The sequence below is a fragment of the Sphingomonas sp. NFR04 genome (assembly GCF_900114095.1).
In the GTDB taxonomy this organism is placed as follows: domain Bacteria; phylum Pseudomonadota; class Alphaproteobacteria; order Sphingomonadales; family Sphingomonadaceae; genus Sphingomonas.
The window spans coordinates 169546-283553 of the sequence record NZ_FORV01000001.1 but is presented as its reverse complement, the minus strand read 5'-3'; the positions used below and the strand labels follow the sequence as shown (position 1 = coordinate 283553).

Genomic DNA, 114008 nt, shown 5'->3' with positions numbered 1-114008 from the left:
CGGCAATGGCGAGCGCACCGGCAATGTCGATCTGGTGACGCTGGCGCTCAACATGTACACCCAGGGGCTCAACCCCGGTCTCGACTTCTCTGACATCGACGAGGTGATCCAGACCGTCGAATATTGCAACCAGCTCCCCGTCCATCCGCGCCACCCCTATGCCGGCGACCTGGTGTTCACCGCCTTCTCGGGCAGCCACCAGGACGCGATCAAGAAGGGCTTCGCCTCCCAGGCGGCGCGCAACGACCAGGTCTGGGATGTGCCGTATCTGCCGATCGATCCCAAGGATCTCGGCCGCGACTATGAGGCGGTGATCCGCGTCAATTCGCAGTCGGGCAAGGGTGGCGTCGCCTGGGTGCTCGAGCAGGACAAGGGCCTCAAGCTGCCCAAGCGGATGCAGGCCGAATTCTCCAAGCACGTCCAGGCACTGGCCGACGAGACCAGCCGCGAGCTCAACGCCGCCGATATCTGGGGCCTGTTCGAGCGGGTGTACCTGCCCGGTGAAAAGGATCAGATCACCCTGGTCGATTATGAGGAAACGGGCGCCGCGGGCAGCCGCGTGTTCGTGGGGCGCATCTCGATCGATGGCGCTGCGCAGTCGATCTCGGGACGGGGCAACGGCCTGATCTCTGGCGTGGTCGATGCGCTGGCGGGCTCCACCGGGCCCCGGTTCGACGTGGTGGACTATAGCGAGCACGCGATCGGCGGTGGTGCCGATGCGCAGGCGGCAGCCTATGTCGAGTGCCGTACCGAGGATGGCCGTACCGTGTTCGGCGTAGGCATCGATGCGGATATCGCCACCGCTTCGGTGCGCGCAGTGCTCAGCGCCGCCAACCGAGCCTGACCCGAAATCCTCCCCCGCCAGGGGGAGGTGGCGCCGAAGGCGACGGAGGGGGAGGGCTGCGACCAACTAGCCGTCCTACTTCCTCCCCCTCCGTCAGGCTGCGCCTGACACCTCCCCCTGGCGGGGGAGGATGGTCGCGAGTCGACCTGCCCACGAGCGGGGGTGACCAGGTATTTGGGCATTAGCGGTTGCGCTGCGCCGGCGGGCCAGGATTTCTGGATCGTGATCCTCCCCCGCCAGGGGGAGGTGGCGCCGAAGGCGACGGAGGGGGAGGGCTGCGACCAACTAGCCGTCCTGCTTCCTCCCCCTCCGTCAGGCTGCGCCTGACACCTCCCCCTGGCGGAAAGGGCAATCGCACCCGGCCAGAATACGACGTCATCCCGCGAAGGCGGGGATCCATTGGCGCTGTTGCCCAGGTTCTTTCCCCCAGCGCTCAGGGCAATGGATTCCCGCCTTCGCGGGAATGACGATGGTATTTTGAAGCCGCAAACCAGTGGCTTCCAACGTGATCGCCCTGCCGTGGCGGAGGAGGACCGTAGGGGTCAGTGCACCGTCGCCAGCTCACCCGTGTGGACAGCGGCGCGCGTGCCAGTGGTGCGGTCGAAGCGGAAGGCGCCGGCGCGCTGGGCGAGGGCGTTGACCTCGCTCGACAGGTTGCGGATCGCCGCCGAGGTTTCCTCGACCATCGCCGCGTTCTGCTGCGTCACCAGGTCCATGCCCTTCATTGCGGTCGAGACCTGGCTTACCGCCGCCGACTGGGCGTGGTTGTCATGGTCGATCGCGGCGATCAGGTTGTGCACCGCCTCGACGTCGCCGGAGATCGTATCCAGTGCCGTATCCGTGTCGTGCACGGCATCGGCGGCCTGGAGAATGTCGGCCTGGGTCTCGCTGAGCATGTCGCGGGCCTGCTTGGCCTGGTCCTCGGCGCGGAGTGCCAGCGCGGCGACGAGGTCGGCGACGACCATGAAGCCGCGCCCCGCCTCGCCGGCACGGCCGGCCTCGACCGCTGCGTTCATCGCGAGCACGCGGGTCTGGAAGGCGATCTTGTCGAGGCCTTCGATCACGCCGTCGATATTCTTGGCGCTGCCGCTCGCGCGGTCCATCGCCTGCACGGCGCGGGCGGTGGTGCCGCGGCCGTCGCGGAGCGCCGTGGTCGCCTCGCCGGCGCGCTTCACTGTGTTGTCGGCGGCGATCATCGTGGCGCGCAGCCGTTCCTCGATCTTCGCCAGCGCTTCGGTCGCCTGGGCGAGATTGGCCGCGCTCTTTTCGGTGCGGTGTGCCAGATCCTCGGAGCCGTGCGCGACCTCGGACGAGGTGTTGCGGATATTGTCGGCGCTCTCGCTGACCAGCTGCACGCGGGCGCGCAGCGAGGCGATCGCCTCGTTGATGTTCTGCCGCAGCACTTCATATTCGGCCGGGAAGCGCTGGTCGATCGTGCGGCTGAGATCGCCTTCGCGCAGCGCCAGCAGGCCGTTGCCGAGCACCTCGGTGACTTCCCGCTGCTCCTCGAGCTTGCGCGCGTCGGCCTCGCTCTGCGCGGCGGCGGCCGCGCGGTAATGTTCGAGCCCGGAGGCGATACGGCCCATTTCGTCGGTGCGATCCTGATAGGGGATCGCCGCCACTTCGCCCTTGGCGAGACGATCGGTGAGCGCGGACAGCGTGCCGACGGGCTCCAGCACCCGGCGATACATGGTGATGTAGAAATGCGCCGCCTGGCCGCCGACGATCAGCGCCAGCACCAGCACGATGCCGATGGCGAGGTAGAATTCGGATGCGCCGCTGGCGGAGACACGCTGCTGCTCGGCCAGCGCCATGGTGACGAGCTTGTCGACCGCGGCGCGGTGCGTTTCGTAGATGCCGGCGAGCTTGGCGTAGCTGGCTTCCACCGCCGCACGGTCGCCCTTGCGGGCGGCGGGCAGGAAGTTCTGGTCGAGCTCGTTCCAGAAGGCCTGGGCTGCCGGGTGCGCCTGCTGGAGCAGCTGGCTGCGCAGGCTCTCGTCTACCCGTGCCTTCTGCCAATAGGTGTTGCGCTCCAGGTAGAGCTTGTGCAGCCCCTCCAGCTTCTCGGCATGCGTGCCCACCGTTTCGGGACTGCGTGCGATCAGCGTCGCTTCGAGGAACGGCTCGATGATATATTCGGGGGGCGGGAGGATGTCAGCGATCAGTTCGGCATTGACCTGCTGCTGCAGCTGCACCTCGCCGCCCATGCGGATGCGATCCAGCCGCCAGGCCGCCAGCGAGCCGCCGACAACCAGAAGCGCCATCATGGCTAGGGCGCTGTTGCGAACGAAACTTGCAATCGACATCCACGATCCTCTGGTGACAGGCGCACGCGTCCCCCAAGCGGACCTTCGACGGGGAAGGCCTTTCGGTAGATTATAGGGGGGAGGATCGGGGCGAGATGCCCTGATTCGGGATTATTCCTGCATATTCGTAAGAATACGGACCACCTCGCAACCGACCCGCGCGTCCGGGTAGATGTCCTGCTTGGCGGAGCGCACGCGGACCTGGACGACGCGCGGATCGCGCATCGCCAGCGCCGCGACTTCCTCGCACAGCACTTCCTGCAATTCGAAATGGCGCGAGCGGACAAGGGCGTGGATGCCTTCGCGGAGAAAGTCGTAATCGACCACCGCGTCGATCCGGTCCTCGGGCACCGCAGGATAGCGGCAGGTCATCGCCACGTCGATGCGGACGCGCTGGGGGGCGGCGCGCTCATGCGCATGGATGCCGAGGCCCATCGAAACCTCCAGCGCTTCGAGATGGATCACATAGTCAGGCATCGGGGCGGGTCTCGCGTCCTTCAAACATCACGTCGCTGTCGCGCGTGAGGAAATGCTGGCCGCAATCGACATAGACATTCTGCCCGGTGATGCTGCGGCATTCGAGCAGATGCGCGACCGTCGCGGCGATGTCAGCCGGATCGACCGGGCGGCGCAGCAGGTTCTGGGTGCCGGTACGGGCGAATTCTTCCTCGCTCTGGTCGAGGCTGGGCAGGGTAAGGCCCGGGGACACCGCGTTCACCCGCACCCGCGGCGCCAGCTTCTGCGCGAGCATGTGCGTCGCGCCCTGCAGCGCCAGCTTCGAGCAGGTGTAGCTGAAGAAATCCGGATTGAGGTTGCCCACCTTCTGGTCGAGCAGGTTCACGACGGCGCCCTCCGCCAGATCGGCCTGCGCGGCGAGCGCCATGGCGAGCCCTACGGGTGCCGCGAGGTTCACATGCATGTGCCGGTCGAGCAGCGCATAGTCGGCGATCGGCGCCTGATCATAGGCGAACAGCGAGGCGTTGTTGACCACCGCATCGAGGGGGGCGCCGAACGCGGTGCGGCACGCCTCCACCAGCGCGGCGGGGGCAACCGGGTCGGCAAGCTCGGCGCAGACGATCGCGGTCGTAGCGCCGCCCGCGCGCAGTTCGGCGGCGAACGCCTCGGCTTCGTCGGGCGCGTGATGGTGGTGGATCGCTACCGCCCAGCCGCGCGCGGCCAGGCCCCGGCTGATCGCCGCGCCGATCCGTCGTGCACCGCCCGTGACCAGCACCCGCTTCGGCATCAATAGCCCATCAGCTTGAGCACTTCGGCGCGGCTGCGCTCGTCCTCGCGGAACACGCCCATCATCCGGCTGGTGACCATGCCCACGCCCGGCGTGCGCACGCCGCGACCGGTCATGCAGCCATGCTGCGCCTCGATCACCACCGCGACCCCCACCGGGTGGAGGTGGTTCCAGATGCAATCGGCCACTTCCGCGGTGAGCCGCTCCTGCACCTGCAGGCGGCGGGCGAAGGCGTGGAGGACGCGCGCGAGTTTGGAGATGCCGACAACGTGATTCCTGGGCAGATAGGCGATCGATGCCTTGCCGGTAATCGGTGCCATGTGGTGCTCGCAATGTGACTGGAAGGGAATGTCCTTCAGCAGCACGATCTCGTCATAGCCGCCGACTTCCTCGAACACGCGCGAAAGGTGGTGGGCGGGATCCTCGCCATAGCCGGCGCAATATTCCTTCCAGGCACGCGCGACGCGCTGGGGCGTGTCGAGCAGGCCCTCGCGATCGGGATCGTCGCCGGTCCAACGGATCAGGGTGCGGATCGCCTCGGCGACATGCTCGGGTACGGGGATCTTGGGCGGCGGGGCGACGATGTCACCGTCTATGGGGTCATGGTGATGCTCGTGCATGTCTGTCTGTCCTTTCGCCGCGCATGGCGGGTTCGGACCGCAGAAACAGCAAAGTGGCTACAGGTGCAACCCAAGCTCAGCGTTCGAACAGCCGATCGAGCGGCCCGTCGGCAAGGCACCAGAGCAGCGCGACGAGCGCGGCGCAGGCAAGGCCGGCGGCGGGGGAGGCGATCGCTACGGCGAGGCCCGCCAGGTACAGGCCGCAGGCAAGCATGCTCTTGCGCAGCGTGCGGCGGTGGTAGCGCTGCGCTTCGGCCGACTGGGCGCCGGTACGCCGGATCACCCGCTGCAGCCAATTATAGGCGAAGGAGGGAAGGAGCATCACCAGCATGTAGAGCAGGGTCGCCTCGCCGCTGAAATGCTGCTCGCCGAGATAGGCGGTGGCGAAGGGGATCAGCGACAGGGTGAACAGCAGCACGATGTTCGACCAGAGCAGCGCGTTGCCGGCGCGGGTGGCGAACTGGAACAGCTTGTGGTGGTTCACCCAGTAGATCGCCACATAGGCGTAGCTGAGCGCATAGGCGAGGAAGACGGGCCATTGCGCCGCCAGCGCAGCGAGCCCGGGCCGTTCGGGCGCGTGCAGCTCCAACACCATGATCGTGACGATGATGGCGATCACGCCATCCGAAAACGCCTCGACTCGCTTGGCGCCGTCGCGGCCTTCCTGGTCCTGCATATCCGTTCTCCTGCCCGCGCCGGTGGTGGCGCAGGCAGGAGGGCAGGGCAACTAAACCAAGGGTTTACTTGGCCGAGAACGCCGCGTTGATGTGCAGCTTCACTTCGTCCGAGACGAAGGGGACATATTTGTCCATGCCGAACGCGCTGCGGCTGATCGTGGTGGTCGCCTCGAAGCCGAAGTTCAGCTTCTTCATCATCGGGTTGGTGCCCGCGCCGACCAGCGTGGTGTCGAGCGTGACGGGCTTGGTGACGCCGTGCAGCGTCAGGTCGCCGGTGATCTGCGCCTTGGTGCCGCTGACGACGACCTTGGTCGAGACGAAGCGGATCGTCGGATACTTGGCCGCATCGAAGAAGTCCGGCGAAGCCAGGTGCTTGTCGAGCGCCGCGACGGTGGTGACGATGCCGCTGGTCGGGATGGTGATGTCCAGCTTGGCGTCGTTCGGCTTGGCCGGATCGATCGTCAGCGAGCCCGTCGCGCCGCCGGCCTGGCCGGTGAACTGGCTGAAGCCGAAGTGGTTGACGGTGAAGTCGACCTGGGTGTGGCCGGTATCGACCGCATAGGTGCCGGCGGGAACGCGGCTGGCGTCGGCCTGGCCGGGCAGTTCCTGGGCGAAGGCGACCGGAGCGGCCGCGAAAAGAGCGAGAGCAAGGAGAGCGCGCATGGATGTTCCCTTCGGGGTGGTTGCGTCGCTCCCGTAATGAGGCCGCCGGCCGCGCAAAGCTAGTGCGCAGCCGGCAACCGAGTGTTTCCGCTTGTGATCAGTTCTTCGACTGGTCGACCAGCTTGTTGGCGCCGATCCACGGCATCATCGCGCGCAGCTCGCTGCCGACCTGCTCGATCTGGTGGCGCTTGGCGGCGATGCGGCTGGCCTTCAGCTCGGGCTGGCCGGCGCGGTTGTCGAGCACGAAGTCCTTCACGAAGCGGCCCGACTGGATGTCGGCGAGCACGCGCTTCATTTCCTTCTTGGTCTCTTCGGTGATGATGCGAGGACCGGTCTTGATGTCACCGTACTCGGCGGTGTTCGAGATCGAGTAGCGCATGTTGGCGATGCCGCCCTCATACATCAGGTCGACGATCAGCTTGAGCTCGTGCAGGCACTCGAAATAGGCCATTTCGGGGGCGTAGCCCGCCTCGACCAGCGTTTCGAAGCCGGCTTGGACCAGCGCGGTCGCGCCGCCGCACAGCACGGCCTGCTCGCCGAACAGGTCGGTTTCGCACTCTTCGCGGAAGTTGGTCTCGATGATGCCCGAGCGGCCGCCGCCGACGCCCGACGCATAGGCCAGCGCCACGTCATGCGCGTTGCCCGAGGCGTCCTGGTGGATCGCGATGAGGCAGGGGACGCCGCCGCCGCGGACATATTCGCTGCGCACGGTATGGCCGGGGCCCTTGGGGGCGATCATGATCACGTCGATGTCCGCCGGCGGCTCGATCAGGCCGAAATGCACGTTGAGGCCATGCGCGAAGGCGATCGCCGAACCCGGCTTCATGTTGCCCTTGAGATCGGCCTCCCAGATCGCGGCCTGGTGCTCGTCGGGCGCCAGGATCATCAGGATGTCGGCCCAGGCGGCCGCTTCCTTGTTCGGCAGCACCTTGAAGCCGGCCGCTTCGGCCTTGGCGGCCGAGGCCGAACCCGGGCGGAGCGCGATCGCGACTTCCTTGACGCCCGAATCGCGCAGATTCTGCGCGTGCGCATGGCCCTGGCTGCCATAGCCGAGGATGGCGATCTTCTTGTCGGTGATCAGGTTCAGATCGGCGTCGCGATCATAATAGACACGCATGGTGGTATTCTTCCCTTTCAAATCTGCGGTGCGCGGGTGCGCGGAAAATGTCAGGCGGCTTCGCGGCCGCGCGAGATCGCGACGATACCGGTGCGGGCGACTTCGACCAGCCCCACTTCGCGCATCAGTTCGACGAACTTGTCGATCTTGTCGATCGTGCCGGTGACCTCGAAGACGAAGCTGGAGATGGTCGCATCGACCACGCGGGCGCGATACACTTCGGCGAGGCGCAGCGCCTCGATCCGGTGATCGCCGGTGCCGACAACCTTGATCAGCGCCAGCTCACGCTCGACATGCTCGCCCTTGGCCGTGAGATCGACCACCTTGTGCACCGGCACCAGCCGATCGAGCTGGGCGATGATCTGCTCCATCACCGGCGCCGACGCGAAAGTGACGATGGTGATGCGGCTGATCAGATCGTCGTCACTGACCTCCGACACGGTGAGCGACGAGATATTGTAGCCGCGCGCCGTGAACAGGCCGGCGATCCGCGCGAGGATGCCGGGCTCGTTATCGACGATGACCGCCAGCGTGTGGCGCTCGATGGCTTCTTCCTTGATGTGCATTTCTACCCCTTCGATCCTGCCCTGTCAGGAGCGGACCTATGTTCCGGTCAAACCAGCGCCTTGGCCTCGTCGTCCATTTCGCCGGAGACTTCGCTCGCCTGGAGCAGCATCTCGGTATGGGCCGCGCCCGACGGGATCATCGGGAAGCAATTGGCCAGCTTGGCCACGCGGCAATCGACCAGCACCGGGCCGTCATGGTCGAGCATCGCCTGGATGCCGTCGTCCAGCTCCGCGCGCTTCTCGATGCGGATGCCCTTCCAGCCATAGGCTTCGGCCAGCTTCACGAAGTCGGGCAGCGCATCGGAATAGCTCTCCGAATAGCGCGACTGGTAGGTCAGCTCCTGCCACTGGCGGACCATGCCCATATATTCGTTGTTGAGAATGAAGATCTTCACCGGCAGCCGATATTGCGTAGCGGTCGCAAGTTCCTGAATGTTCATCTGGATCGAGGCCTCGCCGGCGATGTCGATGACGAGATCGTCCGGATTGCCCAGCTGCGCACCGATCGCCGCCGGCAGGCCATAGCCCATCGTGCCGAGACCGCCGCTGGTCAGCCACTTGTTCGGCGCCTCGAAGCCGAAATGCTGGGCCGCCCACATCTGGTGCTGGCCGACCTCCGTCGTGATGATCGGCGCGCGGTGCTTGGTCGCCTCGTACAGCGCACGGATCGCCCGCTGCGGCATGATCGTCTCGCCCGCCTCGGGGAAGTCGAGGCAGCGCTGGGCGCGCCAGCCCTGGATGCGGCTCCACCATTCGCCCAGATCGGGCTTGGGATGGGCGCGCGCCTTCCAGCTCGCCACCATCGCGTCGAGCGCACGGGCGCAATCGGCGATGATCGGCAGGTCGACGCGGACATTCTTGTTCACGCTCGACCGATCGATATCGATATGGACCTTGCGGCTGTTCGGCGCGAATGCGTCCAGCCGGCCGGTGACGCGATCGTCGAAGCGCGAGCCGACCGCGATGATCAGGTCGGCCTGGTTCATCGCCATATTGGCTTCATAGGTGCCGTGCATGCCCAGCATGCCCAGCCACTGGTCCGACGAGGCGGGCAGGGCGCCCAGGCCCATCAGCGTGGAGGTGACCGGCGCACCGGTGAGCGCCGCCAATTCGCGCAGCAGGCGCGTGGCTTCCGGCCCGGAATTGATGATGCCGCCGCCGGTATAGAAGATCGGACGCTCGGCCGCCGCCAGCATGTCCACCGCTTCCTGGATCTTCGCCGCGTCGGGCTCGGTCTGCGGGCGATAGGTCTTGTGCTGGATCGGGCCCGGCGCCTCGTAGCGCGCGGTGGCGACCTGGACGTCCTTGGGGATGTCGATCACAACCGGGCCCGGACGGCCCGAGGTGGCGATGTGGAACGCCTCATGGACCGTCGCGCCCAGCAGCTCCGGCCGCTTCACGAGGTAATTATGCTTGGTACAGTGGCGGGTGATGCCGACGGTGTCCGCTTCCTGGAACGCGTCGGTGCCGATCAGCGCCGTCGGCACCTGGCCGGTGATGACGACCATCGGGATAGAATCCATCAGCGCGTCGGTGATGCCGGTGATCGCGTTGGTAGCCCCCGGGCCCGAGGTGACGAGGACGACGCCCGGCTTGCCGGTCGAACGGGCATAGCCTTCGGCTGCATGGGTCGCGGCTTGCTCGTGGCGGACCAGGATGTGCTTGATCCGGCCCTGCTTGAACAGGGCATCGTAAATCGGAAGCACGGCACCGCCCGGATAGCCGAACACGACTTCCACCCCGAGATCGGTCAAAGCCTCGATCAGGATGTCTGCGCCGCTCTTCTCGGTCACCTTTGCCTCCACGCCATCGCAAATGAGTTACTGTACGGAAACTATCCGTCGGAGAGGGGCTGCTAACCGCACGAATATGATAGGTCAACCCCTAAAGAAATAATTTCGTTTCAATTTGTAGAAGATTTTTGTACGTATCCGTCTCCGCCGTCACCTCCCACCCCCCTGGAGGCTGGCGGCGGAACCAGGTGTACTGGCGTTTGGCATATTGGCGGGTGGCGGTGGCGCCCGCTTCCTGCGCCTGTTCCGCTTCCCATTCGCCCCGCAGCACCTTGCCGATCTCGTCGACGCCGATCGCGCGCAGCACGGGCGCATCGGCGGGAATGTCGGTACGGGCGAGCAGGGCGCGGACCTCGTCTTCCGCGGTGGCGAGCATCGTGGCGAAGCGGCGATCGATCCGCTCGCCCAGCCAGGCGCGATCGGGCAGCAGGATCATCGCGGCAAGCTGGACTGCGTCGCCGATGCCGCCCTCGCGGCGATCCTGCCAGTCGGCAAGCGTGCGGCCGGTCGAGCGGACGACCTCAAGGGCTCGGGCAACGCGGGTGGTGTCGGTCGCGTGCAGACGCGCGGCAGCGGCCGGGTCGGCGAGGGTGAGCGCTGCGTGTGCCTCGGCGACAGGCATGGCGCGGATCTCGGCGCGGATCTCGGGGGCGATCTCAGGGATCGGCGCGATGCCGTCGATCAGCGTGCGCAGATAGAGCCCGGTGCCCCCGACCAGGATCGGCAGGCGATCTGCTGCATGGGCCTCGGCGATCACGGCGCGGGCTTCGGCTGCCCAGCGCGCGGCGGAACAGGCTTCCGCGCCGTCGATATGGCCGAACAGCCGATGCGGCGCGCGCGCCTCTTCCTCCTCGGAAGGGCGAGCGGTGAGGATGCGGAGATCGGCGTAGACCTGCATCGAGTCGGCATTGATCACGGTGCCGCGGTGCTTTTCGGCGAGCGCGAGCGCCAGCGCGGACTTGCCGCTGGCCGTCGGCCCTGCAATGAGCGCAACGCGCGGAAGTCCAGGGGAAATCATGTTCATTGCGACGCTGATAGCAGAAGGTCTCACGTCAGGGCAGCTGGAGGCGGCCAGGGATCGCCTCGCGTCTGCGGGGTGCGCGCCCGGCAGCTGGCGCTGGCTCGATGCGGGCTTCGCGGCGGACCTGCCCTTCGATGCGCAGCCCGACGCTGCTCGCGCCGCGCTGGAAGATGCGGTCGCCGGTGCCGACGTGATCGTGCAGGTGGAGGCGCACCGCGCGAAGAAGCTGCTCGTCGCCGACATGGATTCGACGATGATCACCGTCGAGTGCATCGACGAGCTCGCCGACTATGCCGGCATCAAGCCGCAGATCGCCGAAGTGACCGAGCGGGCGATGCGCGGCGAGCTGGACTTTGCCGAGGCGCTCGATGCGCGTGTCGCGCTGCTCAAGGGGCTGGCCGAGACCGCGATCGACCAGTGTCTCGAAGAACGCGTGCGGCTGATGCCGGGTGCCGAGGCGCTGGTGAAAACCATGCGTGCCCGCGGGGCTCATACCATCCTCGTCTCGGGCGGCTTCACCCGCTTCGCCGAGCCGGTGGGCAAGCAGATCGGCTTCGATCGCCGCATCGCCAATGTGCTGGAGATCGACGGTGGCAAGCTCACCGGCACCGTCACCAGGCCGATCGTCGACAGCAGCACCAAGGAGACGACGCTGCTCGGCGCGATGGCCGAGCTGGGCCTCGCGCCGGAGCAGACCATGGCGGTGGGCGACGGCGCCAACGACCTGGCGATGATCCGCAAAGCCGGGCTGGGCGTCGCCTATCATGCCAAGCCGATCGTCGCCGCCGCTGCCGGCGCGCGGATCGACCATGGCGACCTGACGGCTTTGCTCTATGCCCAGGGCATCGCCCGCGCCGATTGGGTCGTCGCCTGAGGCCTTATCGTACCCCGCGCCCGAAGGTATAGCTGAGCGCGAGACCGCCGTAGAACTGGTTCTTCGAGCCGTAGCGTTCGGTGATCGGCGAGCGCGACGCATCGCCGGTCAGCCGGTCATAGGCGAGATAGCCATAGAGGCCCCAGCGCGTCGTCAGCTGGCGGATGCCGGTGGTGGCGAGGCCGACGCTGTGCACGACATTGTCGCCGACCCGGTAGACCGAAAGCCCGGCGGCGGCGTCGCGTTGGGTGACGCCGAAATAGGCGCGGCGATATTTGGCGTCGGACAGGCCCAGGCGCGGGCCGACCGAGATCAGCCAGCGGTCGCCGTCGCGCTGGACGTAGTCGAGCGCGAGCATGCTCACCACGCCCTCATGCCCGCCCGCGCCCTTGCGCAGCTCGGCATAGGCGCGGAGCTTGGGGAGAAGATAATAGCCGGCGAACACCCCCGGCTCGACCGTGAAATCGACCTTGGCGAGGTCCGCGCCGGCGCGCTTGCGGGTGCGGGCGCTCTGGAAGCCGACCACGATGCCAGCCTCCAGTCCATGGCGATTATAGATCGCGATGTTGGGGTTCTCGTCCGCCGCTTCGAATTCGAACTGGTCGTCGCCGCGCGCGCTGGAGAAGTCGAACAGCGGGCGCACCGCATCGTGATCGGCGCCCGGATAGCTTGGCGTCCCCTGCGCACCCACGGCGATGCGATAGCGGCGCGGCGCCTTCTCGCCCGTGTCGGACTGGGCATGGGCGGGCATTGCCAGCGCGAGCAACAGGCCCGCGCTCAAGATGGATCGTTGCATGTTCTTTCTCCCCGTCAATGCTGCACTGCCATGCAGGGTTTGATCGCGCCACAGGCTTTTTCAGCCTCCGCCTGTGACGGGAAGGGTCCGATGAGTAAGCGGGTGAGCTGACCGGACTTGGGATAGAAGGGCTGGCGACCGGGGAAGCGGGTGCGGACCTGCCCCCAGAGCCGTTCGGCGTTGCCTGGCGTGGCGAAGGCGCCGAGCTGGAGCCGCCAGCTGCCGGTGGCGCGCGGTGGCGGCGTCGTTGCCGCGACGGTCGGCTTGGACGCATGGGCGACCGCGACCGGTGGAGCTTGACGAGCAGGGGCGCTCTTCGCGGCCGGGACAGCGGCCGTGCGCGTCTCCCTGGCATAGCGCTGCGCCAGGGCCTGCGCCTGCTGGCGATCGGCAGCCGGAATATACTGGTCCATCTGCGCCAGCGTGCGCGTGGCAGCGTCGAGCCCGCCGGCCGAGGCGCGGAGCATCAGCGCATAGGCACGCACCCAATTCCTGGCGACGCCGTCGCCGTTGAACAACATCACGCCGAGCAGATATTGCGCGCGCGGCTCGCCATGCGCGACGGCACGTTCCAGCCACGGCACTGCGGCCTCGCGCTTGCCGTTCTCGAACAGCATCATGCCGTAATTCGCCTCGCCCAGGTCATGCCCCTGCAGCGCGGCGAGGCGATACCATTTCTCGGCTTCGACCATGTCGACCGGCACGCCGCGCCCGAGCTTGTAGATCTGGCCAACATTATACTGGGCGTCCGGGTCCCCCTTTTCCGCGGCCGGGCGCCAGGCCTGCAGCGCGCCGGCATAGTCGCCGCGATTATAGGCATCGACCCCCGCCTTTACGGCGGCGTCCTGCGCCAGCGCGGGCGGGGTCAGGCCAAGGCTGGCGAGGAGCAACAGGGCGGCAGGCAGGCGCATTGGCGAATCCCCTCTTTGACGGCCGTTCGGACGCGGCGCCCGTGGCTTAGCGGCTTAGAGGGCCCCCGTTAACTCGATCTTATCCGCGGCCGTGGCAGACGGGGCCCGGGTATCCGTCGACGTCGAGAGGGTAGATGCGCGTTCTGGCGCTGGCTTCGCAAAAGGGTGGATCGGGCAAGACGACCTTGTCCGGCCATCTGGCGGTGCAGGCGCAACGCAGCGGCGCCGGCCCGGTGGCGATGATCGACCTCGATCCGCAAGGCTCGCTGACCGACTGGTGGAACGAGCGCGAAGCCGAACTGCCGGCGCTCGCCCAGACCAGCGTGGCCCGGCTTGCCGCCGATCTCGAGCTGCTGCGCCAACAGGGCTTCAAGCTGGTGGTGATCGACACGCCGCCGGCGATTACGCCCGCGATCCTCACCGTGATCCAGGTCGCCGAACTGATCGTCATCCCCACGCGGCCCAGCCCGCACGACCTGCGCGCGGTGGGCGCCACGGTCGAGCTGTGCGAGCGCGCGCACAAGCCGCTGCTGTTCGTGGTCAACGCTGCGACGGCCAATGCCCGGATCACCGCCGAGGCGGCGCTGGCCCTTTCGCAGCACGGCACTGTCGCGCCCATCACGCTCCACCATCGCACCGATTTCGCCGGCTCGATGATCGACGGGCGGACGGTGATGGAGGTCGATGGCGGCAGCAAGTCCGCCGCCGAGGTGGAGAGCCTCTGGGCCTATGTCTCGGACCGGCTCGAGAAGAATTTCCGCCGCACCGTCTTCGCCGCCCCCGCCGCAGCGGCTCCGTTCGCCGCCGCGCGCCCCGCGGGCGGCTTCGGTCGCCGGGTGGTGAATTGAGCGCGATGGACAAGCCGATTGCCTCGCTGAGCGCCGGGCTGCTCGCCCGCAAGGGGCGGGCGCGCAAACCGGTGTTGGCACTCACCGACGGCGACGCCGTGGCCGAACAACTGGCCCGCACCGCGCGCGCGACCAAGGACAAGGCCGCGTTCACCCTCCGCCTCGATGCCGAACGCCGGCTGCGGCTGCGGCTGGCGGCGGCGGTTAGCGGCCGCTCGGCGCAGCAGCTGGTGACCGAGGCGATCGACACGATGCTGGCCGACATGGCCGAACTGGAACCGCTCGCGCGCCGGATCGCCGCGCTCGAAGGACGAGAAACCGCATGAAGTCCCGCAAACTCCTCTCGATCGGCGCGGCGTTGCTCGCGCTGGGCGGCACCGCCGCGACGGGCGTGCTGATGCACGGCGCCGCCTTCGCCAGCGTTGCGCCCAACGCCAAGAAGGCGGCGCGCGAGGCGAAGGCCGCGCAGAAGGCGCTCGCCGCGCACAAGGCGGCCGCCGCCGTCGCCCATGCCGAACAGGCCGTGGCGAACGATCCGCAGCGCGGCGACTATCGCACGCTGCTCGGCCAGGCCTATCTGCTCGCGGGTCGCTTCACCTCGGCCGGACAGGCGCTGCGCGACGCACTGGCGCTGAACCCCGAGGATGGCCGCGCCGCGCTCAACCTCGCGCTTGCCAGCATCGGCACCGGCGACTGGGGCGGGGCGCGGACGCTGCTCCAGGCCCATGCCGCGCGCATCCCCGCGACCGACCTCGGCCTGGCGACCGCGCTCGCTGGCGATCCGAACGCCGCACTCGAGATTCTCGCGCCGGCCGTCCGTGCTCCCGAAGCCACCGCCCGCACCCGGCAGAACTTTGCGCTGGCGCTGGCGCTTGCCGGTCGCTGGGGCGAGGCCAAGGCGGTCGCGGCGATGGACGTCGCGCCCGACCAGCTCAACGCGCGCATGCTGCAATGGGCGAGCTTTGCCCGGCCGGCCAACGCCTATGACCAGGTCGCGGCGGTGCTCGGCGTGCAGGCGGTGCAGGATGGCGGCCAGCCGGTGGCGCTCGCGCTGGCCAAGCAGCCGGATTTTGCCGCCCTGACGCCCACGCCTGTAGTCTCCCCGGAGCCGGAACCGCAACCGGAGCCGATCCCGGTCAGCGAACCCGCGCCCGTGCCGGTGTTCAAGCCGGTGCCGGTCCGCATGGCCAAGCCCAAGACGGTCAAGCCGCTGCCGCCCAAGCCCGCACCGGTCACGGTGGCGAGCGGGCCCTATGTCGTCCAGCTCGGCGCCTTCGCCAATGCAGGCGTCGCGCGCGACGCCTGGCAGAAGCTCAGTGGTCGCGTCGCGGCGCTCCGTCCGCTCAAGCCGCAGGGCGCCACCGTGCCGAGCGGCAAGGCGACGCTCTATCGCCTCTCGGTCGGCGGCTTTGCCCGCAGCGATGCCGACGGCGTGTGCCGCGCGGTCAAGACCGGCGGCGGCAGCTGCTTCGTCCGCATGGCAGCGGGCGACGCGGTGGCGAGCTGGTACAAGCCCGCCGGTCGCGTCGGCATCGCCGCGAGGTGATCGCTCAGACCAGCGTGCCGCCCTTGTAGAGCTGCAGCACCCGGCCCTGTGTCGGCAGGCGATCGAACGGCGTGTTGCCGGCGCGCGCGTTCATCTTGCGCGCATCGATGATCCAGGGCGTTTCCGGATCGAGCACGATCAGGTCGGCCGGCAGCCCCGGCTTGAGCGTGCCGCTCTCCAGCCCGAGGATCTTCGCCGGATTGGCGGCGAGCAGGGCGAACAGCCGGTCGAGGCTCAGCTTGCCGTCGCGCACCAGCGTGAGCGACAGCGCGAGCAGCGTTTCCGCCCCCGCCATGCCAGGCTCGGCATCGGCGAAGGGCAGGCGCTTGGCCTCGGGGCCACGCGGATCATGGCCGGAGGCGATCACGTCGATCGTGCCGTCCGTCACCGCCGCCAGCGCCGCCTGGCGGTCGCTTTCGTCCCGCAGCGGCGGCGAGAGGCGGGCGAAGGTGCGGAAGTCGCTGATCGCGATGTCCGACAGCAGCAGATGCGCCGGCGTGATGCCGCAGGTAACCTGCACGCCGCGGCGCTTGGCGGCGCGGATCAGGTCGAAGCCGGCCGCCGTGGTCACCTGGCGGAAGTGAAGCTTGGCGCCCGTCTCTTCGGCGAGCATCAGGTCGCGGGCGATGGCGAGCGGCTCGGCGATCGAGGGCGCGCTCGGCAGGCCGAGGCGCGCGGCGGTCTCGCCCGCGGTCGCAACGGTGCCGTCCGCCAGCCCGCCATCCTCGGCATGGGCGACCACCGTCAGGTTTAGGTCGCGCGCGTAGAGCAGTGCCTTGCGCATCGTGCCGGTGTTGGCGATCCAGCGCCGGCCCGTGGCGATGGCGCGGGCACCCGCCGAGGCGTTGATCGCGATCTCGGCCAGATCCTCGCCCTTTAAGCCCTGCGTCGCCGCGGCGAGCGGGTGGACCCAGAGCTGCGGCTTGCCCGAGACGGCGGCACGGCGGACGATACCGGGGTCGTCGAGCACCGGCGACTGATCGGGCATGAGGCCGACGCGGGCGATCCCGCCGAAGCGGCAGGCGCCCTTGTCGACCGCGAACACGCCGAGATCGATCAGCGCCGGCGCGAGCATCTTGCCGGCGACGTCGACCACCTCGGCATCACCCGGCGCATCGACCTTGCCGACCGCGGCGATGGTGTCGCCCTCGACGAGCAGGTCGCCTTCGGTAACCCCGCCCTCGGGGCAGACCAGCTTGGCGTTGCGGAAGAGGATGCTGCTCATGCCCAGCCCTCCACGCCGCGCGATCGTCGGGTCAGCACATCGAGGCACGCCATGCGCACCGCCACGCCCATCTCGACCTGTTCGGTGATCGCGCTGCGTTCGGGATGGTCGGCGACGATCGAGTCGATCTCGACGCCGCGGTTCATCGGGCCGGGGTGCATCACCAGCGCGTCGGGCTTGGCGCGGGCGAGGCGTTCGGGGGTGAGGCCGTAGCGCATGTGGAACTCGCGAGTCGAAGGGATGTAGCCGCCGGCCATGCGCTCGTTCTGGACGCGGAGCATCATCACCACGTCGGCGCCTTCCAGCGCGGCATCGAAATCGGTGAAGGGGGTGACGAACATCCGGTCCATCGCCGGCGGCATCAGCGTCGAGGGCGCGACGACGCGCACCTCGGCGGCCAGCGCGGTGAGGGCGAGGATGTTCGATCGCGCGACGCGGCTGTGGAGGATATCGCCGCAAATCACCACCCGTTGACCTGCGACCGAACCGCGGCGGCGGCGGATGGTGAGCGCGTCGAGCAGGGCCTGCGTCGGGTGCTCGTGCCAGCCGTCGCCGGCGTTGAGCACGGGACAGTCGACCTTGTCCGCGATCAGCCGAACCGCGCCCGAGCTGGCATGGCGGATCACGATCACGTCGGCGCGCATCGCGTTGAGCGTCACCGCGGTGTCGATCAGCGTCTCGCCCTTCTTCACGCTGCTCTGCGCGGCGTGCATGTTGACGACGTCGGCGCCCAGCCGCTTGCCCGCGATCTCGAACGACAAGAGCGTGCGCGTCGAGTTCTCGAAGAAGGCGTTGATCTGGGTGAGGCCTTCGAGGCGCTTGTCGCTCTTGGCGCGCGTGCGATTGGCCTCCACCCATTGTTCCGCTTCGTCGAGCAGGAACATGATCTCGTGGGGCTGGAGTCCCGAAATGCCGGTGAGGTGCCGGTGCGGGAAAACGGCGCTGCCCTGTATCTGGGCACCGGGGCGATGATCGGAGGTGTGCATTAAAGCCGCCGCCTAGAGCGGGGGCGGGCCGGGCGCAAGGCCGCGACTCCGCCCCGCCCGCGTTATGCGGCCTTCTTGTCGAACAGCGAGAGCAGGATCTTGGGCTGATCGTTGGCGATCGACAGCGCCTTGGCGGCGAGCTGCTGCTTGATCTGGGCGGACTGGAGCTTGGCCGCTTCGACGCCGAGATCGGCATCGACGATGTTGCCGACGGCGATGCCGAGCACGTCACCCAGCTTGGTGTTGAACAGGCTGGCAATGTCGAACGACCGCGCCTTGGTGCCGAAATGGCCGAGCGCTTCGTTGACGCGCCCCTTGGCCCCGTCGACCGCGCCGATGGCGCTGCCCAGCGCGCCGAGCCAGTCGACCGAATCGAGCCCGAGCCCCGCGGTGAAAAGGTCGCGCGAGCCGATGCTGATTTTCTCGCCCTTGAGGCCCACCGAGACGTCATAGTTGAACGGAACGGCGCCCTTTGCCTGGCTCGTCGTGGCGCTGGTCGACACGCCGGCGATCGGTGCCGTCTTGTCGTAGAGCGCGACGCCGGTGACCGCCCAGGCGGTGCCCGAGTCGGCGCCGTTCGGATTGAAGCGGAAGGTGAGGTCGCCCTTGCCCGGATCATAGTCGAAACTGACGATATTCTCGCCGCTTACCGCCTTGCCGGCCGAGACCATGCCGCCACCTGCGGCATAGCTCTGCCCGGTGGCGGCGATGCGGGTGCCGTTCTGCCAAACTTCCATCACGTCGCCGTCGCCGAACGCGTTGAACGCGACGTCCATGCGGCCGGCCTGGGAACCGCCGGCGACGGTGTAGCTGGCGCTGGCATTCTCCTGCGGCATTCCCAGTGCGTTGGTGGCGAGTTCGGGGTCGCCCGCGTTCGCGCTTGGGGCGTCGGTGGTGACGGTCTGCAGCGTGCTGCCGGTGCCGGTGCTGGTCAATGTCGATCCCGGCGGCAGCGCGGCCATGGTCGGCAGCGCGGGCGGGGGATAGCTGGACGGCGACATCGTCGTCACGGTCTTGGTGGTCGTCACCGTCGCCGGGCGGCCGGTCAGCAGGTTGATGCCGTTGAGATTGCTGTTCTTGGCGATGGTGTTGATCTGGTCGACCAGCGCCTTCACGTCCTTGGCGATCGAGTTCTTGGAGCCTGCGTCGTTGCCGCTCAGGCTCAGCGCCTTGTCGCGGATGCTGTTGAGGACGTTGCTGATCTGCTCCGCACCCAGATTGGCGACATCGAGCACCGACCCGGCATTGGCCATGCTCTTGCCGATCGCGCGGCGGCCGTCGGCATCGCTGCGCAGCTGCTGGGCGGTGATATAGTCGGCGCTGTCGTCCTTGGTGCTGTTGACGCGCTTGCCGGTCGAGATCCGCTCCTGGTGGACCTGCACCTCGGCGGTCGCGGCGTTGAGCGCGCGGACCGCGTCCGCCGCGCCGGTGTTGGTCAAGATCGACAGCATCTTTCGACGTCCCCCCTGTTGATTGGGGGCGAGTCTAGCGTGCCAAGGGTAAACGGATCGTGCTCTTCAATGTATGCAGCAAGAAAAAATCACGCGTTTACCAGACCATCGATGGCACCTTGCAAAATATAGGCGGCCGCCATCTTGTCGATCAGCTCGGCGCGTTTGGCGCGGCTGGCATCCTGTTCGATCAGCGTACGCTCGACCGCGACGGTGGACCAACGCTCGTCCCACATCAGGATCGGAAAGCCCAAGTCCTCGCAATTACGAGCGAAAGCACGCGTCGACTGGGTGCGCGGGCTGTCGGTGCCATCCAGGTTGAGCGGTAGGCCGATCACCATGCCGCGGACCTGCTGGGCGGTGATCAGCTCGACCAGCGCCGCCTTGTCCTTGGTGAACTTGGTACGCCGGATCAGTTGGGCGGGGCTCGCGAAGCTCCAGCCCGCGTCGCACAGCGCGGTGCCGATCGTCTTGGTGCCGACATCGAGGCCGATCAGGCGGCCGCCTTCCGGCAGGGCTGCGCGAAAATCGCTGGGAACGGTGGTGATCACGGCTTCGCTATACGGCGCTCTTCCGGCGGGGGCGAGGGCTCAGATCGGCAATTCGGTGGTGGACTTGATCTCGGAAAGCGCGACCACCGAGTTGATTTCCTGCACGCCGGGCAACTTGCTCAGCTTGTCGAAGAAGAAGCGTTCATAGGCGTCGATGTCCTCGGCCACGATCCGCAGCATGAAGTCCATCACGCCCATCAGCACATAGGCCTCCAGCACCTCGGGAAATCCGCGGATCGCGGCGCTGAATTCGTCGAGGTTGGCGCGACCATGCGCGTTCAGCTTCACCTGGGCGAACACATGGGCGTTGAGCCCCACCTTGCGGCGATCGATCAGCGCCACCCGCTTGCGGATCACGCCTTCACGCTCCAGCCGGTCGACGCGGCGCCAGCAGGGGGAGGGGGACAGGCCGATCCGATCCGCCAGTTCGGCCGTCGTCAGGCTCGCGTCGCCCTGTAGTTCGCGGAGAATCTTTCGCTCATATGCGTCAAGGTCGGTCATATTATCCCGCATGTACAAGGATCGGGAACAATATAGCCCGCATTCGTCCCTGGCGAGCCGAAATCAGGCAAGCATCACCGCGGCGCCCCTGTCAGATTCCCGACATCGGAAAAAGGAGCGTTCGAGATGGTGTTGCAGGTGCGGGGCGAAAGCCTGGTCGACGAAGTGGTGGTGCTGAAGGATGCCGATGCGGGGCTCGACGGCGTGATCGCGATCCACTCCACGGTGCTCGGGCCGGGCGCGGGCGGTTGCCGGTTCTGGCACTATGCCGATGGCGAAGCGGCGTTCGCGGATGCCGCGCGGCTCGCCGAAGGCATGAGCTACAAGAATGCGATGGCGGGCCTGCCGCTGGGCGGTGCCAAGGCGGTGCTGCGCCGGCCGCAGGGCGATTTCGACCGGGTCGCGCTGTTCCGCGCATTCGGCCGCGCCGTCGCGCGTCTGGGCGGACGCTATGTTACTGCCGAGGACGTCGGCACCAGCGTGGCGGACATGGAGACGGTGGCGGGCGAGACGCGGCATGTCGCGGGGCTAACCCAGCGCGCGGGGCGGCCGGGCGGGGATCCGTCGCCGCACACCGCGCTTGGCGTTTTCGTATCGATGGCGCATGCCGCGCGGCGGCGGCTGGGGCGCGAGCTTGGCGACTGCACCGTCGCCATCCAGGGCGTCGGCCATGTCGGCGAGGCGCTGGCGCATCTGCTGCACGGCGTCGGCGCGCGGCTGATCGTTGCGGACGTCGATTCGGATCGGGTGGCGCGCGTTGCCGTCGCGACCGGGGCCGAAATTGTCTCCACGCGCCAGGTGCTGGCGGCGCAGGCGGACATTGTTGCGCCCTGTGCGCTCGGGGCCGTTCTCAACGCGGACGCGGTCGAGGTGCTGCGGGCGCGCGTGGTATGCGGCGCGGCGAACAACCAGCTGGCGACGGCGGCGGACGGCGAGCGACTGGCGCGCCGGGGAATCCTGTATGCGCCCGATTACGTCGTGAACGCTGGTGGGATCATCAACGTGGCGGGGGAATATCTCGGCTGGACCTCCGAGGACGTGGCCGCTCGCGTCGAAGCGACCGGCACTCGCCTCGCAGCGGTGCTGGACCACGCCGAAGCCGGGGACGTGCCGCCGCATTTCGCCGCCGACACCCTCGCGCGGTCGGCGATCGCCGCAGGTCGGGTGCGCATGCCGGTCCTTGCCTGACCGGGATCAGTCGGCGCTTTTCTCGAAGGCCGCCAGCCGGCGCGCCGCATCCGCGCGGACATTGGCCCAGAACAGGCTGTAGTCGAACACGTGATAATTGTTCCCCGGCAGCACATATTGGCCGAAGTCCGGCGGAGTCGCGCCGATCTTGAGGATGCCGCGCCCGTCGCAGCGGGCGGGCACCCGGCCGGCTTCGAGATGCGCGGACTGCAGCTTGAGGTCCGGGATCAGCGTACCGAGATTGGCGCTGGCTGGGGCCGAGTCGTTCGGCTTGCCCGTCAGGGGATTGGTGCAGAGCATCTTGGTGCCCGCGCGCGGCTGGCCGGTGAAGCCGTTGGTCGCATCGAAGGTGTCGATGATGAGTGCCGGGTCGGCGGGCTCGGCGAAGCTCTGCCAGGAAAGGATGCACCCGGCTTGGTCCGGTCCGGTGCACGCGGGCAGGCCCATCTTCGGCAGGTCGGCGGTGAGCGAGACCGGCCATCCCACCACATAGGCGGCGACCACGCGCTTCGCGATCGGCGTGCCGGCGACTCGCTCGGCGAGCAGCCGCGCGAGGTGCAGCGCACCCTGGCTATGCCCGGCGAGGATGATCGGGCGGTCACCGGCCTCGTGCAGGAACTCCTCGAACGCCGCGGCGACGTCGCGATAGGCGAGGTCGAGTGCCTTTTGCGCCTGTGCCTTGCTGGTGAGGAAGGCGCCGAACGTCGCCTGGCGATAGCGCGGCGCCCAGATCGCGGCGCTTTCGTTGAACGCGCTCGCCTGGCCGCGCAGGAACAGCTCGGCGCGGGCGTTCGCGTCGGGGTTGTCGAGCGGGGCGTTCCACTGCTTGGTGTCGAGGAACGAGGTCGGGTGGATGAAGAACAGCGCCGCGCGGGGATTGGCTGCGGGCGTGTGCCCCGCAGGCGTCCACAGCGCGGGGTTGCCCGGCTTGTCCGGACGCGCGATCCACATATCGGCCCTGGCATAGTCGCGCGGCGAGGCTGGCGGCAGGTCCGCGGCATCGCCGGCGGGCACCATGAACTGGCGCATCAGCTGGATGCCGTAGAGCCGATAGGCGAACATGGATGCAACGCCGAGCATGATCAGGATCGCAACCGCATACAGAAACTTTCGGGCCAATCGGCCTCTCCATTGTGCAATGCAGCATTAACGGGCGGCGACGCAATCGCGTTCCGGCCAGTGTTGCGTGCGAAGGATGCAACCGCAAGTGCCGATCGATCGATGCAGGCGCTTGAAGGGGCGCGGCTCGGCTGATAGGCGCAAGCGCATGTCCGTAGACACCGCAACCGTGAAGAAAGTGGCGAGCCTGGCGCGTATCGCGATCAGCGACGCCGACGCCGAGCGCCTGGCGCCCGAACTCAACAACATCCTCGGCTGGATCGAGCAGCTCGGCGAGGTCGACACGAAGGATGTCGCGCCGATGACCGCCGTGATCCCGAACACGCTGCGCCTGCGCGCCGACGTGATCACCGAGGGCAACCAGCGCGAGGCGGTGCTGGCGAACGCGCCGCAGGGCGAATTTGGCTTCTTCACAGTTCCGAAGGTGGTGGAATGAGCACGCTGACCGATCTGGGCGTCGCCGCCATCCGCAACGGCGTTCGCGACGGCGAATTCTCCGCGCGCGAAGTCGCCGAGGCGTTCAACACCGCCGTGGCCGGTGCCGACGCGCTCAACGCGTTCATCGTCAAGACTCCCGAGCATGCGCTCGCCGCCGCCGACGTCGCCGACAAGGCGCGCGCCGCGGGCGAGACGCTCAAGCCGCTCGCCGGCGTGCCGATCGGCATGAAGGACCTGTTCGCCACCAAGGGCGTGCAGACCACCGCCGCCAGCCACATGCTCGAAGGCTTCAAGCCGGAATATGAGTCCACCGTCTCGCATCGGCTGTGGGAAGCGGGCGCCGGCATGCTCGGCAAGCTCAACCTCGACCAGTTCGCGATGGGCTCGTCGAACGAGACCAGCTATTTCGGCAACGTGATCTCGCCCTGGCGGCGCGGCGCGGGCGACAACACGCCGCTGGCACCCGGCGGCTCTTCGGGCGGCAGCTCGGCGGCGATTTCGGCGCGGCTCTGCCCGGCGGCGACCGGCACCGATACCGGCGGCTCGATCCGCCAGCCGGCCGCGTTCACTGGCATCTCGGGCATCAAGCCCACCTATGGCCGCTGCTCGCGCTGGGGCGTGGTGGCGTTCGCCTCCTCGCTCGACCAGGCGGGCCCGATGGCGCGCGACGTGCGCGACTGCGCGATCATGCTCGAGGCGATGGCCGGCTTCGATCCGAAGGATTCGACCTCGCTCGACATGCCCGTGCCGCAGTGGGAGGCGGGCCTCTCCGCCGATCTGCGCGGCAAGCGCGTCGGCATTCCGGCGGAGTATCGGATGGACGGCACGCCCGCCGAGATCGAGGCGCTGTGGCAGCAGGGCATCGCCTGGCTGAAGGACGCGGGTGCCGAGATCGTCGAGGTGAGCCTGCCGCACACCAAGTACGCGCTGCCGGCCTATTACATCATTGCGCCGGCCGAGGCTTCGTCGAACCTCGCCCGCTATGACGGCGTCCGCTACGGCCTGCGCGAACTGGCCGAGGGCCAGAACCTGCAGGAAATGTACGCCGCTACCCGCGCCGCCGGCTTCGGCGACGAGGTGAAGCGCCGCATCCTGATCGGCACTTATGTGCTCTCGGCGGGCTTCTACGACGCCTATTACACCCAGGCGCAGAAGGTTCGCACGCTGATCGCGCGCGACTTCGACAATGCCTGGAGCCAGTGCGACCTGCTGCTCACGCCTACGGCGCCTAGCGCTGCGTTCGGGCTGGGTGAGAAGCAGGAAGACCCGCTGGCGATGTACCTCAACGACGTGTTCACCGTGCCGGCGAGCCTCGCAGGCGTGCCTGCGATGAGCGTGCCGGGCGGGCTGGACGCGGGCGGCCTGCCGCTCGGCCTGCAGATCATCGGCAAGCCGTTCGACGAACAGGGCGTGCTCAACGCCGGCCTCGCGCTTGAGCAGCGCGCGGGCTTCACCGCGCGGCCGCAGGCCTGGTGGTAATCTAAAGATCCTCCCCTGCAAGTGGAAGGTGGCAGGCTGAAGGCCTGACGGAGGGGTGTCCCCGCTGATTGGGCGGGGCGCCCCTTCGCCGTTTTCACCCCTCCGTCGCTGCGCGACACCTCCCCTTGCAGGGGAGGATTTGTCAGTCCTGCACGATCGGCACGGCCAGATAGGCCAGCCGCCGTACCTCGCGCCGGCCGCGCACCACCGTGTCCAGGATCAGCCCGGTGAAGAAGCTGAGCGTCGCGACGATCGACAGGCCGGTGACCAGCACCGCGGTGGGAAGGCGGGGCACCTGGCCGGTGTGCCAGTAGGTAACGCCCAGCGGGATGGCGAGCAGCACCGCCAGCACTGCCAGCACGCCGGCAATGCTGCCGAAGAACAGGATCGGCCGCTCGATACGGAACAGCGTCACGATCGTGCGCAGGATCCGCCAGCCGTCGCGATAGGTGGAGAGCTTCGAGGTGGAACCCTCGGGCCGCGCGGCATAGGCGGTGATGATCTCCGCCACGGGCATGCGCAGTTCCAGCGCGTGGATGCTGATCTCGGTCTCGATCTCGAAGCCGGCGGAGAGCACCGGGAAGCTCTTCACGAACCGCCGCGAGAATACCCGATAGCCCGACAGGATGTCGCTGAAGCTGCGGCCGAACAGCCGCGCCAGCATGCCGGTGAGCATCCGGTTGCCGAGGCGGTGGCCACGCCGATAGGCCAATTCCACCTCGGACTTGCGCGCCCCCACGACCATGTCGAGCTGTTCGTCGAGCAGCCGCTCGATCAGTGCCGGGGCGGCATCGGCGTCATAGGTCAGGTCGCCGTCGGAGAGGACGTACACGTCCGCCTCGATATCGGCGAACATCCGGCGGACGACATTGCCCTTGCCCTGCATCCGCTCGCTGCGCACCACCGCGCCGGCTGCGGCTGCGACGTCCATGGTCCGGTCGCGGCTGTTGTTGTCGTAGACATACACCGTGGCGCCGGGCAGGCTGGCGCGAAACGCCTCGACGGTGCGGGCGATCGCCACCTCTTCGTTGTAGCAGGGCAGCAGCACAGCTACCCGCAGACCCGCCACCCGATCCTGAAATTCAGCCTTCACCGCCATGGTCCCCGACGCTTCCCGATCGGCGGCGCCTAATCGACTCGGGGGCTGCGCGCAATTGGGCGCTGGACCTGAGGGCGGCGACGCGCGATAGGCGGAACCACGCATATTCCCATTACCTTGTGAAGAGCACATGGCGACCAAGACTGCATCGAGCTACCGAATCCAGGGCGAGACCGGCGAATGGGAGGTCGTGATCGGCCTCGAAGTGCATGCGCAGGTAACGTCGAACGCCAAGCTGTTCTCCGGCGCGGCGACGGCGTTCGGCGCGGATCCGAACAGCCAGGTGAGCCTGATCGACGCGGCAATGCCTGGCATGCTGCCCACGCTCAACCGCGAGTGCATCCGCCAGGCGGTGCGCACCGGCATGGCGATCGGTGCGGTGATCAACAAATGGTCGCGCTTCGATCGCAAGAACTACTTCTACGCCGATCTGCCGCAGGGCTATCAGATCAGCCAGCTGTTCCACCCGCTGGTGGGCGAGGGCGAAGTCACGATCAGCCTCGACGACAAGGATCCCGAGGCCGAGGTGAAGTCGATCGGCGTGGAGCGCATCCATGTCGAGCAGGATGCCGGCAAGCTGATCCACGACCAGCATCCGAACCGCTCGTACGTCGACCTCAACCGCGCCGGCGTGGCGCTGATGGAGATCGTGTCGAAGCCGGACATGCGCTCGCCGGCCGAGGCGGGGGCGTATCTGTCCAAGCTGCGCGCGATCCTGCGCTATGTCGGTTCGTGCGACGGCAACATGGACCAGGGCTCGATGCGCGCCGACGTCAACGTTTCGGTGCGCAAGCCCGGCGAGCCGTTCGGCACGCGGACCGAGACCAAGAACGTCAACTCGGTCCGCTTCGTCATGCAGGCGATCGAAGTCGAGGCGCGTCGCCAGGTCGAGGTGCTGGAGAGCGGCGGCCGCATCGTCCAGGAAACCCGCCTATTCGATCCGGACCGCGCCGAGACCCGCTCGATGCGCTCGAAGGAAGATGCGCATGATTACCGCTACTTCCCCGATCCCGACCTGCTGCCGCTCGAACTCGACGACAGCTTCCTCGAGGAGTGCCGCCAGAGCCTGCCCGAGCTGCCCGACGCCAAGCGCCGCCGCTACGAGGAGTCGCTCGGCCTGACGCCGTACAACGCCGCGGTGCTGACCGCCGAGGCGGAGACCGCGCGCTGGTTCGAGGCGCTGCTCGCCGAAAGCGCGCGGATCCAGAAGAAAGGCGAACAGGAAGTCGCGCGTTCCGCGGCGAACTGGCTGCTCTCGGACCTGTACGGGGCGCTCAACCGCCTCGGCAAGGGCATCGAGGAAAGCCCGGTGAGCCCCGAGGCGGGTGCCGAACTGCTGTCGCTGATCGCCGACGGGACGATCTCCAACACGCTGGGCAAGCAGGTGTTCGAGATCATGCTGGAGACCGGCGATGCGCCGGGCAAGATCGTCGAAGAGCGCGGCATGAAGCAGACCAGCGACACCGGCGCCATCGAGGCGGTGATCGCCGAGATCCTGGCGAAGAACCCTAACCAGCTGGAACAGTATCGCGCCGGCAAGGAAGCGCTGTTCGGCTTCTTCGTCGGCCAGACGATGAAGGCGATGGCAGGCAAGGCCAATCCGGCCGTTGTCAACGAGCTGCTCAAGAAGGCGCTGAGCTAAGGGAGGCGAGGGGATGCTGCGTAGACTGGTCGTCCTGGCCTTGTGCCTGGTTCCGCTGGCCGCTTCGGCGCAGACTGCGCCGTCGCCGGCATCCACGACCGCCAACCCCAAGGTCGAGATCGAGACCAGCGCCGGGCCGATGGTGGTCGAGGTCTATCTCGACAAGGCGCCGGTCTCCGCGCGCAACTTCCTGCGCTATGTCGATGCCAAGCGACTGGACGGCGTGGTGTTCTACCGCACCGTCAAGCCGGCGGAGAAGTTCGGCTTCGTCCAGTTCGGCATCCAGAATTCGCCGGCCAAGATGTTCCCGCCGATCAAGCATGAGCCGACGACCGAGACGGGCATCAAGCATCTCGACGGCACGCTCTCGCTGCCGCGCCTCGCCCCCGGCACCGCGCGCGGCGAGTTCACCATCATGGTCGGCGACCAGCCCTCCTTCGATGCCGATCCCAGCAAGCCCGGCGACAATCTCGGCTATGCGGCGTTCGGGCGGGTGATCGAGGGCAAGGACGTGCTGCTCAAGATCCTCGACGCGCCGACCTCGCCGACCAAGACGCTGGGCGGCAGCTTCAAGGGCGAAGTGCCTGAGGTGCCGGTGAAGATCGTCTCGGCCCACCGCATCGCCGGCTGATCCGCCTCAGAGCGGGTGGGGATCGAGATAGAGATACCCCGGATCGAACTCGGCGAGCCGCTTCAGGCCGGGCAGGTCCTGGAACGCGACGCGGCCGTTGCGGAACTCCACCAGCCCGCGCTCGCGCAATTCGCGCAGCACGCGGTTCACATGCACCGGGGTAAGACCGAGGCACTCAGCGAGCTCGGCTTGGCTGATCGCCAGCCGGTACCCGTTCTCTTCTGCAAGCCCCACAACGCCTAACCGGACATGCAATTCGCAAAAGAAGTGCGCGGCGCGCTGGATCGCCGATCGGCGGCCGAGTGACACTTCCCACTCCCGATGGATCGCCGCATCGACATTGGTCGAGAACCACATGATCCTGGTGAGGTGCGGCAACGTCTCGGTGATCTCGCGGAGCCGCGTGTGCGAGGCCCGCGCGATCGTGCAGGGCGTCAGCGCCAGCAGCGAATGGTCGAGTCGCTTGAGCGTGAAGCCATGCAGATCGGCGAAATCGCCGGCGACATGGACATGGGTGATCTGCCGCTGACCGTTCTTCAGGTCCTTGTACCGGCCGATCAGGCCGTCGAGCAGCAGGGTGGAATAGTTCAGCTCCTCCCCCGCGCGGACGATGGTGCGACCGGCGGCATGGGTGACCGTATCGACGATCGTCCCGCGCAGCGCAGCCTCTTCGGCCGCGTCGATCGTGTCGCGGAGTCGGAGCTTGAGCAGGTGGCGTTCGATCATCGCGGCATGCATCTCCAAAGGACGACAGCGGCTCTACCATGCTGGGGTCGGGCCGCTGCCATCGCAGATTTGGGGGAGGGGGTTATTGCTGGTTGAGGTCCTGGTTCTTCACGACGCCGTCGGCACCGTTCTCGCCGCCTGCACCCAGCGGCACCGCCTTGGTGAGCGGTGTGCCGTCCTTGGCCGCGGCATCGGCGGCGTCGGAGCGGGCTTCCACCGCCTGCTGGATGTCGGAGCGCGGATCTTCGCGATCGTCGTTGCTGATATTGGGCATGGGAGGTTCTCCTGGTTCAGGCGACGGGCTGGCCGGGGGTGATGCCCGGATCGATGCTCGGCGTCGTGTCGGGCGCCGGCACGTCGATGTCGGGCCCCGGCGGAGCGATCTCGGGCGGCGGGCCGCCGGGCTGGCCGGGGTTGGGCGCCGGCGCTTCGGGCGGCGGCGTGGTAGGCTGGATGGGGGGCTCTACCGGCATGGGACATCTCCTGTTCGTTTCAGCCCCAACGCGTTGCGACGCCCAATCGTTGCTTCGTACTTGCCCCGAACCCCATGACTGCTATAGAGCCCGCCGACCGGCGGTGTCCCCTGCGGGCGTGGCGGAACTGGTAGACGCGCTGGATTTAGGTTCCAGTATCGAAAGATGTGGGGGTTCGACTCCCTTCGCCCGCACCAGTCCCTCGCGGCTGTTGTGTGGTACACCGCAATTCCGATTCTTTGAGAAAGCGTGAGAATGCAGACTGTCGAGACGTTGAACGAGGGCCTGAAGCGCGCCTTCACGCTGAAGATCACCGCCCAGGACATCGACTCGAAGGTCGATGCCGAGGTCAAGCGGGTCGCTCCGCAGATTCGCATGCCCGGCTTCCGCCCCGGCAAGGTGCCGATCAACCTGGTCCGCAAGATGCACGGCGAGGCCCTGACGCAGGACGCGCTCAACAGCTCGATCCAGGAAGGCATCCAGCAGCTGATCGCCGATCACAAGCTGCGCCCGGCGATGCAGCCGTCGGTGAGCCTCGAGGGCGAATATGCCCCCGGAGGCGACGCGGAAGTGAAGGTCGAGCTCGAAGTGCTCCCCGACGTTCCGACGCCCTCGATCGAAGGCCTGAAGCTCGAGCGCCTGACGGTGCCGGTGCAGGATTCGGAAGTCCAGGAGCAGCTCAAGCAGCTCGCCGACCAGCAGAAGCGCTGGGACGATGCCGCCGAGGGCCATGCCGCGACCAAGGGTGACCAGGTCGTGATGGACTTCGTCGGCAAGGTCGACGGCGTTGCCTTCGACGGCGGTACCGGCGAGGGCATGGCCGTCGAGCTCGGCTCGGGCCGCCTGATCCCGGGCTTCGAGGAGCAGCTCGAAGGCGTAAAGGTCGGCGACGAGAAGCAGCTCAACGTCACCTTCCCGGACGATTACGGCGCCAAGGATCTGGCCGGCAAGGCCGCGACCTTCGACGTCAAGATCACCGCGGTGCAGACCGCCGGCGAGACCGTGATCGACGACGACATGGCGAAGGCGTTCGGCCTCCAGGACCTGGAGCAGCTGACCGGCCTGCTGAAGGGCCAGATCGAGCAGCAGCTCAACGGCCTGACCCGCACGCACATGAAGCGCAAGCTGCTCGACCAGCTCGCCGCCGGCCACGACTTCCCGGTCCCGCCGTCGATGGTGGAAGCCGAGTTCGACCAGATCTGGCACCAGCTCGTCCACGAGACCGAGCATGAGGAAGATCCGGCCGCCGCGCTTGCCGAGCTCGAGAGCGAGCGCGACGAGTATCGCGCGATCGCCGAGCGCCGCGTGCGCCTGGGCCTGCTGCTCAGCGAGATCGGTACCGCCAACGGCGTCGAAGTGACCGCGCAGGAAATGAACCGCCTGATCGCGCAGGCCGCGCAGCAGTACGGCCCGCAGGATCGCCAGCGCTTCATCCAGTATGTCCAGCAGGAGCCGATGGCGGCTGCCCAGCTGCGCGCGCCGCTCTTCGAGGACAAGGTCGTCGACTTCCTGTTCGACAAGGCCGAGATCACCGATCGCGAAGTGACCAAGGAAGAGCTGGAAGCCGCGATCGAGAGCGAAGACGGCTTCTCGTCGGGCACCCATGTCCACGATCACGACAACCACAAGCCGAAGAAGAAGGCCGCCAAGAAGGCCGACGCTTCGGACGAGGCCGGTGAAGAAAAGCCCGCCAAGAAGCCGGCTGCCAAGAAGGCCAAGGCCGAGGAGGCTCCGGCCGCCGAGGGCGATGCGCTGGTCGAGGCCGAGCCGGTGAAGAAGGCGGCGACCAAGAAGGCGCCGAAGGCGGCCGAAGGCGAGGGCGAGGAAGCCGCGCCGAAGCCGAAAAAGGCAGCGGCCAAGAAGAAGGCCGACGCAGAGTGATTTGAGAAGGGCCGGAACGGAAGTTCCGGCCCTTTTTCTTTCTACTCAAATCCACCCCTGAAAGGGGAGGTGGCGCGCGGAGCGCGACGGAGGGGTGTAGACGCTGGTGTGTCGGACGCTCGGCCAGCCGGGACACCCCTCCACCACCGCCTTCGGCGGCGGTCCCCCTCCCCCTCAGGGGGAGGGTTTCTTGGTTCAGCGCAGCGCGATGACGAGCGTGGTGATCGCTTCGGGCTCCCCGAGCGCTTCCACCGATACCGCCGCGGCGTCGCGCGTGGCATCGGTGACGACCCGCTCCACCACCCGCGCGCCCGGCACGCCGAGCGTCAGCCGCCGCGGCACCACGCCGCCATTGACGTGGACCAGCACCAGCCGCTTCCCGTCCGGCGACACCGCGCCCACCGTGTCGGCATCGTCCACCGGCACGAGCCGATAGCCGGGCCGGATATAGCGGCTGAACTGTGCCATCGCCCAATATTTGCGGGTGACGTGGAAGGGATGCTCGGCGCTCGCGGGCGTGTACGCCATCTTGACGATGCCCCAGTTGCTGCCGCCCGCGGTGCCGTCGCCTTTGTCGCTGCTCTGCCGCTCGACGGCCTGCCAGAACACCCAGGCGACCGGCTCCAGCCGCTTGAGATCGTGGACGACATGCTCGGCAAAGGCGAGTGGGCTCGCCATGCCGTCGAAGCTTTCGGGATCCTTGTCGAGCGGGGTGTCGTTCTCGCTCATCCACAGCCGGATGCCATGTGCGCGGGCGATGTCGCGCACCGCGGTCTGGTGGACGGTGCCGTAGCTGTGGACGTTGAGCTGGCCGATCCGCGCGCGCGTCGCCGCCGGATAACCCTCCCAGTCGCGGACGAAGAGGTGCGAGTTGGTCTCGTCCGGCGCGGCGATCACCGTCTTCAGCCCATGCGCCTTGAGCGCGCGGTCCGAGGCGTCGATCATCATCGCCTGGCGCGCAGGGCTCCAGTGCGCGCCTTCCTGGGTGTTCTTCGCGAACCAGTAATCGGTGTTCGGCTCGTTGACCGGCGACAGCGTGCGGAAGCTGATGCCATGGGCCTGTTGCAGCCTGTCCACCACGGTCGCCAGATACTCGGCGAAGCGCGCCTCCTGGCCGGGGCGGAGATTGTCATCGGTGCCCTTCTCGGCGCCCGAGACCTTGCCGCTGACGGTCATGAACCAGGGCGGCGAGTTGGAAAAGGCCTCGAAGATCGGCTTCTTCACCCGGCGCTTGATCGCGTCCAGCCACCAGCGCTGGTTGGCGTCGGCCGACCAGTCCCACATCGCCGGATCGGCCGGGTTCCACCAGTCGGTGCCGGTCGCCCCCGCCGGGCGGCGCCAGAAGCCGGGCACATCGGCGCCGGGGCGGAGATAGGGCGCCGTCTCGGGCGCGTCGCCGCCGCCGATATTGTAGCGCGCGATCGTCCAGCCGAGCCCCTGCGGCCCGTAGAACAGGTCGGCCAGCTTCTCGCGCACCGGATCGGGGTAGCCGCCGGTGACGTGCGCGAACCAGGCGAGCGCCGTGCCCCAGCCCTCGAAGGGCTGGCCGGGGCGCTGGAGATCGGGTCGCAGCGTCAGCGTCACCGCAGGCTCGGCGGCGGGGGGCGGGGCGCTGGTTTGGGCGAGCGCGGCGGGGGAGGCTGCGAGCAGCAGCGAGAGGGCAAAGGTGCGGATCATGCGGGGATTACTCGGTAGAGGGCGGCACCATGGGGCGGCAGCGTGCGGGCGAGGCGGAGCGGGCCGGGGCCTTCGTCCTTGCCCTCCCACAGGTTGCGCACCTGCACCTTGCCCGACAGGCCGAGCAGCCGCAGGTCGAACGCCGCCTCGCCCGGCTTGTCGCCGGTGTTGAACAGCGCGACATAATGGCCGCCCTTGGCCGCACGGGCGGTCCAGACGCGGCGATCATCGGCGACGAACCAGGGGCGGTTCTCGCTGCTCGCCTGGTTGACGGCGAGCACCTCGCGGTTGGTGAGCAGTGCGCGGGTGGGGGCGTCGAGATGCCGCAGGTCGCCGCCCATGATCAGCGGCGAGCGGGCGATCGACCACAAGGTCATCAGCGTGCGCTGCTCGTCGGGCGTGAACTTGGTGTCGCGCTGGCCGAGCGCGAGGCGGCCGAGCGGCAGCATGTCGGCATCGGGCCAGGCGCCGGGGCGCGTGTGCGGGCTCCAATTCTCCAGGCGGGTGAACTGGGCCTCGAGCATCTTCCAGTCGTCCCAGAAGTCGTCGGAGATGCGCCACATCTGCGCGTGCCGGGCGACGTGGGCGGCGCGCGGCACCGGCGTTTCCCCCGGCGAGAGGCTCAGCAGGATCGGGCGGCCGCTCGCATGGATCGCCTTAGCCGCGGCCTCGATCTCGGGCGAATGCGCGTCATAGGGGCGGCTCATGTCGTCCATCTTGACGAAGTCGACGCCCCAGGACGCGAGCAGCGCGAAGACGCTGTTATAATAGGCCTGCGCACCGGGCTTGCGCATGTCGACGCCGTACATGTCCGGGTTCCACGGGCAGATGCTCGTGATGTCGGCAATGTCGGCGGCGCGGACGCCGCTCGTGCCGAGCACCGGCAGGTTGCGCTCCACCGCCAGCCGGGGAATCCCGCGCATCAGGTGCACGCCGAACTTCATGCCGAGCGCGTGGACCTTGGCGGCGATCGGCGCGAAGCCCTTGCCGTTCGCGGCCGAGGGGAAGCGGTTGGGCGCGGGTAGGAGGCGGCCATGCCCGTCCAGCGTCGGCACGGGCTTGGCATTGTAGGTGTAGCTGCTCGCCTCGGGCTCGTACCACTGGATGTCGATGGTGAACACGTCATAGCCGAAGGGGAGCAGCTCGCGCGCCTGGATCGCCGCGGTCTCCAGCGCCTGGGCCTCGGTGATCGTCGTGGCGAAGCTGTTCCAGCTGTTCCAGCCCATCGGCGGGGTGGGGGCGAGCAGCGGGGCCTTTGCCGCGGCAGTCGCGCGGGGACCTGCCGCGAGGCCGCCCATAAGTGCGGCACCCTTCAATATGCCGCGCCGACCGATCTCTCCTTTGCGTACGATCGTGTCAGGCATCGGCGTCTCCCTGTTGTTTTGTCTGACTATAAATGAGCCGAGGATGACGTCAACGCTTGCCCTTTACCCTTTCAGCGACGATTCCGTATCTTCCTGCGCTTGGAGAATCAGCGTGATCGTGGCCGCCCGTGCGGCCGCCGGATCGCCGTCGGTGATCGCTGCGAACAGGTCGCGGTGCAGTGGGATCGAATCGCGCAGCTGCTTGGCCTTTCGGTGCTTGAACAGCGTCGTCGCGCGCACCGCCGCCCCGATGCTGCCGGACAGGCTGATCAGCAGATCATTGGCCGTCGCCTCCAGGATGATGTTGTGGAACTGCTGGTCCGCCGCTTGGCCCTCGGGGCTCGACAAGCCTTCTTCCTCCATCACCTCCATCGCATGGCCCAGCCGGCCGACGTGCCGGCTCGAGCGCAGGCGTGCCGCCAGCTCGGCAGCGGCAGGTTCAACGATCATGCGGAGTTGAAACAGGCTTTCCACGAACGCCATGGGTGGCTCGCCTTCGAACATCCAGGCGAGCAGATCGGGATCGAGCAGGTTCCAGTCCGCCCGCGCCCGCACCCGCGTGCCTGCCTTGGGACGGCTTTCGATCAACCCCTTTGCCGCAAGCATGCGCAGCGCTTCGCGCACAACGCTGCGCGACACGCCGCGCGACTCGGCGAGATCGAGTTCGCCGGGGAGAATCACGCCCGGCAGATATCGGCCCGTCGCAATGGCAATGCCGATCTCGCGTGCAATCGATTGGTGCGCTGGGTTGCGCTTTCGCTGTTCCGTCAATGGTTTGCCCCCGTGTGATGGGACGATTTTGGAGGCAGTTCAGGCGCTGCGCCAGCCCCAATCCTGCCCTACGAAAAGCACTTGTCTTACAAATACGACAGGATATGTTGTCGGACAACTGGTCGGCACCGCGCGGAGATGCGGCATTTCGGACCAGCGCATTTGGGGAGGTTTTTCATGAGAATGCACCATCGTACTTCGTTGCTCGGCGTCTCGGCGCTCGCCCTCGCGATCGCCGGGGGGGGCGCGCCGGCCTTCGCCCAGGACGGCGCGCCGGCGGGCGGCAGCGGGGACGATATCGTCGTCACCGGCGTGCGCGAGAGCCTGCGCTCGGCTGCGGCGCTGAAGCGCAATGCCGATCAGATCGTCGATTCGGTCCAGGCGCAGGATATCGGCAAGCTGCCCGATGCCAACACCACCGAGGCACTGCAGCGCATCACCGGCGTGCAGATCCAGCGCCGCTACGGCGAAGGCGCGACGGACTTCGACCACCGCACCCAGCCGGCGATCACCGTCCGCGGCCTCACCCAGGTGCAGAATTTCCTCGACGGCCGCGCGGTCTACTCGGCCTCGGGCGGGCGCGCGTTCGACCTTGAAGGCGTGCCGCCCGAACTGCTCTCGGGCATCGACGTGTACAAGAACGCGCCGGCCAACATCATCGAGGGCGGCGTCGGCGGGGCGGTGAACCTGCGCACGCGCAAGCCGTTCGATTCACCCGGCCAGGTGATCAGCGCCACGATCCGCGGCAATTACTACGACCGCATCGACAAGCCGGGCTATGCCGTGTCGGGCCTGTACAGCAACCGTTTCAAGGCAGGCGAGGGCGAGATCGGCGTTCTGATCAACGCCGTCTATTCGAAGAGCCGCTATCGCCAGGACGGCCTGCTGATCGGCCCGTTCGATACCGTCGCGCCCGGCTCGATCGCGGGTGCGCCGGCCAATGCGCAGATCCCCTATGGTCCTGAAATCTATGACGACAGCGGCGATCGCAAACGCCTCGGCGTTGCCGGCGCGATCCAGTGGAAGCCGAGCGATGCGCTGCTGGTCACTGCGCAGGCGCAGGTCACCAAATACTGGTTCAACCGTACGGGCGCCTATTATTACGACCTCAGCAACCGCTCGAACGTGCGCGACAGCAACGGCAACGTCACCAGCTATGGCACCGCGCCGGCGCCGGGCGCAGCCTTCACCTTCAACAACGAAGGCTATGCGACCAGCGGCACGCTGTCGCCGATCGCGTTCGAGACCGGCCGCTACGACCAGCAGCTGTGGAGCGCGAGCAAGAACTTCACGCTCAACGCGGCGTGGAAGCCGACCGACCGGCTCAAGGTCAATCTGGATGCGCAGTATCTGACATCCTATTACAACGCCGATCGCAACGGCCATGTGCTGTCGCTCTACACTCAGTCCGGCCAGACCTCGCTGACCACGCCGCATCCGCTGACGGTCGATTTCGACCTGCGTGGCAAATATCCGCGCTGGGACGTGCGCGAGCAGGGCGTGCTCAACAACCCGGCCAACTACACCACGCCCTATATCGCGGACTCGCTCCAGCGGAACGACGCCGACACCTGGGCCTTTGCCGGCGACATCGAATATGACGTCGATGGCGGCCTGCTGAAGAAGCTGCGTGCCGGCGCGCGCTATGCCGACAACAGCATCGACCTGCGTGGCACCTGGCACGCCGCCTGCATCACGTCGCTCGGTGCCGATCCGAACTGCGGTGCGCCGGCCGGCACCCCGCTGGTGCCGCTTACCCAGAATCCGCAGCTGGCGATGCCCGGGCCCTCCAAGAATTGGTTCGACGGCAACAGCGTGAAGGGCGGCCTGCTCTATCCGGCCTTTCCGGCGGGTGACGGCGTGTGGGCGCAGACCAAGGCGCTCTACGCGCTGCTCGGCGCCACGACGCAGGACAGCTTCAAGCCCGGCGACCTCAACAGCCAGACCGAGAAGACCTATACCGGCTGGGCCATCGCCGATTACGGCTTCGAGCTCGGCGGCATCGCCTTCGACGGCGGCGTCGGCGTGCGCGTGGTGAAGACCAAGGCGACGTCGATCGGCACCCAGTTCAACAATGACGGCAGCTCGGCGCCGATCAGCGTGAGCAAGGACTATACCAAGGCGCTGCCGAGCTTTAACCTCCGCGCCAAGCTGACCGACAGTTTCCAGATGCGCTTCGCCTATTCGAAGGGCCTCGCGCGACCGAACTTCGACCAGCTTTCGACCAACCTGACGCTCAACAATCCGAACCAGATCAATCCGGTCACCGGCCACCCCAGCGCCAGCTCGGGCAACCCGCTGCTCAACCCGATCCGCTCGGACAATTTCGACGTCACGGCGGAATGGTACTTCGCCCCCACCGGCTCGCTGACCGGCGGCCTGTTCTACAAGAAGGTCAACGGCTTTCTGGCGGGCGGCATCGTGCCCGGCGTGTATAACGGCGTGACCTACGACATCAGCACGCAGGTCAATTCCGGCAACGGCACGGTGAAGGGCGCCGAGATCGGCTACAACCAATTCTTCGACTTCCTGCCGGGGCCGCTGAGCGGGCTGGGGCTGCAGGCCAACTACACCTATGTCGACTCGAGCGTGTCCAACCCCTTCGCGGTGGCGGGGACCAACACGCCGACGCAGTTGCCGCTCGAAAAGCTGTCGAAGCACAGCTACAATATCGTCGGCCTGTACGAGAAGGGCCCGGTCACTGCGCGCGTGGCGTGGACCTGGCGGTCGAGCTATCTTGATCAGACCCAGGGCAGTGGTGCCAACGGCATCCCGCAATATGCCGCGCCCTATGCCTCGCTCGACGCCTCAATCAGCGTGAACCTGACCAAGCAGGTCGCGGTGTCGGCCGACGTGGTGAATCTCAACAACCGGATGAACAAGATCTACATCGGCACGCCGGCCGCACCGCTGCGCTACGAGCTCAACGACCGGCGCTTCGGCCTGTCGCTGCGGGCGACCTATTGACCCTGTAGGCCGGGGCAGGCGACTGCTCCGGCCATCTTCTATCGGAGGACGGCGCAGGGTGACGGCTTTCCACCTTTCGATTTTCAACAAGCGGCGCGCGGCATGAGCGCGCCGCTTTCGCATATCGCGATCATTGGCGGCGGTACCGCGGGCTGGATGGCGGCGGCGGCGCTGTCGCGCGTGCTGGATACCCGCGCCATCGCAATCACCCTGGTCGAGTCCGAGGCGATCGGCACCGTCGGCGTGGGCGAGGCGACGATCCCGCCGATCCAGGCGTTCAACGCGCTGCTCGGCATCGACGAGGCCGAGTTCCTCCGCGCGACCAAGGGCACGGCCAAGCTCGGCATCGAGTTCGTCGACTGGCAGGCGAAGGGCACGCGCTACTTCCACCCGTTCGGCATCCACGGCATCGATTTCGGCGCGATCCCCTTCGAGGCGCTGTGGCAGCGCGCGCGGCTGGCCGGCGAGGCGGCGCCGCTCGAGGCCTATTCGATCTGCGCAGAGGCGGCGCGGCTGGGCCGCTTCCAGCGCCCGGCGACCAGCGGCAACAACCCGCTGACCCATCTCGGCTATGCCTATCATTTCGATGCGGCGCTCTATGCCGGCTTCCTGCGCGAGAAGGCCGAGCAATGGGGTGTGCGGCGGCAGGAAGGCCGGATCGTCACCGTCGCGCGCGACGCGGACGGCGCCATCGCGAGCGTGGTGCTGGAGAACGGGACGCGCATCGCCGCCGACTTCTACATCGACTGTTCGGGCTTTCGCTCGCTGCTGCTCGGCGAGACGCTGGGCGTGGCATTCGAGGATTGGGCGCAGTGGCTGCCCAACGACCGCGCCGTCGCGGTACCCTGCGCACTGGGGCCGGAGGGCCGCTCGCCCTTCACCCGTTCCACCGCGCGCGGGGCAGGGTGGCAGTGGCGCATTCCGCTCCAGCACCGGGTCGGCAACGGGCTGGTCTATGCCAGCGCGCACTGCTCGGATGCCGAAGCCGAGGCGCAATTGCTGGGCAGCCTCGAAGGCGCACCACTCGCCGAACCACGCCTGCTGCGCTTCCAGGCGGGGCGCCGCGCGCGCTTCTGGGAGAAGAACTGCGTCGCGCTGGGGCTCGCCAGCGGCTTTCTCGAGCCGCTGGAATCGACCAGCATCCATCTCGTCCAAGCGGGCATCGCGCGGCTGCTGGAGATGCTGCCGGTCGGCGGCGGCACGCCCGCGGACATCCGCCGCTACAACCGGCTGATGGCGGCGGAGTTCGAGACGATCCGCGACTTCCTCGTCCTCCACTTCCACGTCACCGCGCGCGACGACACCGACTATTGGCGCCACCTGCGCACCATGGCACTGCCCGATACACTGGCGGAGCGCATCGCCATCTACCGTGCCAGCGGCCGGCTGTACCGCGAGGCGGACGAGCTGTTCTCCAAGACCAGCTGGCTGGCGGTGCTCCACGGGCAGGGCGTCGACCCCAGCGGCTACGACCCGATCGCTGATGGCATGCCGCGCGACGAGGCGGCGGCGCGGCTGGCGCGGATCGCCGAGGTGACGGCGCTGGCCGCCTCGCGCATGCCCACACATGAGGCATTCCTGCACGAGAGCGGAGCGCTGCAACGATAAATTACACGAAAATTACTCCGAGAAATTTGACTGAAACAATCAGCCTTTGCAGTATGCCCTTATGGGGCGGGAGGAATCAGCGTGAACAAGTTGGGGTTGCTGGCGACGGTGGGCAGTGTAGCGCTCGCCTCCGGCATGGGGATGGCGCAGGACGGTCCGAAGATCGGCGACGCGCCGCAGGTCCAGCCGGTGCAGGTCGATCCGCGCCGCCCCGACTGGGAGAACCCGGCGGTGTTCGCGCGCGGCAAGATGCCGGCCAGCGCCACGCATTTCCCCTACGAGAGCCGCGCCGCTGCGCTGGCGGGCGATCCCGCCAGGTCGAGCCGCTATCTGCTGCTCGACGGCCAATGGTCGTTCCACTTCTCGCCTTCCTCGGACGCGGTGCCCAACGGCTTCGAGAAGCCGGACTATGACGTCGCCAAGTGGAAGCGCATCAAGGTCCCGGCCGACTGGCAGACCGAGGGCTATGACCAGGCACGCTATTTCAACATTACCTATCCGTTCCCCGCCAACCGCCCGCTGATCCCGCACGCCACCAATCCGGTCGGTTCCTATCGCCGCGACGTGCAGCTGCCGGCGAACTGGTCCGGGCAGGACGTGATCCTGCACATCGGTGCGGCGGGTTCGGCCTATCAGGTGTGGGTGAACGGCGTCGAGGCGGGCTATTCGCAGGATTCCAAGCTCCCCTCCGAGTTCGACGTGACCAAGCTGGTCCATGCGGGCCGCAACACCATCGCGATCCAGATCCATCGCTGGTCGGACGGCAGCTATCTGGAGGACCAGGACTTCTGGCGCGTCTCGGGCATCGAGCGTTCGGTCTATCTGGCGGCGGCCCCCAGGGCGCGCGTGGCCGACCTGTTCGTCCATGCCGGGCTCGACACGGCGTACCAGGACGGCAAGCTGTCGACCGAGCTGACGCTCACCGATCGCACCGCGCCGCTCACCGCACGGATGACGCTGCTCGACGGCGACAAGCAGGTGCTGGTGCGCGAGACGCAGCTCCCCGCGGGCGCGGCGCAGAAGGTGACGCTCGCCGCCGACGTGCCGGGCGTTCGCCCCTGGACCGCCGAGACGCCCAATCTCTACACGCTGCTCGTCGAGCTGGTCGATGCCGAGGGCAAGGTGGTGCAGGCCACCCCGCAGCACATCGGCTTCCGCACCGTCGAGATCAGGAACGGCCTGGTCAGCGTCAACGGCAAGCCGATCACGATCCGCGGCGTCAATCGCCACGAGCATGATCCGGAGACCTTCCACGTCGTCAGCCACGCGTCGATGGAGCACGACATCCAGCTGATGAAGCGGGCGAACATCAACGCGATCCGCACCTCGCACTATCCGAACGACCCGTATCTGTACGAGCTCGCCGATCGCTACGGCCTCTATGTGATGGACGAAGCGGACATCGAGAGCCACGCCTACATGGATTACGCCAACAAGCATGGCGAACTCCGCTCCCAGCTCCAGGTCGGCTTCGATCCGGCGTGGAAGGACGCGCATGTCTCGCGCGTGGTCAACATGGTCCAGCGCGACAAGAACCACCCCTCGGTGATCTTCTGGTCGCTGGGCAACGAGGCGGGCATCGGCCCGAATTTCGAGGCGGCGGCCGCGGCGGCCAAGGCGGTCGATCCGGGTCGGCTGGTCTCCTATCTCGGCTGGGGCACCTGGGACGGCATCCAAGATCACCGCCCGAACTATTACGCCGACATCTACGCGCCGATGTACGATCCGGCGGTGAAGCTGGAGGACTACGCCACCAACTGGAACTTCAAGCAGCCGGTAATCCAGTGCGAATACGCCCATATGATGGGCAATTCGGGCGGCAATCTGAAGGAATATTGGGACACCATCTACGCCCACCCGAACAAGCTGCAGGGCGGCTTCGCCTGGGACTGGGTCGACCAGTCGATGTACCGCTACACCAAGGGCGGGCGGCGCTATTGGGGCGATGGCAGCGAATACGGCCCCAACCCCGGCGGCGAGATCGAGTTCGGCGACGGGCTGCTCCAGTCCGACCGCACGCCGAACCCGCAGCTCTATGAGCTCCGCAAGGTCTATGCGCCGATCCAGTTCGACGGCTTCGATGCTGCGGGCGGCACGGTGACGGTGCGCAACCGCCACGACTTCCGCGACCTGTCCGGCTTCACCTTCGACTGGGAAGTGCAGGAGAACGGCGTTGCGGTGGCGAACGGCACGCTGGCGACCCCGGACGTGGCGGCGCACGGCGCTGGCACGATCGCGCTGCCGCTGACGGGCATTACCCGCAAGCCCGGCGCCGAGTATTTCGTCACGGTCCGCGCGCGCGCCAAGGCGGACGCGGTGCCGCTGGTGCCAGGCGGCACGGTGATCGGCTGGGAGCAGTTCGCGCTCGATCCGGTCTATCGCACGTCAGATGTCGCGGCGCCCAAGGGCAAGGTAACGACGCAGGACGGGCAGGGGGCGATCACCCTCTCGGCCGGCGGCGCGACGCTGGTGGTGAACCGCGCGACCGGGCTGGTCGATCGCTACGCGGCCAGGGGCAAGACGCTGCTCAGCGGCGGCGCGCCGCACTTCTGGCGGGCGGTGACCGACAACGACATCGGCATCGGTACCGACAAGCAGCTCGCTGCCTGGAAGGGGATGAGCGAGACCCGCACCGTCTCCGCGGTGCAGGTGCAGGATCTGGGTGAGGACGGCGCCGAGGTGCGCGTCGCCTACATCATGGGCGCGGGCGCGGTGCGCTTCACCAGCGTGTATCGGATGGCGGGCGACGGCTCGGTCGCGGTCGACGGCAAGTTCGAGCCGGTCTCGGGCCAGTTGCCCCCGCCGTTCCGCATCGGCCTCACCTTCACCACCCCGGGCAGCCTCAAGACGGTCGAATGGTATGGCCGCGGCCCGCACGAAAGCTATGTCGACCGCAAGACCTCGGCGCCGATCGGGCTGTGGCGCGGCGCGATCGCCGAGCAGAACCATGATTACATCCGCCCGCAGGAGACCGGCAACAAGGTCGATGTCCGCTGGATGGAGCTGATCGGCGGCGGCGCCGGCCTGCGGGTGCAGGGCGATACGCCGCTGATGATGAACGCGCTCGCCTTCCCCTATGCCGATCTGGACCGGCACGAACCCGGCACCTGGAAGAGCACCGAAGTGGTGCCCAGGAGCCAGGGCACGCTGCTGATCGATGCCGCGCAATGGGGCATCGGCGGCGACACCCAGTGGAGCGAGTTCGGCAAGCCGCTCCCCAAATACCGCACCCAGCTGGTGCCCACCTCGATACGTTTCCGCCTCACCCCGTTCGCGGGCGAGGGCACTACCCCAGCCAAGGCGCGCCCGGCGCGCGCGACGGAGAAAGAATGATGCGAAGCCTCATCAGCGCGATCGCGCTCATCGCGGCGCTGCCTGCCATGGCCCAGACCGGCGGCGACGCCGTGACCGTGCATGGCGACAAGCCCGGCGCGAAATATGACAAGCGCCTGTTCGGCCAGTTCGCCGAGCACCTGGGCAGCGGCATCTATGGCGGGCTCTATGTCGGCGCCGACAGCAAGATCCCGAACGTGAAGGGCTTCCGCCGCGACGTGATCGATGCGCTCAAGGCGATCAAGGTGCCGGTGATCCGCTGGCCGGGCGGCTGCTTCGCCGATGAATATCACTGGCGGGAAGGCATCGGGCCGCGCGCCAAGCGCCCGGTCAAGGTCAACACCAACTGGGGTGGCGTGACCGAGGACAATGCCGTGGGGACCAACGAGTTCATGGACTTCACCGAAGTGGTGGGCGCCGAGCCTTATGTCTCGGGCAATGTCGGTACGGCTGCCCCCAGCGAGATGGCGGAGTGGGTCGAATATATGACCTCGCCGACCAAATCGACCATCGCCAACCAACGCCGCGCCAATGGCCGCGACAAGCCGTGGAAGCTGACGATGTTCGGCATCGGCAACGAGCTGTGGGGCTGCGGCGGCGACATGCTGCCCGAATATGGCGCCGACGTAACGCGTCGCTACGCCACCTTCCTCAAGGTGCCCGAAGGCCAGAAGCTGATGAAGATCGCCAGCGGCGCCAATACGGATGACTACAACTGGACCGACGTGATGATGCGCAAGGCCGGCGACAAGATCGACGGTATCGGCGTGCATTACTACACGGTGCCCGGGCCCTGGAGCAAGAAGGGCGCCGCCACCGGCTTCGACGAGGAAGGCTGGGCGCGCACGCTCTCCAAGACGCTGAAGATGGACGAGCTGCTGACCGAGCACAGCAAGGTCATGGACAAGTACGATCCGTCCAAGCGGGTCGCGCTGCTCGTCGACGAATGGGGCACCTGGTATGATGTCGAGCCGGGCACCAACCCGGGCTTCCTCTACCAGCAGAACAGCCTGCGCGACGCGATGGTCGCGGCGCTCAACTTCAACATCTTCGCGGCCCATGCCGACCGCGTGCGCGGCGCCAACATCGCCCAGATGGTCAACGTGCTCCAGGCGATGCTGCTCACCGATGGCGCCAAGATGGTGAAGACGCCGACCTATTGGGCGTTCGACCTGTACAAGGACTATATGGACGGCACGGTGCTGCCGGTCGACGTGACGTCGCGCTGGTACAACAAGGACCAGTGGACGATGCGCGCGGTGAGCGCCAGCGCGGTGCGGGGCACCGACGGCGTGGTCCATGTCGGCCTGGTCAATGTCGATCCCAACCAGCCGGCGAGCGTCAGCATGAAGCTGGACGGGGTGACCGGCACGCAGGTGACGGGCCGCATCCTCACCGGCGCGGCGATGGATGCGCATAACGACTTCCAGGCGCCGGACGTCGTGAAGCCGGCGGCATTCACCGGCGCGACGCTCTCGGGCGGCACCCTCACCGTACAGGTGCCGGCCAAGGCGATCGTGATGCTCGACATCAAGTGAGCAAGGCGGTCCTTCTGATGGTGGCGGCGGGCTTGCTCGCCGCCGCCGACGCGCCCACGCCGCGCTGGGATACGCCGGGGGACGGCAATCCGCTGCTCCCCGGCTATTTCGCCGATCCGTCGATCGTCCATGACGGCGGCAAATGGTATATCTACGCCACCATCGATCCCTGGGGCGCCGACACGCTGGGGATTTGGACCTCCGCCAACGGACGGGACTGGACCTTCTCCACCCCGGCCTGGCCGACCAAGGCGGCGGCGACCAGCCCGACCTCGGGTGACTCCAAGGTCTGGGCGCCCTCGGTCGTCAAGGCGAAGAACGGGCGCTGGTACATGTATGTCTCGGTGGGGTCCGAGGTGTGGGTAGGCAGTGCGCCGTCGCCTGCGGGTCCCTGGGCGGATGCGAACGGCGGCAAGCCGCTGATCGCCAAGGATTTCGCACCCGCCTATCACATGATCGATGCCGAGGCATTCATCGACGACGACGGCACCGCGTATCTGTATTGGGGCTCGGGGCTGAACTGGACCAACGGCCATTGCTTCGTCGTCAAGCTGAAGCCGGACATGGTGACCTTCGACGGCGAACCCAAGGACGTCACCCCCGCCAATTACTTCGAGGGCCCGTTCCTGGTGAAGGCCGGACGGCACTATGTCCTCACCTATAGCGACGGCAAGACCACGGAGGACACCTACAAGGTGCGGTATGCGATCGGCGACACGCCCTTCGGCCCGTTCCGAGAGGGGTCGGACAGCCCGATCCTGTCCACCGACAAGACGCGCGACGTGATCAGCCCGGGCCATCACGCGATCTTCCGCGTCGGCCAGCAGCCCTACATCCTTTACCATCGCCAGTCGTTGCCCTGGCCGCGTCCTGGGGATGATGCGACGCTCCGCCAGATCGCCGTCGACCCGCTGACGATCCGCGACGACGGTACCATCGCGAAGGTAGTGCCGAGCCATGGCAGCGCGGTCGCGGGGTTCGTCCCCCGCCGCACGCGCGGCCTCCCGGTCACGCTCAAGGGCGCGGCCGTGGATGCAGTACATGGGGCTGAGCGGGCAGGGGACGACAATTACGCGACGCTCTGGCGCCCCGCGCCCGGCGCCGCGCCGCTGCTCGTCGCCGATCTCGGCAAGGTGCAGACCGTCCACACGGCGCAGCTGCGAATGGAATATGCCAACCGCGCTTATGACGTGGCGGTCGAGGCGTCGGCCGATGGTACGCACTGGCGGCAGGTCGCGACCACGCCCGGTGCCAGCGGCTCGCCGATCGTGCTGCCGCTCAACGTAACCGCGCGGTATCTCCGCCTTCGCGTGCCTGCGGGCGCCGGCGTCTGGGAGTGGCAGCTCTTCTGATCGCCAGCATCGATCAGGGGCGAAACAAAAAATGTTGCGGCGCGCCGCGCTCCCATGCGTTAGGCGGGCGGACAAGCTTTCCAATCCCAAGAGGAGCATGACATGGCCTTCGAACTTCCCGAACTGCCGTACGCCAAGGACGCGCTCGCGCCGCACATGTCGGCCGAGACCTTCGACTTCCACCATGGCAAGCACCACAAGGCCTATGTCGACAATTGCAACAAGCTGGTTGCCGACATTCCCGAGCTGGCCGGCGCGAAGCTGACGGACGTGATCGCCTATGCCAAGGACAAGGGCATCAAGGGCCTGTTCAACAACAGCTCGCAGATCTGGAACCACAGCTTCTTCTGGCAGTGCCTGACGCCCAACTATGCTGCGCCGACCGGCAAGCTGGCCGAGATGATCACCCGCGACTTCGGCAGCCACGATGCGCTGCTCGAGAAGCTCAAGGCGGAGTCCGTCGGCCACTTCGCCAGCGGCTGGGGCTGGCTGGTGCTCGACGGCGACACGCTGAAGGTCACCTCGTTCCATGACGGCGACTCGCCCGTCGCGCACGGCGTGAAGCCGCTGTTCACGATCGACGTGTGGGAACACGCCTATTACATCGACTATCGCAATGCGCGCCCGTCGTTCGTCGACACCATCCTGACCAAGCTGGTGAACTGGGACTTCGTCGCCCAGAATCTCGACGGCGAAGGCGCGAGCCGCGCCGACCAGCAGGGCTGAGGCAGACAACCACCCTCACCCTTCCGGCGCTTCGCGCCTCCCTCCCTCTCCCGATGGGAGAGGGAAGGGGTCCATCGCGGAGCGATGGGAAGGGTGAGGGGGACCTGCCCTAACTTTCTCCGTACAAATCGCGCTGGGCTTTCTCCAGCTCCTCGGCATAGCGGCGGCGCGCATGGCTCTCGGTGATGAGCCCCAGCACCTGCCCGTCGCTCGACAACACCGCCAGATCGTCCGCCACGCTCGCGTCGAAGGCCTCGAGCACTTCCGCGATCGTCATGTCCGGCGACAGCGCGGTATCGACGAACTTCGCCATGCTGATGACGCGGTCCGCCTGATCCGCGGAGGGGCTCCAAACTGCTGCGGTCTCGGCGATCCCGGCATAATGACCCTTGGCGTCGAGGAGCACGACGCGCTTGGTCGAGCCCAGCGGGAAGCGGTCGCGGAAGGCCGCCACATCGGTATCCGCGGCGATGGTCGCCACGTCGCGTCGCATCATTCGCGCGGCGGTGAGCGCGCGGACCCAGCCCACATCGCGGCCGCTCCGCAGCGTCTCGCCGCGCAGATGCAGCCGCCAGGTGGAGAAGCTGTAGCCGAACGCCTCGCGCACGATCGTGCTCGCGATCAGCGTCGCGGCAATGGTGACGCCGGTGATGCTGAAGTCGTGCGTCACCTCCAGCACCAGCAGCGACATCGTCATCGGCCCGCCGACCACCGCCACCGCCAGCGCCGCCATGCCGACCACGGCCGCATCATCCGGCGCGAGGTGGTGCAGGCCGGGGATCTCGGCGAGCGTCAGCTGATAGAAGCGCCCGATCAGCGCGCCGAGGAACAGAGAGGCGAAGAACAGGCCGCCACGAAAGCCGAAACCCAGCGACACGGCCGAGCCGAGCAGCTTGAGCAGGATCACCACGCCCAGCGAGGCGAGCGTCGCCGTCGCGGCGAGGTTGATGTCCAGCGCGCCGTGCCCGCTCGACAGCACCTGCGGCGAGAGCAGGGCGAGCGGGATCATCAGCAAGCCCCCGATCAGCGGTGCCCAGGCAGGACGGATCGGGCTGCGGCGCACGCCCGCCTCGACCAGCGCCACCAGCCGCATCAGCGCGATGCCGAAGCCGGCGCAGACCACGCCGAGCAGCGCGTAGAGGGCGTAATCCGCCGTCCCGATCGGATGTCCGCCGCCGGCGCTGATCACATAGGGATGAATGCCCAGCGTCCGGGCAATGGTCGCGGCGGTCAGCGAGGCGAGCACCACCGGGGCGACGATCGCGGGCGTGTAGGCACCCAGCACGATCTCGAACGCGTAGAAGGCGCCGGTCAGGGGCGCGCCGAACGCGGCGCCCAGGCCCGCGCCAGCGCCGGCCGCCATCAGCGTGCGCAGGTCCGCGCGCCGCAGCTTCAGCCGCTGGCCGAGCAGCGAGGCGAGCCCGCCGCCCGCCTGCGCATAGGCCGCCTCCAGTCCCACCGAGGCGCCGAAGCCGTTGGAGAGCAGCGTCTGGCCCACCACCGTTGCGGTATCGCGCGCAGGGATGCGGCCGCCGTGGAGCGCATTGGCCTCGACCACGTCGATGGTCTTGCGGCGGCGGAGCAGCCAGAGCGTGCAGCCGAGCAGCGCGCCGCCGATCGGCAGGGCCAGCAGCCGCAGCGGCGCCACATGGCTCGCGGCGCTGAGGTGCTCGCCCACCGCCAGCCCGAACAGCACGCGCTGCATGCCGCGTGCGCTCTGGCCGATCGCGATGGCGGCGAGGCTCGCCGCAGCACCCACGCCGATCGCCAGCAGCAGGAACAGCAGCGTGTTGGAACGGATCTGCCGGCGCAGTCCGTTGGCCGCGCGCACCGCGTGGAAGGTCGCCGGGTGGCGCGGCAGGCCCATATGGGATCAGCCTTCCGGCGGGACGGGCGCGTCCTCGGGCTTCTCCAGCTGCAGGCCGTGGCGGAGCAGCATCGGGATATTGGCGATGGCGAACACCAACGTCAGCGGGATCACCACCCAGGTCTTGAACGTCACCCAGCGATCCCAGTCCAGCATGTGCCGCATGACTTCGTTGAGCACCGCCATCGCGACGAAGAAGACGGTCCAGTTGATCGTCAGCAGCCGCCAGCCCTTGGCGCTGAGCCCGGGATAGGCGGACTCCAGCATCGTCTGGAGGAGCGGCTTGTTGGTGACGAGGCCATAGCCGAGGATCACCGCGAACATCGCATAGACGATGGTCGGCTTGACCTGGATGAAGGTCTGGTCGTGATAATAAAGCGTCAGCCCGCCGAACACGAGCACCAGCACGCCGGTGATCCACAGCATCGGCGAGACGTGGCGGGTCTTCCACCAGGAAACCGCGATCGCCGCCGCCATCGCGATCATGAAGGCGAGGGTGGCGGTGAAGATGCGCTGGAGCTGCACGCCGGGCGCGAGGCTGTTGACCGCGAAGAACACGACCAGCGGGCCGTAATCGAGCGCCATGCGCAGGCCGGCGGAAGCCTTGGGGCGGGTGGCTGCATCAGCCATGGGTCAGTTCCTCCACGCCGGCGATGATGCGGGCGACTTCGTTCGCGTCGAAGCCGCGCAGGTCGTCGACCTTCTCGCCGACGCCGATCGCGTGGATGGGCAGGCCGTATTTCTCGGCCGCCGCGACCAGCACGCCGCCGCGCGCGGTGCCGTCGAGCTTGGTCATGACGAGGCCGGTGACGCCCGCCACTTCCTTGAACACCTCGATCTGGTTGAGCGCGTTCTGGCCGGTGGTGGCATCCAGCACCAGCACCACGTCGTGCGGGGACGCGGGGTTGAGGCGGCCGAGTACGCGGCGGACCTTGGCCAGCTCGTCCATCAGCTCGCGCTTGTTCTGCAGGCGGCCGGCGGTGTCGACGATCAGCACGTCGGTGCCGATCTCGGTCGCGCGCTTCACCGCTTCGAACACGATGCCGGCGGCGTCGCCGCCTTCGGCGCCCGAGACGATCGGCACGCCGATCCTATCGGCCCAGGTCTTGAGCTGGCCGATCGCGGCGGCGCGGAAGGTGTCGCCCGCGGCGACCATCACGCTGTAATCCTGCTCGAGCAGCTGGTTGGCGAGCTTGGCGATCGTCGTCGTCTTGCCGGAGCCGTTGACTCCAATGACGAGGATCACCTGCGGGCGCGGAAACGCCTCGATCTCGAGCGGCTTGGCGACCGGCTCCAGCACCTTGGCGACTTCCTCGGCGACGATCACGCGGATGCCGAGCTCTTCCAGATTGCGCTCGAACTGCCCTTCGGCAAGCCGCGCGCGCACCTTGGCGGCGGTGGCCGGGCCGAGGTCCGAGGCGATCAGCGCCTCCTCGATCTCGTCCAGCGTCGCCTCGTCCAGACGGGCGAGCGACAGGCCGGCGAGGTTGCCGAGCAGCCGGTCCGACGTCTTGCGAAAGCCGCCGAGCAGCTTTTCATGCCATCCGGGTCCGCTCATGCGACCAGCTTTCCGTCTTCGACGCGTGCAATCGTCACGTTCACCGTTTCTCCAGTCTGCCGGGGGGCGGTCAGCCGCACCTCGGCGAAATTCTCTGCATGGCCGCGGTCGCCCGGGCGCTCGACCAGCACCTGCTGGCGGCTGCCGACCAGGGTCTCCATCCAGTTCGCCCGCTGCTCGGCCGCCGCCGCGCGCAGCCGGGCGGCGCGGTCGCGGATCGTGGCGGGGGCCACCTGCGGCATGCGCGCGGCGGGCGTGCCGGCGCGCGGGCTATAGGGGAAGATATGCGCATGCACCACGCTGCAATCGGCGATCAGGGCGAGCGTGTTGGCGAACATTGTCTCGTCTTCGGTCGGAAAGCCGGCGATCAGGTCCGCGCCGATCGCGATCTCCGGCCGCGCCGCGCGCAGGCGCTCGGCGAGCGCGACCGATTGTGCGCGGCTGTGGCGGCGCTTCATCCGCTTGAGGATCATGTCGTCGCCCGCCTGGAGCGACAGATGGACGTGCGGCATCACGCGCGGCTCCTGGGTGAGCAGCGCGAACAGCCGATCGTCGACTTCGATCCCGTCGAGGGAGGAAAGTCGTAGCCGATGGAGGCGGGGGACATGGCGGAGGATGCGCTCGACCAGCGCGCCCAGCGTGGGAGCGCCGGGCAGATCATGACCATAGCTGGTGAGATCGACGCCGGTCAGCACCACTTCGCCGTGCGCTTCGGCGAGCATGGCGATGCGATCTATCACCGCCCCGGCGGGCACCGAGCGGCTGTTGCCGCGTCCGAAGGGGATCGCGCAGAAGGTGCAGCGATGGTCGCAGCCATTCTGCACTTCCACGAAGGCGCGGGCGTGGGTGGAGAAGCTGGCGGCAAGATGCGGCGCGGTCTCGCGCACGGCGAGGATGTCCTGCACCTGCACTTTCGCCTCGGCTGCCCAGGCCTCGGGCCGCAGCTTCTCGGCGTTGCCGATCACGCGGTCCACCTCGGGCATCGCGGCGAACGCGGCCGGATCGATCTGCGCCGCGCAGCCGGTGACGACCAGTTCCGCATTGGGCCGCTCGCGCCGCGCGCGGCGGATCGCCTGGCGGGTCTGCTTCACCGCTTCGTTGGTCACCGCGCAGCTGTTCACCACGACCGCGTCCCGCCCGGTGAGCAGCGCACGGATCGACTCACCTTCGGCTAGGTTCAGCCGGCAGCCCATGTTAAGGATGAGAGGCGAGGAGAGGGACATTGGCCAGCGATCTAAGGACGCCGACCGCAGAAGTCCAACACCGGGCGGGCCAAGTGCTGGCCTTCTGGTTCGACGCGCTGCTGCCCGAACAATGGTTCCTGAAGTCCGCGGGGCTCGATCGCGAGATCGCCGACCTGTTCGGAAACCTGCGCGATCGCGTGCTGGCGAGCGACGCGGCGGGCTGGGACGAGGATCCCGAAACGCTGCTCGCGGCCGTCATCCTGCTCGACCAGTTCTCGCGCAACATCTATCGCGGGCAGGCCGAAGCATTTGCCGGCGATGCGCTGGCGCAGCATCTGGCCAGGCTGGCCGTGAAGCGTAGCTGGGACCGGCGGCTGACCAAGGAGCAGCGCCAGTTCCTCTACATGCCGTTCGAGCATGCCGAGGATGCCGAGCTTCAGGCGCTCAGCCTGCGCTGCTTCGCGGCACTCGAAGACGACGAACTGCTGGCCTATGCCCTGGAGCATGCCGAGGTCTTCCGCCGCTTCGGCCGCTTCCCCGCGCGGAACGAAGCACTGGGGCGCATCTCCACCTCCGAGGAGCTCGACTATCTCAGCCAGCCTGGAGCTGGCTGGTAGCATCGCCGCCCTCAAGCCGCGGGCCGGGCTGGAGGATCAGCCGCCGTTCGGCGAGGAGGCGGCGTGCACCCGCGATCGACAGCGGCTTGCCGTATAGCCAGCCCTGCGCCTTGGCGCAGCCGATCGCGCGCAGTCGCTCCTCGATCGCCGCGTCTTCCACGCCCTCGGCGGTGATCGGCAGGTTGAGGCTCTCGCCCAGCCGCAGGATGGTATGGACGATCGCCGCGGAGTCCGCGTTCTGGTTGAGCGAGAGGATGAAGCTCTTGTCGATCTTGATCCGATCGAACGGCAGCGCGCGAAGATGGGCGAGCGACGAATAGCCGGTGCCGAAATCGTCGAGCGCCAGCCGCACGCCCTGGTTCTTGAGGCTGCCGACGATCGACTGGGCGAGCGCGAGATTGTCGAACAGCGCGCTTTCGGTGATCTCCACTTCGAGGCGGTGGGCGGGGAAGCCGGTTTCGGTAAGGACCTTGATGATCTTCTGCGCCAGCCAGGCGTCGCGCAGCTGCACCGGCGAGATGTTGACCGACAGGCTTAGCCCCGGATCCCAGTCGCGCGCAGCATGGAAGGCCTGCCGCATGATCGACAGCGACAGGTCCCCGATCAGACCCGTGTCCTCGGCTACCGGAATGAACCGGTCGGGCGGGATCATGCCGTGCGTCGGATGCTCCCAGCGGGCCAGTACCTCGAAGCCGTGCAGCCGGCCGCTCGCGAGATCGACCTGCTGCTCGAAATAGGGGGTGATCTCCTCGCGCGGGATCGCGACGCGCAACCCGCTTTCGAGTGCGCTGCGCACCTGCAGCGCCCGCTCCATCGCCGGATCGAACCAGGCGAAGCGGTTCTTTCCGGCCTTTTGCGCCTGATGCATCGCGATGTCGGCGGTGCGCAGCAGCGCATCGCTGCTCGGGCAGTCGAAGTCGGATCGGGCGATCCCGAGCGAGCAGCTGATGTGCAGCGCAAGCCCGTTCACCTCGAACGGCTGGGCGAGGCGGGTGACGATCCGCTCGGCGATTCGCTCGACGGTTGCCGGTTCGCGCGGATCGAAGGCGAAGGCGCAGGCGAATTCGTCGACGCCAAGCCGTCCGGCCAAGGCCATCTGCGGCAATGCATGGGCGACTTCCCGCGCGACCTTGCAAATCAGCGCGTCGCCGATGGCGTGGCCGTGCAGGTCGTTGATCGCCTTGAACCGATCGAGGTCGAGCACGAGCATCGCCACTGCCTGGTTGCGGCGATGCGCCCGAGCGAACATCTCGGCGCCCTCCTCGGTGAGGCTGGTGCGCTGGAGGAAGCCGGTCAGCAGATCCCGGCTGGCGACGCTCTGCGCGCGCTCGCCCACGTTGCGCCGCGCGGAATGCGCGAGGAGGCGGCGGCCGCAGAGGAGAATGAGGACCAGGTTCACGGCCTGCGCGGCAAGCAGCCAGGCGGCCGGCGCCATCTGCTCCATGTAATCGAACGCCAGCCCCGCACCGATCGCGAGCGCAAGCAGCGCGGAGACCACGCCCAGCGCATTGAAGAGCGCCGCGGTGCGATCCGTCCGCGCGTTCTCCCGGTTCTGATGCTGCTGCCGCGTCATCGACGCACTACGCCCCTCGTACTAACGAGGCGGTGTTTTCCCATGCAAGGCGTGTAGATCGGGTTAAACCCGTAGAGGTTGCTTTCCGCCGCCGCCGCGGCTAAGGGGACCCACCGTTCCTCCGTGGACGCGAGACATATGCCACCCCAAGGGGTGACGCCGGCCGACGAGGTTTCGTCCGCCGGCGTGTTTTGCGTTTGGCGGAACAGAGGCTGAATTTGGAGTGACCTGGGCATCATGTTCGAGAGTTTGAGCGATCGGCTGGGCGGCGTCTTCGAGCGCCTGCGCGGACGTGGCGCGCTCAGCGAGGCCGATGTCCGGACCGCAATGCGCGAAGTGCGCGTGGCGCTGCTGGAAGCGGACGTCGCGCTGCCCGTCGCCCGCGAGTTCGTCGACAAGGTAACCGAGCAGGCCGTCGGCCAGCAGGTGCTGCGGTCGGTCACGCCGGGCCAGCAGGTCGTCAAGATCGTCCATGACGCGCTGGTCGACATGCTCGGCGCGGACACGGCGGAGCTGGCGATCGACGTCACGCCGCCGGCCGTCGTGATGCTCGTCGGTCTGCAGGGCTCGGGCAAGACCACCACCACCGCCAAGCTTGCCAAGCTGCTCAAGAAGCAGGGCAAGAAGGTGATGATGGCGTCGCTGGACGTCAATCGCCCGGCTGCGCAGGAACAGCTCGCCGTGCTCGGCACGCAGACTGAGGTGGCGACGCTGCCGATCGTCACCGGCCAGCAGCCGGTCGAGATCGCCCGCCGTGCGCTCCAGTCGGCGAAGCTCCAGGGCTTCGACGTGGTGATGCTCGACACCGCCGGCCGTCTCCACGTCGACCAGGCGCTGATGGACGAGATGAAGGCGGTGGCCGACATCTCGAAGCCCCAGGAAATCCTGCTCGTCGTCGACTCGCTCACCGGCCAGGACGCGGTGAACGTCGCCAGCAACTTCTCGGCGCAGGTGCCGCTGACCGGCGTGATCCTCACCCGTATGGACGGCGATGCGCGCGGTGGTGCGGCGCTGTCGATGCGCGCCGTCACCGGCCAGCCGATCAAGTTCGCCGGCATGGGCGAAAAGCTCGACCAGATCGAACCCTTCCACCCGAAGCGCGTCGCCGGCCGCATCCTGGGCATGGGCGACGTCGTCAGCCTCGTCGAAAAGGCCGCGGCCGCGATCGACCAGGAAGACGCCGAGCGGATGGCGAACCGGCTCGCCAAGGGCCAGTTCGACATGAACGACCTGCGCTCGCAGCTGGCGCAGATGCGCAAGATGGGCGGCATCGGCGCGCTGGCGGGGATGATCCCCGGCATGAAGAAGGCGCAGGCCGCGGTCGACCAGGTGGGCGGCGACAAGGTGCTGATCCGCATGGACGCGATCATCGGTTCGATGACGCCCAAGGAGCGCGCCAAGCCCGAACTGCTCAACGCCAAGCGCAAGATCCGCATCGCCAAGGGCAGCGGCCTGACCGTGCAGGACGTCAACAAGCTCATCAAGATGCATCAGGAGATGCAGACCGCGATGAAGCGCCTGAAGAAGATGGGCGGCCTGAAGGGCATGATGGGCATGCTCGCCAAGGGCGGCCCGGGCGGCGGCATGGGCGGCATCGGCAATGCCCTGGGCGGCGCCGAGATGGGCGACATGATGGACAAGGTGGGCGCGGGCCTGCCGGGTCTGCCGGGCGGCGCCAAGCTGCCGCCGGGCTTCGAGAATTTGCTGAAGAAGAAGTAATTCAACCCAAACTCTATCAATCGTATCTTTAGAAGGAAGTGAAGTAGAATGGCTCTCTCCATGCGTCTGTCGCGCGGCGGCTCCAAGAAGCGCCCCTATTACCGGATCGTCGTTGCCGACGGCCGTGCACCGCGTGACGGCAAGTTCATCGAGAAGATCGGCACCTACAACCCGCTGCTCGCCAAGGATTCGCCCGAGCGCGTGAAGCTGGACGACGAGCGCGCCAAGTATTGGCTGAGCGTCGGTGCGCAGCCGACCGACCGCGTTGCCCGCTTCCTCGACGCCATGGGTGTCAAGGAGCGTGCGGCTCGCAACAACCCGAACAAGGCGGTTCCGGGCGAAAAGGCCAAGGAGCGCGCCGAGGAGCGTGCCGAGAAGGCCAAGGCAGCTGCCGAAGCCGCTGCCGCCCCGGCCGAAGAGACCGCCGAGGCCTGAGCTTGAACATCCCTCCCGCGCGCTGGTGCGGGAGGGATGGCTCGTGCGTCGCTGCATCCCGTCATGGCAGAACCTTCCGCTCCCTCGAACCGCGGCGATCGCCCGGTGACGCTCGCCGTCGTTATCGGCGCGCACGCCGTAGCGGGCGAGGTGCGGCTGAAGGTGTTCGCCGAGGATCTGGCAGCGCACAAAAGCTTCAACGGCGGCACGCTGACGCTCAAGTCGGTGCGCGGGGGATCCAATGGCGTGATCGCCCGCTTCGCCGAAGTGGTCGACCGCAATGCCGCCGAGGCACTGCGCGGCACCGAACTGACGGTGCCGCGTTCCGCCCTCCCGCCGCTGGGCGAGGGCGAATATTACCATATCGACCTGCTCGACCTCCCCGTGCTGGGCGAGGGCGGGGCGCCGATCGGCCGCGTCGTCGCGATCGACGATTATGGCGCGGGCGACGTGATCGAGATCGAGCGGCCCGACGGCAAGCGCTTCATGGTGCCGATGCGGCCCGAGGCGGTGCCGAGCTGGGATGCTGAAAAGCTCGTCGTCGCGAACGCTTTCCTGGAAAGCTGACCTGTCCTTCTGCTATGCCGCCCGCATGATATTGCTTGGCGGATGGGCGGTTCTAGGCTTCCTGGCCTTCCTTTGCTGGACAGGCGCAGGCAAGCTGCTCGCCTGCCGCTATACCGGTCGCCTGATCGCGACGCTTGCCATCCCCTCGATTCTGGCCGGAGCCTGTTTTTGGCTGTATTCGGGCGGTCCTGCCGTGGCCGACGATCCGTGGACGGGGGTTCTGCTCGTCGTCACGCTGATGGTGGCAGGTGCTACGATGATCGCGGTGCTCCCCGTCTGGTTTATCGCGGAGGAACGGCTGGGCGGCCTTATGCCTTAGCGCCAGAGCGGCGTTTCGGCGTTCAACATGTTGCGGATCGTCGTCGCGGCGACACCGGCTTCGCCCATCGCATGGCTGATCTGGTCCAGACCCTTGGCGACGTCTCCTGCGGCGAACAGGCCCGGGAGCGACGTCCGCTGGTGATCGTCCACTTCCAGGCAGCCGCTGTCGTCGGCACGCGCGCCGGCCTCGACAGCCAGTTCCGAGCGGATGTGCGAACCGAGCGCGGGATAGAGGCTGTCGAAGCGGAGCTGGCCGCTCGGCACCGTGAGCAAGATCTGGTCGTCCTCCAGCGCCCAGTCGGCGGCCGGACCCTCCACGCGCGCCACGCCAGCGTCCTCCAGCTGCTCGATCTGCTCCGGTGGCAGATCGTGGCGATCGGGGGCGATCAGCGTCACGTCCTGGGTGAAGCTGCGGACGAACAGCGCCTCGCGTGCGCCGTGCTCGCCCGTGCCGTAGACCGCGACGCGCCTGTCGGTGACCTCGTATCCGTCGCACACGGGGCAGTAGCGGATCTGCCCTTTTGCCAGTGCGATATCATGCAACGCGTCTGGCATCGGCGGTCGATGGTTGACCACGCCCGTCGCCAGCAGCACCGATCGCGCACGCACCTCGCGCTCGCCGATCCGCGCGGCGAACCCGCCTTCGATGGCGCGCAGGCCCATCACCTTCGCAGCCTCTCGCACGGTACCATATTTCTCCGCCTGCGCGCGCATCGCCGCAAGCAGGTCGAGACCGGAAATCCCCTCCGGATAGCCGGCATGGTTATGGGTGCAGGGGATCAGCGCAGCGCGGCTCGATCCGCAGTCGAACAGGCGGATCTTCAGATGGTAGCGGCTGAGATAGATGGCCGCGGTGAGGCCCGCGGGCCCACCGCCGATGATGATGCAATCGTCCATCGCGCGCCAGCGCGTGGGGGCGCGACAGGTTCCCCGTCGCAATGCTAGGGCACGACATGGCCGCGCCCGATTACCTGCTCGACACCTGTGTCTGCATCCGTCTGCTGCGCGGGGGCGGTGCCCCGGTCGCCCGGCGGATTGCGGCGGCGGCAGAGGGTGCGATCGCGATCTCGGCGATCAGCCATGCCGAACTGATGGATGGAACAGGGTGGACCGCGGCGCTCGAGGCGCTGCTTCATCGGCTACCCGTACTGCCGTTCGACTCGTCGGCCGCGCGCGCCTTTTCCACGGCCCGCGCCGCTCGGGGGCGGCATGATCGGCTGATCGCGGCCCATGCCCTCGCGCTCGATGCAACGCTGGTCACCCATAATGGTCGCGATTTCCGCGCCGTGCCGGGGCTGCGGGTCGAGGCCTGGTTCTGATCGCATTGCGCTTTGCCGGCCTCCGTATATACAGGGTGTATATACGGAGGCGATACATGGGCGAGGAATATCGCGCCAGGATCTTCAAGTCGGGTAATTCGCTGGCGCTGCGCCTGCCCAAGGCACTGGGCCTGAAGGAAGGCGCGGAAGTGGTGCTGCGCGAGGAACGCCGCGGCTTTTCCGTGGAGCCGGTGGACGGCGAGGAAAAGATCGGCGGTGACTGGATCGGCGCACTTCCGCATCTGAAGCTCATCGCGAACGAAGATCGAGAGCTGGAGGAGCGTGAACTCGACTGGAACCTGGGCAAGCTTCGGCGCGATGATTGACCCGCTGTTTCTGCTCGACAGCAACATTTGTATCTATCTGCTCCAAGGCTCGGTGGAGCGGCTGAACGTGCGCGTCCGCGCGCAAGCCAGAGGTAGCCTTGCGGTCTCGGCGATCAGCTATGCGGAGGTTCGGCTGGGTGTTCGCGACGCGCGGGGCGAAGCGGCGCTGCAAGCCTTTTTGCGCGATGTCCCAGTGATGCCGTTCGACGCCGCCGCCGCCGAGGCCTATGCCCGGTTGCCATTTCGCCGTGCCCGGCTCGACCGGTTGATCGCAGCGCAGGCGCTTGCGGCGGGCCTTACGCTGATCACCAACAATGAACGGGATTTCGCCGACATCCCCGACCTCAAGCTCGAGAACTGGACGCTGTGACCTTTGCTGCAACCGTTTTGACGCTCTACCCAGAGATGTTCCCCGGACCGCTCGGCATCTCTCTGGCGGGTCGGGGCCTGCGCGAGGGGCTGTGGTCCCTCGATACGGTGCAGATCCGCGACTTCGCCACCGACAAGCATCGCTCGGTCGACGATACGCCCGCCGGGGGCGGGGCGGGGATGGTGCTGCGCGCCGATGTGCTGGCGGCGGCAATCGACAGTGTCCCTCGCGACGGGCGCCCGCTTCTCGCCATGACCCCGCGCGGCCGAACGCTGACGCAGGATCGCGTGCGGGCGCTCGCGGCAGGTCCCGGTGCCATCGTGCTGTGCGGCCGCTTCGAGGGATTCGACGAGCGCATCTTTGCGGCGCGCGACATCGAGGAAGTATCGATCGGGGACTACATCCTTTCCGGTGGAGAAATGGCGGCGCTGACGCTGCTCGATGCTTGCATTCGGCTCGTTCCCGGCGTAATGGGCGCGGCTTCCAGCGGCATGGACGAGAGCTTCGAAACGGGGCTGCTCGAATATCCGCAATATACCCGACCTGTCGAATGGGAAGGGCGCACGATCCCCGAAGTGCTGCGATCGGGGGATCATGCGAGGATCGAAGCCTGGCGTCGCGCCATGGCGGAGACCGATACACGGCTAAGGAGGCCAGACCTTTGGGAACGCCATGAGGGCGTTCGGGTCCAGTCTCCCTCTGGCGCGCGGCGAAAACATGGGACTGACTGAGATGAACCTCATCCAGACGCTCGAAGCCGAGCAGATTGCCAAGTTCAACGAAGCCAAGAAGATTCCGGAATTCCGCCCGGGCGACACCGTCCGCATCGGTGTGAAGGTCGTCGAAGGCGAGCGTACCCGCGTGCAGAACTTCGAAGGCGTGTGCATCGCGCGCGCCAACAAGGGCATGGGTTCGAACTTCACCGTCCGCAAGATCTCGTTCGGTGAAGGCGTGGAGCGCGTGTTTCCGCTCTATTCGCCGAACATCGATTCGATCGATGTCGTGCGTCGCGGTGTCGTGCGTCGTGCGAAGCTCTACTATCTGCGTGGTCGTACCGGTAAGTCGGCGCGTATCGCCGAGCGCCGCGACACCCGCACCGAGGCGCAGGCCGCCGAATAAGGCTGGTCTTCCCAGAACGCGAAAGGCGTGCGGACCTCGCGGTTCGCGCGCCTTTTTCGTGTCTGGCAGGACGTGCAGCCTGCCGCTGGCTTGGCGCAGTGCGACATAACAAAAGCGCCGCGAACGGTATCCGTCACGGCGCATCCGGTGTGGCGATGAATGGCGCCGTTCAGGCGGCGGCGCGGAAACCGTCATTCTGGAGGAGCGCCCGCCCGCGCGCGGTGAGCGCGGCATCGCGCACTTCGGGTCCGGTGATACCGATCAGCAGCGCCTCATAGGCGAGCAGGCCGCGATCGCAGAGGCCCTGCACAGCGGCGACGAAGGCGTGATGGCGATCCAGCGAGGCGCCGAGGTCGAGCGCCGTCGGGGTGAGCGTGGCACTGCCCGGCCAGCTGCGCTGCAGCGCATCGGCGATCGCGACAATGCAGCGCGAATCGAGGGCGCCCAGCACCTCACGATTTTCCCCGCTCATCGACATCACGCCCTCCTCAGCAACATGGTTCGAATGCCTTTGTGCATCCCGAGGATCCATCGCGACCCACCGAGCTTCTGCGCAAAACTGCATTTATCAGAACCACGCCATCGACCCTTGGCCGGCTCCGCAACATTCCTATGCGCACGTACGCCGAATCGGTTTTTTCCGATCCCGGAGTCGTGCTGTGACGCAGCATTTACGCGACTAGGCAAATTCTGCCTAGACGTGGATTGCATCCGAAACGAATTTACCAGTTGATAACTTCTTCATTCGTCTCGTTCTGGAACATCCGGCACCGCGCCAACCGGTAGATGTGCCGGTGGTAAAACTCCGTACTGCCCGGAACTGCGCGAGTCGCTTACGATACAACCGTTTTCATCAGGGTGTAGTCATGTCGGCTTGGGGCGTTGGAGCGTTGGGACTGGAGCGGTTCGGCCAGTGTGCCGCGGGGGACATGATGCCCGAGGAAAGCCGGATCGTGCGGGCCGCGGTGGTGTTGCTGCGCGGCGAAGTTGCGGTGCTGCATACCGGATCGCGCGCTGTCCTCGCGGCGGCCGACGGCATCGAGGCGGCGGACTCCGCCCGGCGACTGTCCGACCCGCTCGAGGCCCTGGCGCTCGGCTATCGCAGCCAGTTGTCGGTGCCCTTGTGGCGTGACGGTCGCCGTGTCGGAGCGCTGGCAGTGCTCGACCGCGACGAGCGCCATTTCGGGAACGCGGACATCGCGTTGCTGCAGGCACTTGCCAATCGCATGGACCGCGCGCAGCCCAGCATCCACTGATCGGCGGCAGAGATCCGGAGCGCTTTCAGTTCGCCCGGTTCGCCTCGCTTGCCAGCATCGCGCGTCCGCGGGCGGTAAGGGTGGCATCGACCAGCATCGGGCCTTCGCTGTTGAATACCAGCGCCTCATAGGCGAGGAATCCGGCGTCGCTGAGCGATTCGACCATGCCGAGAAATTCGGCCACGGCCGTTTCCCGGCCGCCCAATCCGATATCGGCGGGTGTAAGAAGCGTCGAACGCGGCCAGTTCTGCTCTAGCAAACGCGTGGCGCACTCTACCGGAACACCCGAACCTATCCTGCCAAGACGGTCCACCGACATGCGGTACTTCTCCTGATCGATCGAGCGCGTCCCGCTTCGCGGCTCCACCGCGGCTGCCGTGTTCCCGGCAACTTGTGTGGTTCAGACTTTACCATAATCTTGTCTCACGTCGAGTATATTCATTCCGGAAATTGAAGGTGTTTGATTAGACCTTGCCTTTCGTAAGCATTCTAAACAACTTGCTTCTGACTTTGCGGAAGTGCGCGATCGTTCGCCCACGGAGGGCGATGCTTGTCGCCTCGCGTGCGCTGCCTCTTTACGCGTCGGTCGGGGCCGATAAACCAGCCGCTACCGGCCATTGGATGCCGGGATGGAGTGTTGGATGCGCAAATGGATGCTGGGCGTTGCCGGTGCGGCGATCGCGATGGGAGTAAGCATGGCTGATGCCGCCGCGCAGGCACAGACCGTGCAGCCGCTGACGTTGCAACGAATTTTCGGGAGCCCTGCGCTCGACGGCCCGGCGCCGCGCGCGGTCCAGCTGTCGCCGGACGGCACCTACCTCACGCTGCTGCGCAACCGCGACGACGATCGCGAGCGCTACGATCTCTGGGCGCTCGATACCGCCAACGGCCAGTGGCGGATGCTGGTCGATTCCAAGAAGCTCGGCTCGGGTGCGGAGCTGTCCGAAGCCGAGAAGATGCAGCGCGAGCGCGCCCGCATCGGCGGCACCAAGGGTATCGTCCGTTATGACTGGGCGCCCGACGGCAAGTCGATCCTGGTGCCGCTGGAGGGCGAGCTTTACCGCGCGCGGCTGAGCGGCGAGGTCGACAAGCTGCCCGCCGCTGCCGGGCCGAAGCTCAACGCGGCGCTCAGCCCGGCGGGCAATTTCGCCAGCTATGTGCAGGGCCAGAACCTTGTTGTCATGGACCTGACCAGTGGCAAGGCCACCCGCGTCACGCAGGACGGCGCCGGCACGGTGCATTGGGGCGAGGCCGAGTTCGTCGCGCAGGAAGAAATGGCGCGCAGCGAGGGCTATTGGTGGGCGCCGAACGACGCCTATGTCGCAGTCGAGCGCTTCGACGAGGCGCCGGTGGGCATCGTCACCCGCGCCGCGATCGGGGCCGAGGGGACAAGCATCGTCCAGCAGCGCTACCCCAAGGCGGGCACGGCCAACGCGCTGGTCGAGCTGTACGTGCTCGATCCGCAGGGGCGGAAGCGGGTGAAGGTCGATCTCGGGCCCGACACCGACATTTATCTCGCCCGCGTCGACTGGGCCCCCGACGGCAAGACCCTCTACGTCCAGCGCGAGAACCGCGCGCAAACCCAGCTCGACCTGCTCGCGGTGGATCCCGCCACCGGCACGTCGCGCGTGCTGTTCAGCGAGAAGGCGGCCCCGAAGAGCTGGATCAACCTCAGCTACGGCTTCAAGCCGCTCGACGACGGCGGCCTGATCTGGTGGTCGGAGCGCGATGGACACGGCCACATCTATCGCTGGCAGGCGGGCAAGTTCACCCAGCTGACCAAGGGCCCGTGGGAAGTGGCGCCCGAAGGCATCAGCGTCGACCAGAAGCACGGTCGCCTCTACTTCCAGGGCAACAAGGACGATCCGCTCGAACGCCACCTCTACTGGATCGACTATCGCAAGCCCGCCGCGATCACCCGGCTGACCGAGCGCGGCTGGTGGAACGCCGCGAGCATGGACGCCAGCGGCACCCGCGCGATCGTCAGCCGTTCCAGCCCGGATCAGCCGCGCCAGGTCTATCTCGCCGATGCCGACGGCAAGCGGATCGCCTGGGTGCAGGAAAACGCGGTCGGCGATGCCGGCCACCCCTATCACCCCTACCTGGCAGCGCATCGCGAGCGGACCTTCGGCACCGTCAAGGGACCCGACGGCACCGAGCTGCACTGGGAGATGATCACGCCGAAGCTGGAGCCCGGCAAGCGCTACCCGGTGTTCTTTCAGCATTATGGCGGCCCGCATGTGCAGACGGTCAGCCGCGCCTGGGGTGGGGCGCTCCAGCAATATCTGGTCCAGCACGGCTATATCTGGTTCCAGATCGACAATCGCGGCTCGGCCAATCGCGGCGTCGCGTTCGAAAGCGCAATCTCGCACGCGATGGGCAGCGTGGAAGTGCAGGACCAGCTGGCCGGCGCGGCCTATCTGAAGTCGCTGCCCTTCGTCGATCCCAGGCGCATCGCCACCTATGGCTGGTCGTACGGCGGCTATATGACGCTGAAGATGCTGGAGGCGGCGCCCGGCACCTTCGCGGCGGGCGTCTCCGGCGCGCCGGTGACGAAGTGGGAACTGTACGACACCCATTATACCGAGCGCTACATGGGCGATCCGCGCCAGGTGCCGGACGCATACAAGGCGTCGAGCACGCTGGGCGACGCGGCGAAGATCGCCGATCCGCTGCTGATGATCCACGGCATGTCGGACGATAATGTCGTACTGGAGAACGGCACCGCAATGTACGCCGCGCTCCAGCAGCAAAAGGTGCCGTTCGAGATGATGCTCTATCCCGGGCAGACCCACCGGGTGGGCGGCCCCGGGATCAGCGAACATTTGTGGAATACTATCCTGAACTTCCTTGATCGCACGTTGACCAAGTAACGACCCAAGAATACAACAGGATACGTAAAAATCCGGGGGCGTGTCGCGGCAGTGCGGCACGCCCCGTCTTCTATAATGCGCAGGTGGGAGATCTGCGCGCCTCCGGGCTGCGCCTAGGAGGAACTGAGCGTGCAATTCCTGGCCAATCTCAAAATCCAGTTCAAGATCATGGCGATGCTAGGCCTTCTTGGCATTGTTACCGTGGGTGTCGCTTGGTACGGCAGCAGGGTCATGGCGTCGATCGATGCCGACTATTCGCAGCTTACCGACGTTGTGCATCCAGACACGGCTAAGCTGATCCGGGTCAACCGCTTGAGCCAGACGATGATGTACGCGGCGTACAAGACGCTCGTCTACGAAGGCTCGTCCACGGAGGCGAAAAAGGCCGCAGTCGACGAAGCGGCGGCGTACAAGCAGGCCAGCGATTATTTGAACGAGGTCGAAGCCACCGAGAAGGGCGCCATTAACGTGGCGCCCGTCCGGGCCAGCCTTGATGACCTCCAAAAAGTCTTGGCGCCGGCGCTTGAACAGGGGCTCGCCAACAATGATGCCGAAGCGAAGGCGCAGCTTGCCAAGGCAGACGAGGCCGCGGCCGCTTTCACGGCGAAGATCAAGTCGTTCAATGACGGACGGGTTGCTGAGGCGAAAAAGGAGTCGGACGCTCTGTCCGCCAGCGTCGCCACGGCGGGCTTGACGCTGGTCGGCATCGCGCTGGCCGCAGTTGCCGGCAGCATGGGCGTCGCCATCTTTGTCACGCGCTCGCAGATCGCTGCGCCGCTGACCGGCCTGCAGGACACGATGCGGGCTCTGGCCGGCGGCAACAACCATGTCGACGTGCCCGGCACCGAGCGGGGCGACGAAGTTGGCGGCATGGCCAAGTCGGTGCTCGTCTTCAAGGAAGCCGCGCTGCGTCAGGAAGAACTGGCGGATGCCAAGAAGCGCGCCGATGCCGCGCAGCAGGTGGTCGTCGAGACGCTCGAGGATCGCCTGGGCAAGCTCGCCAGTGGCGATCTGACCGCCTCCATCGAGACGCGCTTCGACCCCGAATATGAAGGGCTGAAGCAGAACTTCAACGCCGCGGTCACGTCGCTGCGCGAACTGATCACCGCGGTGATCGAGAGCGCTGAGACGATCTCCACCGGCTCGGCCGAAATCGCCCAGGCCAGCGAGGATCTCGCCCGCCGCACCGAAGGCGCGGCCGCCAGCCTCGAGGAAACCTCGGCCGCGGTCCACGAGATGGACCAGCGCATCAAGGCGACCGCCGCCGCTTCGACCAAGACCGTCGAGCGCGCCACCGGTGCCATCGGCGTGGTCGATTCCGGCCGCACCGTGGCGGACGAGGCGATGCAGGCGATGAGCCGCGTGTCGGAGAGCGCCAAGGGTATCGACAACGTCATCGAGGGTCTCGACAAGATCGCCTTCCAGACCCGGGTTCTCGCGATGAACGCGGCGGTGGAAGCAGGCCGGGCAGGGGAAGCAGGCCGCGGCTTCGCGGTCGTCGCGGACCTCGTCTCCGCCCTGGCGATGCGCGCCGAAGAGGAAGCGGGCCGCGCCCGCGACCAGCTGACCGCGACGCAGACCGACATCAACGCCGCGGTCGACATGGTCCGCCGCGTCGACAGCGCGCTCGGCGCGATCGTCGGCGACGTCAACGAAGTCCACTCGCTGCTCGAGACCATGGCCCAGGACAATCAGGTCCAGGCCACGGCGGTCACCCAGGTGGCGACGGCGGTCAACAGCATCGACCAGACCACCCAGCAGAACGCGGCGATGGTGGAACAGACGTCGGCCGCCGCGCGCAACCTGAGCTCGGAAGTGAATGCGCTGACCGAGCAGGCCTCGCGCTTCAACGCCGGCGATCGCAGCCACCGCAAGCCGGTCCGCTCCAAGGTTCATGCGCTGCCGGTCGCTTCGAACAAGGCGCATGCCACCAGCGTCAACACCGTGCGCCAGACCGGTGCCGAAGTCGAAGAGTGGGCAAGCTTCTAACGTCCGATTCTTTCGACTCGACGCACTATTGACTACACTATAGGCTCGCCTTCGTCTTACGACGGGGGCGAGCCATGACATTGGAGGGGGTGGCGCAACTTGCGCCGGTACAGGGCAAGGCGCGGATCGACATACTCGACATCTTGCGCGGACTCGCCATCCTCGGCATATTTTTCATGAACATACCGTTCGAAGGTCAGACGGCGTTGGTGATGCTCAACCACCCGCAGATCATCGGATGGTCCCCGCTGGACCAATGGAGTTGGGCCTTCGTCGATGTCGCGCTGGAAGGCACGCAGCGCGGCGTGCTGGAGATCCTGTTCGGCTGCGGCCTGATGGTGCTCGCCGCGCGGGCGATGCGGCCGGACGGACCGGTGGCGATCGCCGATCTGTATTGGCGGCGCAATTTGTGGCTGCTCGGCTTCGGGCTGCTCGACATCTTCATCTTCCTGTGGACCGGCGACATCCTCCACATTTATGCGCTTGCCGCCCTGTTCCTCTTCCCGTTCCGCCTGCTGGGGCCACGGGTGCTGCTGGCGCTCGGATCGCTGTTCGCGCTGGGCATGGTCGTGACCGGCGTGCCGATCTATGTCGAGCGCGCCGCCCTCGTCGCCGCCGCGCCGGTGATCGAGAAGAAGGTCGCCGCGCACCAGCCGCTGACCAAGGACGAGCAGGCCAAGCAGAAGGACTGGCAGAAGCTGCTCGACCGCCGCGCGACCGGCGGCGAGATGGGCAAGAAGATCCGCGAGATGGAGAAGAAGGGCCATGCCGGCGGCTTCCTCGCCTACGCCGCGATGAATATCGGCTTCTATTTCGAGTTCATGCTGCCCGAACTGGGCCTGTCCATCGCCGAGGCCTTTTGCATGATGCTGATCGGCATCGCGCTGTGGAAATGGCAGGTGGTGCAGGGCGGGCGCAGCACGCGCTTCTATGCGATCCTGATGCTGTGCTGCTACGTGCCCGGCATGATCGCTCGGGCGATCGGGGCGCACGAGATGCTGTCGCCGGTGCCGATCGTCCACACCGCCTGGATCACCCAGGAGCCGGCGCGGATCCTGGTATCGATCGGCCATGTCGCGCTGGTCAACCTCGCGGTGCGCAGCGCGGTGGGGCAGGCGGTGCTCGCGCTGTTCAAGGCCGCGGGGCGAACGGCCTTCTCGCTCTATTTCCTCCAGCAGTTCCTCGCCATCTACATCCTGTTCGCGCCCTGGGGGCCGGGGCTGTTCGGCAAGCTCAGCTGGAGCGGGCTGTACGGGGTGGCACTGGCGGTGCTGGTGTTCGAGGTGGTGCTCGCCAATCTCTGGCTGCGGGCATTTGCGATGGGGCCGATGGAATGGGCGTGGCGCTCGCTCGCTTATGTCCGGTGGCAGCCCTTCCGGCGCGCCCGCGCGGTGGCGCCGGAGGGGACATTGGCCGCGGCATGAAATTGCGCAAATAGGGGCTCGCCACGCAAGCATGTTTCTGCTAGCGGAGCTCCCGATGCTTCGAAAACGCGCCAAATCCACGCGAATTACGCCGCGCCCGTAATCCGGACGCGATAGCTGCGCTTTATGCAGCGAAGCAGCGGAATGCTGGTGCATTCCACCCTCCATCCCCACTAAAGAGCCTCCACGCCGCAGGTGTCGGCGCGGGCAAGAAAGAGGTACAAATGGGTTACCGTGTCGTCGTCGCAGGCGCCACCGGCAATGTCGGTCGCGAAATGCTCAACATCCTGGCCGAGCGGGAATTCCCGATCGACGATCTCGCCGTACTGGCGTCGTCGCGCTCGACCGGCGACATGGTCGACTATGGCGAGACCGGCAAACAGTACAAGGTCCAGAATATCGAGCATTTCGATCCCACCGGCTGGGACATGGCGCTGTTCGCGATCGGCTCCGAAGGCAGCGCCAAGTACGCGCCGAAGTTCGCCGCCGCCGGCTGCACCGTGATCGACAATGCCTCGCTCTACCGCATGGACCCGGACGTGCCGCTGATCGTGCCCGAGGTGAACCCCGAGGCGATCGACAGCTACAAGGCGCGCAACATCATCGCCAACCCCAACTGCTCGACCGCGCAGATGGTGGTGGCGCTCAAGCCGCTGCACGATGCCGCCAAGATCAAGCGCGTGGTGGTCGCGACCTACCAGTCGGTCTCGGGCGCGGGCAAGGCGGGCATGGACGAGTTGTTCAACCAGAGCCGCGCGATCTTCGTCGGCGACCAGGTGGAGCCGGCCAAGTTCACCAAGCAGATTGCCTTCAACGTGATCCCGCACATCGACAGCTTCCTCGACGACGGCTCGACCAAGGAAGAGTGGAAGATGGTCGTCGAGACCAAGAAGATCCTTGATCCCAAGATCAAGGTGACCGCAACTTGCGTGCGCGTACCGGTGTTCGTCGGCCACTCCGAGGCGATCAACATCGAGTTCGAGGACGAGATCTCGGCCGAGGAGGCGCAGAACATCCTGCGCGAGGCGCCGGGCATCATGCTCGTCGATAAGCGCGAGAATGGCGGCTATGTCACCCCGATCGAGAGCGTCGGCGAATATGCCACCTATATCAGCCGCGTGCGCGAGGATTCGACCGTCGAGAACGGCCTGTCGCTGTGGTGCGTGTCGGACAATCTTCGCAAGGGCGCGGCACTGAACGCGGTGCAGATCGCCGAGCTGCTGGGGCGGCGCCACCTGCAGAAGGCCTGAGCTTCAGTGTTTCCTCCCCCGCGAAAGGGGGGGAGGGTGACCACTCGGCGCAGCCGAGTGGTGGAGGGGGAATGCCCGGATTTCGCCGCAAACCCCCTCCACCACCGCCTTCGGCGGCGGTCCCCCTCCCCCGGCTTCGCCGAGGGAGGAAACACCTATCTTTGACCGTTCAGTTCAAATCCGCGGCAGGGTCACCCCGCGCTGGCCCATATATTTGCCCGCACGGTCGGCATAGCTCGTCTCGCAGGGCTGCTCGCCCTTGAGGAACAGGAACTGGCACGCGCCCTCATTGGCGTAGATCTTGGCCGGGAGCGGCGTGGTGTTGGAAAACTCCAGCGTCACATGGCCTTCCCATTCGGGCTCCAGAGGCGTGACGTTCACGATGATGCCGCAACGTGCATAGGTCGACTTGCCGAGGCAGATCACCAGCACGTCGCGCGGCACTCGGAAATACTCCACGGTCCGGGCGAGGGCGAAGCTGTTGGGCGGGATCACGCAGACATCGGTCTTGCGGTCGACGAAGCTGTTCGCGTCGAAATTCTTCGGGTCGACCACCGCGCTGTCGACATTGGTGAAGATCTTGAATTCGTCCGCCACGCGCGCGTCATAGCCGTAGGAGGACAGGCCGTAGCTGATGCAGCCCTCGCGCCGCTGGCTCTCGACGAAGGGCTCGATCATATTGTGGTTGAGCGCCTGCTCGCGAATCCAGCGGTCGGATAGAATGGACATGGGCGCGGGTAGTGCGGGGCGGGGCGGTCCTCGTCAAGCGGACCGCCGCGCAATCCCTCCTCCCTGCGGCTGCGGGGAGGAGGAGGGGCCGATCAAAGCTTGCTCAGCACATATTCCGCCGAGCTGACTTCAAACGCGCCGGGCGCTTCGACGAACAGCTGCTCGACGACGCCGTCATTGACGATCATCGCGAAGCGCTGGCCGCGCTTGCCCAGGCCGAAGCCGGTGCCGTCCAGCGTCAGGCCCAGCGCCTCGGCGAACGCGCCGTTGCCGTCGGCGAGCATCGTCACCTTGTCGGCCACGCCATTGGCCTCGCCCCAGGCCTTCATCACGAAGAAGTCGTTGACCGCGGTGCAGGCGATCTCGTCGACGCCCTTGGCCTTGATCTCGTCCGCCTTCTCGACGAAGCCCGGCAGGTGCTTGGCCGAGCAGGTGGGGGTGAAGGCGCCGGGTACCGAGAACAGCGCGACCTTGCGGCCGGCGAAATAGCTGGGCGCGCTCACCTGGTCCGGCCCGTCGGCGGTTACCTTGACGAGCGTGGCGTCGGGGATGCGATCTCCGGTCTGGATCGTCATGCTGCTCTCTCCTTGTACGAATTTGTACGAATCCTGCGGCCGCACGGCCGCGCCGCCTCCATCGCATCCCGCGCAACAAATTCAAGCGTGGCCCGTAGGGAGGGCGAACGATATGGTGGATAGCATGGATTCGACGCCTTCCCTTACCGGCCAGTTCCTGCTGGCCATGCCCGGCATCGGCGACCCGCGCTTCGAGCGCGCGGTGATCGCGATGTGCGCCCATGATACCGAGGGTGCGCTGGGCATCGGCATCGGCGCGACGATCGAGGGGCTGGGGCTGCACGACCTGCTCGAACAGTTCGAGATCGATCCGGGCGAGGTGCCGGACGTGCCGGTGCATTTCGGCGGGCCGGTCGAGCCGCGTCGCGGCTTCGTGCTCCATACGGCGGACTGGAGCGGGCAGGACACGATCGACGTCGCCGGCCGCTGGCAGCTCTCCGGCACGATCGACGTGCTGCGCGCGATCGCCGGGGGGAAGGGGCCGAGCCGCTGGCTGGTGGCGCTCGGCTATGCCGGCTGGGGCGAGGGGCAGCTGGAGACCGAACTGACCCGCCATGGCTGGTTCAACACGCCCGCCGATCTCGCGCTGCTCTACGATACCGACGTGTACGAGCGCTGGGCCGAAGGCTTTGTCGGCGCGGGCATCGATCCGCGGCTGCTGGCAAATAGCACGGGTACCGCTTGAATTCGCCCGAACGGCATATAAAGATATCTTTATATTAACATTGCGCGCCTGACCCGAAGCGGGTAGGGGCGCACCCATGCGGCCGGGAGGATTCCCGGTGCGCCAGCATTTGCCTGCAACTGGAGAAGCAGCCCGTGGCTACCAACGACTATGTCATCAAGGACATCGCCCTCGCCGATTTCGGCCGCGCCGAAATCAACATCGCCGAGACCGAGATGCCCGGCCTGATGGCGCTCCGCAAGGAATTCGGCGCATCGCAGCCGCTCAAGGGCGCGCGCATCACCGGTTCGCTGCACATGACGATCCAGACCGCCGTGCTGATCGAGACGCTGACCGCGCTCGGCGCGCAGGTCCGCTGGGCGACCTGCAACATCTTCTCGACGCAGGACCACGCCGCTGCCGCCATCGCCGCGACCGGCGTTCCGGTGTTCGCGGTGAAGGGCGAGAGCCTGGCCGACTATTGGGACTATGTCGGCGACATCTTCAACTGGGGCGCCGATGGTGACGGCACCACCGCCAACATCATCCTCGACGACGGCGGCGACGCGACCATGTTCGCGCTGTGGGGCGCCAAGCTCGAAGCCGGCGCGACGCTGGGCGAGCCGGAGAACGACGAGGAAGTCGAATTCCAGCGCGCGCTGAAGGCGTTCATCGCCAAGTATCCGGGCTACCTCACCAAGACCGTGCAGAACCTGAAGGGCGTTTCGGAAGAGACCACCACCGGCGTGCACCGCCTGTACGAGATCGCCAAGAAGGGCGAGCTGCCGTTCCCGGCGATCAACGTCAACGACAGCGTCACCAAGTCGAAGTTCGACAATCTCTATGGCTGCAAGGAATCGCTGGTCGACGCGATCCGTCGCGCCACCGACGTGATGCTCGCCGGCAAGGTTGCCGCGGTTGCCGGCTTCGGTGACGTGGGCAAGGGCTCGGCCCAGTCGCTGCGCAACGGCGGCGCCCGCGTGCTCGTGACCGAGATCGATCCGATCTGCGCGCTGCAGGCGGCGATGGAAGGCTTCGAGGTCGTCACCATGGACGAGGCCGTCAAGCGCGCCGACATCTTCGTGACCGCCACGGGTAACGCCGACGTGATCACCGCCGATCACATGAAGGCGATGAAGCCGATGTCGATCGTCTGCAACATCGGCCACTTCGACAGCGAGATCCAGATCTCGGCGCTGTCGAACTACAAGTGGACCGAAGTGAAGCCGGGCACCGACCTGGTCGAGTTCCCGGACGGCAAGCAGATCATCGTCCTCGCCAAGGGCCGCTTGGTGAACCTTGGCTGCGCCACCGGCCACCCGAGCTTCGTGATGTCGGCCAGCTTCACCAACCAGACGCTGGCGCAGATCGAGCTCTGGACCAAGGGCGAGAACTACAAGAACGAAGTCTACGTCCTGCCGAAGCACCTCGACGAGAAGGTCGCCGCGCTTCACCTCGAGAAGCTGGGCGTGCACCTGTCGAAGCTGAGCGAGAAGCAGGCTTCGTACATCGGCGTGCCGGTCGAAGGCCCGTTCAAGCCGGACCATTACCGCTACTGATCCGTCTGGACAGTTCGGCGTTCAGAAGGGCCGTCCCCGGCAGGGGGCGGCCTTTTTGCTGCACTGCAGGCATGTTACGTTCGTGTTGCATGCAAGCAACGGTGCCGGAAAAACCGTGCCCAATGTGTCGCCCCGCGCATCCTGCCCGTCCTTTCGCGCGTTTTCGGAAACGTGCCTGCAACTTCGGCAAAACCCCAGATGCAACAATGGGTTCGACCGGCGGCAGCATCATTAGAAGCGTGCAAAAAGGGGTTCATAGATGCGTTTCAGTGTTTCCGGCCGCGTTCCCGGCCTGCGTTTCACGGCTTCGGCCGCCGTCCTCGCGTTCGCGCACCTCGCCACACCCGCTCTGGCCCAGACCAGCACCGGCACGGCGCAGGATGGGGCAGCGCCTGCCCAGGAGCCGACAGAAATCGTCGTGACCGGCTCGCGCATCGCGCGCCCTGAGTTCGATACGGTGCAGCCGACCCAGGTGGTCGGCGCCGCGCAGATCGAGTCGCGCGGCTACACCAATGTCGGCCAGGCGCTGCGCGAAATCCCCGCCTTCGGCCCGCCGGGCAACAGCTCGGTCGGTGCGCAGTCCTCGTTCGGCCCGTCGCAGACCTTCGTCGACTTTTTCGGGCTCGGCACCCAGCGCACGCTGGTGCTGGTGAACGGCCGCCGCTTCGTCTCGTCGAACACGGCCAGCATCTTCGGCCCGGTTAACCCGGGTACCCAGGTCGATCTCAACAACATCCCGACCACGCTGGTCCAGCGCATCGAAACCGTCGCGATCGGCGGTGCGCCGATCTATGGCTCGGATGCGATCGCCGGTACCGTCAACATCATCCTCAAGAAGGACTATCAAGGGCTCGAGGTCGGCGGCCAGTACGGCGTCTCCGAGCGCGGCGACGCGCCCGAGGCACGGCTGAACTTCCTGGCTGGCAAGAACTTCGCCGAGGGCCGCGGCAACATCGTGGTGTCGGGCGAGTACAACCACACCACCGGCATCGTCGCCAATGATCGCGCGGTCACCGCGCGCGGCAATTTCTTCGGCACGCCGCCGGCGTCGGCGGGATCGCCGTTCGCGCGCCTGCTCTACCCGCAGCAGCGCTATTCGGCGTTCACCTCGGGCGGTGTGCCGTTCGTCGATGACGACTATTCGGTGCAGCGCTCCGGCCTTCAGAACGCCGCGGGCCAGTATCTGCAGTTCGGGCCCAACGGCACGCTGGTGCCGCTCGATCTCGGCACCGTGCTGCGGCAGGGCTATATCAGCAGCGGCGGCAACGGCTTCAACCTGCCGGCGCAGAGCAACCTGCTGACCAGCTCGGAGCGCTACATCGCCAGCGCCCAGCTCAACTATGCCTTCACCGATCACGTCCGCTTCTTCGGCGAGGGCTGGTACACGCACACCAAGGGCGTGAACCTGATCGACCAGCCTAACTACAATACCGCGCTGTTCGACGATGCCGGCACCCCCGACGGCAACCTGATCGTCTCGCTCAACAATCCCTATCTGAACGCGGCCGACCGGGCGACGATCGCCTCGCAGCTGCCGGCCGGCCAGAACGAATTCTATGTCGGCCGCGCGCTCAACGACCTCACCACCGGCCGCGCCGAAGCGCGGATCGAGACCTATCGCTTCGTCGGCGGCCTCGCGGGCGATTTCGGCATCGGCGATCGCAACTTCACCTGGGAAGCATCGGCCAACTATGGCCGGTCGCAGACCCGCGGCCGAAACTACGAGCTCGACAACCAGAATTTCTTCAACGCGATCGATGCCGTCGCCGACGCCAACGGCAACATCACCTGCCGCCCCGGCGTGACCAACTCGACCGCCGACACGATCAGCAAGACCTGCGCACCGCTGAACGTCCTCGGCTCGGGCCAGGCGAGCCAGGCCGCGCGCGACTATATCTTCGCGATCGCGCGTCCGGTCTCGACCAACGAGCAGCTGGTGTTCAACGCCAACGTCACGGGCGCCGTGGCCAAGCTGTTCGGCAACGACGTCAGCATCTCGGCGGGCTATGAGCATCGCCGCGAGAAGACCTCGTTCGATCCGGGCAGCTTCTATTACGGCCAGGACAATGGCGACGGCACGCGCACCCAATATGGCCGTAGCATCCCGATCGATCCGATCAGCGGCCGCTTCCACACCAACGAGGCGTTCGGCGAGCTCGTCATTCCGTTCGTCACCGCGCAGAACGGCGTCAGCTGGCTGAAGACCGTCGAGTTCGACGGCGCGGCCCGCTATGTCGACAACTCGCTTTCGGGCGGCGACTGGGCCTGGACCGCGGGTGGCCGCCTCGGCTTCATCTCGGACCTGACCTTCCGCGGCAACTATACGCGCTCGATCCGCTCGCCCGCGATCACCGAGGCGTTCAACCCGACCTCGCGTGCGTTCGACAACGGCCGCGATCCTTGCGACGCGAACTATTCGACCAGCGGTCCGAACCCGTCGGTGCGCCAGGCGAACTGCCGCGCCGCCGGCATCGACCCGACCAGCTTCGTGTCCAACTACAGCAACTTCACCATTCCGGTGACGGTCTCGGGCAATCCGGGGCTGCGCAACGAAGTGGCGAACAGCTGGACGGTCGGCGCGATCGTGCAGCCGCGCTTCGCCAAGAGCCTGACGGTGGCGGTCGACTGGATCAATATCAAGCTGAAGGACGCGATCGTCTCGCTGGGCGGCGACGACATCCTCAACGCCTGCTATGATTCGTCGGCCTATCCGAACAGCTTCTGCGGCCTCGTCACGCGCGATGCCAACGGCCAGATCACCGGCATCCAGGAAGGCTATTACAACGCCTCGTCCTACGAGACGACGGGCCTGACGGTAACCGCCGCCTATCGCCTGCCGCTGTCGCGCCTCGGCATGTCGAGCAACGGCGTCGCTGGGCTGTCGGTGAATTATTTCTACCGGGACAAGCTGCAGCAGCGCGTCGGCATCGGCGACATCAACCATCTCGCGGGCGAGATCGGCTATCCGCACCATTCGGGTACCGCCAACCTCACCTATGAGGGCGACCGGTTCAACGGCCTGATCCAGGCCCAGTATATCGGCAAGGGCGCCTATGACGTCGACGAGGCAGCTAATGCCCGCAACATCATGGGCGTGAGCGATTGGTGGGTGTTCAACGCGACGCTGGGCGTGCGCGTGAACCAGCAGTTCGGCATGAAGCTGATCGTCGACAATGTGTTCGACGTGAAGCCGCCTTTCCCGGCGCCGGCTGGTGCAGGAACGACTACCTACTTCTCCGGCATCCTCGGGCGTTATGCGCGCGTGGCTGCGAGCGTGAAGTTCTGAGCCGAGGCCAGAAAACAGGTGCGGAAGGGGCTCGGCATCGCCGGGCCCCTTTTCGTATGGGGGCGCCTTCGCCTAAAGGTGGGACGATGGCTTGCCGGCGTCTTCCCCGATGATCGTACTTTCGCAGAGTGGCGCGGCCATTGTCGGCGCGGTGCTGGCGTTCGTGCTGATCGCGGCAGTGTGGGCGCTCTATGCCGGGCTGGCCGCGCGGGCCGCTGCGCGCACCGCCTATGAGCAGAACCGGCGGCTGCTCCGTTTCGCCCGTACCTCGCCGGCGCTGCCGATGCTGGTGCGCGCCGATGGCCGGATCGAGATGTCGCCGCGCCTCGCCGCCTGGCTGGGGCTGGAGGGCCCCGTCGAATCGCTCGCCCGCCTGTCGCAAAAGGATTCGGGGCTCGATCCCGAAGACGTCGCCCTGCTTGGCGAGCAGGTGGAGGCCGCACAGCGGGCCGGGCAATCCTTCCGCCTCTCGCTGCCGGTGCGCGGCTCCGAGCGGATGCTGCTGGTGCTCGGCGAGCGCGCATCGGAGGCGGTCGAGACGCCAGGCAGTGTGCTGCTCTGGGTGCTGGACGCGACCGACAGCCAGGCCGAAGTCGGCTCGCTGGAACGCGAAGCCGATCGGCTGCGCGCCGCCTTCGACGCGCTCACCGCACTGATCGAGGCGGCGCCGATGCCGATGTGGTATCGCGGACCCGATCTGCGGCTGCTGATGGTCAACACCGCCTATGTCCGCGCCGTCGAGGGGCGCGACGCCGAGGACGTGGTGTCGCGCGGGGTGGAACTGGTCGACGGGGCGGGGCTGGGCGGTCCGCTCGCCAACGCCGCGATCGCGCGTGATACGCAGGAGCCGCAATCGGCGGCGATGCCTGCTACCATTGCGGGCGCTCGGCGGATGCTGCGCCTTCACGACGTGCCGCTGCCCACCGGCGGGATCGCCGGCTTCGCCGTCGACATCGAGGAGCTGGAGCGCGCCCGCGGCGGCCTCAAGCGCTTCGCCGAGGCGCAGCGGGCGATGCTCGACCGGATGTCCGCCGGCGTCGCGCAGTTCGGCTCGGACCGCAGCCTGGTGTTCTGCAACCAGCCCTTCCGCCGCCTGTTCGCGATGAAGAACGAGTGGCTGGCGGATCGGCCGGAGTTCGACCGCGTGCTCGAGCGGATGCGCGAGGCGCGCAAGCTGCCCGACGTGCGCGATTTCCCCCATTGGAAGGCCGAGCGCCGCGAATGGTTCACCGCGCCCGATGCGGTGGAGGAAAGCTGGAGCATCGGCACCACCCATCTCCGCGTCGTCGCCCAGCCGCTGCCCGAAGGCGGGCTGCTGCTGATCTTCGAGGATCAGACGCAACAGCTCGAACTCCAGCGCGAGCATGGCGAGATGCAGCAGGTCCGCACCGCGACGCTGGACAGCCTGGCCGAGGCGGTCGCGGTGTTCGGCAAGGGGCGGCTGCAGCTGTGGAACCGCAAGTTCCGCCAGGTCTGGGGCTTCGAGGACGGCTTCCTCGACGGGCACCCGCAGATCGCCACGATCGTCAAGGCGGCAGGCGGCAAGCTGGTCAATGCGGCGCGCGCCGAGATCATCGGCGACCTGATCCGGCTCGCCGCCAAGGACCGCCAGCAACGCGGCTCCAGCATCACCTTCGCCAATGGCCGCCATTTCGACATCGCGGCGGTGCCGCTGCCCGACGGCAATGCGCTGGTGACGATGCTCGACACCACCGATCGTCAGCGCGTGGAGCGCGCGCTGCGCGACCGCAACGAGGCGCTGGAAGCGGCCGACCGCGTCCGCACCGCCTTCGTCGCCAATATGAGCTATGAGCTGCGCACGCCGCTCACCTCGATCAAGGGGTTCGGCGAGATGTTGCAGGGCGGGTTTGCCGGCAAGCTGAGCGCCGACGGCAAGGAATATGTCGAGGCGATCCTGATGTCGGTGGATCGGCTGGGCGGGCTGATCGACGACGTGCTCGACCTCACCCAGAGCGAAGGCCAGCCGATCGAGCGCGAGACGGTGGACGTCGAGCTTGCCGCCACCAGCGCGGCGGACGTGATCGCGCCGCTCGCCAAGGGCAAGGCGATCGAGCTGGTGATCGAGGATGCGGGGACGGCGGGCGTGGTCCAGGGCGATGCCCGGCGCATTCGCCAGACCGTCGAGCATCTGCTGCGCCACGCGGTATCGCATACGTCCGAGGGCGGCCGCGTGCTGCTCCATCTCGACGGCAATGCGCGGGTCGCGCGGGTGATCGTCAGCGACGACGGCCCCGGCATGCCGCCCGAGGCGGTGGCGCGGGCGTTCGACCGGTTCGCGCAGGTCGGCACCTCGCGCGGCGGCGATCGCGCGCTGGGGCTGGGCCTGCCGCTCGCCAAGCAGTTCGTCGAGGCGCATGGCGGGCGGATCGAGCTGATCTCCGAGCCGGGGCAGGGGACGCTCGTCACGGTGGAGTTGCCGCGCGGATGAGGAGCAGCACGACGGGCGTTTCGATACCATGCTCCCCCCGCACCCGCCGTCATCCCCGCGAAGGCGGGGATCCATTCGCCTGTGCGCTTGGGGAAAGAACCGCAGTATCAGCGCCAATGAATCCCCGCCTGCGCGGGGATGACGGCGTGTTTTGGAACAAGGGCATCGCGAACCCATGACGGCCGAAACCCTCCTGCTCGCCTCGCTCGAAGAGGCGCTGGCGTTGGGCGCCAAGCTCGCGGCCGTCGTCGGCCCCGGCGACGTCATCGCGCTGTCGGGGCCCTTGGGGGCGGGCAAGACCAGCATCGCGCGGGGGCTGCTCGCGGCGCTTGGGCTGGAGGGCGAGGCACCCTCGCCGAGCTTCGCGATCGTCCAGCCCTATGACGTTCCCGAGGTGCGGCTGCCGGTGCTGCACGTCGACCTGTACCGGATCGAGGATCCGGACGAGGCGGAGGAACTGGGGCTCGACGATGCGCGCGATGATTCGCTGCTGCTGGTCGAATGGCCCGAGCGGCTGCCCGCCTCGGCATGGCACGACGCCTTGTGGCTGACGCTGGCGGTCGCGGCGGATGGCACCCGCGCCTTGACAGCGCGCGTGCCGGCGGCATGGGAAGGCCGATGGCCGTTGACATGACTCCGCCGCCCGCGGCGCCCGCTTTCCTCGCTTCCGCCGGTTGGGCGGGAGCAGACATCCTCCCCGTCGCCGGCGACGCCTCGTTCCGCCGCTATTTCCGCGTGGTGGACGGTAGCCGCAGCGCGATCCTGATGGACGCGCCGCCGCCGCACGAGGATCCGCGCCCGTTCCTGGCGGTCGCGCGCTGGCTGAGCGATCATGGCTTTGCCGCACCCGCGGTCCTTCACGAGGACCTGGCGCAGGGCCTGGTGCTGCTTGAGGATTTCGGCGACGTGCGGCTGCGCGAGACGGTGGATGCCGAGCCCGCGCGCGAGCTGGGCCTGTACGGCGCCGCGGTGGACCTGCTGGTGCGCCTGCACGATGCGCCGGCGGGGGTGGAGGCGCCGTACGACCTCGCCGTCTATCAGCGCGAAGCCGGGCTGTTCGTCGAATGGTATTGCCCCGCCGTCGGGCTGGAGGTGGATGCGGCCGGCTATCGCGATGCCTGGGATGCGGTGCTGGTGCCGCTGCTCGGTGGTCATCGCCCCGTCACGGTGCTGCGCGACTACCATGCCGAGAATCTGATGCTGATCGAAGGTGGCGAAGGCTTGGGACTGCTCGACTTCCAGGACGCGCTCGCCGGCCATCCTGCCTATGACCTCGTCTCGCTGCTCCAGGATGCACGCCGCGACGTGCCCGCGGCAACCGAGGCGGCGATGCTGGCCCATTACCGTGACGCCACCGGGGCGGGGGAGGCGTTCGACATCGCCTATCATGTGCTCGGCGCCCAGCGGAACGCGAAGATCCTCGGCATCTTCACCCGGCTGTGGAAGCGCGACGGCAAGCCGCGCTACCCGTCGCTCTGCCCGCGCGTATGGGCCTATCTCGAGCGCGACCTCGCCCATCCCGCGCTCAAGCCGGTGGCAGACTGGTTCGCGGCCAATGTACCGCCCGAGAAGCGCGGCGATCCGATGCAGGTGGCGGCATGACGATCTATTCGCTCCGCCCGCAGCCGGCGGCGCCGGTGCCGAAGACCGCGATGGTGATGGCCGCCGGCCTCGGCAAGCGGATGCGCCCGCTCACCGTCACCCGGCCCAAGCCGCTGATCGACGTCGCCGGCAAGCCGCTGATCGACCATGTCTTCGATCGGCTGGCGGCGGCCGGGGTCGAGCGCGCGGTGGTCAACGTCCATTACCTCGCCGACCAGCTCGAGGCGCATCTGCGCGCGCGGGTGAAGGGCATGGAACTGCGGATCTCGGACGAGCGCAAGCAGCTGCTGGAGACCGGCGGCGGCCTCGTCCAGGCGCGCGACCTGCTGGGCGACGCGCCCTTCCTGTGCGTCAACAGCGACAATCTGTGGGTGGACGGCCCCAGCGATGCGATCCGGCTACTAGCGGCGCAGTGGGACGACGCCAGGATGGATGCGCTGCTGCTGCTGGTGCCGCTGGCGCGCGCGACCTGCCACCGTGGGCAGGGCGACTTCCGGCTGGATGCCTTCGGGCGGATCACCGAGCGCCGCAAGCCGGGCCGGCTGGCGCCGTTCGTGTTCACCGGCATCCAGATCCTGTCGCCGCGGGTGATCCGCGACTGGCCCGAAGGGCCGTTCTCGACCAATCTGTTCTGGGACCGCGCGATCAAGGCCGGGCGCTTGTGGGGCGCAGTGCATCAGGGCCTGTGGTTCGACGTCGGCTCCCCCAAGGCCATTCGCGAGACCGAGTTGGCGCTGGCCGAACTCTGAGCCGTGAGTGCCGCGCGCCGGGCCAGGTGCAGGGCTCCCTCCTCGGGGCTGCCTGAGTCGCGGCGGCGCTTCACGCCTTGAGCGTGAGGAACGCCGTCACGCCCGCTGCGACGGCCAACCCCGCGCACACCAGCGCGGCGACGTGGAATCCGCCGACCAGCGCCGCGCCGGTCTGCGACAGCACCGCGCCGGCAAGCGCGGTCGCGACCAGGCCGCCGGTCCGCGCAATGGCGCTGTTGAAGCCCGAGGCGGTGCCGGTGAAGCGATCGTCGACCGAGGCGAGCACCGCCGTGGTCAGCGGGGCCACCGCGCCCGCCATGCCGAGCGACAGCACCAGCATCCCCGGCAGGATGCTCGTCCAATAGCTCGCCTGCGGGTCGGCGCCCGAGAGCAGCCAGAAGCCGATGCCCGTCACGATCGGCCCGACCGAGAGCGGCCAACGCCCGCCGATCCGCGCCGCCAATCGCCCGGCGAAGCGCGAGGAAATGCCGATCACGATCGAAAAGGGAAGGAGGGCGACTCCGGCCTGCGCCGGCGGATAGCCGCCACCGACGATCAGCAGATAGGGCAGCAGCAGGATCAGCCCGCCCAGTGCGCCATAGAGCAGCAGCGTCAGCACGGTGAGGCCGACGAAGGGCAGCGAGCCGAACAGCGCCAGCGGCATCATCGCGCGCTCCCCCAGCCGGTGCTGATGGAGCACGAATCCGCCGAGCAGCGCGACGCCACCCACCAGGCCGATGGTGGATTGCGTGGAGACGGCATGGCTGCTCGACCAGAGGGTCAGCGCCCAGGTCAGGCTGCCCAGCCCTGCGGTGGCGAGCGCCGCGCCCAGCCAGTCGAGCCCGCCCTTGCCACGCGGGCTCTCGGGCACGAACCGCCAGGCGATCGCGATCGCCGCGGCGGCGACGGGCAGGTTGAGGTAGAAGATCGCACGCCAGCCGACGGCGTTGACCAGCCAGCCGCCGAGCGGCGGTCCGACGGCGGAGGCGATCGCGCCGGCCGAGGCCCAGGTGCCGATCGCGCGGCCGCGCGCCTCGCCGTGGAAGCTGCTGCCGAGCAGGCCGAGGCTGTTGGGCATCAGGATCGCCGCGCCGACTCCCTGCAATGCCCGCGAGGCGAGCAGCAGGTCGGTGCCCTTCGAAAGCGCGCAGCCGAGCGAGGCGAGCGCGAAGATCATAACGCCAAGGACCAGCATCCGGCGGCGGCCGAAATAGTCGCCGGTAGCGCCCCCGAACAGCAGCAGCGCGGACAGCGGGAGGAGATAGGCGTTGATGATCCAGGGCAGCGTCGCCGGGTCGGCAGCCAGCGTCCTGCCGATCGTCGGCAAGGCGACATTGGTCACCGATCCGTCCAGAAAGGCGAGGCTGGAGGCGCACATGCAAGCCGCGATGATCCAGCCGCCGTGGCGGGGGGCGGGCGGGGTGGTGTCGCTCATCGGCGGGGCAGGCCTTGCATGGCGCAGGCTGTAGCGGCGCACGCGCGCGAGGGCCAGCTAGCCCGACGATCTCGCGTGACCGCATCCTAACGGATGACGCCGCCGCAATCGCCCGCTACACCCCGGCCCCCATGTCGATCCACATCCTCCATCTTCATTCGACCTTCGCGCTCGGCGGCAAGGAAGCGCGGGCGGTGCAGCTGATGAACGCGTTCGGCGACCGCGCGCGGCACACCATCGTCTCGGCGATGCCCGACCAGCTCGGCGCGCGCGAGGCGATCGACAAGCACATCAAATACGAGATCGCGCTCGATCCGCCGCCGCTCAGCGGCAAGCCCTCGGTCAAGCGCTACGAGGAGATCGCGCGCTTCATGCGGCGCTTCGACCTGGTGCTCACCTATAACTGGGGCGCGATCGACGGGGTGATGGCGGCGCGGGTGTTCGGCAAGGGCCTGCCACCGATCATCCACCACGAGGACGGGTTCAACGCCGACGAGGCGGAGAAGTTGAGCACCGTGCGCAACATGTATCGCCGGATGGCACTGCCCGCCGCCAATGCGCTGGTGGTGCCCTCCGAAAAGCTCGAACAGGTCGCGACCAGGTTCTGGAAGCAGCCAGCGGAGCGGCTGGTGCGGATCGCCAATGGCGTGCCGACCGCGCGCTACAGCGGCCGTCTCGACCCGTCGCTGCTTCCGATGCTGGAGAAGCGCCGCAAGGGTGAGGTGTTCATCGGCTGCCTGGCCGGGCTGCGGCCGGTGAAGGATCTGCCGATGCTGGTCCGCGCTGCCGCCGGCATGAGCTCGCGCTTCAAGCTGGTGATCCTTGGGGAGGGGCCCGAGCGCCAGGCGATCCTCGACCAGGCCGAGGCGATGGCGATCGAGGATCAGGTGTTCCTGCCCGGCTTCATCGCCAATCCGCATCGCTATCTGGGGCTGTTCGATATCTTCGCGCTGTCGTCGAAGAGCGAGCAGGCGCCGGTTTCCGTGCTGGAGGCGATGGCGGCGGGGCTGCCGATCGTCGCGCCGCAGGTAGGGGATATTGCGGCAATGGTCTCCGAACCCAATCAGCGATATCTTTCCGCCGATCGGACCGAAGTTTCGCTGCGGGATCGGCTCGACATCCTGGCGCAGCACCCGGACGAACGGAAGCGCGTCGGCGAGGCGAACCGTCTGCGTGTATCCGCGTTGTACGACGAGGCTGAGATGGTCGCGGCCTATGCGCGGCTCTATGCCCAGGCGATGGGGCGGCCGGGCGCGCTGGGCTGAGGCCAGCATTTGTTACTCGCTTGTCGCGGCCGATCCGGCTAGCGTCGCGCGGCAATTTTTGTGGAGGCAATGTGTTCAAGGGTCTTTCGCCCATCAACTACAACGGTCGCGAGGTTTGGCCGCTGGTCGAGGGTGGGAAGGGCGTCGCAGCGACCAACCATGCAAGCGCGGGGGCCTGGGCGGCCGCCGGCGGTATCGGCACGGTCAGCGCGGTCAACGCCGACAGCTATGACGCGGATGGCAAGATCATCCCGCAGATCTACCGTGCCCTCACGCGCCGCGAGCGCCACGAAGAGCTGATCCAGTACGCGATCGAAGGCGCCGTCCAGCAGGTGAAGCGCGCCTTCGAGATCGCCGGCGGCAAGGGTGCGATCAACATCAACGTGCTCTGGGAAATGGGCGGCGCGCAGCGCGTCCTGCAGGGCGTGCTGGAGCGGACCAGGGGCATGGTGGCCGGCGTCACCTGCGGCGCGGGCATGCCGTACAAGCTCAGCGAGATCGCCGCGCACCACGAGGTGAGCTACCTGCCGATCGTCAGCTCCGGCCGCGCCTTCCGTGCGCTGTGGAAGCGGGCCTATTCGAAGGCGCAGGAATGGCTGGCGGCGGTGGTCTATGAGGACCCCTGGCTCGCCGGCGGCCATAACGGCCTGTCCAACGCCGAGGACCCGCGCGCCCCGCAGGATCCCTATCCGCGCGTCAAGGCGCTGCGCGAAGTGATGCGCGAAGGCGGGTTGCCGGACAGTGTGCCGATCGTGATGGCCGGCGGCGTCTGGTATCTGCGCGACTGGAACGACTGGATCGACAATCCCGAGCTGGGTGCGATCGCCTTCCAGTTCGGTACGCGTCCGCTGCTCACGCAGGAAAGCCCGATCCCGGAGGGCTGGAAGGCCAAGCTGATGGAGATCGACGAAGGCGACGTGCTGCTGCACCGCTTCTCGCCGACCGGCTTCTATTCCAGCGCGGTGCGCAATCCGTTCCTGCGCCATCTCGAGGCCCGCAGCGAGCGCCAGATCCCCTATTCGACCGAGGCGGCGGGGGATCACACCTTCCAGCTCGACGTGGGCGTGAAGGGCAAGAATTTCTGGGTGACGCGCAACGACCTGCTGCGCGCGCGCGAATGGCACGGCCTGGGCTTCACCAGCGCGCTCAAGACGCCGGACAACACGCTGGTGTTCGTGACCCTCGAGGACCAGCAGATCATCCGCAAGGACCAGGCCGACTGCATGGGCTGCCTCAGCCAGTGCCAGTTCTCGTCCTGGGCGGACACCGAGACCAACTCGACCGGCCGGTTGGCCGATCCGCGCAGCTTCTGCATCCAGAAGACGCTGCAGGACATCGCCCATGGCGGCGATACCGACCAGAACCTGATGTTCGCCGGCCATGCCGCGTACAACTTCAAGCGCGATCCCTTCTATTCGAACGGGTTCGTGCCGACGGTGAAGCAGCTGGTGGACCGGATCCTGACCGGGGATTGAGGAACACACTTCTAGCCCCTCCCCTTCAGGAGAGGGGTTGGGGTGGGGCAGTGTCTCACCGAGACCAACAGATGGTCTGGAATCCCTCCACCCCCAACCCCTCCTCCAAGGAGGAGGGGCTTAGAAATGGTTGATTACAACCACCCCTCGAACACCTGGTCCGGGGGGCGATGCCCGTCCGCCCAGCTGCGGATATTGGCGATGACCTTCATCCCCATCGCCTCGCGCGCCTCGAAGGTCGCCGAGCCGAGGTGCGGCAGCAGCACGACATTCTCCAGCCCCATCAGTCGCGGGTCGACCTTGGGCTCGTCGACATAGACGTCGAGCCCGGCGCCTGCGATCCGGCGCTCCTGCAGCGCGGTCACCAGCGCTTGCGGATCGACGATCTCGCCGCGCGCGGTGTTGACCAGCCAAGCGTCGGGCCCGAGCAGGTCCAGCCGCCGCGCATCGATCAGCCCGCTGGTGGTGGCGGTATGCGGCGTGTGGATCGTCAGGATGTCGATCGCTTCGAGCATCGCGTCGAGATCGGCGTGATAGGTCGCGCCCAGCTGGTGCTCCAGCACCTCGTGGACGCGGTGCCGCCCGTGATAATGGATCTGCAGCCCGAACGCCCGCGCGCGCTGCGCGACGGCCTGGCCGATCCGCCCCATGCCGAGGATGCCGAGCTTGCGCCCGCCGATCCGGTGGCCGCGCATGCTGGTAGGGCTCCAGCCGCGCCAGGCGCCCGAACGGACGAGCTTGTCGCCTTCGACCAGCCGTCGCGGCACGGCGAGGATCAGCGCCATCGCCATGTCGGCGGTATCGTCGGTCAGCACGCCCGGGGTGTTGGTGACGATGATCCCGCGAGCGCGCGCTGCCTTGAGGTCGATATGGCCGACGCCCGCGCCGTAATTGGCGATCAGCCGCAGGCGTTCGGGTGCGGCGGCGAGGAGGTCGGCGGTAATGCGGTCGGTGACCGTCGGCACCAGCACGTCCGCATCGGCCATGGCGGCGGCGATCGCGGCTCCGTCCATCGGCACATCGTCGGAATTCGGGACCGAGTCGAACAACGCCGCCATCCGCGCCTCGCTGGCTTGCGGCAGCGCGCGGGTGAGGATCACCCGGGGGCGGGACGGTCGCTTGGGATCGGCCATGGCAAAGGATTGGCCGGTGGCGCGGATACAGTCAACGGTTGAAGCGCGAGGCCGGCTGGTCGATAGACGCGGCATGCAGCAGCGGTGTTTCTCGATCGGTATCGCAGCCCTGGCGCTCGTCGCCCTGGCCACCCCCGCGCATGCGGAGCGCAAGCCGCCTTATTATGCCTCGCTCAAGGCCAGCAAGGCGCGGATGCGCACCGGGCCGGGGCGCAACTATCCGACCAATTGGTTCTACCAGCGGCGCGGGCTGCCGATCAAGGTGCTCGCCAGCTATGGGGCCTGGGTGAAGGTCCGCGATCCCGATGGGGCAGAGGGCTGGATGCAGGCCAATCTGCTCGACGACAAGCGGACCGCCATCGTCGCGGGCGGCGTTGCGGAACTGCACAGCAGCCCCTCGGGCGATTCGCACATTAGCTGGCGCGCGGCGCCGGGTGTGGTCGGCAAGATCAGCGCGTGCAGCGGCGGCTGGTGCTGGTTCGATGCCGGTGGCCGTGCGGGTTATGTCGAGCAGGCGCGGATCTGGGGGACCGATCCCGGCGAGACGGTGCGGTAAATACTTCCCTTAAGCCCCTCCCCTTCAGGGGAGGGGTTGGGGTGGGGCTGTGTCTCACCGAGACCAACTTGCGTTCTGGAATCCCTCCACCCCCAAACCCCTCCTCCAAGGAGGAGGGGCTTACGAAGAGTGCATCAATCCATCAGTTCCACCGCGACCGCGGTAGCCTCGCCGCCGCCGATGCAGAGCGAGGCAAGCCCGCGCTTCTGGCCTTGGGTCTCCAGTGCCGACAGCAGCGTCGCCAGAACCCGCGCGCCGCTCGCGCCGATCGGGTGGCCGAGCGCGCAGGCGCCGCCATGGATGTTCACCGCGTCATGGCCGAGGCCGAGTTCCTGCATCGCGATCATCGTCACGCAGGCGAACGCCTCATTGACTTCGAACAGGTCGACATCGCCGGTTTCCCAGCCCGCCTTTTCCAGCGCCTTGCGCATCGCGAACACCGGCGCCGTCGTGAAGCGAGCGGGCGCGTGCGCGTGGGCCGCATGGCTCACGATCCGCGCGATCGGCGTCAGCCCCAGCTTTTCCGCCACGGAGGCGCGCGCCAGCACCAGCGCCGCCGCGCCGTCCGAGATCGAGGAGGCATTCGCCGCGGTGATCGTGCCGTCCTTGGCGAAGGCGGGCTTGAGCGTCGGGATCTTGGCCGGATCGGCCTTGGTCGGTTGCTCGTCGAGCGCCACCGTCACCACGCCCTTGCGACCCTGCAGCTCGACGGGGACGATCTCGCGATCGAACGCGCCGCCGGTCTGCGCCGCCTTGGCGCGCTCCAGGCTGGCGATGGCGAAGGCGTCCTGCGCCTCGCGGGTGAACTGATATTCCTTGGCCGTCTCCTCGGCGAAGCTGCCCATCAGCCGGCCGGGCTCATAGGCGTCCTCCAGCCCGTCGAGGAACATGTGATCCTTGAGCACGTCATGCCCGATCCGTGCGCCGCTGCGGTGGCGCATCGAGAGATAGGGCGCATTGGTCATGCTCTCCATGCCGCCGGCGATCAGCAGGTCGACCGAACCGGCGGCGAGCGCCTCGGCGGCCATGATCGTCGCCTGCATGCCCGATCCGCACATCTTGTTGATCGTCGTCGCCTCGATGTGCTGGGGCAGCCCGGCCTTGAGGGCAGCCTGGCGGGCAGGGGCCTGGCCGAGCCCGGCGGGGAGCACGCACCCCATATAGATGCGCTCGATCGCGTCGCCCTTGAGTCCCGCGCGCTCCACCGCGGCGCCGACGGCGGTAGCGCCGAGATCGGTGGCGGAGGCGTCGCCGAGGCTGCCCTGAAAGCTCCCCATCGGCGTGCGGGCATAGGACAGGATGACGATGGGGTCGGCGGACATGCAGGTTCCTCTCGATGTTTGGCGCTGATCTAGGGCGTCGGCGGCGGGTTTGCAAAAGCCGGGACGTTCCCGCAGGAAGAGTGCCGTGCGTACCGCTTGCCGACCTCCTCGAATGCGACGCCCCGCTCGGCGTGCGAACCCCGCATGACACCGCTGGAACTCTGGGGGTGGCCGATCCTGCTCGGCGTGCTCGGCGCGGTGTTCGGCAGCTTCATCGCCACGATCGCGATCCGCTGGCCGGAGGGGCGGAGCGTCGCCCGCGGGCGCTCGGCCTGCGATTCCTGCGGTACCCCGCTCGGTGCGGCCGAGCTGGTGCCGGTACTCAGCTATCTCGTGCAGCGGGGGCGGTGCAGCCACTGCTCGGCTCGCATCGCGCCCAGCCACTGGTTGACCGAGGTCTTGGGGTTGGCGATCGGCGGCATCGCCGGGCTCGCCGCGCCGGGCGTCGAGGGAGCCGCGGGCGCGGTGTTCGGGTGGTTGCTGCTGGCGCTGGCAGCGCTGGACCTTGCGGCGTTCTGGTTGCCGAACGGTCTCAATGCGGCGCTCGCCCTTGTCGGGCTTGGCGTCGGAGCAATGGGCATCGGCGCGCCGCTGCCCGAGCGCGTGATCGGCGGGATCGCCGGCTTCGCGGTGCTGTGGCTGGTGGCGCGGGGCTACAAGGCGCTGCGCGGGCGGCAAGGATTGGGCGGGGGAGACCCCAAGCTGTTCGGGGCGATCGGCTGCTGGCTTGGCTGGGAGAATCTGCCGATGGTGCTGCTCGCCGCGAGCCTGATCGGGCTGGCCGCGGTGCTGGCGCTGTTGGTGGTGGGGCGGCGCGTGCGGGCAAGCGACCGGCTGCCCTTTGGCGTGATGCTGGCGCTCGGCGCCTGGGCGGTGTGGCTCGCCCCGCAGCTTGTGCCGCCAGCGACTTCATCCGGGGAGGTGCCGACGTGGCAGCTTGCACCGATCGAGCATTGATCCCCGGCCAGACGCAGGCCAAAAAAAAGGCCGCCCCGAAGGACGGCCTTTGAAAGTCTTAGGAGAGGATGCCTGAAAGGCCCGATCTTTCTGCACCGCAGGGGCATCTGCTGCAAGTGCGAACTGTTACCGGTATCATTGCAAAAATTGCAACCTGCCAGCGTTGTCACATGCGTAAAGGTTAACTGGATCTTAGGGGGGTAAATGAACGCGTTGAAATTGAACGACTTTCTTCCGTATCAGATGTCCATTGCCTCCAACGCGGTGTCGGACGCCGTCGCCACCGCCTATCGGAACCTTTTCGGATTGCGCATTCCCGAATGGCGTCTCGTCGCGGTGCTGGCCGAAGGCGGGGCGATGAGCCAGCAGGCGCTGTGCGGCCGGACTCGGATGGACAAGGTGACGGTGAGTCGCGCCGCGATCGGCCTGGTCGAGCGCGGGCTGATCGCACGTGCCGCGAATCCGATCGACCAGCGCTCGCACCTTGTCGCCCTCACACCTGAGGGTTGGCAGCTTTACGAGCAGGTCGCGCCCAAGGCGCTGGAGCTCGAGCGGCGGCTGTTCGCAAGCTTTTCCGAGGAGGAGAAGGCGCTGCTCGCCGCAATGCTGGCGCGGATCGAAGCGGCGGCTACGGCATTCGACGGGGGTTGATCGCGCGGCGTGGCCTCGCGTAAGCAGGGTGGGCCCTCCCCAGGCGTGTAGCGAAGAACCGCAAGGAGGACTCCGTTGACCGACTATACCGATCGCGCCGGACTGCAGGTTGCCACGACGCTGGCGCGCTTCGTCGAGGAGGCGGTGCTGCCGCCGCTCGGCATCGATGCGGACGGGTTCTGGGCCGGTGTCGCAGCGATCTTCGCCGAGCATGCGCCGGTAAACCGCACGCTGCTGGCGAAGCGCGACGCGTTGCAGTCCGCGATCGACGCGCGGCTGGCCAGCGGCGCGGCGGCGGACGAGCCCTTTCTGCGCGAGATCGGCTATCTGGTGCCCGAACCCGCGCCGTTCTCGATCGGCACCGCCAATGTCGACGCGGAGATCGCGACCCTCGCTGGGCCGCAGCTGGTCGTGCCGGCGCTCAACGCCCGCTTCGTGCTCAACGCCGCCAATGCGCGCTGGGGCAGTCTGTACGACGCGCTGTACGGCACCGATGCGATCCCCGGCGAGGCGAGCCCCGGCGGCTATGATGCGGTGCGCGGCACGCAGGTGATCGCCTGGGCACGGGCGTTCCTCGACCAGGTGCTGCCGTCCGCCACCGAGATCGGCAGCACGGCGGAGGGCGCCCGGCAGACCATCTATTATCGTGGCGCCCATGGCCTGCACTTCGCGATCGTGCGCGATCCCGGCCATCCGATCGGCCGCGACGATCCCCAGCATATCGCCGATGTCCTGCTCGAATCGGCACTGACCGCGATCATCGATCTCGAGGATTCCGTCGCCGCGGTCGACGCCGAGGACAAGGTGCTGGGCTATGCCAATTGGCTCGGCCTGATGCACGGCAATCTGGCCGAGACGTTCGAGAAGAACGGCCGCAGCCTAACTCGTACGCTGGCCCCCGATCGGGTGCTCGCCGACGGCACCACGCTCCCCGGCCGCGCGCTGCTGCTCGTCCGCAATGTCGGGCACCTGATGACCACGCCGGCGGTGCTGCTGCCCGATGGCGGCGAGGCGCCCGAGGGCATTCTCGATGCGATCGTCACCGGCGCGATCGGGCTGCACGACGTGCAGGGCCTGGGCCGCTTCCGCAACAGCCGCGCGGGGTCGATCTACGTCGTGAAGCCGAAGATGCACGGGCCGGAGGAATGCGCCTTCGCCGACCGGCTGTACGGCGCGGTCGAAGGGCTGCTCGGCCTTGCGCCCAACACGATCAAGATCGGCCTGATGGACGAGGAGCGGCGCACCTCCGCCAATCTTGCCGCGTGCATCCATGCGCTCAAGGACCGGCTGTTCTTCATCAATACCGGCTTCCTCGATCGCACCGGCGACGAGATCCACACCAGCATGCACGCCGGCGCGATGGTGCCCAAGAGCGAGATGAAGGCAACGCGCTGGATCGCCGCCTATGAGGCACGCAACGTCCGCATCGGGCTTGATTGCGGGCTGGCGGGGCGCGCGCAGATCGGCAAGGGCATGTGGGCGGCGCCCGATCGCATGGCGGACATGCTCGCGCAGAAGAGCGCGCATCCCAAGAGCGGCGCCACCACCGCCTGGGTGCCGAGCCCCGCTGCCGCGACGCTGCACGCGACGCACTACCACCAGGTCGACGTCGCCGCCTGCCAGCGGGCGCTGCCGCCCGAGGTGCCGCCGCTCGCCGATCTGCTGACCGTGCCGCTGGCGGAGGGACGCAACTGGACCGCCGAGGAGATCGAGCGCGAGCTGGACAACAATGCCCAGGGCATCCTCGGCTATGTGGTCCGCTGGATCGACCAGGGCGTCGGCTGCTCCAAGGTGCCTGACATCCACGATGTCGGGCTGATGGAGGATCGCGCGACGCTGCGCATCTCCTCGCAGCACATCGCCAACTGGCTGCTACACGGCGTGGCCACGCCCGATCAGGTCGACGCGGCGCTGCGCCGCATGGCGGCGAAGGTCGATGCGCAGAACGCCGGCGATCCGCTGTACCGGCCGATGGCCGGGCACGAGGCGCAGAGCCTGGCCTTTCAGGCGGCGCGTGCGCTGATCTTCGAGGGCGTGGCGCAGCCGAGCGGCTATACCGAGCCCCTGCTGCACCGCTTCAGGGCACGCGCCAAGGCGCTCGAACCTTGCGTTTGATCGCAAGCGTTGCTTGGAACGAAGGAAGCGGGGAGCCAAATCGGCAGCGGACCGTTACGGAAGCGGGAGGGCCGGATGCAATCGCGGCTCCCGAAGGAGGCGCGTGGGTAAAGGGGTTCGGGTGGTTTGGGTCGCGGCGCTGGCCGGGGCGGGGTTCGTGCCAGCAGTCGCGCATGCCCAGCTGAACGATCCCAAGCCGGGGCAGGGCGCCCCGCAATCCGCGCCGCCTGCGGCAAACCAGACGGGTACCCCGGATCCGCAGCAGGACGCGCCGATCGTCACCGACAAGGCGTTCGAGGCGGCACTGCCCAAGCTGAGCGACGATATCAATGCGCCGCTGGAGCCGATCGGCGGTTTCCAGAAGCCGGCGAGCACGACGCCGAACGCTGCCCCTTCTGCCCAGCCGACGGCGCCCGTCACGCCGCCGCAGCAGACCCCGGTGGTCGTCGACGAGCAGGGGTTCGCACCGGCCGGGCCCGAGGCGCCTGAAATGGCGGCGCCGCTGCCGCCGCTCGCCGAATTCAAGGTGGAGCCGGTCGCCGACACTGCCGACGACAGCGAAAAGGCGCCGACCATACGCTACACCACCGAGGTGGACGGACTCGCCGAACTGCGGCTGGACGACGAATTCCGCAGCCTTTCCGCGCTCCAGCACGGCAAGGGCAAGGCAGCCAATGCGGCGATGGTCACGGCCCGCGCCCGCGAGGACGAGAAGCTGGCGCTGCGGCTGATGAAGTCGCTCGGCTATTATGACGGCACCGCGTCGTCCTCGATCGCGCAGAACCCGCCCAACTCGGGCAGTCTCCGCGCGACGATCATCGCCTCGCCGGGCAAGCTCTATCGTCTGGGCTCCGTGCGCATCGAAAGCGATCCCACGGTGCCGCCGGGGCTGCTCGACCGCGAACTGAACCTCAATCCGGGCGATCCGATCCAGGCCGATCGCGTGCTCGGTGCCGAGGCCAATGTGTCGCTGCGCATGCCGCAGCAGGGCTATCCGTTCATCGAGCTCGGCCAGCGCGACATCGTCCTCGACGACGCCACCCACACGGGCGACTATACGCTGCCGGTAACGCTCGGCCCGCGCGCGAGCTTCGGCCGGATCCAGACCGCCGGACGCCGGCAGGTGTTCACGCCCGAGCATATCGACATCTTCCGCCGCTATCGCGAGGGCCAGATCTACGACAGCCGCAAGGTGGACGACCTGCGTCAGGCGCTGATCGCGACGGGGCTGTTCTCCACCGTGTCGGTCGAGCCGCAGCGGACCGGCAGGCCCGGGCCGGAGGGTACCGAGGAAGTGGACCTGCTGGTGCGGCAGGTGGCGGGCAAGGCGCGCACGCTGGCGGGCGAGCTCGGCTACAGCACCGGCCAGGGCATCAAGGCGCAGGCGAGCTGGGCGCACCGCAACCTGTTTCCGCCCGAAGGCGCGCTGACCGTCAGCAGCATCCTCGGCACCCAGGAGCAGGCGCTGACCACCACCTTCCGCCGTTCCAACGCCGGCAAGCGGGATCGCACCTTCCTGCTCACCGCCTCGCTCAACCACCAGGATTATGACGCGTTCGAGGCGTTCACCAGCACGCTGTCCGCCCGCATCTCGCGCGACTCGACGCCGATCTGGCAGAAGCGCTGGACCTATTATTACGGCGCCGAGCTCGTCGGCTCGAACGAGGACCGGTACAATTTCAACCGGGGCAAGCGCGATCGCGGGACCTGGCTGATCGCAGCAATCCCGACCTTCCTCGGCTATGACACGTCGGACGACCTGCTCAATCCGACGCGCGGTTATCGCATCAAGGGCAATCTCAGCGCCGAGACGTCGGTGCGCGGGTCCGTGCGGCCCTATGCGCGCATGATGCTGGAAGTTGACGGCTATTACCCGATCACCAGCAGCATCGTGCTGGCGGGCCGCGCACGCGCGGGCTCGATCACCGGGGTGTCGCGCGACGATTTGCCGCCGTCGCGGCGCTATTATGGCGGGGGCGGCGGCTCGGTCCGCGGCTTCGGCTATCAGGAACTCGGCCCCCGCTCGCCCGACGACAAGCCGGTCGGCGGGCGTTCGTTCAACGAGTTCGGGATCGAGGCGCGCTATCGCTTCGGCAATTACGGCATCGTGCCGTTCCTCGATGCCGGCCAGGTCTATGAAGGCACGGCGCCGACGGGCCGCAACCTGCGCTTCGGCGCGGGCATCGGCGGGCGGCTCTACACCAATTTCGGCCCGCTGCGCATCGACGTGGCGACGCCGATCGCACGCAAGAAGGGCGAGTCGAAGATCGCGCTCTACATTTCGATCGGACAGGCATTCTGATGGTGGACGAAGTGCCTGAAACCGAGACCGTCACGGTCGTGCGTACCGGCAAGCCGCTTTGGGTGAAGATCGCCCAGTGGGTGGCGCTGGGGCTGGTGTCGCTCGCCGCGCTGGCGGGGCTGGCCGTGCTGGGGCTCGATACCCAGCCGGGGCGGCGGCTGATCGCGGATCAGCTTGCCAGGCTGAAGCTCGACTCCGGCCTGGGCTTCCGCATTGGCCGGATCGACGGTTCGATCTATGGCGGCATGGTGCTGCGCGACGTGCGGGTGAGCGACACCAAGGGCGTGTTCGCCACCGCGCAGGAGATCAGGCTCGACTGGCGGCCGCTCTCCTATCTCAAGAACCGCATCGATATCCGCAACCTCGAGAGCCCGGAAATTCGGCTCGCGCGGCTTCCCGAGCTCAAGCCTTCGGGCGATCCGAACGCGCCTTTGCTGCCCGATCTGAATATCGACGTCGCGCGGCTGAACGTCGCGCGGATCGACATTGCCCCGGCGGTGGACGGCCAGCGCCACATCGCGCAGCTTCGCGGCTCGGCGCATCTGTCGGACGGGCGCGCGCAATTGGTGGCCGATGCGGGCACGATCGCGGCACGGGGCGTCGCCGGCGGCGACCGGCTGACCCTCAAGCTCGACGCGGTGCCTGAGGCCAATCGGCTCGACATCGACCTGCGGCTGAACGCTCCCAAGGGCGGCCTCGTCGCCGGTCTCGCCAAGCTGCAGGCGCCGCTGGTGGCGACCGTGCAGGGCAAGGGCGACTGGAAGCACTGGGCCGGCAAGGGCGTCGCGACGCTCGGCGGCGGCAGCCTCGCCGATCTTGACGTGACGGCGGATAACGGCCGCTTCCAGATCCGTGGGATGACGCATCCCGGCCTGTACATGCAGGGTCCGGTCGAGCGGCTGACCGCGCCGGGGCTGCGGCTCGACACCGATTTCCGCTGGGCCGACCGCAAGGCGGACGGCGTGATCAAGCTCAAGTCCGATGCGCTCTCGGCGCAGGCCCAGGGCCTGGTGGATCTCGGCAACAACCAGTTCCACGGCGTGCATGTCGATGCGCTGCTGCTCAAGCCGGGCACGATCGCGCCCAAGCTGGTCGGCCGCTCGGTCCGCGCCTCGCTGGCGCTCGAAGGCGCCTTCGCGACGCCGATGGTCGACTACAAGCTCTCCGCCGGCGCGATCGGCTTTGGCGAGACGGTGGTCGAGCAGCTCTATGCCGAAGGCCGCGCGCGCGTGGATTCAGATCGCATCCTGGTGCCGGTGCGCGCCAAGGCGGCGCGGGTTTCCGGGCTCAACGCGGCGGCGGGCGGCCTCGTCACCAATGTGACGATCAACGGCGGCATCGCCATCTCGGGCAGTCGCATCCTTTCGGACAACCTCCGGCTGAAATCCGACAAGATCGACGCCACTGCGATTGTCGCCGCCGACATGGCCACAGGTCGCTATACCGGCGCGCTCAAGGGCCGGATCAACGACTATACCATCGCCGGTGTCGGCGTCGTCGATCTCAACACCGATGCCGAGCTGTACACCGCCCCCGGCGGCGGCTGGGGCATCCGCGGCAAGGTGGCGGGCCGTAGCCGGAAGCTGTTCAACGAAGGCGTCCGCAATTTCCTGGGCGGCAACACCGTCGCGTCGGCCCGGCTCAACCTCGACCCCAAGGGCGTGATCGGCATCGCCGATGTCCGCATGAAGGCGCCGCAGTTCCGCGTGCTGCGCGGGCAGGGGACCTATGATCCCGCCGGGCCGATCCGGATCACGGCCGATGCCGTTTCCGATCAGTACGGTCCGCTCAGCGCCCAGGTGACCGGCACGCTCAACGCGCCGCAACTGCTGCTGCGCGCCGAGAAGCCGGGGCTGGGCGTGGGGCTCGCCAAGGTCGAGGCCAAGGTGGTCGGTCGCGGCGATGCCTATGCGGTGGTCGCCACCGGCGAAAGCAACTACGGGCCGTTCAACGCCGATGTGCTGGTCCGCACCGGCAAGGCGCTGGCGATCCAGGTCAATGCCGCGCGCTTCGCCGGCATGGACATCGCCGGCCAGCTGCAGGCGACCCCCGCGGGGCCGTTCGCAGGACAGCTTACCTTCCGCGGCTCGGGCGTCGACGGCATCGCCACGCTCGGTGCGGAGGGCAAGTACCAGCGCGCCGACGTGCGGGCGACGGCGGCGAACGCCGCCATCCCCGGCGTCGCCGAGCTGACCATCGGCCGCGCCATTGCCAATGCGAGCATCGTGCTGGCAGACCAGCCGCAGGTCGTCGCGGACGTGCAGATCGCCAACCTCAAGCGCGGCGAATTCCTGCTGCGGACCGCGCGCGCCAAGATCGACTATCGCGGCGGCAACGGCACCGTGCAGGCGGTGGCCAGCGGCTCCTCGGGCGTGGCGTTCGACGTCGCGCTCAACGGCCGGATGACCCCGAGCTTGTGGACGGCGGCGCTGCAGGGCCAAGCTAGCGGCGTGAAGTTCCGCACGCCGCAGGCGGCGCGGATCGCGATCGAGAACGGCACCTATCGCCTGCTCCCGACGCAGATCGACTTCGATCAGGGCAGCATCCGCCTTGCCGGCCGCTATGGCGACGGCACGGTGCTCCAGGCGCGGCTCGACAAGCTCGACCTGGCGATCATCAATGCGTTCGTGCCCGATCTCGGCATCGGCGGTACCGCGACCGGTAGCCTCGACTTCGCCCAGACCTCGGCCGATGCGTTCCCGAGCGCGGACATGCGGCTGGAGATCGACGATCTCACCCGCTCCAGCCTCGTCCGCGTCTCGGCGCCGGTGCATATCAGCATGGTCGGCAAGCTGCTGCCGGACGGCGGTGACCTGCGCGCGCTGATCCGGCGGGGCACCGACACCATCGGTCGTGTCGTCACCACGTTGCGGCCGCTCGGGCCGGGTGCCGGCAGCTGGACCGAGCGGCTGATGGCGGCCCCGCTCTCCGGCGGCATCCGCTACAACGGCCCGGCGGCGCTGCCCTTCGCCTTTGCGGGGCTGCCCAACCAGCAGCTCACCGGCGCGGTCGGCATGGCGGCGGACTTCACCGGTCGGGTCGACCGCCCGCTGCTCAACGGCGTCGTCCGTGCCGACAACCTGACCTACGACAATGAAGGCACCGGCACGCGGCTGACCAACCTCAAGATCGACGGCCAGTTCTCCAACGACGCCTTCGTGCTCAACCAGGTAACGGCGCGCGCCGGCGACGGCAGCGTCAGCGCCAGCGGCCGAGTGGGCCTGTCCTCGGCGGACGGGTTCCCGATGGCGATCACCGTCAAGCTGGACAATGCCCGGCTCGCGCGCAGCGAGGCGCTGGGGGCGACGGCGAGCGGTACGCTGACCATCACCAAGAGCGCCGACGTCCAGAAGATTGAAGGCCAGATCAACATCCCGGAGGCGAACTACCAGATCATCCGCCAGGGCGCGGCCGAGATCCCGGAACTCACCGGTGTGCGGCGCAAGGGCGACGTCGATCCCAACCAGCAGGCGCAGGCGAAGAAACCGGCGCGCGCCTTCGGCAATTTCGATCTCGCGATCCGTGTCCGCGCCGACAATCGCCTGATGGTGAGCGGCATGGGCCTCGAATCCGAATGGCAGGCGAACATCACCATCGGCGGCACCACGCTCAACCCGCAGATCCGCGGGACGATGGAGGTGGTGCGCGGCACCTACAGCTTCGCCAGCCGCCGCTTCGATCTGACCAAGGGTATCATCAGCTTCCAGGGTTCGGAGCTGACCAACCCGACGATCGACATCTCGGCGAACACCACGGCCGAGGGCGTGACGGCGATCCTCAACATCACGGGTACGGCGCAGAAGCCGCAGATCGCTTTCACCTCCAACCCGGCGCTGCCGCAGGACGAGGTGCTGTCGCGGCTGTTCTTCGGCACCAACGTGACCAACCTATCCGCGACCGAGGCGATCCAGCTGGCGGCGGCGCTCAACTCGCTGCGGGCGACGGGCGGCGGGCTCAACCCGCTCGGCCAGCTCAAGTCCGCGACCGGCATCGACCGGCTCCGCGTGCTCGGCGCCGACGATACCACCGGGCGCGGCACGTCGCTGGCGGCGGGCAAGTACATCACGAACAACATCTATATCGAGATCATCACCGACGCCCGCGGCTTCACCGCGACGCAGCTGGAGGTGTCGCTGTCGCGGGCGCTGAGCGTGCTTTCGCAGACGAGTTCGTTCGGCGGGTCGGGTGCGACGCTGCGCTATTCGCGGGATTATTGAGGTGGCGCGCACCGAATAGTCGTGCAACCATGCCTCCCGGAGAGGCAGAAAAGATGCGCGAACATTTCGACGTGCTCGTCGTCGGCGCGGGGATTTCGGGGATCGGCGCGGGCTATCACCTGCAGACGCAGAGCCCCGGTCGCACCTATGCGATCCTCGAGGGGCGCGAGCGGATGGGGGGTACCTGGGACCTGTTTCGCTACCCCGGCATCCGTTCGGATTCCGACATGTACACGCTGGGCTTCCCGTTCCGCCCGTGGACCGATGCCAAGGCGATCGCCGATGGCGACGCCATCCTGCGCTATCTGGTGGATACAGCCCGCGAATTCGGCATCGATCGGCACATCCGCTATCGCCACAAGGTCGTCGGTGCCGCTTGGTCGAGCGAGGAGGCGCTGTGGACGGTCGCCGTCGAGACGGGCGGACAGACGCGCCAGTTCAGCTGCAGCTTCCTGTTCCTCTGCTCGGGCTATTACAATTACGCGCAGGGCCACCTGCCGGACTTCCCGGGCCGCGAGGAGTTTCACGGCCGGATCGTCCATCCGCAATTCTGGACGCCCGACATCGACTATGCCGGCAAGCGCGTCGTCGTGATCGGCAGCGGGGCGACCGCAGTGACGCTGGTGCCCGAACTCGCGCGCGAAGCGGCACACGTCACCATGTTGCAGCGCTCGCCCAGCTATGTCGTCGCCCGGCCCTCGCAGGACCGGATCGCCAACTGGCTGCGGCGCATTCTCCCCGCCAAGGCGGCCTATGGCCTGACGCGGTGGAAGAATGTGCTGCTCGGCCAGTATTTCTACGGCCTCGCGCGCAAGCACCCCGCCAAGGCCAAGGAGCGGCTGGTCGAGATGGTCCGCTGCGAGCTCGACCCCGGATACGATGTCGCCACCCACTTTACGCCGAGCTACGATCCCTGGGACCAGCGGCTGTGCCTCGTGCCCGATGCCGACCTGTTCGCGGCGATCCGCAGCGGAAAGGCCGATGTCGTCACCGATCGGATCGAGCGGTTCACCGCCGAGGGGCTCAAGCTGCAGTCAGGACGCGAACTCGCCGCCGACCTCGTGGTGACTGCAACCGGGCTCGAAGTGCAGCTGATGGGCGGCGTGCCGGTGACGGTGGACGGCGAAGCGGTCGATTGGTCGCAGCGGCTTACCTACAAGGGCATGATGTTCTCCGGCGTGCCGAACTTCGCGATCGCCTTCGGCTATACCAATGCGAGCTGGACGCTGAAGGCGGACCTCACCGCGCGCTACGTCACCCGGCTGCTGGCCGCGATGGCGAAGCGGGGCATGCGGCAGGTGACCCCGCAGCCCTCCGCGCCGGTGGAGCCGCAGCCCTTCCTCGACTTCACCTCGGGCTATGTCCAGCGCGCGCTGCACCTGCTGCCGCGGCAGGGCCATCGCAAGCCGTGGCGGGTGCACCAGAGCTATACCCGCGACCTGCTGGCGCTGAAATATGGCGGGATCGACGACGACATGGTCTTCTCCAACCCCGAGCCCGCCAAGCGCAAGGCCGCCTAGGCGAGCAGCGCCCGGGCGGCGGCGACGCCGGTCTTGTAGGCGCCGTGGACGGTGGAGAATTCGGTGGCCGAGCAGGCCTCGCCGGCAAAGCGGATGCGCGGGTCGATGGGGGTGCCGAGCACCTGCCGGGCCGAGGCGCGGCCGGGCAGGGCATGGCTGTAGCCGCCGCGGATATACGTCTCGCGGCTCCAGGCCGAGCCCGCGAGCAGCCGCAATCGCCGTCGCCATTTGCCGCCGAGCAGCGCGCACAATTCCTCGATCGCAAAGTCGGCAGCGCCCTGCAGCCCGCGCGCGGCCAGTTCGCGCGCGCCGTCTCCCCCGAACATCGCTTCGATGATCGGGCGGCCGAAGGGGCGCAGCGTATAGGTGCCGGTGATGACGCTGCGCGGATCGCCGAGCAGATGCGCGTTGGCCTCCAGTTCGTCGGCGCCCTGATCGATCGCGAGGAACAGCTTGTCGGCAAGGCCCAGCGGCAGCGCCGCGGCGGCATGGAGCAGGTCGTCATGGCCCGCGAGCATGATGTCGCCGCGCGCGAGAATGTCGGTGGAGACCGTCACGATGACCTGCGCCGCCTCCAGCGTGCCGCGCGGCGTCTGCAGCTTGAGGCGGATGCTCGAGCGGTCGATCGCGGTGATCGGCGTGGCGAGCGCGGTGCGCAGACAGCCGGCCTGTGCGGTCACCAGCGCGCCATAGCCGGCGGGCACGCGCCAGTCGGTTTCGGTCGCGGCGTCCTCATAGGCGAGATAGTCGGCGATCGAGAGCTTGGCGGTGTCGACGCCGTTGACGAAGCCGCTGATCGCATCGATCCAGACGCTCCACGCGCTGTCCGGCACCAGCGCCGCGCCGGCGCGGTCACCCGGGGGCGGATCCTTGCGCAGCCGGGTCTCGAACGCGTCATAAGCCCTGGCGGCGTCGCGCTGCTCGGCCTGCGAGAAGCCGAGTTCGCGCCATTGCTCCCGCCAGCGGGGGAGCGTCTGGTCGAGTTCGAAGCCGTGCAGCGCGGCGATCTCGACCCAGGGGTTGTGCTCCGCCGAATGGAGCCAGCCCGCACCCAGGTCGAGCGCCATGCCGTCGACATGCTCGGTCCGCGCCCGCCCGCCGAGGCGGGTGTCCGCCTCGACCAGCAGCACTTCCTTGCCGGCATCGGCAAGGGTGCGGGCGGCCCCGATGCCGGCGGCGCCGCCGCCGACCACGATCACGTCGAACTGTTGCATCCCCTGCCGAACGCCCGTCAGGCCGAACGGCTGCGCAGCAATGCCGATCGCAGGCATTCGCAGACCAGCTCGTCGCGCTGGTTGTGCATCTGGTGGCGCCAGGTGACGATGCCCTGGCCCGGGCGCGACTTGCTCGGGCGCAGCTCGACCACCTCGGAGCTGGCGCGCAGCGTGTCGCCCAGGAACACCGGCTTGGGCATGACCAGCTTGTCATAGCCGAGATTGGCGACCAGCGAGCCGGCGGTCGTGTCCGCCACGGTGACGCCGATCATCAGGCTGAACGTATAGGTGCCGTTGACCAGGATCTGCCCGAACTCGGAGGCACGCGCCGCCTCGGCGTCGAGGTGCAGCGGCTGGGTGTTGTGGGTGAGCGCGGTGAACAGGAGATTGTCGGTCTCGGTCACTGTGCGCCGCAGCGCGTGCTCGATCCGGTCGCCAAGCTGCCATTCGTTGTAAAAGCGTGCCATTCAGCCTTGATCCTGTTCCAGTTTCAGCTTGAAGCCGAAATGGCTCTTGGTCCAGCCGAGCTTTTCGTAGAAGCGGTGCGCATCGATGCGGTCGCGCATCGAGGTGAGCTGCACCATCCGGCAGCCCCGGGCGCGGCACTCCGCGACGGCCCAGTCTATCATCTGCGCGCCATGTCCTTGCCCGCGCACGGAAGCGGCGATGCGCACCGCCTCGATCTGGCCGCGCCAGGCGCCGCGAAAGGCAATGCCGGGGAGGAAGCTCAGCTGCATCGTGCCGATCACGTCTCCGTCCCGTTCTGCGACGATCAGCCGCTGGTTGGGATCGCGATCGATGTCGGCGAAGGCCATCTCGTAGCGCGGGTCGAGCGGCAGCGAGGCATCCTCCCGCCCGCGGCTGAGGTCGTCGTCGTCGAGCATCGTGACAATCGTGGGCAGGTCGGCGAGGGTCGCGTCGCGGAAGATCATGCCGTCTTCTCCACGCGGACGAGCAGCGTGCCTTCGGTGACCTGACCGCCCGCGGTGACGGGGAGCTCGGCGACGGTGCCGTCGAACGGGGCGGTGAGCGCATGCTCCATCTTCATCGCCTCCAGCGTGACGAGCCGCTGGCCCTTGGTGACCTGCGCGCCGGGGGTGACGTCAACCGCGGTGATGCGGCCGGGCATGGGGGCGAGCAGGGCGCCGTCGGCGGCAGTGCCGGTGCCGCTGCCGTCGGTTCGCAGCGCGCCCACCCGAAATGCCGCGCCGCCTTCGCAGATGAGATCGCCGTCGAAGTAGATGTCTTCGCGATCGTGGAAGGCATAGACCTCGGCCGGGTCATACGCGACGTCGACTGGTGCGCCGTTGACGGCGAAGCGGATGTGGCGGTTCGGCGCCGCGTTGACGCGGAACCCCTGGAGCTTGGCAAAGCGGTCGGTTCGAAGCCGCGGATCGGCAATGGACATCAGCCGCTCCGCGGCGAAGTGCAGCAGGTTCGTGCTGGGCTGAGGAGCCGCCGTTAGGCGTTCCAGATGGTCGCCGATAAAGCCGGTCGTCTGCATCCCTTCGCGAAATACGCGCTCGTTCAGCAGGCGGCGCAGGAACCAGGCATTGGTTTTAACGGGATCGACGGCGATCCATCCGCACGTTTTCGCCAGCTCGTCGATGGCGGCGTCGCGGGTCTCGGCGTGGACGACTAGTTTGGCGATCATGGGATCGTAGAAGGGGGATACGGCGCCTCCCTCTTCGACGCCCGTCTCGACGCGCCCGGTCGGCGCCAGGAACAGCGTTTCCAGCCGCCCCACGCTGGGCAGGAACCCCTTGGCCGGATCCTCCGCATAGAGCCGCGCCTCCATCGCCCAGCCGTTAATCGACAGCTCGTCCTGCCGCCGGGGCAGCGGCTCGCCGCTGGCGACGCGGAGCTGCCATTCCACGAGATCCTGCCCGGTGATCTCCTCGGTCACCGGATGCTCGACCTGGAGCCGGGTGTTCATTTCCATGAACCAGATCCGGTCGGCGCGCAGGCCTTCGCTGGCGTCGGCGATGAACTCGATCGTCCCTGCGCCGACATAATCGACCGCCTTGGCCGCCCGCACCGCCGCCGCGCAGATCGCTTCGCGCGTCCCGGCGTCCATGCCGGGGGCGGGGGCTTCCTCGATCACCTTCTGGTGGCGGCGCTGGAGCGAGCAGTCGCGCTCGAACAGGTGGACGACATTGCCGAGCGTGTCGCCGAACACCTGCACTTCGATGTGACGAGGCGAGAGGATGTATTTCTCCAGCAGCACCCGGTCGTCGCCGAACGAGGAGGCAGCCTCGCGCTTGCAGCTGGCGAGCGCGTCGGCGAAGTCGGCGGCGCTTTCGACCCGCCGCATGCCCTTGCCGCCGCCGCCGGCGACCGCCTTGATCAGAACCGGATAGCCGATCGCATCGGCCTCCGCCTGCAGCCGCGCGGGCGACTGGTCCTCGCCCAGATAGCCGGGGGTGACCGGCACGCCGGCCGCGATCATCCGCGACTTGGCGGCATCCTTGAGCCCCATCGCGCGGATGCTGTCCGGCTTGGGCCCGACCCAGACCAGCCCGGCGGCGAGCACCGCCTCGGCGAAGTCGGCGTTCTCCGAGAGGAAGCCATAGCCGGGGTGGATCGCCTCGGCGCCGGTCGCCTTGGCCGCGGCGATGATCTTGTCGCCCACCAGATAGCTTTCGCGCGCCGGGGAGGGCCCGATATGCACGGCTTCGTCGGCCTGGCGGACGTGGAGTGCGTTCGAGTCGGCGTCCGAATAGACCGCGATCGTCCGCAAACCCATCGCGCGGGCGGTGCGGATGATGCGGCAGGCGATTTCGCCGCGATTGGCGATGAGCAGGGACTGGATCACGGGTGGCGCTCCGGAAAGCCGTGGCGGGTGTGGAGCGCGGCAAGCACGCCCTCGATGTCGTTCGCGAACCCGCCCTCGGCAAAGGCGAGCGCGGGGAGGTTCTGGTTGTCCTCGCCCAGCCGCGCCACCACCGCCGCGCGCGGGCGGGGCCAGGGGACGCGGACCACGTCGATGTTCGCAGCGCGCTCGGGGAAGGCGGCGAGCAGGCCTTCCACGGTGATGCAGTCCTTGCAGTAGAAGCGTCGCGTGCCGCCATAGGCCGGGTCGGCCCAGTCGGTGTCGAGGATGAACAGCGTGTCGCGGCTCATGCGGCGCATCCCGTGGTGCGCGATGTCCAGGCGAGGCTGGCGATCTTCCAGGCGCCGTTCTCGCGGACCAGGCTGAAATGATCGGTGCCGCAATGATGGACCTTGCCGTTCATTCGGAACACATAGGGCGCCCAGACCATGGCGAGATCGCCGTCGATCTCCACCGCGGGGCTGGAGATGCGTTCGTCGAACGTCTCGGGACCGGGCTGGAAGCGGGCGAGCAGCTCGGCGTTGGTCAGGGTGCGGACGGTGCTGGGGCCGTTGGCGGCTTCGGTGACGATCGTCGCACCGGCACTCGGGTGGAGGACGGCGCCGATCGCGGCGGCGTCGCGCGTGTTGATCCCGCCCAGCAGCCTGTCGACCGTCGCGAGCACGGCGCGCTCGTCGCTGCCGTCGGGCGGGGCGAGCGGGTTGGCGGGCGGCAGCTTAGCCGGGGACGGTACGCTGCGCGTGGGGTTTGCGGCGGGCGGCGGCAGGCCCGCGGTCTGCGGGGCCAGGGTGAGGGCGAGGAGGGTGAGAAGCATGGGGTTCAGCCTTCAACGATCATTGGGCGGTACACGGCACGGGCGCTCCGACGCCTGCGGCGCCGGCCCCTCCACCACCGGACTGCGTCCGGCGGTCCCCCTCCCCGGCGGGGCCGGGGAGGATCTTGGCGTGGTGCATTCCTCCCCCAGCTTGCTGGGGGAGGGGGATCATGCGTAGCATGGTGGAGGGGCGCGCGAAGCGCGAAAGGGGGCAGCGATGCTCAAGGGCAACGGCAGATCGTACCGTCGAGCGAAGCGCTTGCGGCGGGAGATGACGCTGCCGGAAGTGCTGCTGTGGCAGCAACTGCGCGGGCGCGACGGGGAAAAGTGGCGCAAGCAGCATCCGGCCGGTCCGTACGTACTCGACTTCTACTGCGATGCGGCGCGGCTGTGTGTCGAGGTCGACGGCGAGATTCATGCGCGCGGCACTGCACCCGCTGCGGACGCGAGGCGGGATGCGTGGCTCGCGGTGCAGGGCGTGGCGACGATGCGGGTCCGGGCGGCGGAGGTGCTGAACAACCTCGCCGGGGTGGCGGTGTGGATCGGCGCGGTAGTGGCCGAGCGCCGTCGGGATAGCCGCGACGGGTAGAGCGGGGAGAAGGGCTTCCGACGCCTGCGGCGTCGGCCCCTCCACCACCGGCCTGCGGCCGGCGGTCCCCCTCCCCCGGCAGTGCCGGGGGAGGATCTCGGCGGCGTACAATCCTCCCCCAGCTTGCTGGGGGCGGGGGACCATGCGCAGCATGGTGGAGGGGCGCGCGAAGCGCGGATGTCGGGCGCGATGCCGAAGGGAGTCGGCGAGAGGCAACCGATCCCCGCTCACATCCGGAACACGCCGAACTGCGGCCGCTCGGGGATCGGCGCGTTGAGCGTCGCCGCCAGCGCGAGGCCGAGCACGTCTCGGGTTTGCGCCGGATCGATGATGCCGTCGTCCCACAGCCGCGCGGTCGCGTGCCAGGGGTTGCCCTCGTCCTCGTATTTCTGGCGGATCGGCGCCTTGAACGCCTCGGCTTCCTCCGGCGACCAGTTCGCGGCGTCGCGGTGGACCGTCGCCAGCACGCTCGCCGCCTGCTCGCCGCCCATCACGCTGATCCGGCTGTTGGGCCAGCTGAACAGGAAGCGGGGCGAATAGGCGCGGCCGCACATGCCGTAATTGCCCGCGCCGAAGCTGCCGCCGATCAGGATGGTGAGCTTGGGCACCGTCGCCGTCGCGACCGCCGTCACCAGCTTCGCGCCATGTTTCGCAATGCCTTCCGCCTCATATTTGCCGCCGACCATGAAGCCGGAGATGTTCTGGAGGAAGAGCAGGGGGATACGGCGCTGGCAGGCGAGCTCGATGAAATGCGCGCCCTTCTGCGCGCTCTCCGAGAACAGCACGCCGTTATTGGCGAGGATCGCGACCGGCATGCCCCAGATATGCGCGAAGCCGCACACCAGCGAGCTGCCATAGAGCGCCTTGAACTCGTGGAACTCGGAGCCATCGACGAGGCGCGCGATAACCTCGTGCACGTCGTACGGTGCACGCACGTCGGCGGGGAGGATGCCGTACAGCTCCTCGGGCGCATATTTGGGCGGGCGCGGGTCCTTCAGCGCCACATCGGGGACGCGATCGGCGGGGAGGTGGCTGACGATGTCGCGGACGATGGTCAGCGCATGTTCGTCATTCTCGGCGAGATGGTCGACCACGCCCGAGCGGCGGGCATGGAGATCGCCGCCGCCGAGATCCTCGGCGCTGATCTCCTCGCCGGTCGCCGCCTTCACCAGTGGCGGGCCGGCGAGGAAGATCGTGCCCTGGTTGCGGACGATCACGCTCTCGTCGGACATGGCCGGCACATAGGCACCGCCCGCGGTGCAGCTGCCCATCACGCAGGCGATCTGCGGGATGCCCTGCGCGCTCATGTTCGCCTGGTTAAAGAAGATCCGGCCGAAATGCTCCTTGTCCGGGAACACCTCGGCCTGGTGGGGCAGGTTGGCGCCGCCGCTGTCGACCAGGTAGATGCAGGGGAGGCGGTTGGCCTCGGCGATCTCCTGCGCGCGGAGATGCTTCTTCACCGTCATCGGATAATAGGTGCCGCCCTTCACGGTGGCGTCGTTGCAGACGATCATCACCATGCGGCCCGAGACGAGGCCGATGCCGGCGATCACCCCCGCGCCGGGGACTTCGCCGTCATAGAGGTCGCAGGCGGCGAGTTGGCCGATCTCGAGGAAGGGACTGCCGGGATCGAGCAGCCGCTCGACCCGCTCGCGGGGGAGCAGCTTGCCGCGGGCGACATGCTTGGCGCGGGCGGACTCGCTGCCGCCGAGCGCGGCCTGTGCGACATCGGCGCGGAGCTTCTCGGCCAGCGCGCGGTGGTGCGCGGCCTGGGTGCGGAACTGGTCGCTGTCCGGGTTGACGGCGGTGGGGAGGATGGGGGCGGTCATAATGCTTAGCCCCTCCCCTTTAGGGGAGGGGTTGGGGTGGGGCACGACGCCCACAGCGCCGGACTCGCTCCCAGCTCATTCCCCACCCCAACCCCTCCCCTGAAGGGGAGGGGCTTAGGAAGAAGCGCGCTCACGCCGCAGCCCCCAGCAGTTCGCGGCCGATCAGCATGCGGCGGATCTCGTTGGTTCCCGCGCCGATGTCGAGCAGCTTGGCGTCGCGGAGGAAGCGTTCGACCGGCCAGTCCTTGGTATAGCCGGCGCCGCCCATCGCCTGGACCGCCTCGCCGGCGACGCGGAAGGCGTTCTCGCTCGCCAGCAGGATCGCGCCGGCCGCGTCGAAGCGCGTGGTCTTGCCCGCATCGCAGCTGCGCGCCACGGCATAGACATAGGCCCGCGCGGAATTAAGCGCGACATACATGTCGGCGATCTTGGCCTGCATCAGCTGGAAGCTGCCGATCGCCTGGCCGAATTGCTTGCGCTCGCGCAAGTACGGCAGGACCACGTCGAGGCACGCCTGCATGATGCCGAGCTGGATGCCGGCGAGTACGGTGCGCTCATAGTCCAGCCCGCTCATCAGCACCGCGACGCCACCGTTGAGCGGGCCCATGACGTTCGCTTCCGGCACTTCGCAATCGGTGAACACCAGTTCCGAGGTGGGCGAGCCGCGCATGCCCATCTTGTCGATCTTCTGGCCGATCGCGAAGCCCGGCATGTCGTTCTCGATCAGGAAGGTGGTGATGCCGCGCGAGCCTTCGCCGGTCTTGGCGTAGACGACCAGCGTGTCGGCATAGGCCGCGTTGGTGATCCAGAACTTGGTGCCGTTGAGCACATAGCCGCCCTGGACCTTCTCGGCCTTGAGCTTCATCGAGACGACGTCGGAACCCGCGCCCGCCTCGGACATCGCCAGGCTGCCGACATGCTCGCCCGAGATCAGCTTGGGGAGATACTTGGCCTTCTGGTCTTCATTGCCCCAGCGGGCGATCTGGTTGACGCAGAGGTTCGAATGCGCGCCATAGCTGAGCCCGATCGAGGCCGAGGCGCGGGCGACTTCCTCGCAGGCAATGACATGTTCGAGATAGCCGAGGCCGAGGCCGCCATCGGCCTCCGGCACGGTGATGCCGTGCAGCCCCAGCTCGCCCATTGCCGCCCAGAGCTCGTCGCGCGGAAACCAGTCCTCGGCGTCGATTCGCGCAGCGAGCGGCGCGATCTTGTCGCGGGCGAAGCGCGCGGTGGTGTCGCGGATCATGTCGGCGGAATCGCCGAGGGCGAAGTCGAAGTCCGGGGTCATGCTTGTTCCTCTCCAACGGTCACGATCATGCCGTCGATTGTTGTTACGGGCCATGGAAGCAGTCGCGCGCCGACGCAAGGGCCGCCGACGCAGCGGCCCTCCTCCACGGTGTAGAGCGCGCCGTGCCAGCTGCACTGGATATGGGTGGCATCGGGGGTGAGATAGGCGTCGAGCTGCTGGGTCAGCGGCACCGGCATGTGCGCGCAGCGATCGACATAGCCATAGACGCGGGTACCGCGGCGGACGACGAAGCCGTGGAAGCGGCCGGCGCGCATCTCCAGCACGAAGTTGCGGGCGGCGCCGTCGGGGATCAGGTCCAGCGGGCCGAGCGTCACGCCGGCGGGGGTGGCAGTGAGGCGGTCCACTTCAGATCCTACAGAGGACGCGGAGCGCTGCCACCTGCGAAACACGCCGTTCGTCATCCCCGCGAAGGCGGGGATCCATTGGCGCTGCATCGTCGGTTCTTTCCCCCAGCGTCGAGGGCAATGGATTCCCGCCTTCGCGGGAATGACGGTATTTTGTGAAGGCGTGGCCCTTCCTTTGATCCCAATGCTGCTGCCATGCGACGCCGGTATGCCTCACGGCAGCTGCGCCTTGGGAAAGCCCTCCCACACCGCGTCATAGTCCGGCTGGGCGTGGGCCAGCGCATGCTCGGTCGGGCGATAGGGCCAGCAGGTCTCGACCATGAACGCCATGGTGCCCTCGATCTTGTGCGGCTTGAGGTCCGCGTTCGTGGCGCCGTGCCAGCTGGCGACGTCGGGGCCATGGCCAGCCATCAGGTTGTGGAGCGACAGGCCGCCCGGCGCGAAGCCCTCTGCCTTGGCGTCATAGGCGCCGTTGATCAGCCCCATCGCCTCGCTCATCACGTTGCGGTGGAACCAGGGCGGGCGGAACGTGTCTTCCGCCACCATCCAGCGCGGCGGGAAGATCACGAAATCCGCATTCGCCCGACCCGCGACGGTGCTGGGCGAGGTGAGGACGGTGAAGATCGAGGGATCGGGATGGTCGAAGCTGACCGTGTTCATCGCGTTGAACCGGGCGAGATCGTAGCGATAGGGGGCGAGGTTGCCGTGCCATGCCACCACGTCGAGCGGGCTGTGGGGCAGCGAGGTTATCCACAGACTTGCCAACGACTTCTGCACAAGCTGGAACGCCGTGTCTCGATCCTCGAACCAGGCGGCGGGAGTCTCGAAATCGCGCGGGTTGGCAAGGCCGTTGGCGCCGATCGGCCCAAGATCGGGCAGGCGGAAGGGTGCGCCGTAGTTCTCGGCGACATAGCCGGCGGCGCTGCCCTCTGGCAGCAGCACACGGAAGCGGACGCCGCGGGGGATCACCGCGATCTGCCCGGGGGCGATGTCGATCCGGCCGAGCTCGGTCAGCAGCGCCAGCGCCCCGGCCTGGGGGATGAACAGCAGCTCGCCGTCCGCATTGACGAAGGCCCGCGCGTCCATGTCGCGGTTGGCGGCGTAGCGGTGGACGACCACGCCTTCCAGATCGGCGGGGTCGCGGGTCGCCAGCATCGTCTCCATGCCGTCGATCCAGTCGACCGGCGCGGCGGGAGCGGGGATCGGGTCCCAGCGGAGGCGGTTCGGGGCGAGCGGCTTCAGCGGGGTGTGCGGCCAGAAGCGCGGCGCACCGTCATAAGGCCGGTAGGGCGGATGCTCGGCGCTGGGGCGCAGGCGGTACAGCCAGCTGCGGCGGTTCTCGGCGCGCGGCGCGGTGAAGGCGGTGCCGGAGAGCTGCTCGGCGTAGAGGCCATAAGGCGGCCGCTGCGGACTGTTGCGGCCGATCGGCAAGGCACCGGGGACCGCCTCGGTGGAGACATGGTTGCCGAAGCCGGGAAAATAGGTGGTCACGGTCCAGTCCTCTCCAACACGCCTCTCCCGAGGAAACGCGATCAAACCTGCATTACGATGCCGCGTCCACCTTCGTCATTCCCGCGAAGGCGGGAATCCATTTGCCAGGATGCTCGGGGCAGGAACCGCAGCTTCAGCGCCATTGGATCCCAGCCTTCGCGGGGATGACGGTGGGTGTGGTGTTGGCGGCGGCGCTCCCCGGGGCGCCGGAGTGGGGCCGGGGTATGCCATCGTTCCTGCGGCGGCACCCCCGGCTCTCTCCCTCTCCGAACGGGTCAGGCGTCGACCTTGATCACGCCGCGGCGGATCTGGTCGAGCTCGATGCTCTCGAACAGCGCCTGGAAATTGCCGTTGCCGAAGCCCTCATTGCCCTTGCGCTGGATGATCTCGAAGAAGATCGGGCCGAACATCGTCTCGGTGAAGATCTGGAGCAGGATGCCCTCGTTGTTCTCCACCGAACCGTCGAGCAGGATGCGGTTCTTGCGCAGCCGCTCGACATCCTCGCCGTGCCCGGGCACGCGCTTGTCGATCAGCTCGTAATAGGTCTCGATCGTGTCCTGCAGCCGCACGCCGCGGGCACGCAGGCGCTCGACGGTGTCGTAGATGTCGTCGGTGGTCAGCGCGAGGTGCTGGATGCCCTCGCCATTATATTCGCGGAGGAACTCCTCGATCTGGCTGGCGTCGTCCTGGCTCTCGTTGAGCGGAATGCGGATCGCCTTGTCGGGCGCGATCATCGCCTGGCTGAACAGGCCGGTGGCCTTGCCCTTGATGTCGAAATACTTCTGCTCCTCGAAGCCGAAGAGCGTGCGGTAGAACTCGCTCCACACCCGCATCTGGCCGCGGCGGACATTGTGGGTGAGGTGGTCGAGCAGGTCGAGCCCGACGCTGTTCTCCGCCTCCGCCTGCCGCCAGCCGGGGAACTCGGCCCAGTCGGCATAGAGGTCGGTCTCGTCCTGGATGAAATAGAGATAGGAGCCGCCGATGCCCTGGATGACGGTATCGTCCTCATCGGTGGGCTTGCCGCCATGGGCGAGCGCCCATTCCATCGCCTTTTTCGGGTCCGACACCCGAAACGCCATCGCACTCGCCGAGGGGCCGTGCTCGCCGCGGAAGGCGGCGACGCGGCCGGCATCGTCGCGGTTGAGCATCAGGTTGATGCGGCCCTGCTTGTAGCGCGTGATGTTCTTGCGCGGATGGCGATGGGTGGGGACGAAGCCCAGCTGCTCGAACTGGCGCGCCATCGCGTCCGGATCGGGCGAGGTGAACTCGACGAACTCGAAGCCGTTGAGGCCGAGCGGATTGGCGGTATCGGTCATGGCGGACCTGATACCCCAACTTCCGATTTAGTGTCAAATGTTACCAGTTCGCTACAAACCCTCGCCGCCGACCCAATGGGCGTTGGAGAGGCGGCGGGCGACGGCCCAGGTCTGGGTCCGGATGTCGGGCACCGCGACGATCTCCCAGAAGGCGCCACGGGTCATCGGGCCGAGCGCGTAAAGAGTCGCGTTGGCGCGGCCATCGGCGGCGATGGTCTGGCCCTGGTTGTCGACGTCGATGCCGATATGCGCCGGGTCGGGACGGATCACCCCGCGCGCGGCGAGCCGCTGGAGCAGCGGCTCGCGCGACCGTGCGAGGTCGCCGAGCGGGCCGGTGCAGTTGACGATGCGCTGGGCGAGGATCGTCTCGGACGCATCCTGGCCGCGCGGGCGCAGCGTGACGGCAATGCCGTCCGGCCCTTCGACGAAGCCTAATGTCTTGGCGGCGCGCACTTCCAGCTGGCCGCGGTCGATCAGCGCCTGGAGCCGGGAATGGACCTCGGGCGCGAGCCGGTGGCGGTGGACGTCCCACCAGGGGCGCAGGTGGCGGAGGAAGCGCGCGCGCTCGTCCTCGCTGGCATTGGCCCACATCGGCTGGGTGAAGGGGCGGAGTTCGTCGACCGCGTTGCGCCAGCCGACCTGCTCGGCGCGGTCGCGCACGGTACGGACCAGTTCGGATGCCTTGGTGCGGGTGCGTTCGCGGATCTTGTCCCAGTCCTGCCCCGGACCATGGGGGCGGGGGAGCAGGCCGCGGCGCGACACCGCGACGATCTTGCCGCCGAACCCGCGCGCCTCCAGCAGCAACGCGACGTCGACCATGGTGAGGCCGGTGCCGATCACCAGCACCGTATCGTCGCCCGACAGACCTTCGGGGACGCTCGGGTCCCAAGGATCGCCCTTGTAGCGTTCGGCCGAGAGCGTTGCGGGATCGAGCCCCGGCGGATCGTGCGGCGGCAGGTTGCCGACCGCGAGCACCGCGGCATCGGCGCGCAGCGTGCCGTCGGACAGCTGGAGCGTCGCGCCGTCGGCGTCGAAGGTCACGTCCGCCACTTCGCCGCGAACGAGGCGCAGGCGATCGGGATAGCGAGCCAGCGCCTGCTCCAGCATTTCGCGGAGATACTCGCCATAGACGCGGCGCGGCACGAAGCTGGCGGCGGCATTCTCCACGCCGCGCGCTTCCAGCCAGCGGACAAGGTGCCCCGGATCGTCGGGAAAGGCGCTCATGTTCGCAGCGCGCACGTTGAGCAGGTGCGACGGGTGCGCCGCGCCATAGGCGAGCCCGGTGCCCGCCACCGGCGCGCGCTCGATCAGCGTGGCGCGCGGGCCTTCGTGGCGGATGAGGTTGATCGCCTGGAGCGTGCCCGAAAAGCCCGCGCCGATGATGGCGACGTGTTCGATCATGGTTGCGGCTCCCCCGATGCCGGCGTCAGATTTCGTAGTCGAGCTGCCACTCGGGCTGGCGGAAGGCGGGCTGCTGCTCGGCAAAGGCGGGCTGGCGCGCCTTCATCTGGGCGTAGAGCCGCTTCACCGAGTCGCTCGCCGTCCGCACGAACAGGAAGGGCAGCACCGCATGGACGATGCAGGCGGCGCCACCCACCATCATCGTCGCGCCGAACCTGGCCGCGGTGGCGGCATGCTCGCCGTAGCTTTCGCCGACGCTGCGCGGATGGGCGAGGAAAAGCCGAGTGATCATATGGGAAATGTACGCGGGATCGGGGCAGGGGGGAAGGGCGTCCCGTCCCGATTCCACGTCTTCTGGTGCGAGAGGGAGGACGCGGCTGTACCTCACTACCACGTCATCCCCGCGAAGGCGGGGATCCATTGGCGCTGAAGTCGCGGTTCCTTCCCCCAGCGTCGAGGGCAATGGATTCCGCCTTCGCGGGGAATGACGACGGTCCAGAGGCGGCGCTGCCCATCACCGCGACCGCAGTTCCCCTCCCGCCAGCGGGAGGGGAGCGCAGGCTCACAGCTTGGCGATGGTCTCGGCCAGCGCGGTCACGTCGACGTCGCTGCCTTCGGTCTTCACGGTCTCGGTGAGGTGCGCACGGACCAGGTCGAGCAGCGGCAGCTTCGCGCCCACCGCATCGGCGGCTTCCCCCGCGAGGCGCATGTCCTTGAGGCCCAGCGGCGCGGCGAAGCCCGCCGGGCGGTGGCGGCGCTCGGCGATCGGCGGGCCATAGACCTTGTGGATCGCGCCGTCGAAGATGGTGCCCGAGAACACCTCGAGCATCTTCTCGCGGGCGACGCCGCCCTTCTCGCCGAGCGACATCGCCTCGCCATAGGCCTCGACGGTCGCCATGATCATGAAATTGCCCGCGAGCTTCACCAGGTTCGCCGCCGAGGGCTTGTCGCCCATCGGGAAGGTGACGCGGCCGAGCGCCTCGAGGATCGGCGCGGCGGCCTCCATCGCCTCGGGCGCGCCGGCGGCGACGATGGCGAGCTTGCCCTGCGCGGCGACGGGCGGGCGGCCGAAAACCGGTGCCGAGACGAAGTGGTGCCCGGCCTCCGCATGGCGCTCCGCCAGCTTGTCGGCGGTGGCGATCGCGATGGTGCTGTGCGAGAGATGCAGCGCGCCCGGTGCCATGCCGGCGAGCACGCCGTCCTCGCCGTCGAGGATCGCTTCCAGCGCGGCATCGTCCGCCACCATGGTCAGCACGGCCTGGGCGCCGTCGGCGGCCTCACGCGGCGTGCGGGCGAGGCGGGCGCCGCGTTCGGTGAGCGATGCGGCCTTGTCGGGCGAGCGGTTCCAGACGGTGAGCGTATGCCCGGCATCGAGCAGCGCGCCGGCCATGCCGATGCCCATCTGTCCGAGCCCGAGAAATGCGAGGTCCATGCGTGTCTCCCTTGAATGCGCCGCAGCATGTGGGGTCGCGGCCGGAGAACCCAAGACCATTATCCGCCGATCAGCACCGCCGCGTCGATCAATGCCCTTGGGACGGACACGCCCGGCGTGGTGCCGATATAGCGCGGCACCCAGCTGGGGCCGAACTTCTGCTTGAACGACCGCAGCCCGGAAAAGCCATAGATCCGCTCGCCATGGCCATAGACCGCCGCGCCGAGCCGCGACCAGATCGGCGCGAGCGGGCCGGGTTTGAGGCCGGAGAGCGGCGCCATGCCCAGGTTGAAGCGCTGAAAGCCCTGCGCCGCGCCATATTGCAGCAGCCGCACGAACAGCAGGTCCATCGCGCCATAGGGCGTGTCCGGCCGGTGCCGCATCAGGTCGACCGAGATTTCCTCGCGGTTGGGCGTCTCCCACAGATTGGCGAAGGCGACGATCTCGCCCGCCAGCCGCAGCACCGCGCAATCGAAGTGGGACAGATAGTCGGGGTCGAAGCGACCGAGGCTGAAGCGCTTCTCGGCGCCGGTCTTGTCCGCCAGCCACGCATCGGA

102 protein-coding genes and 1 tRNA gene (2 of these 103 only partly in view) are annotated in these 114008 nt (G+C 67.7%); 50 read left to right on the top strand and 53 right to left on the bottom strand.

Going from position 1 to position 114008, the window contains the following annotated elements; all coding sequences use genetic code 11:
• Positions 1–844, top strand: the 3' portion of a protein-coding gene (gene leuA, locus BM009_RS01310; protein ID WP_093292990.1) for a 2-isopropylmalate synthase. Its footprint begins 815 nt before the window's first position; only the last 844 of its 1659 coding nucleotides appear in the window; its start codon lies off the left edge, out of view; it ends in the stop codon at positions 842–844.
• A gap of 542 nt (positions 845–1386) precedes the next feature.
• Here the strand turns inward: leuA and BM009_RS01305 are convergent.
• From BM009_RS01305 to miaA, 10 genes are all read right to left on the bottom strand, one after another.
• Positions 1387–3111, bottom strand: a complete 1725-nt coding sequence (locus BM009_RS01305; RefSeq protein ID WP_254772100.1) for a methyl-accepting chemotaxis protein — start codon at positions 3109–3111, stop codon at positions 1387–1389.
• A 150-nt stretch (positions 3112–3261) separates the two neighbouring features.
• Positions 3262–3627 (bottom strand): dihydroneopterin aldolase, encoded by a 366-nt coding sequence (locus BM009_RS01300; protein ID WP_093292986.1) that lies wholly within the window; start codon positions 3625–3627, stop codon positions 3262–3264.
• Positions 3620–4393 carry an SDR family oxidoreductase gene (locus tag BM009_RS01295; RefSeq protein ID WP_093292984.1) on the bottom strand — a complete coding sequence of 258 codons (774 nt, stop codon included), beginning with the start codon at positions 4391–4393 and terminating at the stop codon, positions 3620–3622. The genes BM009_RS01300 and BM009_RS01295 overlap by 8 nt, the downstream gene beginning before the upstream one ends.
• Positions 4393–5013, bottom strand: a complete 621-nt coding sequence (folE, locus tag BM009_RS01290; protein ID WP_093292982.1) for a GTP cyclohydrolase I FolE — start codon at positions 5011–5013, stop codon at positions 4393–4395. The genes BM009_RS01295 and folE overlap by 1 nt, the downstream gene beginning before the upstream one ends.
• 76 nt (positions 5014–5089) lie before the next feature.
• A complete protein-coding gene (locus BM009_RS01285) occupies positions 5090–5689 on the bottom strand; it encodes a TMEM175 family protein (protein WP_093292980.1) in 600 nt (199 codons plus the stop codon).
• Positions 5690–5753: 64 nt separating this feature from the next.
• Positions 5754–6353: a YceI family protein gene (locus BM009_RS01280; RefSeq protein ID WP_093292978.1), complete on the bottom strand. Its 600-nt coding sequence runs from the start codon at positions 6351–6353 to the stop codon at positions 5754–5756.
• Between the two features lie 97 nt (positions 6354–6450).
• The gene (gene ilvC, locus BM009_RS01275) at positions 6451–7470 is read right to left on the bottom strand and encodes a ketol-acid reductoisomerase (protein WP_093292976.1); all 1020 of its coding nucleotides are present in this window, start codon (positions 7468–7470) and stop codon (positions 6451–6453) included.
• 50 nt (positions 7471–7520) lie between these two features.
• Positions 7521–8036: an acetolactate synthase small subunit gene (ilvN, locus tag BM009_RS01270; RefSeq protein ID WP_093292974.1), complete on the bottom strand. Its 516-nt coding sequence runs from the start codon at positions 8034–8036 to the stop codon at positions 7521–7523.
• 47 nt (positions 8037–8083) lie between these two features.
• A complete protein-coding gene (locus BM009_RS01265) occupies positions 8084–9829 on the bottom strand; it encodes an acetolactate synthase 3 large subunit (RefSeq protein ID WP_093294547.1) in 1746 nt (581 codons plus the stop codon).
• A 91-nt stretch (positions 9830–9920) separates the two neighbouring features.
• Complete coding sequence (gene miaA / locus BM009_RS01260) at positions 9921–10853, bottom strand: tRNA (adenosine(37)-N6)-dimethylallyltransferase MiaA (protein WP_093292972.1); 933 nt, start codon at positions 10851–10853, stop codon at positions 9921–9923.
• On the opposite strand from miaA, the gene serB reads away from it, so the two are divergent.
• Complete coding sequence (gene serB, locus BM009_RS01255) at positions 10846–11724, top strand: phosphoserine phosphatase SerB (RefSeq protein ID WP_093292970.1); 879 nt, start codon at positions 10846–10848, stop codon at positions 11722–11724. The genes miaA and serB overlap by 8 nt on opposite strands.
• Positions 11725–11728: 4 nt before the next feature.
• Here the strand turns inward: serB and BM009_RS01250 are convergent, their stop codons facing one another.
• Positions 11729–12520, bottom strand: a complete 792-nt coding sequence (locus BM009_RS01250) for a MipA/OmpV family protein (RefSeq protein ID WP_093292968.1) — start codon at positions 12518–12520, stop codon at positions 11729–11731.
• Positions 12521–12534: 14 nt separating this feature from the next.
• Positions 12535–13431, bottom strand: coding sequence for an SPOR domain-containing protein (locus tag BM009_RS01245; protein ID WP_093292966.1), 897 nt, complete (start codon positions 13429–13431; stop codon positions 12535–12537).
• 134 nt (positions 13432–13565) lie between these two features.
• Between BM009_RS01245 and BM009_RS01240 the strand changes: the two genes are divergently transcribed.
• Genes BM009_RS01240 through BM009_RS01230 form a run of 3 tightly spaced genes read left to right on the top strand, consistent with a single transcriptional unit; the run spans position 13566 to position 15825 of the window.
• The gene (locus BM009_RS01240) at positions 13566–14279 is read left to right on the top strand and encodes a ParA family protein (RefSeq protein WP_093292964.1); all 714 of its coding nucleotides are present in this window, start codon (positions 13566–13568) and stop codon (positions 14277–14279) included.
• Between the two features lie 5 nt (positions 14280–14284).
• Positions 14285–14605 (top strand): hypothetical protein, encoded by a 321-nt coding sequence (locus tag BM009_RS01235; protein ID WP_093292962.1) that lies wholly within the window; start codon positions 14285–14287, stop codon positions 14603–14605.
• The gene (locus tag BM009_RS01230; protein ID WP_093292960.1) at positions 14602–15825 is read left to right on the top strand and encodes an SPOR domain-containing protein; all 1224 of its coding nucleotides are present in this window, start codon (positions 14602–14604) and stop codon (positions 15823–15825) included. The genes BM009_RS01235 and BM009_RS01230 overlap by 4 nt, the downstream gene beginning before the upstream one ends.
• A 4-nt stretch (positions 15826–15829) precedes the next feature.
• On the opposite strand, the gene BM009_RS01225 is transcribed toward BM009_RS01230, so the two are convergent.
• The 5 genes from BM009_RS01225 to BM009_RS01205 form a co-directional block, all read right to left on the bottom strand.
• Entirely contained in the window at positions 15830–17050 is a 1221-nt protein-coding gene (locus tag BM009_RS01225) for a dihydroorotase (RefSeq protein ID WP_093292958.1), read from the bottom strand.
• Complete coding sequence (locus BM009_RS01220; protein WP_093292956.1) at positions 17047–18036, bottom strand: aspartate carbamoyltransferase catalytic subunit; 990 nt, start codon at positions 18034–18036, stop codon at positions 17047–17049. The genes BM009_RS01225 and BM009_RS01220 overlap by 4 nt, the downstream gene beginning before the upstream one ends.
• 62 nt (positions 18037–18098) lie before the next feature.
• Entirely contained in the window at positions 18099–19487 is a 1389-nt protein-coding gene (locus BM009_RS23060) for a flagellin (RefSeq protein ID WP_093292954.1), read from the bottom strand.
• Between the two features lie 89 nt (positions 19488–19576).
• Positions 19577–20038, bottom strand: a complete 462-nt coding sequence (gene ruvX / locus BM009_RS01210) for a Holliday junction resolvase RuvX (protein WP_093292952.1) — start codon at positions 20036–20038, stop codon at positions 19577–19579.
• Between the two features lie 39 nt (positions 20039–20077).
• Positions 20078–20539, bottom strand: a complete 462-nt coding sequence (locus tag BM009_RS01205; protein WP_093292950.1) for an Lrp/AsnC family transcriptional regulator — start codon at positions 20537–20539, stop codon at positions 20078–20080.
• A gap of 126 nt (positions 20540–20665) precedes the next feature.
• Here BM009_RS01205 and BM009_RS01200 point away from each other — a divergent pair, with 126 nt between their 5' ends.
• Positions 20666–21727 carry a Glu/Leu/Phe/Val family dehydrogenase gene (locus BM009_RS01200; protein WP_093292948.1) on the top strand — a complete coding sequence of 354 codons (1062 nt, stop codon included), beginning with the start codon at positions 20666–20668 and terminating at the stop codon, positions 21725–21727.
• A 6-nt stretch (positions 21728–21733) separates the two neighbouring features.
• On the opposite strand, the gene BM009_RS01195 is transcribed toward BM009_RS01200, so the two are convergent.
• Complete coding sequence (locus tag BM009_RS01195; protein WP_093292946.1) at positions 21734–22846, bottom strand: DUF3089 domain-containing protein; 1113 nt, start codon at positions 22844–22846, stop codon at positions 21734–21736.
• Positions 22847–22994: 148 nt separating this feature from the next.
• On the opposite strand from BM009_RS01195, the gene gatC reads away from it, so the two are divergent.
• Together gatC and gatA are read left to right on the top strand one after the other, a co-directional pair.
• The gene (gatC, locus tag BM009_RS01190; RefSeq protein WP_093292944.1) at positions 22995–23282 is read left to right on the top strand and encodes an Asp-tRNA(Asn)/Glu-tRNA(Gln) amidotransferase subunit GatC; all 288 of its coding nucleotides are present in this window, start codon (positions 22995–22997) and stop codon (positions 23280–23282) included.
• Entirely contained in the window at positions 23279–24763 is a 1485-nt protein-coding gene (gene gatA / locus BM009_RS01185; protein ID WP_093292942.1) for an Asp-tRNA(Asn)/Glu-tRNA(Gln) amidotransferase subunit GatA, read from the top strand. Before gatC ends, gatA begins: the two co-directional genes overlap by 4 nt.
• A gap of 142 nt (positions 24764–24905) precedes the next feature.
• On the opposite strand, the gene BM009_RS01180 is transcribed toward gatA, so the two are convergent.
• Entirely contained in the window at positions 24906–25862 is a 957-nt protein-coding gene (locus BM009_RS01180) for a glycosyltransferase family 2 protein (RefSeq protein ID WP_093292940.1), read from the bottom strand.
• Between the two features lie 130 nt (positions 25863–25992).
• Between BM009_RS01180 and gatB the strand changes: the two genes are divergently transcribed.
• A complete protein-coding gene (gene gatB, locus BM009_RS01175) occupies positions 25993–27504 on the top strand; it encodes an Asp-tRNA(Asn)/Glu-tRNA(Gln) amidotransferase subunit GatB (RefSeq protein WP_093292938.1) in 1512 nt (503 codons plus the stop codon).
• Positions 27505–27517: 13 nt separating this feature from the next.
• On the top strand, positions 27518–28135 hold the full coding sequence (locus BM009_RS01170; protein WP_093292936.1) for a peptidylprolyl isomerase: 618 nt from the start codon (positions 27518–27520) through the stop codon (positions 28133–28135).
• 6 nt (positions 28136–28141) lie between these two features.
• Here the strand turns inward: BM009_RS01170 and BM009_RS01165 are convergent, their stop codons facing one another.
• The 3 genes from BM009_RS01165 to BM009_RS01155 all read right to left on the bottom strand — a co-directional run bounded on the left by BM009_RS01165 (position 28142) and on the right by BM009_RS01155 (position 29334).
• Positions 28142–28861, bottom strand: coding sequence for a Crp/Fnr family transcriptional regulator (locus tag BM009_RS01165; RefSeq protein WP_093294545.1), 720 nt, complete (start codon positions 28859–28861; stop codon positions 28142–28144).
• Positions 28862–28943: 82 nt separating this feature from the next.
• Entirely contained in the window at positions 28944–29135 is a 192-nt protein-coding gene (locus BM009_RS01160) for a hypothetical protein (RefSeq protein WP_093292934.1), read from the bottom strand.
• Positions 29136–29151: 16 nt separating this feature from the next.
• A complete protein-coding gene (locus BM009_RS01155; protein WP_093292932.1) occupies positions 29152–29334 on the bottom strand; it encodes a hypothetical protein in 183 nt (60 codons plus the stop codon).
• Between the two features lie 112 nt (positions 29335–29446).
• Between BM009_RS01155 and BM009_RS01150 the strand changes: the two genes are divergently transcribed.
• Both BM009_RS01150 and tig read left to right on the top strand, forming a co-directional pair.
• A tRNA-Leu gene (locus tag BM009_RS01150) sits at positions 29447–29531 on the top strand.
• Positions 29532–29589: 58 nt separating this feature from the next.
• Positions 29590–31215 carry a trigger factor gene (gene tig / locus BM009_RS01145; RefSeq protein WP_093292930.1) on the top strand — a complete coding sequence of 542 codons (1626 nt, stop codon included), beginning with the start codon at positions 29590–29592 and terminating at the stop codon, positions 31213–31215.
• 195 nt (positions 31216–31410) lie between these two features.
• Here the strand turns inward: tig and BM009_RS01140 are convergent, their stop codons facing one another.
• From BM009_RS01140 to BM009_RS01130, 3 genes are all read right to left on the bottom strand, one after another.
• Positions 31411–32892 (bottom strand): glycoside hydrolase, encoded by a 1482-nt coding sequence (locus BM009_RS01140; RefSeq protein WP_093292928.1) that lies wholly within the window; start codon positions 32890–32892, stop codon positions 31411–31413.
• The gene (locus tag BM009_RS01135; protein WP_254772161.1) at positions 32889–34190 is read right to left on the bottom strand and encodes a glycoside hydrolase family 27 protein; all 1302 of its coding nucleotides are present in this window, start codon (positions 34188–34190) and stop codon (positions 32889–32891) included. Before BM009_RS01135 ends, BM009_RS01140 begins: the two co-directional genes overlap by 4 nt.
• 129 nt (positions 34191–34319) lie before the next feature.
• The gene (locus BM009_RS01130; RefSeq protein WP_093292926.1) at positions 34320–35027 is read right to left on the bottom strand and encodes a FadR/GntR family transcriptional regulator; all 708 of its coding nucleotides are present in this window, start codon (positions 35025–35027) and stop codon (positions 34320–34322) included.
• A gap of 177 nt (positions 35028–35204) precedes the next feature.
• Between BM009_RS01130 and BM009_RS01125 the strand changes: the two genes are divergently transcribed.
• From BM009_RS01125 to BM009_RS01100, 6 genes are all read left to right on the top strand, one after another.
• Positions 35205–37994 carry a TonB-dependent receptor gene (locus BM009_RS01125; RefSeq protein ID WP_093292924.1) on the top strand — a complete coding sequence of 930 codons (2790 nt, stop codon included), beginning with the start codon at positions 35205–35207 and terminating at the stop codon, positions 37992–37994.
• A gap of 102 nt (positions 37995–38096) precedes the next feature.
• Positions 38097–39602: a tryptophan halogenase family protein gene (locus BM009_RS01120; RefSeq protein WP_093292922.1), complete on the top strand. Its 1506-nt coding sequence runs from the start codon at positions 38097–38099 to the stop codon at positions 39600–39602.
• An 81-nt stretch (positions 39603–39683) separates the two neighbouring features.
• The gene (locus BM009_RS01115) at positions 39684–42935 is read left to right on the top strand and encodes a glycoside hydrolase family 2 TIM barrel-domain containing protein (RefSeq protein WP_093292920.1); all 3252 of its coding nucleotides are present in this window, start codon (positions 39684–39686) and stop codon (positions 42933–42935) included.
• A complete protein-coding gene (locus BM009_RS01110; RefSeq protein WP_093292916.1) occupies positions 42935–44473 on the top strand; it encodes an alpha-N-arabinofuranosidase in 1539 nt (512 codons plus the stop codon). The genes BM009_RS01115 and BM009_RS01110 overlap by 1 nt, the downstream gene beginning before the upstream one ends.
• Positions 44470–45825, top strand: coding sequence for a family 43 glycosylhydrolase (locus BM009_RS01105; protein ID WP_254772099.1), 1356 nt, complete (start codon positions 44470–44472; stop codon positions 45823–45825). The genes BM009_RS01110 and BM009_RS01105 overlap by 4 nt, the downstream gene beginning before the upstream one ends.
• A gap of 102 nt (positions 45826–45927) precedes the next feature.
• Positions 45928–46551: a superoxide dismutase gene (locus BM009_RS01100; protein WP_093292914.1), complete on the top strand. Its 624-nt coding sequence runs from the start codon at positions 45928–45930 to the stop codon at positions 46549–46551.
• Between the two features lie 109 nt (positions 46552–46660).
• Here the strand turns inward: BM009_RS01100 and BM009_RS01095 are convergent, their stop codons facing one another.
• From BM009_RS01095 to mtaB, 4 genes are read right to left on the bottom strand one after another with little or no spacing between them, the layout of a single operon-like run.
• Positions 46661–48418: a chloride channel protein gene (locus BM009_RS01095; RefSeq protein WP_093292901.1), complete on the bottom strand. Its 1758-nt coding sequence runs from the start codon at positions 48416–48418 to the stop codon at positions 46661–46663.
• A gap of 6 nt (positions 48419–48424) precedes the next feature.
• Complete coding sequence (locus BM009_RS01090; protein ID WP_093292899.1) at positions 48425–49048, bottom strand: septation protein A; 624 nt, start codon at positions 49046–49048, stop codon at positions 48425–48427.
• Positions 49041–49976: a signal recognition particle-docking protein FtsY gene (ftsY, locus tag BM009_RS01085; protein ID WP_093292897.1), complete on the bottom strand. Its 936-nt coding sequence runs from the start codon at positions 49974–49976 to the stop codon at positions 49041–49043. Before ftsY ends, BM009_RS01090 begins: the two co-directional genes overlap by 8 nt.
• On the bottom strand, positions 49973–51199 hold the full coding sequence (gene mtaB / locus BM009_RS01080; RefSeq protein ID WP_093292895.1) for a tRNA (N(6)-L-threonylcarbamoyladenosine(37)-C(2))-methylthiotransferase MtaB: 1227 nt from the start codon (positions 51197–51199) through the stop codon (positions 49973–49975). Before mtaB ends, ftsY begins: the two co-directional genes overlap by 4 nt.
• A 53-nt stretch (positions 51200–51252) precedes the next feature.
• Here mtaB and BM009_RS01075 point away from each other — a divergent pair, with 53 nt between their 5' ends.
• Positions 51253–51777 carry a DUF924 family protein gene (locus BM009_RS01075; protein ID WP_254772098.1) on the top strand — a complete coding sequence of 175 codons (525 nt, stop codon included), beginning with the start codon at positions 51253–51255 and terminating at the stop codon, positions 51775–51777.
• Here BM009_RS01075 and BM009_RS01070 read toward each other — a convergent pair.
• Complete coding sequence (locus BM009_RS01070) at positions 51752–53350, bottom strand: putative bifunctional diguanylate cyclase/phosphodiesterase (protein WP_093292891.1); 1599 nt, start codon at positions 53348–53350, stop codon at positions 51752–51754. The two genes, BM009_RS01075 and BM009_RS01070, sit on opposite strands and share 26 nt — an antisense overlap.
• Positions 53351–53587: 237 nt before the next feature.
• On the opposite strand from BM009_RS01070, the gene ffh reads away from it, so the two are divergent.
• The 4 genes from ffh (at position 53588) to BM009_RS01050 (ending at position 56390) form a co-directional block, all read left to right on the top strand.
• On the top strand, positions 53588–55069 hold the full coding sequence (ffh, locus tag BM009_RS01065) for a signal recognition particle protein (RefSeq protein ID WP_093292889.1): 1482 nt from the start codon (positions 53588–53590) through the stop codon (positions 55067–55069).
• 48 nt (positions 55070–55117) lie between these two features.
• Entirely contained in the window at positions 55118–55504 is a 387-nt protein-coding gene (gene rpsP, locus BM009_RS01060; protein ID WP_175487846.1) for a 30S ribosomal protein S16, read from the top strand.
• Positions 55505–55567: 63 nt separating this feature from the next.
• On the top strand, positions 55568–56071 hold the full coding sequence (gene rimM, locus BM009_RS01055; protein ID WP_093294540.1) for a ribosome maturation factor RimM: 504 nt from the start codon (positions 55568–55570) through the stop codon (positions 56069–56071).
• Entirely contained in the window at positions 56028–56390 is a 363-nt protein-coding gene (locus tag BM009_RS01050) for a hypothetical protein (RefSeq protein ID WP_175487836.1), read from the top strand. The genes rimM and BM009_RS01050 overlap by 44 nt, the downstream gene beginning before the upstream one ends.
• On the opposite strand, the gene BM009_RS01045 is transcribed toward BM009_RS01050, so the two are convergent.
• Complete coding sequence (locus BM009_RS01045) at positions 56387–57289, bottom strand: NAD(P)/FAD-dependent oxidoreductase (protein WP_093292883.1); 903 nt, start codon at positions 57287–57289, stop codon at positions 56387–56389. The genes BM009_RS01050 and BM009_RS01045 overlap by 4 nt on opposite strands.
• Before the next feature lie 56 nt (positions 57290–57345).
• Between BM009_RS01045 and BM009_RS01040 the strand changes: the two genes are divergently transcribed.
• The 5 genes from BM009_RS01040 to rplS are packed head-to-tail and all read left to right on the top strand — an operon-like array spanning position 57346 to position 59526.
• On the top strand, positions 57346–57711 hold the full coding sequence (locus BM009_RS01040) for a PIN domain-containing protein (protein ID WP_093292881.1): 366 nt from the start codon (positions 57346–57348) through the stop codon (positions 57709–57711).
• 56 nt (positions 57712–57767) lie between these two features.
• Positions 57768–58037 carry an AbrB/MazE/SpoVT family DNA-binding domain-containing protein gene (locus BM009_RS01035; protein ID WP_093292879.1) on the top strand — a complete coding sequence of 90 codons (270 nt, stop codon included), beginning with the start codon at positions 57768–57770 and terminating at the stop codon, positions 58035–58037.
• On the top strand, positions 58030–58407 hold the full coding sequence (locus BM009_RS01030; RefSeq protein ID WP_093292877.1) for a type II toxin-antitoxin system VapC family toxin: 378 nt from the start codon (positions 58030–58032) through the stop codon (positions 58405–58407). The genes BM009_RS01035 and BM009_RS01030 overlap by 8 nt, the downstream gene beginning before the upstream one ends.
• A complete protein-coding gene (gene trmD / locus BM009_RS01025) occupies positions 58404–59138 on the top strand; it encodes a tRNA (guanosine(37)-N1)-methyltransferase TrmD (protein ID WP_093292875.1) in 735 nt (244 codons plus the stop codon). Before BM009_RS01030 ends, trmD begins: the two co-directional genes overlap by 4 nt.
• 1 nt (position 59139) lies before the next feature.
• Positions 59140–59526: a 50S ribosomal protein L19 gene (rplS, locus tag BM009_RS01020; RefSeq protein WP_093292873.1), complete on the top strand. Its 387-nt coding sequence runs from the start codon at positions 59140–59142 to the stop codon at positions 59524–59526.
• 169 nt (positions 59527–59695) lie between these two features.
• On the opposite strand, the gene BM009_RS01015 is transcribed toward rplS, so the two are convergent.
• On the bottom strand, positions 59696–60004 hold the full coding sequence (locus tag BM009_RS01015) for a hypothetical protein (protein WP_254772097.1): 309 nt from the start codon (positions 60002–60004) through the stop codon (positions 59696–59698).
• 388 nt (positions 60005–60392) lie between these two features.
• On the opposite strand from BM009_RS01015, the gene BM009_RS01010 reads away from it, so the two are divergent.
• A complete protein-coding gene (locus BM009_RS01010; protein ID WP_254772096.1) occupies positions 60393–60782 on the top strand; it encodes a GAF domain-containing protein in 390 nt (129 codons plus the stop codon).
• Positions 60783–60807: 25 nt separating this feature from the next.
• On the opposite strand, the gene BM009_RS01005 is transcribed toward BM009_RS01010, so the two are convergent.
• Positions 60808–61101, bottom strand: a complete 294-nt coding sequence (locus BM009_RS01005) for a hypothetical protein (RefSeq protein ID WP_093294538.1) — start codon at positions 61099–61101, stop codon at positions 60808–60810.
• 376 nt (positions 61102–61477) lie between these two features.
• Here BM009_RS01005 and BM009_RS01000 point away from each other — a divergent pair, with 376 nt between their 5' ends.
• The 4 genes from BM009_RS01000 (at position 61478) to BM009_RS00985 (ending at position 68318) form a co-directional block, all read left to right on the top strand.
• Positions 61478–63655 carry a S9 family peptidase gene (locus tag BM009_RS01000; protein WP_254772159.1) on the top strand — a complete coding sequence of 726 codons (2178 nt, stop codon included), beginning with the start codon at positions 61478–61480 and terminating at the stop codon, positions 63653–63655.
• A gap of 129 nt (positions 63656–63784) precedes the next feature.
• Entirely contained in the window at positions 63785–65644 is a 1860-nt protein-coding gene (locus BM009_RS00995; RefSeq protein WP_254772095.1) for a methyl-accepting chemotaxis protein, read from the top strand.
• Positions 65645–65718: 74 nt separating this feature from the next.
• Entirely contained in the window at positions 65719–67068 is a 1350-nt protein-coding gene (locus BM009_RS00990) for a DUF418 domain-containing protein (protein WP_093292863.1), read from the top strand.
• 224 nt (positions 67069–67292) lie between these two features.
• Positions 67293–68318, top strand: coding sequence for an aspartate-semialdehyde dehydrogenase (locus BM009_RS00985; protein ID WP_093292861.1), 1026 nt, complete (start codon positions 67293–67295; stop codon positions 68316–68318).
• A 174-nt stretch (positions 68319–68492) separates the two neighbouring features.
• On the opposite strand, the gene dcd is transcribed toward BM009_RS00985, so the two are convergent.
• Positions 68493–69047 carry a dCTP deaminase gene (dcd, locus tag BM009_RS00980; protein ID WP_093292859.1) on the bottom strand — a complete coding sequence of 185 codons (555 nt, stop codon included), beginning with the start codon at positions 69045–69047 and terminating at the stop codon, positions 68493–68495.
• Between the two features lie 92 nt (positions 69048–69139).
• Positions 69140–69622, bottom strand: coding sequence for a peroxiredoxin (locus BM009_RS00975; protein WP_093292857.1), 483 nt, complete (start codon positions 69620–69622; stop codon positions 69140–69142).
• A 112-nt stretch (positions 69623–69734) separates the two neighbouring features.
• Here BM009_RS00975 and BM009_RS00970 point away from each other — a divergent pair, with 112 nt between their 5' ends.
• From BM009_RS00970 to BM009_RS00940, 7 genes are all read left to right on the top strand, one after another.
• Complete coding sequence (locus BM009_RS00970) at positions 69735–70307, top strand: YqgE/AlgH family protein (RefSeq protein ID WP_254772094.1); 573 nt, start codon at positions 69735–69737, stop codon at positions 70305–70307.
• A gap of 119 nt (positions 70308–70426) precedes the next feature.
• Positions 70427–71845 carry an adenosylhomocysteinase gene (gene ahcY, locus BM009_RS00965; protein ID WP_093292855.1) on the top strand — a complete coding sequence of 473 codons (1419 nt, stop codon included), beginning with the start codon at positions 70427–70429 and terminating at the stop codon, positions 71843–71845.
• Positions 71846–72104: 259 nt separating this feature from the next.
• Positions 72105–75131: a TonB-dependent receptor plug domain-containing protein gene (locus tag BM009_RS00960; protein WP_093292853.1), complete on the top strand. Its 3027-nt coding sequence runs from the start codon at positions 72105–72107 to the stop codon at positions 75129–75131.
• A gap of 109 nt (positions 75132–75240) precedes the next feature.
• On the top strand, positions 75241–77580 hold the full coding sequence (locus tag BM009_RS00955; RefSeq protein ID WP_093292851.1) for a sensor histidine kinase: 2340 nt from the start codon (positions 75241–75243) through the stop codon (positions 77578–77580).
• Positions 77581–77755: 175 nt separating this feature from the next.
• Entirely contained in the window at positions 77756–78214 is a 459-nt protein-coding gene (gene tsaE, locus BM009_RS00950; RefSeq protein ID WP_093292849.1) for a tRNA (adenosine(37)-N6)-threonylcarbamoyltransferase complex ATPase subunit type 1 TsaE, read from the top strand.
• The gene (locus BM009_RS00945; protein WP_175487845.1) at positions 78211–79182 is read left to right on the top strand and encodes an aminoglycoside phosphotransferase family protein; all 972 of its coding nucleotides are present in this window, start codon (positions 78211–78213) and stop codon (positions 79180–79182) included. Before tsaE ends, BM009_RS00945 begins: the two co-directional genes overlap by 4 nt.
• Positions 79179–79931, top strand: a complete 753-nt coding sequence (locus tag BM009_RS00940) for a nucleotidyltransferase family protein (protein WP_093292845.1) — start codon at positions 79179–79181, stop codon at positions 79929–79931. The genes BM009_RS00945 and BM009_RS00940 overlap by 4 nt, the downstream gene beginning before the upstream one ends.
• 70 nt (positions 79932–80001) lie before the next feature.
• Here the strand turns inward: BM009_RS00940 and BM009_RS00935 are convergent, their stop codons facing one another.
• Entirely contained in the window at positions 80002–81366 is a 1365-nt protein-coding gene (locus BM009_RS00935) for an MFS transporter (RefSeq protein WP_254772093.1), read from the bottom strand.
• A gap of 131 nt (positions 81367–81497) precedes the next feature.
• Between BM009_RS00935 and BM009_RS00930 the strand changes: the two genes are divergently transcribed.
• Entirely contained in the window at positions 81498–82631 is a 1134-nt protein-coding gene (locus BM009_RS00930) for a glycosyltransferase (protein ID WP_093292843.1), read from the top strand.
• 71 nt (positions 82632–82702) lie between these two features.
• Complete coding sequence (locus BM009_RS00925) at positions 82703–84106, top strand: NAD(P)H-dependent flavin oxidoreductase (protein WP_093292841.1); 1404 nt, start codon at positions 82703–82705, stop codon at positions 84104–84106.
• A gap of 134 nt (positions 84107–84240) precedes the next feature.
• Here BM009_RS00925 and BM009_RS00920 read toward each other — a convergent pair whose 3' ends face one another.
• Positions 84241–85239 (bottom strand): 2-hydroxyacid dehydrogenase, encoded by a 999-nt coding sequence (locus BM009_RS00920; RefSeq protein ID WP_093292840.1) that lies wholly within the window; start codon positions 85237–85239, stop codon positions 84241–84243.
• Positions 85240–85312: 73 nt separating this feature from the next.
• Between BM009_RS00920 and BM009_RS00915 the strand changes: the two genes are divergently transcribed.
• A complete protein-coding gene (locus tag BM009_RS00915; RefSeq protein WP_093292838.1) occupies positions 85313–85795 on the top strand; it encodes an SH3 domain-containing protein in 483 nt (160 codons plus the stop codon).
• A gap of 134 nt (positions 85796–85929) precedes the next feature.
• On the opposite strand, the gene BM009_RS00910 is transcribed toward BM009_RS00915, so the two are convergent.
• Entirely contained in the window at positions 85930–87117 is a 1188-nt protein-coding gene (locus tag BM009_RS00910) for an acetyl-CoA C-acyltransferase (protein ID WP_093292836.1), read from the bottom strand.
• Between the two features lie 144 nt (positions 87118–87261).
• Between BM009_RS00910 and BM009_RS00905 the strand changes: the two genes are divergently transcribed.
• The 6 genes from BM009_RS00905 to BM009_RS00880 all read left to right on the top strand — a co-directional run bounded on the left by BM009_RS00905 (position 87262) and on the right by BM009_RS00880 (position 98879).
• Entirely contained in the window at positions 87262–88074 is an 813-nt protein-coding gene (locus BM009_RS00905) for a prepilin peptidase (RefSeq protein ID WP_093292834.1), read from the top strand.
• A gap of 204 nt (positions 88075–88278) precedes the next feature.
• Positions 88279–88725 carry a MarR family winged helix-turn-helix transcriptional regulator gene (locus BM009_RS00900; RefSeq protein WP_093292832.1) on the top strand — a complete coding sequence of 149 codons (447 nt, stop codon included), beginning with the start codon at positions 88279–88281 and terminating at the stop codon, positions 88723–88725.
• Between the two features lie 75 nt (positions 88726–88800).
• Complete coding sequence (locus tag BM009_RS00895; RefSeq protein ID WP_093292830.1) at positions 88801–90840, top strand: malate synthase G; 2040 nt, start codon at positions 88801–88803, stop codon at positions 90838–90840.
• A 103-nt stretch (positions 90841–90943) separates the two neighbouring features.
• Complete coding sequence (locus BM009_RS00890) at positions 90944–93142, top strand: BamA/TamA family outer membrane protein (RefSeq protein ID WP_254772092.1); 2199 nt, start codon at positions 90944–90946, stop codon at positions 93140–93142.
• Positions 93142–97359 carry a translocation/assembly module TamB domain-containing protein gene (locus BM009_RS00885; protein ID WP_093292828.1) on the top strand — a complete coding sequence of 1406 codons (4218 nt, stop codon included), beginning with the start codon at positions 93142–93144 and terminating at the stop codon, positions 97357–97359. Before BM009_RS00890 ends, BM009_RS00885 begins: the two co-directional genes overlap by 1 nt.
• A gap of 53 nt (positions 97360–97412) precedes the next feature.
• Entirely contained in the window at positions 97413–98879 is a 1467-nt protein-coding gene (locus BM009_RS00880; protein ID WP_093292826.1) for a flavin-containing monooxygenase, read from the top strand.
• On the opposite strand, the gene BM009_RS00875 is transcribed toward BM009_RS00880, so the two are convergent.
• Genes BM009_RS00875 through BM009_RS00850 form a run of 6 tightly spaced genes read right to left on the bottom strand, consistent with a single transcriptional unit; the run spans position 98876 to position 103740 of the window.
• A complete protein-coding gene (locus BM009_RS00875; protein ID WP_302847343.1) occupies positions 98876–100150 on the bottom strand; it encodes a flavin monoamine oxidase family protein in 1275 nt (424 codons plus the stop codon). The genes BM009_RS00880 and BM009_RS00875 overlap by 4 nt on opposite strands.
• On the bottom strand, positions 100111–100560 hold the full coding sequence (locus BM009_RS00870; RefSeq protein ID WP_093292824.1) for a MaoC family dehydratase: 450 nt from the start codon (positions 100558–100560) through the stop codon (positions 100111–100113). Before BM009_RS00870 ends, BM009_RS00875 begins: the two co-directional genes overlap by 40 nt.
• Positions 100561–101025 (bottom strand): GNAT family N-acetyltransferase, encoded by a 465-nt coding sequence (locus BM009_RS00865; RefSeq protein ID WP_093292822.1) that lies wholly within the window; start codon positions 101023–101025, stop codon positions 100561–100563. It lies immediately after the preceding gene.
• On the bottom strand, positions 101022–102908 hold the full coding sequence (locus tag BM009_RS00860; RefSeq protein WP_093292820.1) for an acetyl/propionyl/methylcrotonyl-CoA carboxylase subunit alpha: 1887 nt from the start codon (positions 102906–102908) through the stop codon (positions 101022–101024). Before BM009_RS00860 ends, BM009_RS00865 begins: the two co-directional genes overlap by 4 nt.
• Positions 102905–103216, bottom strand: a complete 312-nt coding sequence (locus BM009_RS00855) for a DUF3088 family protein (protein WP_175487844.1) — start codon at positions 103214–103216, stop codon at positions 102905–102907. The genes BM009_RS00860 and BM009_RS00855 overlap by 4 nt, the downstream gene beginning before the upstream one ends.
• Positions 103213–103740: a nuclear transport factor 2 family protein gene (locus BM009_RS00850; RefSeq protein ID WP_093292816.1), complete on the bottom strand. Its 528-nt coding sequence runs from the start codon at positions 103738–103740 to the stop codon at positions 103213–103215. Before BM009_RS00850 ends, BM009_RS00855 begins: the two co-directional genes overlap by 4 nt.
• Before the next feature lie 217 nt (positions 103741–103957).
• Between BM009_RS00850 and BM009_RS00845 the strand changes: the two genes are divergently transcribed.
• Complete coding sequence (locus BM009_RS00845) at positions 103958–104329, top strand: endonuclease domain-containing protein (protein ID WP_093292814.1); 372 nt, start codon at positions 103958–103960, stop codon at positions 104327–104329.
• Between the two features lie 227 nt (positions 104330–104556).
• On the opposite strand, the gene BM009_RS00840 is transcribed toward BM009_RS00845, so the two are convergent.
• The 9 genes from BM009_RS00840 to mprF form a co-directional block, all read right to left on the bottom strand.
• Complete coding sequence (locus BM009_RS00840; RefSeq protein ID WP_093292812.1) at positions 104557–106158, bottom strand: carboxyl transferase domain-containing protein; 1602 nt, start codon at positions 106156–106158, stop codon at positions 104557–104559.
• A gap of 130 nt (positions 106159–106288) precedes the next feature.
• A complete protein-coding gene (locus tag BM009_RS00835; protein ID WP_093292810.1) occupies positions 106289–107446 on the bottom strand; it encodes an acyl-CoA dehydrogenase family protein in 1158 nt (385 codons plus the stop codon).
• The gene (locus tag BM009_RS00830; RefSeq protein ID WP_093292808.1) at positions 107443–107811 is read right to left on the bottom strand and encodes a Rieske (2Fe-2S) protein; all 369 of its coding nucleotides are present in this window, start codon (positions 107809–107811) and stop codon (positions 107443–107445) included. Before BM009_RS00830 ends, BM009_RS00835 begins: the two co-directional genes overlap by 4 nt.
• Positions 107812–108024: 213 nt before the next feature.
• Positions 108025–109302: a homogentisate 1,2-dioxygenase gene (gene hmgA, locus BM009_RS00825; RefSeq protein WP_093292806.1), complete on the bottom strand. Its 1278-nt coding sequence runs from the start codon at positions 109300–109302 to the stop codon at positions 108025–108027.
• A 275-nt stretch (positions 109303–109577) separates the two neighbouring features.
• Positions 109578–110618, bottom strand: a complete 1041-nt coding sequence (gene hppD, locus BM009_RS00820; protein ID WP_093292804.1) for a 4-hydroxyphenylpyruvate dioxygenase — start codon at positions 110616–110618, stop codon at positions 109578–109580.
• 51 nt (positions 110619–110669) lie between these two features.
• Positions 110670–112019 (bottom strand): FAD/NAD(P)-binding protein, encoded by a 1350-nt coding sequence (locus tag BM009_RS00815; RefSeq protein WP_093292802.1) that lies wholly within the window; start codon positions 112017–112019, stop codon positions 110670–110672.
• Positions 112020–112044: 25 nt separating this feature from the next.
• On the bottom strand, positions 112045–112311 hold the full coding sequence (locus BM009_RS00810; protein WP_093292800.1) for a DUF6356 family protein: 267 nt from the start codon (positions 112309–112311) through the stop codon (positions 112045–112047).
• 270 nt (positions 112312–112581) lie between these two features.
• Complete coding sequence (locus BM009_RS00805; protein ID WP_093292798.1) at positions 112582–113451, bottom strand: NAD(P)-dependent oxidoreductase; 870 nt, start codon at positions 113449–113451, stop codon at positions 112582–112584.
• Positions 113452–113510: 59 nt separating this feature from the next.
• Positions 113511–114008: the final stretch of a bifunctional lysylphosphatidylglycerol flippase/synthetase MprF gene (mprF, locus tag BM009_RS00800; protein WP_093292796.1), read on the bottom strand. 2094 nt of this gene lie beyond the right edge of the window; only the last 498 of its 2592 coding nucleotides appear in the window; the start codon falls outside the window, past its right edge; it ends in the stop codon at positions 113511–113513.

Excerpts from the sequence above, each read along its gene's own strand:
- BM009_RS01305 (WP_254772100.1), bottom strand. The coding sequence starts at position 3,111 with ATGATGGCGCTTCTGGTTGTCGGCGGCTCGCTGGCGGCCTGGCGGCTG.
- BM009_RS01300 (WP_093292986.1), bottom strand. The coding sequence starts at position 3,627 with ATGCCTGACTATGTGATCCATCTCGAAGCGCTGGAGGTTTCGATGGGC.
- BM009_RS01295 (WP_093292984.1), bottom strand. The coding sequence starts at position 4,393 with ATGCCGAAGCGGGTGCTGGTCACGGGCGGTGCACGACGGATCGGCGCG.
- folE (WP_093292982.1), bottom strand. The coding sequence starts at position 5,013 with ATGCACGAGCATCACCATGACCCCATAGACGGTGACATCGTCGCCCCG.
- BM009_RS01285 (WP_093292980.1), bottom strand. The coding sequence starts at position 5,689 with ATGCAGGACCAGGAAGGCCGCGACGGCGCCAAGCGAGTCGAGGCGTTT.
- BM009_RS01280 (WP_093292978.1), bottom strand. The coding sequence starts at position 6,353 with ATGCGCGCTCTCCTTGCTCTCGCTCTTTTCGCGGCCGCTCCGGTCGCC.
- ilvC (WP_093292976.1), bottom strand. The coding sequence starts at position 7,470 with ATGCGTGTCTATTATGATCGCGACGCCGATCTGAACCTGATCACCGAC.
- ilvN (WP_093292974.1), bottom strand. The coding sequence starts at position 8,036 with ATGCACATCAAGGAAGAAGCCATCGAGCGCCACACGCTGGCGGTCATC.
- serB (WP_093292970.1), top strand. The coding sequence starts at position 10,846 with ATGTTCATTGCGACGCTGATAGCAGAAGGTCTCACGTCAGGGCAGCTG.
- miaA (WP_093292972.1), bottom strand. The coding sequence starts at position 10,853 with ATGAACATGATTTCCCCTGGACTTCCGCGCGTTGCGCTCATTGCAGGG.
- BM009_RS01250 (WP_093292968.1), bottom strand. The coding sequence starts at position 12,520 with ATGCAACGATCCATCTTGAGCGCGGGCCTGTTGCTCGCGCTGGCAATG.
- BM009_RS01245 (WP_093292966.1), bottom strand. The coding sequence starts at position 13,431 with ATGCGCCTGCCTGCCGCCCTGTTGCTCCTCGCCAGCCTTGGCCTGACC.
- BM009_RS01240 (WP_093292964.1), top strand. The coding sequence starts at position 13,566 with ATGCGCGTTCTGGCGCTGGCTTCGCAAAAGGGTGGATCGGGCAAGACG.
- BM009_RS01235 (WP_093292962.1), top strand. The coding sequence starts at position 14,285 with ATGGACAAGCCGATTGCCTCGCTGAGCGCCGGGCTGCTCGCCCGCAAG.
- BM009_RS01230 (WP_093292960.1), top strand. The coding sequence starts at position 14,602 with ATGAAGTCCCGCAAACTCCTCTCGATCGGCGCGGCGTTGCTCGCGCTG.
- BM009_RS01225 (WP_093292958.1), bottom strand. The coding sequence starts at position 17,050 with ATGAGCAGCATCCTCTTCCGCAACGCCAAGCTGGTCTGCCCCGAGGGC.
- BM009_RS01220 (WP_093292956.1), bottom strand. The coding sequence starts at position 18,036 with ATGCACACCTCCGATCATCGCCCCGGTGCCCAGATACAGGGCAGCGCC.
- BM009_RS23060 (WP_093292954.1), bottom strand. The coding sequence starts at position 19,487 with ATGCTGTCGATCTTGACCAACACCGGCGCGGCGGACGCGGTCCGCGCG.
- BM009_RS01205 (WP_093292950.1), bottom strand. The coding sequence starts at position 20,539 with ATGACCGACCTTGACGCATATGAGCGAAAGATTCTCCGCGAACTACAG.
- BM009_RS01200 (WP_093292948.1), top strand. The coding sequence starts at position 20,666 with ATGGTGTTGCAGGTGCGGGGCGAAAGCCTGGTCGACGAAGTGGTGGTG.
- gatC (WP_093292944.1), top strand. The coding sequence starts at position 22,995 with ATGTCCGTAGACACCGCAACCGTGAAGAAAGTGGCGAGCCTGGCGCGT.
- gatA (WP_093292942.1), top strand. The coding sequence starts at position 23,279 with ATGAGCACGCTGACCGATCTGGGCGTCGCCGCCATCCGCAACGGCGTT.
- BM009_RS01180 (WP_093292940.1), bottom strand. The coding sequence starts at position 25,862 with ATGGCGGTGAAGGCTGAATTTCAGGATCGGGTGGCGGGTCTGCGGGTA.
- gatB (WP_093292938.1), top strand. The coding sequence starts at position 25,993 with ATGGCGACCAAGACTGCATCGAGCTACCGAATCCAGGGCGAGACCGGC.
- BM009_RS01170 (WP_093292936.1), top strand. The coding sequence starts at position 27,518 with ATGCTGCGTAGACTGGTCGTCCTGGCCTTGTGCCTGGTTCCGCTGGCC.
- BM009_RS01165 (WP_093294545.1), bottom strand. The coding sequence starts at position 28,861 with ATGATCGAACGCCACCTGCTCAAGCTCCGACTCCGCGACACGATCGAC.
- BM009_RS01160 (WP_093292934.1), bottom strand. The coding sequence starts at position 29,135 with ATGCCCAATATCAGCAACGACGATCGCGAAGATCCGCGCTCCGACATC.
- BM009_RS01155 (WP_093292932.1), bottom strand. The coding sequence starts at position 29,334 with ATGCCGGTAGAGCCCCCCATCCAGCCTACCACGCCGCCGCCCGAAGCG.
- tig (WP_093292930.1), top strand. The coding sequence starts at position 29,590 with ATGCAGACTGTCGAGACGTTGAACGAGGGCCTGAAGCGCGCCTTCACG.
- BM009_RS01140 (WP_093292928.1), bottom strand. The coding sequence starts at position 32,892 with ATGATCCGCACCTTTGCCCTCTCGCTGCTGCTCGCAGCCTCCCCCGCC.
- BM009_RS01135 (WP_254772161.1), bottom strand. The coding sequence starts at position 34,190 with ATGGGCGGCCTCGCGGCAGGTCCCCGCGCGACTGCCGCGGCAAAGGCC.
- BM009_RS01125 (WP_093292924.1), top strand. The coding sequence starts at position 35,205 with ATGAGAATGCACCATCGTACTTCGTTGCTCGGCGTCTCGGCGCTCGCC.
- BM009_RS01120 (WP_093292922.1), top strand. The coding sequence starts at position 38,097 with ATGAGCGCGCCGCTTTCGCATATCGCGATCATTGGCGGCGGTACCGCG.
- BM009_RS01110 (WP_093292916.1), top strand. The coding sequence starts at position 42,935 with ATGCGAAGCCTCATCAGCGCGATCGCGCTCATCGCGGCGCTGCCTGCC.
- BM009_RS01100 (WP_093292914.1), top strand. The coding sequence starts at position 45,928 with ATGGCCTTCGAACTTCCCGAACTGCCGTACGCCAAGGACGCGCTCGCG.
- BM009_RS01095 (WP_093292901.1), bottom strand. The coding sequence starts at position 48,418 with ATGGGCCTGCCGCGCCACCCGGCGACCTTCCACGCGGTGCGCGCGGCC.
- BM009_RS01090 (WP_093292899.1), bottom strand. The coding sequence starts at position 49,048 with ATGGCTGATGCAGCCACCCGCCCCAAGGCTTCCGCCGGCCTGCGCATG.
- ftsY (WP_093292897.1), bottom strand. The coding sequence starts at position 49,976 with ATGAGCGGACCCGGATGGCATGAAAAGCTGCTCGGCGGCTTTCGCAAG.
- mtaB (WP_093292895.1), bottom strand. The coding sequence starts at position 51,199 with ATGTCCCTCTCCTCGCCTCTCATCCTTAACATGGGCTGCCGGCTGAAC.
- BM009_RS01070 (WP_093292891.1), bottom strand. The coding sequence starts at position 53,350 with ATGACGCGGCAGCAGCATCAGAACCGGGAGAACGCGCGGACGGATCGC.
- ffh (WP_093292889.1), top strand. The coding sequence starts at position 53,588 with ATGTTCGAGAGTTTGAGCGATCGGCTGGGCGGCGTCTTCGAGCGCCTG.
- rpsP (WP_175487846.1), top strand. The coding sequence starts at position 55,118 with ATGGCTCTCTCCATGCGTCTGTCGCGCGGCGGCTCCAAGAAGCGCCCC.
- rimM (WP_093294540.1), top strand. The coding sequence starts at position 55,568 with ATGGCAGAACCTTCCGCTCCCTCGAACCGCGGCGATCGCCCGGTGACG.
- BM009_RS01050 (WP_175487836.1), top strand. The coding sequence starts at position 56,028 with ATGCTGAAAAGCTCGTCGTCGCGAACGCTTTCCTGGAAAGCTGACCTG.
- BM009_RS01045 (WP_093292883.1), bottom strand. The coding sequence starts at position 57,289 with ATGGACGATTGCATCATCATCGGCGGTGGGCCCGCGGGCCTCACCGCG.
- BM009_RS01040 (WP_093292881.1), top strand. The coding sequence starts at position 57,346 with ATGGCCGCGCCCGATTACCTGCTCGACACCTGTGTCTGCATCCGTCTG.
- BM009_RS01035 (WP_093292879.1), top strand. The coding sequence starts at position 57,768 with ATGGGCGAGGAATATCGCGCCAGGATCTTCAAGTCGGGTAATTCGCTG.
- BM009_RS01030 (WP_093292877.1), top strand. The coding sequence starts at position 58,030 with ATGATTGACCCGCTGTTTCTGCTCGACAGCAACATTTGTATCTATCTG.
- rplS (WP_093292873.1), top strand. The coding sequence starts at position 59,140 with ATGAACCTCATCCAGACGCTCGAAGCCGAGCAGATTGCCAAGTTCAAC.
- BM009_RS01015 (WP_254772097.1), bottom strand. The coding sequence starts at position 60,004 with ATGTCGATGAGCGGGGAAAATCGTGAGGTGCTGGGCGCCCTCGATTCG.
- BM009_RS01010 (WP_254772096.1), top strand. The coding sequence starts at position 60,393 with ATGTCGGCTTGGGGCGTTGGAGCGTTGGGACTGGAGCGGTTCGGCCAG.
- BM009_RS01005 (WP_093294538.1), bottom strand. The coding sequence starts at position 61,101 with ATGTCGGTGGACCGTCTTGGCAGGATAGGTTCGGGTGTTCCGGTAGAG.
- BM009_RS01000 (WP_254772159.1), top strand. The coding sequence starts at position 61,478 with ATGGCTGATGCCGCCGCGCAGGCACAGACCGTGCAGCCGCTGACGTTG.
- BM009_RS00990 (WP_093292863.1), top strand. The coding sequence starts at position 65,719 with ATGACATTGGAGGGGGTGGCGCAACTTGCGCCGGTACAGGGCAAGGCG.
- BM009_RS00985 (WP_093292861.1), top strand. The coding sequence starts at position 67,293 with ATGGGTTACCGTGTCGTCGTCGCAGGCGCCACCGGCAATGTCGGTCGC.
- dcd (WP_093292859.1), bottom strand. The coding sequence starts at position 69,047 with ATGTCCATTCTATCCGACCGCTGGATTCGCGAGCAGGCGCTCAACCAC.
- BM009_RS00975 (WP_093292857.1), bottom strand. The coding sequence starts at position 69,622 with ATGACGATCCAGACCGGAGATCGCATCCCCGACGCCACGCTCGTCAAG.
- BM009_RS00970 (WP_254772094.1), top strand. The coding sequence starts at position 69,735 with ATGGTGGATAGCATGGATTCGACGCCTTCCCTTACCGGCCAGTTCCTG.
- BM009_RS00960 (WP_093292853.1), top strand. The coding sequence starts at position 72,105 with ATGCGTTTCAGTGTTTCCGGCCGCGTTCCCGGCCTGCGTTTCACGGCT.
- BM009_RS00955 (WP_093292851.1), top strand. The coding sequence starts at position 75,241 with ATGATCGTACTTTCGCAGAGTGGCGCGGCCATTGTCGGCGCGGTGCTG.
- tsaE (WP_093292849.1), top strand. The coding sequence starts at position 77,756 with ATGACGGCCGAAACCCTCCTGCTCGCCTCGCTCGAAGAGGCGCTGGCG.
- BM009_RS00945 (WP_175487845.1), top strand. The coding sequence starts at position 78,211 with ATGACTCCGCCGCCCGCGGCGCCCGCTTTCCTCGCTTCCGCCGGTTGG.
- BM009_RS00940 (WP_093292845.1), top strand. The coding sequence starts at position 79,179 with ATGACGATCTATTCGCTCCGCCCGCAGCCGGCGGCGCCGGTGCCGAAG.
- BM009_RS00935 (WP_254772093.1), bottom strand. The coding sequence starts at position 81,366 with ATGAGCGACACCACCCCGCCCGCCCCCCGCCACGGCGGCTGGATCATC.
- BM009_RS00930 (WP_093292843.1), top strand. The coding sequence starts at position 81,498 with ATGTCGATCCACATCCTCCATCTTCATTCGACCTTCGCGCTCGGCGGC.
- BM009_RS00920 (WP_093292840.1), bottom strand. The coding sequence starts at position 85,239 with ATGGCCGATCCCAAGCGACCGTCCCGCCCCCGGGTGATCCTCACCCGC.
- BM009_RS00915 (WP_093292838.1), top strand. The coding sequence starts at position 85,313 with ATGCAGCAGCGGTGTTTCTCGATCGGTATCGCAGCCCTGGCGCTCGTC.
- BM009_RS00910 (WP_093292836.1), bottom strand. The coding sequence starts at position 87,117 with ATGTCCGCCGACCCCATCGTCATCCTGTCCTATGCCCGCACGCCGATG.
- BM009_RS00905 (WP_093292834.1), top strand. The coding sequence starts at position 87,262 with ATGACACCGCTGGAACTCTGGGGGTGGCCGATCCTGCTCGGCGTGCTC.
- BM009_RS00900 (WP_093292832.1), top strand. The coding sequence starts at position 88,279 with ATGAACGCGTTGAAATTGAACGACTTTCTTCCGTATCAGATGTCCATT.
- BM009_RS00885 (WP_093292828.1), top strand. The coding sequence starts at position 93,142 with ATGGTGGACGAAGTGCCTGAAACCGAGACCGTCACGGTCGTGCGTACC.
- BM009_RS00880 (WP_093292826.1), top strand. The coding sequence starts at position 97,413 with ATGCGCGAACATTTCGACGTGCTCGTCGTCGGCGCGGGGATTTCGGGG.
- BM009_RS00875 (WP_302847343.1), bottom strand. The coding sequence starts at position 100,150 with ATGCCTGCGATCGGCATTGCTGCGCAGCCGTTCGGCCTGACGGGCGTT.
- BM009_RS00870 (WP_093292824.1), bottom strand. The coding sequence starts at position 100,560 with ATGGCACGCTTTTACAACGAATGGCAGCTTGGCGACCGGATCGAGCAC.
- BM009_RS00865 (WP_093292822.1), bottom strand. The coding sequence starts at position 101,025 with ATGATCTTCCGCGACGCGACCCTCGCCGACCTGCCCACGATTGTCACG.
- BM009_RS00855 (WP_175487844.1), bottom strand. The coding sequence starts at position 103,216 with ATGAGCCGCGACACGCTGTTCATCCTCGACACCGACTGGGCCGACCCG.
- BM009_RS00850 (WP_093292816.1), bottom strand. The coding sequence starts at position 103,740 with ATGCTTCTCACCCTCCTCGCCCTCACCCTGGCCCCGCAGACCGCGGGC.
- BM009_RS00845 (WP_093292814.1), top strand. The coding sequence starts at position 103,958 with ATGCTCAAGGGCAACGGCAGATCGTACCGTCGAGCGAAGCGCTTGCGG.
- BM009_RS00840 (WP_093292812.1), bottom strand. The coding sequence starts at position 106,158 with ATGACCGCCCCCATCCTCCCCACCGCCGTCAACCCGGACAGCGACCAG.
- BM009_RS00835 (WP_093292810.1), bottom strand. The coding sequence starts at position 107,446 with ATGACCCCGGACTTCGACTTCGCCCTCGGCGATTCCGCCGACATGATC.
- hppD (WP_093292804.1), bottom strand. The coding sequence starts at position 110,618 with ATGACCGATACCGCCAATCCGCTCGGCCTCAACGGCTTCGAGTTCGTC.
- BM009_RS00815 (WP_093292802.1), bottom strand. The coding sequence starts at position 112,019 with ATGATCGAACACGTCGCCATCATCGGCGCGGGCTTTTCGGGCACGCTC.
- BM009_RS00810 (WP_093292800.1), bottom strand. The coding sequence starts at position 112,311 with ATGATCACTCGGCTTTTCCTCGCCCATCCGCGCAGCGTCGGCGAAAGC.
- BM009_RS00805 (WP_093292798.1), bottom strand. The coding sequence starts at position 113,451 with ATGGACCTCGCATTTCTCGGGCTCGGACAGATGGGCATCGGCATGGCC.